At 64.9% G+C, this 111,638-nt stretch carries 105 protein-coding genes, 3 tRNA genes and 4 pseudogenes (2 of these 112 running past the window's edge); 53 read left to right on the top strand and 59 right to left on the bottom strand.

Annotated features, from left to right (window positions below):
- On the bottom strand, nt 1–576 hold the 5' portion of the coding sequence (locus tag I6F36_RS04695; RefSeq protein ID WP_225132689.1) for a glutathione binding-like protein. It extends 54 nt beyond the left edge of the window; only the first 576 of its 630 coding nucleotides appear in the window; it begins with the start codon at nt 574–576; the stop codon falls past the left edge of the window.
- Nucleotides 577–589: 13 nt separating this feature from the next.
- A complete protein-coding gene (locus tag I6F36_RS04690; RefSeq protein ID WP_225132688.1) occupies nt 590–1,183 on the bottom strand; it encodes a cysteine hydrolase family protein in 594 nt (197 codons plus the stop codon).
- A gap of 126 nt (nt 1,184–1,309) precedes the next feature.
- On the opposite strand from I6F36_RS04690, the gene I6F36_RS04685 reads away from it, so the two are divergent.
- From I6F36_RS04685 to I6F36_RS04655, 7 genes and pseudogenes are all read left to right on the top strand, one after another.
- The gene (locus I6F36_RS04685) at nt 1,310–2,149 is read left to right on the top strand and encodes a LysR family transcriptional regulator (RefSeq protein ID WP_225171057.1); all 840 of its coding nucleotides are present in this window, start codon (nt 1,310–1,312) and stop codon (nt 2,147–2,149) included.
- A gap of 140 nt (nt 2,150–2,289) precedes the next feature.
- Nucleotides 2,290–2,577 (top strand): GIY-YIG nuclease family protein, encoded by a 288-nt coding sequence (locus I6F36_RS04680; RefSeq protein WP_036012798.1) that lies wholly within the window; start codon nt 2,290–2,292, stop codon nt 2,575–2,577.
- 205 nt (nt 2,578–2,782) lie between these two features.
- Nucleotides 2,783–2,852: transfer RNA gene (locus I6F36_RS04675), tRNA-Phe, on the top strand.
- A 4-nt stretch (nt 2,853–2,856) separates the two neighbouring features.
- Nucleotides 2,857–2,922: transfer RNA gene (locus tag I6F36_RS04670), tRNA-His, on the top strand.
- Nucleotides 2,923–3,260: 338 nt separating this feature from the next.
- On the top strand, nt 3,261–4,424 hold the full coding sequence (locus I6F36_RS04665) for a slipin family protein (protein WP_225114397.1): 1,164 nt from the start codon (nt 3,261–3,263) through the stop codon (nt 4,422–4,424).
- A gap of 160 nt (nt 4,425–4,584) precedes the next feature.
- A complete protein-coding gene (lepB, locus tag I6F36_RS04660; protein ID WP_225132686.1) occupies nt 4,585–5,328 on the top strand; it encodes a signal peptidase I in 744 nt (247 codons plus the stop codon).
- Nucleotides 5,329–5,397: 69 nt separating this feature from the next.
- A pseudogene (locus I6F36_RS04655) lies at nt 5,398–5,685 on the top strand (GIY-YIG nuclease family protein).
- Between the two features lie 237 nt (nt 5,686–5,922).
- Here I6F36_RS04655 and groL read toward each other — a convergent pair.
- Together groL and I6F36_RS04645 are read right to left on the bottom strand one after the other, a co-directional pair.
- Complete coding sequence (gene groL / locus I6F36_RS04650; RefSeq protein ID WP_057029537.1) at nt 5,923–7,563, bottom strand: chaperonin GroEL; 1,641 nt, start codon at nt 7,561–7,563, stop codon at nt 5,923–5,925.
- Nucleotides 7,564–7,611: 48 nt separating this feature from the next.
- Entirely contained in the window at nt 7,612–7,926 is a 315-nt protein-coding gene (locus tag I6F36_RS04645) for a co-chaperone GroES (RefSeq protein ID WP_025037205.1), read from the bottom strand.
- A gap of 378 nt (nt 7,927–8,304) precedes the next feature.
- On the opposite strand from I6F36_RS04645, the gene I6F36_RS04640 reads away from it, so the two are divergent.
- Entirely contained in the window at nt 8,305–8,592 is a 288-nt protein-coding gene (locus I6F36_RS04640; protein ID WP_036015394.1) for an usg protein, read from the top strand.
- 134 nt (nt 8,593–8,726) lie between these two features.
- On the opposite strand, the gene I6F36_RS04635 is transcribed toward I6F36_RS04640, so the two are convergent.
- A complete protein-coding gene (locus I6F36_RS04635) occupies nt 8,727–10,856 on the bottom strand; it encodes a tetratricopeptide repeat protein (protein WP_225132685.1) in 2,130 nt (709 codons plus the stop codon).
- A gap of 291 nt (nt 10,857–11,147) precedes the next feature.
- Between I6F36_RS04635 and I6F36_RS04630 the strand changes: the two genes are divergently transcribed.
- Both I6F36_RS04630 and I6F36_RS04625 read left to right on the top strand, forming a co-directional pair.
- A complete protein-coding gene (locus I6F36_RS04630; RefSeq protein WP_036029806.1) occupies nt 11,148–11,675 on the top strand; it encodes a cupin domain-containing protein in 528 nt (175 codons plus the stop codon).
- Between the two features lie 151 nt (nt 11,676–11,826).
- Nucleotides 11,827–13,026, top strand: a complete 1,200-nt coding sequence (locus I6F36_RS04625) for a rhomboid family intramembrane serine protease (protein WP_225132684.1) — start codon at nt 11,827–11,829, stop codon at nt 13,024–13,026.
- Nucleotides 13,027–13,146: 120 nt separating this feature from the next.
- On the opposite strand, the gene I6F36_RS04620 is transcribed toward I6F36_RS04625, so the two are convergent.
- Entirely contained in the window at nt 13,147–14,397 is a 1,251-nt protein-coding gene (locus I6F36_RS04620) for a NupC/NupG family nucleoside CNT transporter (RefSeq protein ID WP_225132683.1), read from the bottom strand.
- 159 nt (nt 14,398–14,556) lie between these two features.
- Between I6F36_RS04620 and I6F36_RS04615 the strand changes: the two genes are divergently transcribed.
- Nucleotides 14,557–15,795 (top strand): MFS transporter, encoded by a 1,239-nt coding sequence (locus I6F36_RS04615; RefSeq protein WP_036029811.1) that lies wholly within the window; start codon nt 14,557–14,559, stop codon nt 15,793–15,795.
- Between the two features lie 241 nt (nt 15,796–16,036).
- Here the strand turns inward: I6F36_RS04615 and I6F36_RS04610 are convergent, their stop codons facing one another.
- The 6 genes from I6F36_RS04610 to I6F36_RS04585 all read right to left on the bottom strand — a co-directional run bounded on the left by I6F36_RS04610 (nt 16,037) and on the right by I6F36_RS04585 (nt 21,659).
- The gene (locus I6F36_RS04610) at nt 16,037–16,795 is read right to left on the bottom strand and encodes an SDR family oxidoreductase (protein ID WP_036029803.1); all 759 of its coding nucleotides are present in this window, start codon (nt 16,793–16,795) and stop codon (nt 16,037–16,039) included.
- Nucleotides 16,796–16,821: 26 nt separating this feature from the next.
- Nucleotides 16,822–17,580, bottom strand: a complete 759-nt coding sequence (locus I6F36_RS04605; protein ID WP_036046219.1) for a proteasome-type protease — start codon at nt 17,578–17,580, stop codon at nt 16,822–16,824.
- A gap of 192 nt (nt 17,581–17,772) precedes the next feature.
- Nucleotides 17,773–18,180 carry a carboxymuconolactone decarboxylase family protein gene (locus I6F36_RS04600; RefSeq protein WP_225171056.1) on the bottom strand — a complete coding sequence of 136 codons (408 nt, stop codon included), beginning with the start codon at nt 18,178–18,180 and terminating at the stop codon, nt 17,773–17,775.
- A gap of 66 nt (nt 18,181–18,246) precedes the next feature.
- Nucleotides 18,247–19,095: a transglutaminase family protein gene (locus I6F36_RS04595; RefSeq protein ID WP_036015358.1), complete on the bottom strand. Its 849-nt coding sequence runs from the start codon at nt 19,093–19,095 to the stop codon at nt 18,247–18,249.
- Between the two features lie 196 nt (nt 19,096–19,291).
- The gene (locus I6F36_RS04590; protein ID WP_036015356.1) at nt 19,292–20,236 is read right to left on the bottom strand and encodes an alpha-E domain-containing protein; all 945 of its coding nucleotides are present in this window, start codon (nt 20,234–20,236) and stop codon (nt 19,292–19,294) included.
- 4 nt (nt 20,237–20,240) lie between these two features.
- Entirely contained in the window at nt 20,241–21,659 is a 1,419-nt protein-coding gene (locus tag I6F36_RS04585) for a circularly permuted type 2 ATP-grasp protein (protein ID WP_036015353.1), read from the bottom strand.
- Nucleotides 21,660–21,937: 278 nt separating this feature from the next.
- Between I6F36_RS04585 and I6F36_RS04580 the strand changes: the two genes are divergently transcribed.
- Genes I6F36_RS04580 through I6F36_RS04570 form a run of 3 tightly spaced genes read left to right on the top strand, consistent with a single transcriptional unit; the run spans nt 21,938 to nt 23,925 of the window.
- A complete protein-coding gene (locus I6F36_RS04580) occupies nt 21,938–22,675 on the top strand; it encodes a molybdopterin-binding protein (RefSeq protein WP_036046217.1) in 738 nt (245 codons plus the stop codon).
- A gap of 36 nt (nt 22,676–22,711) precedes the next feature.
- Nucleotides 22,712–23,239, top strand: a complete 528-nt coding sequence (gene gpt / locus I6F36_RS04575; RefSeq protein ID WP_036015348.1) for a xanthine phosphoribosyltransferase — start codon at nt 22,712–22,714, stop codon at nt 23,237–23,239.
- Nucleotides 23,240–23,262: 23 nt separating this feature from the next.
- Complete coding sequence (locus I6F36_RS04570) at nt 23,263–23,925, top strand: hypothetical protein (protein WP_225132682.1); 663 nt, start codon at nt 23,263–23,265, stop codon at nt 23,923–23,925.
- A gap of 25 nt (nt 23,926–23,950) precedes the next feature.
- Here I6F36_RS04570 and I6F36_RS04565 read toward each other — a convergent pair whose 3' ends face one another.
- Nucleotides 23,951–24,973: a methionine synthase gene (locus tag I6F36_RS04565; protein WP_225132681.1), complete on the bottom strand. Its 1,023-nt coding sequence runs from the start codon at nt 24,971–24,973 to the stop codon at nt 23,951–23,953.
- Between the two features lie 118 nt (nt 24,974–25,091).
- Between I6F36_RS04565 and I6F36_RS04560 the strand changes: the two genes are divergently transcribed.
- The 3 genes from I6F36_RS04560 (at nt 25,092) to I6F36_RS04550 (ending at nt 27,512) form a co-directional block, all read left to right on the top strand.
- Nucleotides 25,092–25,793 (top strand): glutathione S-transferase N-terminal domain-containing protein, encoded by a 702-nt coding sequence (locus I6F36_RS04560; protein ID WP_225132680.1) that lies wholly within the window; start codon nt 25,092–25,094, stop codon nt 25,791–25,793.
- Between the two features lie 136 nt (nt 25,794–25,929).
- Entirely contained in the window at nt 25,930–26,538 is a 609-nt protein-coding gene (locus I6F36_RS04555; protein WP_225132679.1) for a 2-hydroxychromene-2-carboxylate isomerase, read from the top strand.
- Complete coding sequence (locus tag I6F36_RS04550) at nt 26,538–27,512, top strand: NADPH:quinone oxidoreductase family protein (protein WP_225132678.1); 975 nt, start codon at nt 26,538–26,540, stop codon at nt 27,510–27,512. The genes I6F36_RS04555 and I6F36_RS04550 overlap by 1 nt, the downstream gene beginning before the upstream one ends.
- On the opposite strand, the gene I6F36_RS04545 is transcribed toward I6F36_RS04550, so the two are convergent.
- The 9 genes from I6F36_RS04545 to I6F36_RS04505 form a co-directional block, all read right to left on the bottom strand.
- Nucleotides 27,501–27,947, bottom strand: a complete 447-nt coding sequence (locus tag I6F36_RS04545) for a hypothetical protein (RefSeq protein WP_225114408.1) — start codon at nt 27,945–27,947, stop codon at nt 27,501–27,503. The two genes, I6F36_RS04550 and I6F36_RS04545, sit on opposite strands and share 12 nt — an antisense overlap.
- Before the next feature lie 137 nt (nt 27,948–28,084).
- Nucleotides 28,085–28,975: a crotonase/enoyl-CoA hydratase family protein gene (locus I6F36_RS04540; RefSeq protein WP_225171055.1), complete on the bottom strand. Its 891-nt coding sequence runs from the start codon at nt 28,973–28,975 to the stop codon at nt 28,085–28,087.
- 161 nt (nt 28,976–29,136) lie between these two features.
- A complete protein-coding gene (locus tag I6F36_RS04535; protein WP_225171054.1) occupies nt 29,137–30,555 on the bottom strand; it encodes an amidase in 1,419 nt (472 codons plus the stop codon).
- Nucleotides 30,548–31,720 carry a M20 aminoacylase family protein gene (locus tag I6F36_RS04530; protein WP_036015333.1) on the bottom strand — a complete coding sequence of 391 codons (1,173 nt, stop codon included), beginning with the start codon at nt 31,718–31,720 and terminating at the stop codon, nt 30,548–30,550. The genes I6F36_RS04535 and I6F36_RS04530 overlap by 8 nt, the downstream gene beginning before the upstream one ends.
- 14 nt (nt 31,721–31,734) lie before the next feature.
- Entirely contained in the window at nt 31,735–33,240 is a 1,506-nt protein-coding gene (locus I6F36_RS04525; protein WP_225132676.1) for a M81 family metallopeptidase, read from the bottom strand.
- A 230-nt stretch (nt 33,241–33,470) separates the two neighbouring features.
- Nucleotides 33,471–35,120 (bottom strand): dipeptide ABC transporter ATP-binding protein, encoded by a 1,650-nt coding sequence (locus I6F36_RS04520; protein WP_225132675.1) that lies wholly within the window; start codon nt 35,118–35,120, stop codon nt 33,471–33,473.
- 129 nt (nt 35,121–35,249) lie between these two features.
- A complete protein-coding gene (locus I6F36_RS04515) occupies nt 35,250–36,137 on the bottom strand; it encodes an ABC transporter permease (RefSeq protein WP_036029754.1) in 888 nt (295 codons plus the stop codon).
- An 18-nt stretch (nt 36,138–36,155) separates the two neighbouring features.
- The gene (locus I6F36_RS04510; RefSeq protein ID WP_225114725.1) at nt 36,156–37,097 is read right to left on the bottom strand and encodes an ABC transporter permease; all 942 of its coding nucleotides are present in this window, start codon (nt 37,095–37,097) and stop codon (nt 36,156–36,158) included.
- 221 nt (nt 37,098–37,318) lie between these two features.
- Nucleotides 37,319–38,449 (bottom strand): M20/M25/M40 family metallo-hydrolase, encoded by a 1,131-nt coding sequence (locus I6F36_RS04505; protein WP_225150490.1) that lies wholly within the window; start codon nt 38,447–38,449, stop codon nt 37,319–37,321.
- A gap of 267 nt (nt 38,450–38,716) precedes the next feature.
- Here I6F36_RS04505 and I6F36_RS04500 point away from each other — a divergent pair, with 267 nt between their 5' ends.
- Complete coding sequence (locus I6F36_RS04500) at nt 38,717–40,324, top strand: ABC transporter substrate-binding protein (RefSeq protein ID WP_036015319.1); 1,608 nt, start codon at nt 38,717–38,719, stop codon at nt 40,322–40,324.
- Nucleotides 40,325–40,705: 381 nt separating this feature from the next.
- On the opposite strand, the gene I6F36_RS04495 is transcribed toward I6F36_RS04500, so the two are convergent.
- Complete coding sequence (locus I6F36_RS04495; RefSeq protein ID WP_225171053.1) at nt 40,706–41,956, bottom strand: multidrug effflux MFS transporter; 1,251 nt, start codon at nt 41,954–41,956, stop codon at nt 40,706–40,708.
- A 314-nt stretch (nt 41,957–42,270) separates the two neighbouring features.
- On the opposite strand from I6F36_RS04495, the gene I6F36_RS04490 reads away from it, so the two are divergent.
- A complete protein-coding gene (locus tag I6F36_RS04490) occupies nt 42,271–43,581 on the top strand; it encodes a hypothetical protein (RefSeq protein ID WP_225132673.1) in 1,311 nt (436 codons plus the stop codon).
- 9 nt (nt 43,582–43,590) lie between these two features.
- On the opposite strand, the gene I6F36_RS04485 is transcribed toward I6F36_RS04490, so the two are convergent.
- Nucleotides 43,591–43,679: transfer RNA gene (locus tag I6F36_RS04485), tRNA-Leu, on the bottom strand.
- 172 nt (nt 43,680–43,851) lie between these two features.
- On the opposite strand from I6F36_RS04485, the gene I6F36_RS04480 reads away from it, so the two are divergent.
- On the top strand, nt 43,852–44,274 hold the full coding sequence (locus I6F36_RS04480) for a twin-arginine translocation pathway signal (RefSeq protein WP_225132672.1): 423 nt from the start codon (nt 43,852–43,854) through the stop codon (nt 44,272–44,274).
- A gap of 25 nt (nt 44,275–44,299) precedes the next feature.
- Here I6F36_RS04480 and I6F36_RS04475 read toward each other — a convergent pair whose 3' ends face one another.
- Together I6F36_RS04475 and I6F36_RS04470 are read right to left on the bottom strand one after the other, a co-directional pair.
- Nucleotides 44,300–45,502, bottom strand: a complete 1,203-nt coding sequence (locus I6F36_RS04475) for an FAD-dependent monooxygenase (RefSeq protein ID WP_225132671.1) — start codon at nt 45,500–45,502, stop codon at nt 44,300–44,302.
- A gap of 20 nt (nt 45,503–45,522) precedes the next feature.
- Nucleotides 45,523–45,768, bottom strand: a complete 246-nt coding sequence (locus tag I6F36_RS04470; RefSeq protein ID WP_008562814.1) for a zinc-finger domain-containing protein — start codon at nt 45,766–45,768, stop codon at nt 45,523–45,525.
- Nucleotides 45,769–46,076: 308 nt separating this feature from the next.
- Here I6F36_RS04470 and I6F36_RS04465 point away from each other — a divergent pair, with 308 nt between their 5' ends.
- Complete coding sequence (locus tag I6F36_RS04465) at nt 46,077–47,213, top strand: hypothetical protein (RefSeq protein WP_036015306.1); 1,137 nt, start codon at nt 46,077–46,079, stop codon at nt 47,211–47,213.
- Between the two features lie 117 nt (nt 47,214–47,330).
- Entirely contained in the window at nt 47,331–48,086 is a 756-nt protein-coding gene (locus I6F36_RS04460; protein ID WP_036015305.1) for an alpha/beta fold hydrolase, read from the top strand.
- Between the two features lie 16 nt (nt 48,087–48,102).
- Here the strand turns inward: I6F36_RS04460 and I6F36_RS04455 are convergent, their stop codons facing one another.
- Nucleotides 48,103–48,657, bottom strand: coding sequence for a protein-tyrosine phosphatase family protein (locus tag I6F36_RS04455; protein WP_225132670.1), 555 nt, complete (start codon nt 48,655–48,657; stop codon nt 48,103–48,105).
- Nucleotides 48,658–48,724: 67 nt separating this feature from the next.
- Nucleotides 48,725–49,660, bottom strand: coding sequence for a LysR family transcriptional regulator (locus I6F36_RS04450; protein WP_109145733.1), 936 nt, complete (start codon nt 49,658–49,660; stop codon nt 48,725–48,727).
- 107 nt (nt 49,661–49,767) lie between these two features.
- Between I6F36_RS04450 and I6F36_RS04445 the strand changes: the two genes are divergently transcribed.
- A complete protein-coding gene (locus I6F36_RS04445; RefSeq protein WP_225171052.1) occupies nt 49,768–50,181 on the top strand; it encodes a hypothetical protein in 414 nt (137 codons plus the stop codon).
- An 81-nt stretch (nt 50,182–50,262) separates the two neighbouring features.
- Here I6F36_RS04445 and I6F36_RS04440 read toward each other — a convergent pair whose 3' ends face one another.
- The 3 genes from I6F36_RS04440 to I6F36_RS04430 form a co-directional block, all read right to left on the bottom strand.
- Complete coding sequence (locus I6F36_RS04440; RefSeq protein WP_225132668.1) at nt 50,263–50,610, bottom strand: hypothetical protein; 348 nt, start codon at nt 50,608–50,610, stop codon at nt 50,263–50,265.
- A 31-nt stretch (nt 50,611–50,641) separates the two neighbouring features.
- Nucleotides 50,642–51,100 carry a hypothetical protein gene (locus I6F36_RS04435; protein WP_225171051.1) on the bottom strand — a complete coding sequence of 153 codons (459 nt, stop codon included), beginning with the start codon at nt 51,098–51,100 and terminating at the stop codon, nt 50,642–50,644.
- A gap of 207 nt (nt 51,101–51,307) precedes the next feature.
- Entirely contained in the window at nt 51,308–52,666 is a 1,359-nt protein-coding gene (locus I6F36_RS04430) for a hypothetical protein (RefSeq protein WP_225132666.1), read from the bottom strand.
- Between the two features lie 274 nt (nt 52,667–52,940).
- Between I6F36_RS04430 and cysE the strand changes: the two genes are divergently transcribed.
- Together cysE and I6F36_RS04420 are read left to right on the top strand one after the other, a co-directional pair.
- Nucleotides 52,941–53,765, top strand: coding sequence for a serine O-acetyltransferase (cysE, locus tag I6F36_RS04425; protein WP_036015299.1), 825 nt, complete (start codon nt 52,941–52,943; stop codon nt 53,763–53,765).
- Nucleotides 53,766–53,896: 131 nt separating this feature from the next.
- Nucleotides 53,897–54,115 (top strand): DUF3126 family protein, encoded by a 219-nt coding sequence (locus I6F36_RS04420; protein ID WP_007602550.1) that lies wholly within the window; start codon nt 53,897–53,899, stop codon nt 54,113–54,115.
- Between the two features lie 314 nt (nt 54,116–54,429).
- Here the strand turns inward: I6F36_RS04420 and I6F36_RS04415 are convergent, their stop codons facing one another.
- Both I6F36_RS04415 and I6F36_RS04410 read right to left on the bottom strand, forming a co-directional pair.
- Entirely contained in the window at nt 54,430–56,241 is a 1,812-nt protein-coding gene (locus I6F36_RS04415) for a caspase family protein (protein ID WP_225132665.1), read from the bottom strand.
- 266 nt (nt 56,242–56,507) lie between these two features.
- Entirely contained in the window at nt 56,508–57,215 is a 708-nt protein-coding gene (locus I6F36_RS04410; RefSeq protein ID WP_225132664.1) for a hypothetical protein, read from the bottom strand.
- Between the two features lie 222 nt (nt 57,216–57,437).
- Between I6F36_RS04410 and I6F36_RS04405 the strand changes: the two genes are divergently transcribed.
- The 4 genes from I6F36_RS04405 (at nt 57,438) to I6F36_RS04390 (ending at nt 60,727) form a co-directional block, all read left to right on the top strand.
- Nucleotides 57,438–57,767: a hypothetical protein gene (locus tag I6F36_RS04405; protein ID WP_036015295.1), complete on the top strand. Its 330-nt coding sequence runs from the start codon at nt 57,438–57,440 to the stop codon at nt 57,765–57,767.
- Nucleotides 57,768–57,852: 85 nt separating this feature from the next.
- Entirely contained in the window at nt 57,853–58,383 is a 531-nt protein-coding gene (locus I6F36_RS04400; RefSeq protein ID WP_225171050.1) for a gamma carbonic anhydrase family protein, read from the top strand.
- Nucleotides 58,384–58,516: 133 nt separating this feature from the next.
- A complete protein-coding gene (locus I6F36_RS04395; protein WP_225132663.1) occupies nt 58,517–60,211 on the top strand; it encodes a PAS-domain containing protein in 1,695 nt (564 codons plus the stop codon).
- 141 nt (nt 60,212–60,352) lie between these two features.
- On the top strand, nt 60,353–60,727 hold the full coding sequence (locus I6F36_RS04390; protein WP_225132662.1) for a hypothetical protein: 375 nt from the start codon (nt 60,353–60,355) through the stop codon (nt 60,725–60,727).
- Nucleotides 60,728–60,907: 180 nt separating this feature from the next.
- Here the strand turns inward: I6F36_RS04390 and I6F36_RS04385 are convergent, their stop codons facing one another.
- The 6 genes from I6F36_RS04385 to I6F36_RS04360 form a co-directional block, all read right to left on the bottom strand.
- Nucleotides 60,908–61,399, bottom strand: a complete 492-nt coding sequence (locus I6F36_RS04385) for a hypothetical protein (protein ID WP_036015282.1) — start codon at nt 61,397–61,399, stop codon at nt 60,908–60,910.
- A 180-nt stretch (nt 61,400–61,579) separates the two neighbouring features.
- Entirely contained in the window at nt 61,580–62,311 is a 732-nt protein-coding gene (locus tag I6F36_RS04380) for an aspartate/glutamate racemase family protein (protein ID WP_225171049.1), read from the bottom strand.
- 21 nt (nt 62,312–62,332) lie between these two features.
- On the bottom strand, nt 62,333–63,211 hold the full coding sequence (locus tag I6F36_RS04375; RefSeq protein WP_025037151.1) for an ABC transporter permease: 879 nt from the start codon (nt 63,209–63,211) through the stop codon (nt 62,333–62,335).
- Nucleotides 63,212–63,214: 3 nt separating this feature from the next.
- Nucleotides 63,215–64,168, bottom strand: coding sequence for an ABC transporter permease (locus tag I6F36_RS04370; RefSeq protein ID WP_036015279.1), 954 nt, complete (start codon nt 64,166–64,168; stop codon nt 63,215–63,217).
- A 5-nt stretch (nt 64,169–64,173) separates the two neighbouring features.
- Nucleotides 64,174–65,463: a PotD/PotF family extracellular solute-binding protein gene (locus tag I6F36_RS04365; RefSeq protein ID WP_036029687.1), complete on the bottom strand. Its 1,290-nt coding sequence runs from the start codon at nt 65,461–65,463 to the stop codon at nt 64,174–64,176.
- A 42-nt stretch (nt 65,464–65,505) separates the two neighbouring features.
- The gene (locus tag I6F36_RS04360) at nt 65,506–66,492 is read right to left on the bottom strand and encodes an ABC transporter ATP-binding protein (RefSeq protein ID WP_225132660.1); all 987 of its coding nucleotides are present in this window, start codon (nt 66,490–66,492) and stop codon (nt 65,506–65,508) included.
- A gap of 258 nt (nt 66,493–66,750) precedes the next feature.
- On the opposite strand from I6F36_RS04360, the gene I6F36_RS04355 reads away from it, so the two are divergent.
- On the top strand, nt 66,751–67,458 hold the full coding sequence (locus tag I6F36_RS04355) for a GntR family transcriptional regulator (RefSeq protein WP_225132659.1): 708 nt from the start codon (nt 66,751–66,753) through the stop codon (nt 67,456–67,458).
- A 40-nt stretch (nt 67,459–67,498) separates the two neighbouring features.
- On the opposite strand, the gene I6F36_RS04350 is transcribed toward I6F36_RS04355, so the two are convergent.
- From I6F36_RS04350 to I6F36_RS04340, 3 genes are all read right to left on the bottom strand, one after another.
- Nucleotides 67,499–68,476, bottom strand: coding sequence for a tripartite tricarboxylate transporter substrate binding protein (locus I6F36_RS04350; protein ID WP_225132658.1), 978 nt, complete (start codon nt 68,474–68,476; stop codon nt 67,499–67,501).
- A 104-nt stretch (nt 68,477–68,580) separates the two neighbouring features.
- Nucleotides 68,581–69,390: a helix-turn-helix domain-containing protein gene (locus I6F36_RS04345; RefSeq protein WP_225171048.1), complete on the bottom strand. Its 810-nt coding sequence runs from the start codon at nt 69,388–69,390 to the stop codon at nt 68,581–68,583.
- A 104-nt stretch (nt 69,391–69,494) separates the two neighbouring features.
- Nucleotides 69,495–69,722, bottom strand: a complete 228-nt coding sequence (locus I6F36_RS04340) for a hypothetical protein (protein ID WP_036044010.1) — start codon at nt 69,720–69,722, stop codon at nt 69,495–69,497.
- 114 nt (nt 69,723–69,836) lie between these two features.
- Here I6F36_RS04340 and I6F36_RS04335 point away from each other — a divergent pair.
- The 3 genes and pseudogenes from I6F36_RS04335 to I6F36_RS04325 form a co-directional block, all read left to right on the top strand.
- Nucleotides 69,837–71,354: pseudogene (locus tag I6F36_RS04335) on the top strand (FAD-dependent oxidoreductase); the annotation flags it as partial.
- A pseudogene (locus tag I6F36_RS39985) lies at nt 71,290–71,463 on the top strand (hypothetical protein); the annotation flags it as partial. The pseudogenes I6F36_RS04335 and I6F36_RS39985, both read left to right, overlap by 65 nt.
- A gap of 86 nt (nt 71,464–71,549) precedes the next feature.
- Nucleotides 71,550–73,310 (top strand): CYTH and CHAD domain-containing protein, encoded by a 1,761-nt coding sequence (locus tag I6F36_RS04325; RefSeq protein ID WP_225132656.1) that lies wholly within the window; start codon nt 71,550–71,552, stop codon nt 73,308–73,310.
- 118 nt (nt 73,311–73,428) lie between these two features.
- Here I6F36_RS04325 and I6F36_RS04320 read toward each other — a convergent pair whose 3' ends face one another.
- From I6F36_RS04320 to I6F36_RS04305, 4 genes are all read right to left on the bottom strand, one after another.
- Entirely contained in the window at nt 73,429–74,055 is a 627-nt protein-coding gene (locus I6F36_RS04320) for a transglutaminase-like cysteine peptidase (RefSeq protein ID WP_225124837.1), read from the bottom strand.
- A 330-nt stretch (nt 74,056–74,385) separates the two neighbouring features.
- Nucleotides 74,386–74,997, bottom strand: coding sequence for a PilZ domain-containing protein (locus I6F36_RS04315; protein ID WP_026312634.1), 612 nt, complete (start codon nt 74,995–74,997; stop codon nt 74,386–74,388).
- A 124-nt stretch (nt 74,998–75,121) separates the two neighbouring features.
- On the bottom strand, nt 75,122–76,372 hold the full coding sequence (locus I6F36_RS04310) for an MFS transporter (protein ID WP_338129060.1): 1,251 nt from the start codon (nt 76,370–76,372) through the stop codon (nt 75,122–75,124).
- A 267-nt stretch (nt 76,373–76,639) separates the two neighbouring features.
- Entirely contained in the window at nt 76,640–77,578 is a 939-nt protein-coding gene (locus I6F36_RS04305; protein WP_225171047.1) for an acyl-CoA desaturase, read from the bottom strand.
- A gap of 196 nt (nt 77,579–77,774) precedes the next feature.
- Between I6F36_RS04305 and I6F36_RS04300 the strand changes: the two genes are divergently transcribed.
- The 3 genes from I6F36_RS04300 to I6F36_RS04290 all read left to right on the top strand — a co-directional run bounded on the left by I6F36_RS04300 (nt 77,775) and on the right by I6F36_RS04290 (nt 79,942).
- Nucleotides 77,775–78,926 carry a zinc-binding dehydrogenase gene (locus tag I6F36_RS04300; protein WP_225132653.1) on the top strand — a complete coding sequence of 384 codons (1,152 nt, stop codon included), beginning with the start codon at nt 77,775–77,777 and terminating at the stop codon, nt 78,924–78,926.
- A gap of 3 nt (nt 78,927–78,929) precedes the next feature.
- Entirely contained in the window at nt 78,930–79,412 is a 483-nt protein-coding gene (locus tag I6F36_RS04295) for a DUF5680 domain-containing protein (RefSeq protein WP_225132652.1), read from the top strand.
- Between the two features lie 107 nt (nt 79,413–79,519).
- Complete coding sequence (locus I6F36_RS04290) at nt 79,520–79,942, top strand: VOC family protein (RefSeq protein WP_225132651.1); 423 nt, start codon at nt 79,520–79,522, stop codon at nt 79,940–79,942.
- A 6-nt stretch (nt 79,943–79,948) separates the two neighbouring features.
- Here the strand turns inward: I6F36_RS04290 and I6F36_RS04285 are convergent, their stop codons facing one another.
- Nucleotides 79,949–80,689, bottom strand: a complete 741-nt coding sequence (locus I6F36_RS04285) for a metallophosphoesterase (RefSeq protein ID WP_225132650.1) — start codon at nt 80,687–80,689, stop codon at nt 79,949–79,951.
- Nucleotides 80,690–80,960: 271 nt separating this feature from the next.
- On the opposite strand from I6F36_RS04285, the gene I6F36_RS04280 reads away from it, so the two are divergent.
- The 3 genes from I6F36_RS04280 to I6F36_RS04270 all read left to right on the top strand — a co-directional run bounded on the left by I6F36_RS04280 (nt 80,961) and on the right by I6F36_RS04270 (nt 84,101).
- Nucleotides 80,961–82,886: a DEAD/DEAH box helicase gene (locus I6F36_RS04280; RefSeq protein WP_225171046.1), complete on the top strand. Its 1,926-nt coding sequence runs from the start codon at nt 80,961–80,963 to the stop codon at nt 82,884–82,886.
- Between the two features lie 386 nt (nt 82,887–83,272).
- Nucleotides 83,273–83,758, top strand: a complete 486-nt coding sequence (locus I6F36_RS04275; RefSeq protein WP_225132648.1) for a phasin — start codon at nt 83,273–83,275, stop codon at nt 83,756–83,758.
- A 115-nt stretch (nt 83,759–83,873) separates the two neighbouring features.
- Nucleotides 83,874–84,101 (top strand): hypothetical protein, encoded by a 228-nt coding sequence (locus tag I6F36_RS04270; protein WP_225115087.1) that lies wholly within the window; start codon nt 83,874–83,876, stop codon nt 84,099–84,101.
- A 45-nt stretch (nt 84,102–84,146) separates the two neighbouring features.
- On the opposite strand, the gene I6F36_RS04265 is transcribed toward I6F36_RS04270, so the two are convergent.
- From I6F36_RS04265 to I6F36_RS04255, 3 genes are all read right to left on the bottom strand, one after another.
- The gene (locus I6F36_RS04265) at nt 84,147–84,653 is read right to left on the bottom strand and encodes a GNAT family N-acetyltransferase (RefSeq protein WP_225132646.1); all 507 of its coding nucleotides are present in this window, start codon (nt 84,651–84,653) and stop codon (nt 84,147–84,149) included.
- Between the two features lie 78 nt (nt 84,654–84,731).
- The gene (locus I6F36_RS04260; RefSeq protein WP_036015286.1) at nt 84,732–85,865 is read right to left on the bottom strand and encodes a DJ-1/PfpI family protein; all 1,134 of its coding nucleotides are present in this window, start codon (nt 85,863–85,865) and stop codon (nt 84,732–84,734) included.
- Nucleotides 85,866–86,000: 135 nt separating this feature from the next.
- The gene (locus I6F36_RS04255) at nt 86,001–86,555 is read right to left on the bottom strand and encodes a PAS domain-containing protein (protein ID WP_036015243.1); all 555 of its coding nucleotides are present in this window, start codon (nt 86,553–86,555) and stop codon (nt 86,001–86,003) included.
- Nucleotides 86,556–87,005: 450 nt separating this feature from the next.
- On the opposite strand from I6F36_RS04255, the gene I6F36_RS04250 reads away from it, so the two are divergent.
- Nucleotides 87,006–87,824: a rhomboid family intramembrane serine protease gene (locus I6F36_RS04250; protein WP_225171045.1), complete on the top strand. Its 819-nt coding sequence runs from the start codon at nt 87,006–87,008 to the stop codon at nt 87,822–87,824.
- A 188-nt stretch (nt 87,825–88,012) separates the two neighbouring features.
- Nucleotides 88,013–88,441: a CBS domain-containing protein gene (locus I6F36_RS04245; protein WP_036015240.1), complete on the top strand. Its 429-nt coding sequence runs from the start codon at nt 88,013–88,015 to the stop codon at nt 88,439–88,441.
- Here I6F36_RS04245 and I6F36_RS04240 read toward each other — a convergent pair whose 3' ends face one another.
- Nucleotides 88,442–89,515, bottom strand: a complete 1,074-nt coding sequence (locus I6F36_RS04240) for a patatin-like phospholipase family protein (protein WP_036015237.1) — start codon at nt 89,513–89,515, stop codon at nt 88,442–88,444.
- Nucleotides 89,516–89,762: 247 nt separating this feature from the next.
- On the opposite strand from I6F36_RS04240, the gene I6F36_RS04235 reads away from it, so the two are divergent.
- From I6F36_RS04235 to I6F36_RS04225, 3 genes are all read left to right on the top strand, one after another.
- Nucleotides 89,763–90,836 carry a hypothetical protein gene (locus I6F36_RS04235; protein ID WP_225132645.1) on the top strand — a complete coding sequence of 358 codons (1,074 nt, stop codon included), beginning with the start codon at nt 89,763–89,765 and terminating at the stop codon, nt 90,834–90,836.
- Between the two features lie 318 nt (nt 90,837–91,154).
- Complete coding sequence (locus tag I6F36_RS04230; protein ID WP_225115011.1) at nt 91,155–91,394, top strand: hypothetical protein; 240 nt, start codon at nt 91,155–91,157, stop codon at nt 91,392–91,394.
- A gap of 981 nt (nt 91,395–92,375) precedes the next feature.
- A complete protein-coding gene (locus tag I6F36_RS04225) occupies nt 92,376–94,838 on the top strand; it encodes a bifunctional diguanylate cyclase/phosphodiesterase (protein ID WP_225171044.1) in 2,463 nt (820 codons plus the stop codon).
- On the opposite strand, the gene I6F36_RS04220 is transcribed toward I6F36_RS04225, so the two are convergent.
- From I6F36_RS04220 to thrS, 3 genes are all read right to left on the bottom strand, one after another.
- On the bottom strand, nt 94,824–96,092 hold the full coding sequence (locus I6F36_RS04220) for a serine hydrolase (RefSeq protein WP_036010489.1): 1,269 nt from the start codon (nt 96,090–96,092) through the stop codon (nt 94,824–94,826). The two genes, I6F36_RS04225 and I6F36_RS04220, sit on opposite strands and share 15 nt — an antisense overlap.
- Nucleotides 96,093–96,155: 63 nt before the next feature.
- Nucleotides 96,156–96,719 (bottom strand): nitroreductase, encoded by a 564-nt coding sequence (locus I6F36_RS04215; protein WP_225132643.1) that lies wholly within the window; start codon nt 96,717–96,719, stop codon nt 96,156–96,158.
- A gap of 93 nt (nt 96,720–96,812) precedes the next feature.
- Nucleotides 96,813–98,855, bottom strand: a complete 2,043-nt coding sequence (gene thrS, locus I6F36_RS04210) for a threonine--tRNA ligase (RefSeq protein ID WP_225132642.1) — start codon at nt 98,853–98,855, stop codon at nt 96,813–96,815.
- Between the two features lie 187 nt (nt 98,856–99,042).
- Here thrS and I6F36_RS04205 point away from each other — a divergent pair, with 187 nt between their 5' ends.
- Both I6F36_RS04205 and I6F36_RS04200 read left to right on the top strand, forming a co-directional pair.
- The gene (locus tag I6F36_RS04205; RefSeq protein WP_225132641.1) at nt 99,043–100,218 is read left to right on the top strand and encodes an MFS transporter; all 1,176 of its coding nucleotides are present in this window, start codon (nt 99,043–99,045) and stop codon (nt 100,216–100,218) included.
- 89 nt (nt 100,219–100,307) lie between these two features.
- The gene (locus I6F36_RS04200; protein ID WP_036010500.1) at nt 100,308–100,673 is read left to right on the top strand and encodes a hypothetical protein; all 366 of its coding nucleotides are present in this window, start codon (nt 100,308–100,310) and stop codon (nt 100,671–100,673) included.
- 21 nt (nt 100,674–100,694) lie between these two features.
- Here the strand turns inward: I6F36_RS04200 and I6F36_RS04195 are convergent, their stop codons facing one another.
- The gene (locus I6F36_RS04195) at nt 100,695–102,017 is read right to left on the bottom strand and encodes an alpha/beta hydrolase (RefSeq protein ID WP_225132640.1); all 1,323 of its coding nucleotides are present in this window, start codon (nt 102,015–102,017) and stop codon (nt 100,695–100,697) included.
- 360 nt (nt 102,018–102,377) lie between these two features.
- Between I6F36_RS04195 and I6F36_RS04190 the strand changes: the two are divergent.
- Both I6F36_RS04190 and I6F36_RS04185 read left to right on the top strand, forming a co-directional pair.
- Nucleotides 102,378–103,744: pseudogene (locus tag I6F36_RS04190) on the top strand (APC family permease).
- 2 nt (nt 103,745–103,746) lie between these two features.
- Nucleotides 103,747–104,961 (top strand): hypothetical protein, encoded by a 1,215-nt coding sequence (locus I6F36_RS04185; protein WP_225171043.1) that lies wholly within the window; start codon nt 103,747–103,749, stop codon nt 104,959–104,961.
- On the opposite strand, the gene I6F36_RS04180 is transcribed toward I6F36_RS04185, so the two are convergent.
- Entirely contained in the window at nt 104,962–105,168 is a 207-nt protein-coding gene (locus tag I6F36_RS04180) for a hypothetical protein (protein ID WP_036044035.1), read from the bottom strand.
- An 89-nt stretch (nt 105,169–105,257) separates the two neighbouring features.
- Nucleotides 105,258–105,596, bottom strand: a complete 339-nt coding sequence (gene yidD, locus I6F36_RS04175) for a membrane protein insertion efficiency factor YidD (protein ID WP_225132638.1) — start codon at nt 105,594–105,596, stop codon at nt 105,258–105,260.
- A 252-nt stretch (nt 105,597–105,848) separates the two neighbouring features.
- Here yidD and I6F36_RS04170 point away from each other — a divergent pair, with 252 nt between their 5' ends.
- On the top strand, nt 105,849–106,745 hold the full coding sequence (locus tag I6F36_RS04170) for a hypothetical protein (protein WP_225171042.1): 897 nt from the start codon (nt 105,849–105,851) through the stop codon (nt 106,743–106,745).
- A gap of 110 nt (nt 106,746–106,855) precedes the next feature.
- On the opposite strand, the gene I6F36_RS04165 is transcribed toward I6F36_RS04170, so the two are convergent.
- On the bottom strand, nt 106,856–107,311 hold the full coding sequence (locus I6F36_RS04165; protein ID WP_036044037.1) for an iron-sulfur cluster assembly scaffold protein: 456 nt from the start codon (nt 107,309–107,311) through the stop codon (nt 106,856–106,858).
- A 251-nt stretch (nt 107,312–107,562) separates the two neighbouring features.
- On the opposite strand from I6F36_RS04165, the gene folE reads away from it, so the two are divergent.
- The 4 genes from folE (at nt 107,563) to I6F36_RS04145 (ending at nt 111,442) form a co-directional block, all read left to right on the top strand.
- Nucleotides 107,563–108,255, top strand: a complete 693-nt coding sequence (gene folE / locus I6F36_RS04160) for a GTP cyclohydrolase I FolE (protein WP_036027718.1) — start codon at nt 107,563–107,565, stop codon at nt 108,253–108,255.
- 27 nt (nt 108,256–108,282) lie between these two features.
- Complete coding sequence (gene hisI / locus I6F36_RS04155; RefSeq protein WP_225132637.1) at nt 108,283–108,705, top strand: phosphoribosyl-AMP cyclohydrolase; 423 nt, start codon at nt 108,283–108,285, stop codon at nt 108,703–108,705.
- Nucleotides 108,706–108,919: 214 nt separating this feature from the next.
- Nucleotides 108,920–109,939, top strand: a complete 1,020-nt coding sequence (locus tag I6F36_RS04150; protein ID WP_225132636.1) for a transglycosylase SLT domain-containing protein — start codon at nt 108,920–108,922, stop codon at nt 109,937–109,939.
- A gap of 327 nt (nt 109,940–110,266) precedes the next feature.
- On the top strand, nt 110,267–111,442 hold the full coding sequence (locus I6F36_RS04145; RefSeq protein WP_225171041.1) for a DUF2336 domain-containing protein: 1,176 nt from the start codon (nt 110,267–110,269) through the stop codon (nt 111,440–111,442).
- A 140-nt stretch (nt 111,443–111,582) separates the two neighbouring features.
- Here the strand turns inward: I6F36_RS04145 and I6F36_RS04140 are convergent, their stop codons facing one another.
- Nucleotides 111,583–111,638 carry the 3' portion of an Hpt domain-containing protein gene (locus tag I6F36_RS04140; RefSeq protein ID WP_225132634.1) on the bottom strand. It continues 523 nt past the right edge of the window, so only the last 56 of its 579 coding nucleotides appear in the window; its start codon lies off the right edge, out of view; its stop codon occupies nt 111,583–111,585.

Genomic DNA, 111,638 nt, shown 5'->3' with positions numbered 1-111,638 from the left:
CGCGGGGCGGGCCTGCATGCGTTCGAGATACGCCGCGAGCGGTGGCCATTGCGCGATGTCGATCCCTGCCGGACGGAGCAGAAGCAAGGTCCAGGTGAGATGGGCATCGGCCACGGTGAAGGCGTCGCCGACGAGGAATTCGCGGCCCGCCAGATGCGCTGCCGGCACCGACAATGTCTGCATGATCCTCGCGCGCGGCTTGGCCAGCGAGCCGTCGTCCTTGTACCAGAAGGTTGGAAACAGGAACGCCTTGTGGATCTCGGCGCCGACGAAGCTCAGCCATTCCTGCAGGCGATAACGATCGATGTCGCCGGGCCGCGGCGCAAGGCGTGCCTCCGGCTTCACATCGGCGATGTATTGCAGCACCGCTGCGCTTTCCGTCAGCCGCTCGCCGTTCTCCAGCACCAGGACCGGCACCGCGCCCTTCGGTGACACGCGGAGGAAATCGCCGCCGTCGTCCACGAGCCGCTTGGTCCAGATATGGGCGAGGTGATACTGCGCCTCGATTCCGGCCTCCAGCAGCGCGATGCGGCTCGAGAGCGAGCAGGCCATCGGAAAGAAATAGAGCTGCAGCATCGGGAAGGTCTCCTCAGGTCAGCACGTCGCTCTGCGCGATGATCGCGAAGCGGTCCGACAATTCGGCCAGAGCGACCTCGTGAATCATTCTCGCCGGCAGGGCGCCGCCGCGCCCATCGGGAAGATCGCGCGTGGCGCAGGCATCCGCCGCGATCGTCGTGCGCAGGCCGAGATCGAGCGCGGCGCGCGCGGTCGAAGACACGCACATATGCGTCATGAACCCCGCGAGCACGATGTTCTTGCGTCCGGTCGCGGCCAGGCGGGCCTGCAGGTCGGTGCCGGCGAAGGCATTCGGCAGTGCCTTCTCGATCACGGGCTCGGTCGCGAGCGGCGTCAGGCGTTCGACGATCGCGCCGCGCGCCGCCTCGCGGTCGAACAGGCCGCCGGCGCGACCCTTGTGCGCGACGTGGAAGATCGCAGCTCCGCTCTCCCGTGCGCGCGCGAGCAGGCGCGCAGCCGCGGCGATCGCCGCTTGCGCATCGGGAAGGGCGAGTGGGCCGGCGCAATATTCGTTCTGGATGTCGATCAGAACGAGGCATGTCTCGTTGAGCTTGGGCGGATCGAGATCGGCGCCGGCGAGTTCGAGCAGCGTCTTTGGAGTGGTCATGCCGTCAGGCCTTCGTGAATTCGGATGCGTCGACACTAGCGCAGCAGCAGCCTGCTATTATGCAGGACTATTGCAGCTGATGGCTGCAAATTTGCAGGCAGCGGCGCCGCCTGCTAAGCTCGCCCGATGAACTGGGACGATCTGCGCATCATCGCCGCGGTCAGGGACGAGGGCACCTATGCCGGCGCCAGCGCGCGGCTGCGCATCGACGAGACCACCGTCGGCCGCAGGCTTGCGCGCATCCAGCGCGATCTCGGCGTGAAGCTGTTCGATGCGGTGGACGGCGTGCGGCGGCCGACGCGCCAGTGCGAGGCGGTGCTCGCGCATGTCGGTGCGATGGCCGCGCATGCGGCGGCGATCGACCGCATCAAGGAGGGCCAGGCCGGCCCGGTCGGGCGGCTGCGCATCGCCTCGACCAATGCGGTCGCCGAAGAGCTGCTGGCGCCGCATGCGAGCAGCTTCCTGCGCGATCATCCGGGACTGACGCTGCAATTCCTCACCGCGAGCGGCAACGTCAAGTTCTCGCGCTGGCAGGCCGATCTCGCCATCCGCCTGCGCAAGCCGGAGAAGGGCGATTTCACCATCTCCAAGCTCGGCGACGTCAGGCTGTACTTCTTCGAGCCGGCGGACCGCGGCGGCGGCGAGCCCGTTGCGTGCGTCTATCCGGACGAGCTCGACGCGATCCCGGAAGCGCAGTTCTTGCGTGCGAAGCGGCTGACGAACGTGCGCTGCGTCACCGACAATATCCGCATCATCCGCACCATGATCCAGTCGCATCAGGCCATCGGCGTGCTGCCCGAGCACAGCTGCGCACCCCTGCTCGCCGACCGCAGCCTGCGCGCCACCCTGCTGCCGAAGCGCCGCGACGTCTGGCTGCTCGTGCAGAATCACCTCAAGCGCGATCCCGCGACACGCGTGACGATCGCGTGGGTGAGGGCGTGCTTCCAGGACAGTGCGCGCGAGTGATGCTCTTCGCAGAGCAACGATCGCAATACTGCGACTACAGCTTTTGGTTGATCTGTTCTCCGCTTGATCCTAACATCCGCCCGTCATTCCGGGGCGGCGCGAAGCGCCGAGCCCGGAATCCATAGCCACAGGCCGGTGGAATGGCGTACTACGTCTACATCCTGGCGAGTAGAAAATACGGCACGCTCTACATTGGCATAACGAGCGACCTCGTTCGGCGCGTCTACGAGCACAAGATCAAAATGGTCCCGGGATTCACCAAGCGATACGGAGTCGATAAGCTGGTCCTGTTCGAAGTTTTCGATGAGCCTGCAAGCGCGATTGCTCGAGAAAAAGAACTGAAGAAATGGCGGCGCGATTGGAAGACACGATTGATCGACGAACAGAATCCAAATTGGGATGATCTCTACAACGGAATCTCCAACTAAAGCCTGTGGTTATGGATTCCGGGCTCGGCGCTCCGCGCCGCCCCGGAATGACGAACCAAAAATCTTCTCATCCCCCCTTGCAACCCGAACGTGCCTGGTCTATTAGCGCCGTCCTTCGCTAGGCCATGGGTTCGGGCTCGCTGAGATCCCGACTGGCGCGGGCCGGGTCTTGCCGGTTTCGTGTTCCGCCGAATGAAGGAGAAACGCAGGACGTAGCTCATGGAGAGCGTCGGGTTGAACACCCGAAGGCATCGGTTCGATTCCGGTCTCTTGCACAAAGGATAGCTCAGTTTGGTAGAGCCGATGATTGTGACTCATCCTGTCGCGGGTTCGAATCCCGCTCCAGCGCTCCGTTTCAGCCTGAAACGCTGATACCTCTGACGAGGACCGGACGCGCGCTTCAGTCGCGGTCCGGCCGTTTTGCCGCAAGGCTTTCCGTCCGAACCTAGACACTGTGAGACCGGCTTTGCGCCGCGGGTAGATACCGCTTGCGCTGATGCCGGGTGGCTCCGCACGGCCGCGCGACACGTCTCGCGCGATCGCGCGCGTGCGCCCGTCGTCATGCAAGCTCAAGCCCCGGCCCGCCGATTTCGCGGGAAGCGTCGTCCGCGTCCTCACGTCCTTTGCAGGTGTAACCCGCTATCCGGCCGCGCTCGGCCGGAGGCAACTGAAGGAGGCGTGCCATGACTTTGAACAAGACCTGGCATTTGCTGATGCTGAACGTGACGGTGAAGGATGGCGAGCGTGCGTTGCTGACGCGCAACGGGCAGCTCGTGCGCGTGCTCGCGCCCGGCAAGCATCGCCTGTTCGATCCCCTGCACGAGCTGAAGGCCGAGGTGCTCGACGTGGTCCGCAGCGAATTTCCTGCGGAGCGCTACGCGGTGCTGAAGGCCGCGCGGCCTGATCTTGCCGCCGAGCTGTTCGAGGCGGTCGAGACCAAGGCGGACGAGATCGCCATCGTCAGCCTCGACGGCCGGCCCGTGCATCTGATGACGCCTTGGCAGGTGCGCGTCTACTGGAAGGTCGCAACGCGCATCGATGTCGAGCGCATCGATGTGTCCAGCGACGTCAGGGTCGACGCGCGGCACCTCACCATGATCGAGCGCAGCCGCTCGACCGTCATGAGCGAGACTGTGGTCGAGAACCACGAAGCGGGCCTGCTCTATGTCGAGGGCCGGCTCGTGGAGCGGCTCGCGCCCGGCCGGCACGCCTTCTGGACCGTCGGCCGCAAGATCGAGGTGAAGCGCCTCGACCTGCGGCCCCAGGCGGTCGAGATCACCGCGCAGGAGATGCTGACCAAGGATCGCATCGCGCTGCGGGTGACGCTGACGGCGTTCCGCCGCATCGTCGATCCCGAGCGCACGGTGGCGACCGTGCCCGACGTGGATGCGTGGCTGTACCGCCTGGTGCAGTTCGCGATCCGCGAGGCGGTGGCGGGCCGGACGCTGGACGAGGTGCTGTCTGCGAAGGCGGCGCTGGATGCGGAGCTGCGCGACTATGTGCGTGCACGCGTCGCGGTATCAGGCGTGGAGGTGACCGAGCTCGGCGTCAAGGACGTGATCCTGCCCGGCGAGATCCGGGAGCTGGTGAACAAGGTGGTGGAGGCGGAGCGAGTCGCGAAGGCGAACCTGATCCGCCGGCAGGAGGAGACCGCGGCGACGCGTTCGCTCCTGAACACTGCCCGCCTGATGGAGGAGAACCCCCTGCTGCTTCGGCTCAAGGAGCTGGAGTCGCTGGAGCGGCTGGTCGAGAAGGTCGGCCGCATCGATCTCCATGCCGGTGAAGGCCAGGGCCTCGATGCCCTCCTGACCCGGCTCGTGCGTCTGAAGGCGCCCGAGAGCGCATGAACCGAAGGGCCGCCCACGGGCGGCCCTTCACATTGGCGTTGCCGCCGTCTGCGATGAACGCGATCGGCGCAAGGCGCGACCAATTTGAGCTCGTCGGGGATTGAGCGCGCTCGCAGGTTGCGTCATCTTGGGGTCGCAACGTCTTGATCAGGGAAGGCACATGACCGTTCTTCAGGAATCGATCCGCCCCGCGGCGCGATCCAGCGACTGGAAGGCGATCGTCGTCCTGATCCTCATGATCCCGGTGCTGTGGTCGCCGGTGATCCTGTTTCGCTTCGTCCTGTATCAGCCGTTCAACATTCCGTCCGGTTCGATGACACCGGCGCTGATGGTCGGCGACTACGTCTTCGCCGCGAAATACGCTTACGGGTATGGTCGCTATTCCCTCCCATTCGCGTCGTCCTGGATCTCGGGCCGCCTCCTCGCCGCCGATCCCGAATACGGGGATATCGTGGTATTCCGGACGGCGAAGGACAGTTCTGCCGACTACGTCAAGCGCGTCGTCGGCCTGCCCGGAGACCGCATCCAGATGCGGCAGGGCCGCCTCATCCTCAACGGCCGCCCGGTGACCCGCGTCGCCCTGGAGGCGACATTTGCCGGCGACGCCTGCGGTGTCGACGACCGCGCCGCCGTCAAGCGCTGGCGCGAGACGCTGCCGAGCGGCGCGTCCTATGTGACCTACGACTGCCTCGACAACGGCTATCTCGACAACACAGACGTCTTCACGGTGCCGCCGGGCCACATCTTCGTGCTCGGCGACAACCGCGACAATTCCACCGACAGCCGCATGTCGACATTCGGCTTCGTCCCGATGGACAATCTCATCGGCAAGGTGACGCGGATCTTCTGGTCGCTCGACGAAGACGGCGAGCCGCGTTTCGAGCGGCTCGGGAAGGTGGAGTAAGGCTTGCTCCGTCATTCCGGGGCGGCGCGCAGCGCCGAGCCCGGAATCCATAATCACAGGCGGACGGGAATGGCCCACTACGTTTACATCCTCGCGAGTAGGAAACACGGCACGCTTTACATCGGCGTGACCGACGACCTTGTCCGCCGCGTGTATCAGCACAGAACGAAAACCGTCCCCGGCTTCACGAGCAAGTACGGCGTCGACAAGCTCGTCCTGTTCGAAATCTATGACGATCCCGCGACGGCCATTACCCGTGAGAAGGAGCTCAAGAAATGGTGACGCGACTGGAAGACGCGTCTCATCGAGGAGCAGAACCCAAATTGGGATGATCTCTATCCGGGGCTGACCAAATAAGGTTCATCCTGCACTCCTTGTCATTCCGGGGCGCGCCCCCTTGGGCGCGAGCCCGGAATCCATAATCACAGCCAGATGGAGTGGGCCCGCTATGCCCGTCGCCCGTGAGTTTCGTGGTTATGGATTCCGGGCTCGCGCCCAAGAGGGGCGCGCCCCGGAATGACGTGCTCCCCAAAACAAAAACCCCGGCATCGCTGCCGGGGGTTCGCATTTCGTCGTTTGCCTGAGATGGCTGGATCAGAAGTCCATGCCGCCCATGCCGCCGCCCGGAGGCATCGCCGGGCCGGCGCCGCCCTTCTTGGGCAGCTCGGCGACCATGGCTTCCGTGGTGATCAGGAGCGCGGCCACCGAGGCTGCGTTCTGGATCGCGGTACGGACCACCTTGGTCGGGTCGATGATGCCCTTCTTGACGAGGTCGGCATATTCGCCGGTCTGGGAGTCGAAGCCGTAATTGTAGGCCTTGTTCTCCAGGATCTTGCCGACGATTACCGAGCCGTCTTCACCGGCGTTGATCGCGATCTGGCGAGCGGGGGCCGACAGCGCCTTGCGCACGATCTCGACGCCGGTCTTCTGGTCGTCGTTCTTGGTGCGCAGACCCTTGAGCTGCTCGGAGGCACGGAGCAGGGCGACGCCGCCGCCCGGAACGATGCCTTCTTCCACGGCCGCGCGGGTCGCATGCATCGCGTCATCAACGCGATCCTTGCGCTCCTTGACCTCGACCTCGGTCGCGCCGCCGACGCGGATCACCGCGACGCCGCCCGCGAGCTTGGCAAGACGCTCCTGGAGCTTCTCACGGTCGTAGTCCGAGGTGGTCTCCTCGATCTGCGCCTTGATCTGGGCCACGCGCGCCTCGATGTCGGCCTTCTTGCCGGCGCCGTTGACGATCGTGGTGTTCTCCTTGTCGATCATCACCTTCTTGGCGCGACCGAGCATGTTGAGCGTGACGTTCTCGAGCTTGATGCCGAGGTCTTCCGAGATCGCCTGGCCGCCGGTCAGGATCGCGATGTCCTGCAGCATGGCCTTGCGGCGATCGCCGAAGCCCGGAGCCTTGACGGCCGCGACCTTGAGGCCGCCGCGCAGGCGGTTCACGACGAGGGTCGCAAGCGCTTCGCCTTCGACGTCCTCGGCGACGATGACCAGCGGCTTGCCGGTCTGCACCACGGCCTCGAGCAGCGGCAGCAGCTCGTTCAGCGAGGAGAGCTTCTTCTCGTTGATGAGGATGTAGGCATCGTCCATCTCAACGCGCATCTTGTCGGCGTTGGTGACGAAGTAGGGCGAGATGTAGCCGCGGTCGAACTGCATGCCCTCGACCACGTCGAGCTCGGTCTCGAGCGACTTGGCTTCCTCGACGGTGATGACGCCCTCGTTGCCGACCTTCTTCATGGCGTCGGCGAGGAACTTGCCGATTTCGGCATCGCCGTTGGCCGAGATGGTGCCGACCTGGGCGATCTCGTCGTTCGAGGTGACCTTCTTCGAGTTCTTCTCGAGGTCGGCCACGACGGCTTCGACCGCGAGGTCGATGCCGCGCTTGAGGTCCATCGGGTTCATGCCGGCGGCGACCGACTTGGCGCCTTCCTTCACGATCGCCTGGGCGAGCACGGTGGCGGTGGTGGTGCCGTCGCCGGCCGCGTCAGCGGACTTGGAGGCGACTTCGCGCACCATCTGCGCGCCCATGTTCTCGAACTTGTCGTCGAGCTCGATCTCCTTGGCGACGGTGACGCCGTCCTTGGTGATGCGGGGAGCGCCGAACGACTTGTCGAGCACAACGTTGCGGCCCTTCGGACCGAGCGTGACCTTCACCGCATTGGCGAGAACGTCGACGCCGCGCAGCATCTTGTCGCGCGCTTCAACCGAGAATTTGACTTCTTTGGCTGCCATCTGGAGTTTTCCTTAGGTGAGTTTGACTGGAGGGGAGGAGAGGGGCTCTTAAGCCGCCTTCTTCTTGGACTCGCTGACTTCGAGAACGCCCATCACGTCGCTCTCCTTCATGATCAGCAGGTCCTGGCCGTCGATCTTGACCTCGGTGCCGGACCACTTGCCGAAAAGCACGCGGTCGCCGACCTTCAGGTCGATCGGGATCAGCTTGCCAGCTTCGTCGCGGCCACCGGGGCCAACGGCGACGACTTCGCCCTGGGAGGGCTTTTCCTTGGCAGTGTCGGGAATGATGATGCCGCCAGCGGTCTTCTCTTCGGCGTCGATGCGCTTGACCACGACGCGGTCGTGAAGCGGACGGAATTTCATGCAGTCCTCCTAAGCAATTGCTCGGGTTGAGGTTTTGAGATTGTTAGCAATCGTTGCCCGTGAGTGCTAGCACGAGCGAGCCTGAAATAGGACAGGAATTTTGCGGGAGCAAGGGTTTGTAGCAGAAAAAATAGCAGCCGAAAGCGCGGACTGCCAGAAACTCCTCGCCATCGTTAACCCGGCAGCCGTGACCGTATTAGCACGGAGTCGTCTCTGCTGCTAAAGCATTGAATTTCAACAGCTTGTTAAACTTTTGGGCTTGAGATGAGTTGTCAGTTTGCGTCACATTTCTCTCATGTGAGCGCATCGTTTCCGGGTGGCTCCCCGGGGCACGGACCAAGCCACTCGCCGAATGCGCTCCTGCAAAGGAGGTTTGGCATGGGACTGCGCGTTGGGGGCGTTTCCGAGGAATTCCGGAAACAGATGCTGGGCTACGGGCTGACGACGGCACAAATTCTCTATCGAATGCCGGATCATCCCTCGCTGCTCCAGACCTATGTCTGGCAGAACTACGACATGTTTCCGAAATTCCCCGCGCTCACCGATTTCCTGGCGTTCTGGCAGGAGAAGCTCGACGGTCCCCTCCATTCGGTGACGGTGGCCCATTCCAAGCTGATCAAGCCGGCCGAGCTCCGCGCCGTTGACGGCGTGTTCCGCCTGCATTGAGGCCGCGTAGGGTGGATTAGCCTGCGGCGGCGCGACGCGCTGCCGCTGGCGTAATCCACCTCGTTTCTCTCCGCGTGCCGAAACAGAAACGGTGGATTACGCCTTCGGCTAATCCACCCTACGAGATCACGCAATCAGACGCCGCCGCTGCAATAACGCGTCCACATCGCGCGATAGGCCGCGTCCACCGCTCGTGCATATGAGATGGGGTTGCCCGCGGCCGCAGCGTTGATCGTTGCGGGCAGTTCGCGGCGCAATTTGTCGAGCTCGCCGGTCTCGGCCGCGCGGCTGGCCGCGATCTCGACATAGGCCCCCTCGCTATCGGCGACCCAGTCCGGCAGGCCAAGTGCGGTGAGGATGGCGCCGGCAGCGCGGCCGGGCAGGCTGTTGCCGAGCTTCGCCACCACGGGCACGCCCATCTGCAGGGCTTCCCATGTGCTGACGCCGCCGTTCTGCGGGAACGGATCGAGAGCAATATCGATGCGATTGAACGATGCCAGATGCTCGTCCCGCAACGTGGCCCCGAGCAGATCGACGCGTTCGGCCGGCAATCGGCAAGCCGCAAATCGCGCCAGCAGCTTGTCGCGGACGAGTTGATCGTCGAGCGCAACATCCTTGATCAGGAGGCGCGAGCCCGGCACCCGCTCGAGGATCCTGGACCAGACTGCCGCCGCCTCGTCCGAGATCTTGCTGATGCGGTTGAAGACACCGAAGGTGACGAAGCCGTTCGAGAGCGCCGGCGTTCCGGCCCGCGTAATCCCGGCCGGCAGCGGCGCCAGCGTCACGAAGCACGGCAGGTCGACCACCGTCTCTGCAAACAGATGCCGAACCTCGTGCGGAATCCCGACCGGATCCGAGAACAGATAGTCGATCGTCGGCAACCCGGTGCCGGTGCCATGGCCCCAGCCGTGCGCCTGGATCGGTGCCGGCTTGCGCGAAAATATGCCGAGGCGGTTTCCTTTTGTATGGCCGGACAGATCGATCAGGATATCGATGCGATCGTCGCGAATCTGGGCGGCGAGGCGATCGTCGCTCCATTGCGAGGCGTCGCGCCAGCGATCGGCGATGCCTTGAAATTCGCGTGTCGTCGCATCGACTTTCGCCGAGCACGAATAGCAAACGATTTCGAACCGGGCGCGGTCGTGGTGTTGCAGGACAGGCTTGAAGATGAGCGCAGCCGAATGCGCGTTGAAGTCCGACGAGACGTAGCCGAGCACCAGGCGACGATCCGGATCGCGGCTGTTGTCATGGGGGGCGGCCGCTTCTGAAGCGATTTTCGCGCCGATCCGCTCCCACCATACGCGTCGCGCCTGCTGATGCTGCTCGACGCTGGCGTCCGGCACGAAATCGAGCGCGAAGATCTTGCTGGAGATCGCGCTCTCGAGATCGGGCCGGATGTCGAGGGCTCTGTCGAAACTGGCGAGGGCTTCGTCGACCCGGCCGAGTGCGGCAAGACAAAGGCCCAGCACCAGGTGAGCCTGATCGGAATCGGGCGCGATCGCGAGCGCCTTTTCGCAATCGGATAGTGCCTCGGCCATCTGCCGGGTCTGGAGCAAGACATTGGCGCGCCAAAGCCATCCGTTCACGTCGTCAGGGGCGAGGGCGATTGCCCGGTTGCAATCCGCCATGGCCTCGTCGAATCGCTGCAGCTCCCGGAGTGCCACGGCGCGGTTCGCCAGCGCCGCCGCATAGTCGGGCTTGATCGCGAGCGCGCGGTTCAGGCTTGCAAGAGCCTTGTCGTAGTTGCGCAGACGGCAGAGCGTGGAGCCGCGGCCGTTGTGGGCTTCGGCGAGGTTTGCGTCGACGGCGAGCGCCCGATCGTAGCTGTCGAGCGCTTCCTGGTAGCGATCCAGGGCCGCGCTCGCGTTCCCGAGATTGGAGAGAGCGAGGGCGTAGTTGGGCCGCAAGGCGAGCGCCTTGCGATAGCTCTCGCGGGCATCATTGTGACGTTTCAGCCCGTTCAGCGCGACGCCCAGGCTCATATGGGCTTCGGCCGATCGCGGATCGACGACAACCGCCCGGCTCAGCAGGCTCTCGGCCTGCTGATAATTCCCAGCATCGGACTCCAACGCGCCGAGCATATGCAGCGCGATGAATTGATTGGGCGCGATCTGCAGGAGCTGGCGATAGGCAGCCTTGGCCCCGGGCAAGCGTCCCTTCTTGTGCAACTCGAGCGCTTGCCCGAGCAAGGGCAGCACGTCGACCTTTTGCCGCTTCTGAAGCCGGGCATTTTGAAATGCACGCTGACCGACATTGCTGCCCATGAATCAATTCCCCCGGATGTCCCGGGCGAGACTAGTTCAGCGCGAGAACGAAGACGAGACGCCCCCAGCCCGACGCGCCAGCTTGGGGCAAGCTACGATCCGATACGGTGATCGCGTGATTGGCCTCAGCCTCTTACCCTCCAGGGGAGGGTCCTGGAGGGGGAGGGTGACAGCGCGGATGCGGCACTACTCAACACGACCAGCTCTGCGATTGCTGCCTCGCCCACGACTGGATAAGCTGACCTTCAAGCCATACCGCGCGACGGCGGCTCAGAAACAGGGAGGCAGACAATGGCCAAGCAAAAGGCATCGAGGCCCGCATTGAAGACCGCGGTGAAGAAGCGGAGTGGCGCCAAGGCGGCGGCGCGATCCTCGGCACGCAAGGCCGTGAAGGCGAAGGCGCGCACTGCCGCTGCGAAAAAGCCCGCACGTCCGAAGCAGCGCATCGCCGTCAGCCATCACCGCGAGGAAGACTTCAAGGCCGACGGCCTGCGCGCCTACGCGAAGTATCGCGATCTCGGCATCGGCGAGGCGACCCATGGCCTCGCGCAGGCGCATGTGATCCGCCTGCAAGGTCCCTGCAACCCGGCCGAGGTGTCCAAGCTCCACTATCACGACGTCGAATTCCAGATGGTCTACGTGCTCAAGGGCTGGGTGAAGACCTATATGGACGGGCAGGGCGAGACCTTGATGCAGCAAGGCAGCGCCTGGACCCAGCCGCCGAAGATCAGGCACATGATCCTGGACTATTCGGACGACGTGGAGCTGCTGGAGGTGATCCTCCCCGCTGAGTTCAAGACGGTGGAGCTGAAGGCGTAAGCGCAACTCTCGATCGCTAAAATGCGGTCGATCCGAGAAACCGGGCGGTCAGCAATCGGGATGATTTCGGCCGCCCCGCAAGCCTGGTGCTAACCAGTCGAAAATACCTCTCGCGTCAGCTCAAGGCTGTGTCAACGCGGGAAATGCTTTCATGGCGACCAACACTTTTGGCCGACGCGGCACCGTAGCGCCAGCTCCAAGAGCATCGTTTCAAGCCGCCGCCGCGCCGATCGCCATAGAGAAGCCCTCTTCCAGCGAGGAGACGCTTTTTGCCGACAACAAGCTTCTGGCCGACATCCCCTTCCTCACCATAGGCCTGATCTTCGGTCTGGTCCTGATCTTCGTTCTGCAGCGTAGTCTCGCCATCGACATCGCGCGGGACGGCGACATTGATGTGCGCTCGCTGATCGCTCAGGGCGCGTCCGGCTACGATCTCGTCGTCGGACGGGGGGAGTGGTGGCGAATCGGCCTTGCGCCGCTTCTGCATGGCAGCGGGTGGCACCTCGTGAGCAATTGCGTTGCGCTGTTCATCGTCGGCGTCAGGCTGGAGTCGCTGATCGGCCGCGGCTGGTTTGCGCTGATCTTCGTTGCCAGTGCACTGGCCGGAGAGGCCGGCTCGCTGCTGGGCAACGGCCCCGGCACGGTCGGCGTCGGTGCGTCCGGCGCCGTCACCGGGCTGATCGCCGCGCTGTTCGTGGCGAGCTTCGATCCCGAAGCGGACGCCGATCAGACCATATCGAGGCTGAAGACGTCGCTGTTCTTCGGTGTTCCCGCACTGCTGCCAATGGCCTTTGGCGCTTCCGGCAACGTCAACTATTACGCCCACGCAGGCGGTGCGGTGGCCGGCGCCGCGCTCGCCGTCACGCCGTGGCTCGCCTTCTGGTCCTATGACAGCCTGCCGCGGAGCGCGAGCATGACCTTGCTGGCAGGATCCATCGGATCTCTCATCTGCGCCGGCTTCGCCGCCGCGCATTATTCGGCCTACATGGCCGATGCCGCGCACTATATCCGCGCCTCGGAAGTGCCGATGAAGGGCGACGAGATGGCCAGCCGGTCGCTCGATCTCGTTAGCCGCTACCCGAAAGACGCGCGGGCTCACGTCTACCGTGCTGTCTTCTTCCTGGAACAAGCGGATATCAATGCCGCCGAGAGGGAAGCGCAAACCGCCATGTCGCTCGCAGCTTCGGACGTGGCGGGTGGGCCGGTGCGCTCCGGGGCGCAGGGCTTGATGGCGGTGTTGCTGTGGGTGCAGGGCCGAACCAGCGAGGCGAAGGCCATGGCGGCCGAGCCATGCCGTGCCAAGATGCCCGAGGTGCGTCGCATCCTGCAGAAGTCGAAATTGTGCGGTTGATGCAAAGATTCTCGCCGCCGTCATTGCGAGGAGCTCTTGCGACGAAGCAATCCAGACTGTCTCCGCGGACGCATGTCTGGATTGCTTCGCTTCGCTCGCAATGACGCGTGGAAAGAGAGCCTACGCCAGCACCCCCACCACCGCTCCCATCAGACACGTCGTCAGCGTCCCCGACACGATCGACTTCAGACCCAGCGCGTTGATCTCCTCGCGCCGCTCCGGTGCCATCACCCCTAAGCCGCCGATCATGATGCCGAGGCTGGCGAAATTGGCGAAGCCGCACATCGCATAGAGCATGATCAGGCGCGAGCGCGGATCGAGCGTATCGGGCGGCAGCTTCGAGAAGTCGACATAGGCGATCAATTCGTTCAGCACGGTCTTGGTGCCCATCAGGCTGCCGGCGGTGATCGCCTGATCCCACGGCAACCCCATCAGCCAGCACACCGGCGCCATGACGAGGCCGAGCAGCCGCTGCAGCGAGATCGCGGCGCCGCCGACGTGCGGGAGCAGGCCGAGGATTGCGTTGACGAGATAGACCAGCGCCACCAGCACCAGCAGCATCGCGACGATGTTGATCAGCAGCTCGATGCCCGCGCTGGTGCCTTTCACGATCGCGTCCATCGTGCTGGCGACCTCCATCTGCGGATCCTCCAGCGCGCCGCCGGTGCGCTTGTCGGAGGTTTCAGGGACCATGATCAGGCTGACCAGGATCGCCGCCGGCGCGCCGAGCACGGAGGCGATGACGAAATGCGCGGCGGCGTCGGGAATGAGCGGCGCCAGCAGCGTCGCATATAGGACCAGCACGGTGCCGGCGATGCCGGCCATGCCGCCGGTCATGACCAGGAACAATTCGCTGCGCGTCATCTGTGCCAGATACGGCCGCACGAACAGCGGCGCCTCGACCATGCCGAGGAAGATGTTGGCAGCGGTCGAGAGCCCGACGGCGCCACCGACGCCGAGCGTGCGCTCCAAGAGCCAGGCCATGCCGCGGACGATCGGCGGCAGCACGCGCCAATAGAACAGCAGCGTCGTGAGCACGCTCATGACCAGCACGATCGGCAGTGCCTGGAACGCCAGGATGAAGTCCGCGCCTGGCGCCTTCAGGTCGAAGGGCAGGGGTCCGCCGCCGATATAGCCGAACACGAAGGCGGAGCCGGCCCGCGAGGCCGCCGAGATCGCGCCGACCGCCTCGTTGATGGCGCCGAAGGCATGGGCGACGACCGGCAGCTTCAGCAGCACGAGGGCGGTGACGAAGGTCGCGGCAAGGCCGATCGCCGCCTGGCGCAGCGACACCGCGCGACGATTTTCCGCCAGCGCGAAGGCGATCAGCAGCAATGCGAAAATGCCGAGTGCAGATTGCAGGCGCAGCATGATGTCCCAAACCCTCGATGATTATGGCCGTGCCTGCGCTGCAAAGGCAATGCCGGGAGCAGCCGGGAACGACCAGTGTTGACAAGCGGGGCCACCTCGGCCACGCGGGAGGCCTTCGATATCGAGGGAAAGAGCGGTCCGAGCGTGACCGAAGAGGCGATGCCAGAGCAGCCAATATCCGGACATCGACCGGTCACCGCCGGTGAGCTCCTCCGCCATCCCGCTTTCCTGTTCTTCCTGCTCTCGCGCAGCCTGTCGCGCTTCTCCAGCCAGATCGCGGCCGTCGCGATCGGCTGGCAGATCTACGATCTCACCGGCTCGGCGTTCGACCTCGGGATGGTTGGTCTCGTCCAGTTCCTGCCCACCGCTCTTCTGGTGTTCGTCGCCGGCCACGCCGCCGATCGCTACGAGCGCAAGCGCGTCGTCCAGCTCTGCCAGCTGGTGGAGGCCGCGACCGCGCTCTATCTCGGGGCCATCACCTATCTCGGCGCGGTCAGCGAAGTGCAGATCTTCATCGCGACTTTCCTGCTCGGAATCGCCGGCGCGTTCGAGAGCCCGACCACGGCGGCGCTGCTGCCGCTGATCGCGCCGCAGGGCTCGCTCCAGCGCGCCACTGCCGTCTCCAGTGGGGCGGCGCAGGTCGCGACCATCACGGGACCTGCGCTCGGCGGCATCGCCTATGCGGTCGCCCCGCACCTTGCCTATGCCGTGATGGTCCTGTTCTGGGTCTTGGGGATGATCTTGACCGGCTTCATCCGGCCGCGCCCGCAGGCGATCGCGAGGGAGGGGATGGACTCGGACAACATCTTCGCCGGCGTCCGCTTCATTCGCAGCAACCCGGCGATCCTCGGGACCATCTCGCTCGATTTGTTCGCCGTGCTGTTCGGCGGCGTCACGGCGCTGCTGCCGATCTATGCCCGCGACATCCTCCAGACCGGCCCGGTCGGGTTAGGCGTGCTGCGCGCCGCGCCTGCGGTCGGTGCCTTGCTGATGACCATGGTGCTGGCGCGCCACGCGATCTCCCGGCATGTGGGCCTTCGCATGTTCCAGGCCGTGATCGTGTTCGGCCTCGCCACCATCGTGTTCGCGCTGTCGTCCTGGATGTGGCTGTCGGTGCTGTCGCTTGCAATCCTCGGTGCGGCCGACACGATCAGCGTCGTGATCCGCTTCTCGCTGGTGCAGCTGTCGACACCCGACGAGATGCGCGGCCGCGTCGGCGCGGTGAACTTCCTGTTCATCAACGCCTCGAACCAGCTCGGCCAGTTCGAGAGCGGAGTGGCAGCCGCGCTGCTCGGCGCCATGCCTGCCGCCGTGCTCGGCGGCGTCGCCACCGTCGCAGTGGCGCTGCTCTGGATGAAGCTGTTTCCAGCCCTGCGCAAGGTGGAGAGCCTGGAGTAGGTCCTCCGCTCTCTCAACGTCATTGCGAGGAGCTCGCGACAAAATTGCGTAGCAATTTTGCGCTGGTGCGACGAAGCAATCCAGAATCTCACCGCGGCGGCAGCCTGGATTGCTTCGCTGCGCTCGCAATGACGATTGTTGAGATGGCGTGGGGACTTAACTCGCGTCACGCCCGCAGCCCGGCAGCAGCAGGCGCCTCTTGACGCCTACTGTGCATGGGGTTGTTTTCGCGCTTTTTTGTTCAGCCCCGCCCGACGAACGGCATCTTGGTCGCCATCACCGTCATGGTCAGCACGTTGGCATCGAGCGGCAGGCTGGCCATGTAGGCCACGGCATCGCCGACTGCTTTCGCGTCCATGCGTGGCTCGTGCTTGGTGGTGCCGTCGGGCTGCAGCACGCCGGGGCCGTTGACCATGCGGTCGGTCATCGGGGTTGCGGCATTGCCGATGTCGACCTGGCCGACGGCGATGTCGTACATGCGGCCGTCGAGATTGCTGGCCTTGGTGAGGCCGGTGATGGCGTGCTTGGTCGAGGTGTAGGCCGCCGAGAATGGCCGCGGCGCGTGCGCCGAGATCGAGCCGTTGTTGATGATGCGGCCGCCGCGCGGGGTCTGATCCTTCATGATGCGGAAGGCGTGCTGGGTGCACAGGAACGGGCCGGTGAGGTTGGTGTTCACCACGGCCTGCCATTGCTCGAGGCTGAGATCCTCGAAGTTGACGGCCGGCGCGCCCATGCCGGCATTGTTGAAGAGCACGTCGAGCCGGCCGTAGGTCGCCTTCACCTTGTCGAACAGCGCGGCGATGGAGTCCGGCTTGGTCATGTCGGCGGTGACGCAGAGGCTTTTTCCCGCGGGACCGAGCTTTGCCGTCTCCTCGAGCATGTCGAGCCGGCGGCCTGTGAGCACCACGGTGAAGCCGGTGTTCATCAGCGCCAGCGACGCCGCGCGCCCGACGCCGGTGCCGGCGCCCGTCACCAATGCGATTTTTTTCGCTTCACTCATCGTTTCCTGCCTTTTCTCTTCTGCTGTCAGGTTTTGGGTTCTTTGTCGTTCTTGTAGGGCGGGCGCGGAATGTTCTGATGCGCCGCGCGCAAGGCCGCCGACCAGCGCGAGCGCAGGTCGTGGAAATAGGGCTCGCCTGCCTCGATGCGATGGTTGAGATCGGCCTCGCAGGCTTCGTTGCGCACCACCAGCACGTCGATCGGCAGGCCGACGCCGAGATTCGAGCGCATCGTCGAGTCCATCGAGATCAGGCCGGTCTTCAGCGCCTCATAGAGCTCGACGTCGTAATGCATGGCGCGGTCGAGCACCGGCTTGCCGTATTTGTGCTCGCCGATCTGCAGGTAGGGCGTGTCGGTGGTGCACTCGATGAAATTGCCGGCGGTGTAGACCATGAACAGGCGCATCCGCGCGCCCTTGATCTGGCCGCCGAACAGGAAGGAGACGTCGAAGGACACGTCCTCGGATTTCAGCGCCGGCCCTTCGGTGGCATGCACCGCCCGGATCGCCCGGCCGATGCGCTGGGCGGCCTGGAACATGGTCGGTGCGTTCATCAGCGTCTCGATCTCGCCCGTATTGGGATCTTCGAGGCCCTCGGTCAGCGTCGACAGCACCGACTGGCTGATGGCGAGGTTGCCGGCACTGGCGATCGCCATGATGCGCTCGCCGGGCTTGGAGAAGATGTGCAGCTTGCGGAAGGTTGAGACATTGTCGAGGCCGGCATTGGTGCGGGTATCGGCGATCATCACCAGACCGTCCCGAACCAGGATTCCGCAGCAATAGGTCATTTCCAGTCCCCGAACGCGTTTGCGCGGAATTACTAGCCAATTTCAAGGGCCACTCCAACCCCCGATTGGGTCCGTCATTCCGGGGCGCGACGAAGTCGCGAGCCCGGAATCCATTCCTCCACCAACTCTGCGGCCAGATGGATTCCGGGTTCGCGCGACGCGCGCCCCGGAATGACGGTGCGAGACGGCAATTTAGTCCGCGGCATTCACCAGAAACGCCTCATCAACCGGCACGCCGAGCGCCGTCACCAGCCGGTTGGTCTCCGCGGCCATGCCGACGATGGCGAGCAGCTCCCCATATTCGGCCTCGCTCATGCCCTTGGCCCGTGCCGCGGCCGTGTGCGAGTGGATGCAGTAGCTGCAGCCATGCGCGATCGAGACGGCGACGTAGAGCATTTCCTTGACCTTGGGATCGAGCGCGCCGGGAGCCATCACCTCCTTGATGCTCTCCCAGGTCCGCCGCAGCGTCTTCGGATCATGGGCCAGCGCGCGCCAGAAATTGTTGACGAAGTCCGATTTCCGCACCCTGCGGATGTCGTCGAAAACGGCGCGCGCTTGAGTCGAGAGTTCATCATCCGAAAGCAGTTTCACTGTCGCCATGGCTACCTCGCGGGTCTGATTTGACGCCGCAAATGTAGCACGCCGAATGTGTTCGGCTGGCGACTCCTAGCTCTGCCGCTGGGACTGCGATTGCGACTGCCCGCCGCGGCCGGCCTGTTCGACCTTCACCGCCACCGTCAGCGTTTCCGTGCCGCCGCCGTAGCGCGTGCCGCGCACCGGGGCCGCGCCGAGATAGTCGAGCCCGATCGCGAGGCGGACATGCGCGTCGGTGGCGCAGATGCTGTTGGCGGGATCGAAGCCGACCCAGCCGAGATCGGGCACGTAAGCCTCTGCCCAGGCATGGCCGGCGTCCTGGTGCACCGTGTCGTCCGCACGCAGGAAATGCCCGGAGACGAAGCGCGCCGGCACGCCGCCGGCGCGGGCGCAGGCGATGAAGATGTGCGCGTAATCCTGGCAGACCCCGCGCTTGAGCGTGAACGCCTCCGCTGCGGACGTGCCGCTGTTGGTCGGGTCCTCGTCGAACGTCATGTGATCGGTCACCTGCGTCATCAGCGTGTGCAGGAAGCCCAGCGTGTCGCTCTCGGCCTCGCTGCGCAACTGGCGCGCGACCGCCGTCATCGCCGGATTGACCGAGGTGAGGTCGGTGACGCGCAGGAACATGCCGGGGGGAAAACGCTCGTCGCTGCCGCGCAGCACGCCGCCGGTGTCGTGAGTCTCGATCAGCCCTTCGGCAATGATCTGGATGTCGCCGACCGGCCCGCAGGACAGCACGTGGGTGACGTTGCCGAACGCGTCCTCATGCATGTCGAGCTTGGTGTCGGTGGAGACGTCGATCTGCCATTCCGCGACGTATTGCCCGTCATGGCTGCCCGGCGTCATGCGCAGGATCTGGATCACGCTGGTGGCCGGCGGCTCGTAGCGATAGGTCGTGGTGTGCTGGATTCGCAGGCGCATGGTGGACCGTGTCGTTTGTTGTAAGGCGTGACTGCCGTCGCAAAGAAGCTCGTCATGCCCGGGCTTGTCCCGGGCATCCACGTTCTTCCTCGTCGCGCAAAAGCAAGAACGTGGATGGCCGGGACATCTAGCGCGAAGACGCGCTTCGCGCTTTTGCCCGGCCATGACAATATCCCCTGTCGTCAGTCGAGCGACATTAGATCAAATACTGCTTCGTGATGATTTCGCCCAGCCTGGAATTGTCCGCGATGAATTCCTGAATGAATTCATGCACGCCATGCTGGAAAATGTCGTTCATGTTGCTGTGTTCCAGCCGGTTGCGGATGCCGCGGGCGTGGCGCTGGGCCGGGCCCTGGCGGCCATAGGCGACGCCGATCTGGTCGAGGTTGCGCACGAGGTTGCCGTAGCAGCTGGCGAGCGAGCGCGGCAGCGTGTCGTTGAGGATCAGGAGGTCCGCGATCAGCCAGGGCTTCAGCGTCTCGCGATAGACCCAGTGATAGGCCGTCAGCGCCGAGACCGAGCGCAGGATCGAGCTCCACTGGTAGAAGTCGAGAGGCCCGCCGACATGCTCCTCCTCGGGCAGCAGCACGTGATACTTCACGTCGAGGATGCGCGCGGTGTTGTCGGCGCGCTCCAGGTGCACGCCCATGCGCGAGAACCAATAGGCGTCGTTGCGCAGCATGGTCCGATAGGCCGAGCCGTCGAAGCGCAGCGAGGTCTCCTGCACGAAGCGCAGGAATTTTGCGAGGTCCTCGCGCGTCGAGGTGCCCTTGCTCCACACCGCCTGAAGCTCGATCCAGGCCGAGTTGATGGTGTCCCACATCTCGCTGGTGAGGGCCGTGCGCACCGAGCGCGAGTTCAGCCGCGCCGCTTCGATACAGTTTCGGATCGAGGACGGGTTGTTCTGGGAGAACGAGAGATACTCGACGACGTTGTGCTCGTTGGCTTCCTCATAGGCCTGATAGAAGCTCGCGGCGACCCCGGCGGTGAGCAGCGCCGAATCCCATTCATTGGTCTTGCCGATATAGGCGGCGGGAAGCGCGGTGACGCGCAGCGTCGCATCGATGGTGCGCGCGAGATATTCGGCCCGTTCGACGTAGCGGGCGAGCCAGTAGAGGTTTTCGGCGGTACGCGACAGCATCTCTCTACTCGTCCAGAATCCAGGTGTCCTTGGTGCCGCCGCCCTGGCTCGAGTTCACCACCAGGGAGCCTTCCTTGAGCGCGACGCGGGTGAGCCCGCCCGGCACGATGGTCGTGCTCTTGCTGCCCGTGAGCACGAAGGGGCGAAGATCGACGTGACGTGGAGCGAGGCCGGACGCCGTGCAGGTCGGGCAGGTCGAAAGCGCCAGCGTCGGCTGGGCGATGAAACCTTCCGGCTCGCGCTTGAGCTTGTCGCGGAACGCTTCGATCGTCGCTTTGGTCGCGGCGGGGCCGATCAGCATGCCGTAGCCGCCGGAGCCGTGCACTTCCTTGACGACGAGCTCACTTAGATTGTCCAGCACATAAGCGAGGTCCTTCGGCTCGCGGCAGCGCCAGGTCGGCACGTTCTTCAGGATCGGCTCCTCGCCGAGATAGAATTTCACGATGTCGGGCATGTAGGAGTAGATCGCCTTGTCGTCGGCGATGCCGGTGCCGACGGCGTTGGCGAGCGTGATGTTACCGGCCGCGTAGGCCGACATCAGTCCGGGCACGCCGAGCACCGAATCGGGACGGAAGGTGAGGGGATCGAGGAAGTCGTCGTCGACGCGCCGATAGATCACGTCGACCCGCTTCAGCCCTTCCGTCGTCCGCATGAACACTTCGTTGTTCTTGACGACGAGGTCGCGGCCTTCGACCAGCTCGATGCCGAGCTTGTCAGCGAGGAAGGAGTGCTCGTAATAGGCCGAATTGTAGACGCCCGGGGTGAGCAGGGCGACCGTCGGCTCGCCGGAGGCGCTTTGCGGCGCGACCGAGCGGAGCGCTGCGAGCAGCTCGTCCGGATAGCGCTCGACCGGCGCCACCCGGTGGCGGGCGAACAGATCCGGAAACAGCCGCATCATGATCTCGCGGTTTTCCAGCATGTAGGACACGCCCGACGGCGTGCGGGCGTTGTCCTCCAGCACGATGAAGTCCTCGGCGTCGACCCGGACGATGTCGATGCCGGCGATGTGCACGTAGACGTCGTGCGGCACCTGCTGGCCGTTCATCTCGGGCCGGAACACCGGGTTTTGGAAGATCAGATCGTCGGGCACGATGTCGGCGCGGAGGATGTCGCGGCCGTGATAGATGTCGCGCAGGAACATGTTGAGCGCGCGCACGCGTTGCTTCAGGCCCTTCTCCAGCCGCGCCCATTCCTTGCCGGACATGATCCGCGGAATCACATCGAAGGGGATCAGGCGCTCGGTGGACTCGGAATCGCCGTAGACCGCGAAGGTGATGCCGATCCGGCGAAACAGCAGCTCAGCTTCCTGGCGACGATATTCGAGCGCCTCGGGAGGCGTCTCCTTGAGCCAGCGCGCCAGCTCCTGATAGGCGGGGCGGAGGTCCCCGCCGGGAATGTTCATTTCGTCAAACGCGACTGCCATAGATCCCGACTTGTCTCCCCAGGCGTTGCGCCATGCGCCAGTTCGCGTCGGCCTTGATGAGACCGCAACGTCCTGTGGCCATGCGTCAACAGTGCATGACTTTCATGTGGTAGCAAGGGCCGGGCCAGCGCGATAAGCATGGAGAGGGGGCATTTGCCGGCGACGGCCGGCGGCGTGCCTGAAAAAATGGCTGAAGACTGCTTATTTCAGAAGCAAAACCGCGTGACTTCAACGCGTTACCTCGGCAAAGTCGGCGTCACAGGTGAGGGACTTAAGGCATGAGCGAGATCGTCACGGCGGGCATTCTGGTCATCGGAGACGAAATCCTGTCCGGCCGGACCAAGGACAAGAATATCGGCTTCATCGCCGAATACCTGACCAATATCGGCATCGACCTGAAGGAGGTCCGCATCGTCTCCGACGACGAGCCGGATATCATCGCTGCACTGGATGCATTGCGGCATCGCTACACCTACGTCTTCACCACGGGCGGCATCGGGCCGACTCATGACGACATCACCGCTGATGCCGTGGCCAAGGCGTTCGGCGTCGGTATCGACCATCACCCGGAGGTCGTCGCCCGCTTCCGCGAGCGCTGGAGCGAGCAGGACCTCAACGAGGCCCGGCTGCGCATGGCCCGCATCCCCGACGGCGCCGAGCTGATCCAGAGCGCGACCATCCTCGCCCCCGGCTTCAAGATCGGCAACGTCATCGTCATGGCCGGCGTGCCCTCGATCATGCAGGCGATGATGGACATCGTCTCGCCCAAACTGAAGTCGGGCGTGCGCATGCTGTCGGACTCGGTCCGGGCCAATGCGCGCGAGGGCGATATCGGCGGACCGCTGCGGGCGATCGCTGCCGCCCATCCCGACACCATCATCGGCAGCTATCCCTTCATGGACGAGGAGCAGAAGCCCAACACCAATCTGGTGGTGCGCTCGCGCGATCCCGAGAAGCTCGCGGCGGCAATGGCCGCGGTGAAGGAAATGCTGGCGGGATTGAACGTCAACCGCTAGCAGAGAATTGCCGGACGAGATTGCAGGAGACAGGCGATGGCTGGTGAAGCACCGGAACTGAGTGCGCAGGAGCGGGCAGGCAAGGCCTTCCCCGTCTCGTGGGACCAGTTCCACCGGGATTGCCGGGCGCTGACCTGGCGGCTTAACGAGGTCGGTCCGTTCCATGCGGTGATTGCGATCACCCGCGGCGGCCTGGTGCCCGCCGCGATCGTGGCGCGCGAGTTAGGGGTGCGCGTCATCGATACGGTCTGCGTCGCCAGCTACGACCACAACAAGCAGGGCGAGCTCCAGGTGCTCAAGGGCATTTCCGAGGCGACAATGACGCTCGGCGGCGGCACCGGCAAGGGCCTGTTGATCGTCGATGACCTCGTCGATACCGGCAAGACCGGCAGGATGGTGCGCGAGATGCTGCCCGATGCGCATTTCGCCACCGTCTACGCCAAGCCGATGGGACGCCCGCTGGTCGACACTTTCATCACCGAAGTCTCGCAGGACACCTGGATCTTCTTCCCCTGGGACACAGCACTGTCCTACCACCCGCCGCTGCGCGACGGCGCGGCGTGACCAGAGCGAATGGCGAGTAGCGAATGGCGAGTAACACCGACCCCATTCGCCATTCGCCATTCGCCACTCGCCCCCTCCAGAACCGAGTCACGCCCACCGGCGACATCATCGCCACCCCACACCGCGGCCTGTTCACCGGCAATCGCGGCATCATCCACGATCCCGCGACGAAGACGCTGCTGAAGAAGCGCTGGTCGACGCCGGCCTGGATCACATGCCTGTGCGAATTCCGCGGCTGGCGGCGGCCGGTGATGGCGCGGCGGAGCTGGACCGAGCTGTTCTTTCTCGACGAAGCCACCGCCTTTGCTGCCGGACATCGCCCATGCTTCTTCTGCCGGCGTGACGATGCCAACCGGTTTCGCGCGGCATGGGAGAGGGGAAACGGCGCAAGCAAGGTGAGCGCAAAGTCGATGGACGCAAAGCTGCACCTGGAGCGTCTGGATCACGGCCGTAAGCGCCTGCACCCACTGCGAGGGCCGCTCGCAGACTTACCCGATGGCGTGATGGTGCAGCAGGGCGAGCAGAGCTATCTTGTGACGAAAGGCCGGCCGCTGCTTTGGTCGCCAGCCGGCTATGCCCGTACCGAGCACGAACTATCGAGTGCGATGCTGCTGACGCCTCCATCCACATTACGGGCGTTCAGCGCCGGATATCGACCGGCGTTGCATCCGACCGCTCCGGACTAGCCGAGCGACCTGCGGATCACCGCCATCATCCCAGCCTCTCGCGCGCCAGCGCCGCGCCGGCGCCGAGCGCCATCAGCTTGGCTTCGGCGATCTCGCGCCGCATCGGCGCCATGCCGCAATTGGTGGTGGCGATGATGTTGCTCTTCGGCACGAATTGCGACACCGCCTCGATCACCTTCACGACGTCCTCGGCCGTCTCCACCGTATCGCTGGCGACGTCGATGACACCGGCCTGCACAATCTTGTTCTTGAGCAGCGCGAGCAGGTCGAGCGGCACCTTGGAATTGCGGCACTCGATTGCGACCTGCTGGATCGGGCTTGCGTCGATGGCCGGAAAGATCTGCTCGTATTGCCGCCATTGGCTGCCGAGCGTCTCCTTCCAGTCCGTATTGGCCTTGATGCCGTAGCCGTAGCAGATGTGCACGGCGGTGGCGCAGGCGAGGCCCTGTGCGGCGCGCTCCAGCGCCTTGATGCCCCAATCGTTGACCTCGTCCATGTAGACGTTGAAGGCGGGCTCGTCGAATTGCACGAGATCGACGCCGTCGGCCTGCAAGGCCCTGGCTTCCTCGTTCAAGAGCTCGGCGAAGGCAAAGGCCATCTTGACCCGGTCGCCATAGTAGCGGTCGGCAATGGTGTCGATGATGGTCATCGGGCCGGGCAGGGTGAATTTCAGCTGCTTCCTGGTGTGCGTGCGCGCGACGCGCGCCTCGAAGGCATGGACGCGGTCCTTCAGCCGCAGCGGCGCGACCACCTGCGGCACCATCGCCTTGTAGCGGTCTTTCCGGATGCCCATCTCGACCTTGTGGGCGAAATCGATGCCCTCGATCTTCTCCAGAAAGCCGTGCACGAAGTGCTGCCGGGCCTGCTCGCCTTCGGTGACGATGTCGATGCCGGCGTCCTCCTGGATCTTCAGCCAGATCAGCGTCGCATCGCGCTTGGCGCGGGCGAGCTCGTCGCCTTCGGACTTCCAGGGCGCCCAGAGCATGTTCGGCTCGGCGAGCCATTCCGGCTTCGGCAAGGAGCCGGCGATCGTGGTTGGAAACAGCATGGCGGCCCTCCCGGCGGGTTGTTGCGCCCCTTCCTGCCATGTCCTAACGTCGAGGTACAGAACAACAAAAGTCGTCATTGGCTGGCGGCAGCGCTAGGGACGGCGCAAGGGAAGGCCCATGATCGACCTCTATTACGCGCCGACGCCGAACGGCTGGAAAATCTCGATCATGCTGGAGGAGCTCGGGCTTCCCTATCGGGTGATCCCCGTGAATATCCGCGCCGGCGAGCAGTTCAATCCTGAGTTCCTGGCGATCTCTCCGAACAACCGCATTCCCGCGATCGTCGACCACGAGCCCGCTGATGGCGGCGCGCCGTTCTCGGCGTTCGAGACCGGCGCGATCCTGATCTATCTCGCGGAGAAGACCGGCCGCTTCCTGCCCGCCGATTGGCGCGGCCGCTCCAGCACGATCCAATGGGTGATGTGGCAGATGGCGGGCCTCGGGCCGATGCTCGGTCAGCACGGCCATTTCGCGCTCTATGCGGCCGAGAAGATCCCTTACGCAATCGAGCGCTATCGCGACGAGGCGGCGCGGCTCTACGGCGTGCTCGATCGCCAATTGGCCAGGACCGGCGCCTATGTCGCCGGCGACTATTCCATCGCCGACATCGCCTGCTTCCCCTGGACCATGACCCACAAGGCGCAGGGTTTTACGCTCGACGACTATCCCAATGTGAAACGCTGGTATGCCGAGGTCCGGGCAAGGCCGCAGGTGCAGGCGGGGCTTGCGATCGGAAAATTCGTGAAAGAGCCGTTCGACGAGGAATCACGCAAGATCATGTTCGGACAGCGTGCGAAGGAAGTGTTGGGAAAGAGGTAGTGCCACATCCGTCATTCCGGGGCGCGACGAAGTCGCGAGCCCGGAATCCATCAGGCTGCGTAACGAGAGGCGAAATGGATTCCGGGCTCGCGCCCAAAGGCGGCGCGCCCCGGAATGACAGCAAAAAGGAACCCCCATGATCGAATTCTTCTTCGACTGCTCCAGCCCCTGGACCTATCTAGCCTTCCACAACATCCAACCGCTCGCCAAGAAGTTCGGGGCCGACATCACCTGGCGTCCGATCCTGGTCGGCGGCATCTTCAACACCGTCAATCCGAGCGTCTACGCGCAGCGCGAGAAGCCGGTGCCGCTGAAGGCGCGCTACATGAAGAAGGACCTCGCCGACTGGGCACGTTCGGCGGGTCTTGCCATCAAGATGCCACCGACGGTGTTCCCGGTGAACAGCGTCAAGGTGATGCGCGGCTGCCTCTGGCTCGGTCAGGACATGGTGCCGTTCGCGACATCAGTGTTCGAGGCCTATTGGGGCGAGGACAAGGACATCTCGCAGGACGCGGTGCTCGCGGAGATCTGCAGGAAGGTCGACATCGACGAGCAGAAGTTCTTCGCCGGTATTGCCGAGCAGGGCATCAAGGACCAGCTCAAGGCCAATACCGAGGAGGTCATCGCGCGCGGCGGCTTCGGCTCGCCGACGATCTTCGTGAACAAGACCGACATGTATTTCGGCAATGACCGCCTGCCGCTGATCCGCGAAGCGCTTCAGCGCAGCAAGGCGAGCGCGGCCTGATGGTGCGCGCCGTCGTCTGCCGCGAGCTCGGCGCGCCCGAGCGTTTGCTGCTGGAGGAGTTTCCGCCCCGCGCGCTGAGGCCGGGCGAGGTGCGCGTCGCCATCCGCGCCGCCGGGCTGAACTTCCCCGACGTGCTGATGGCCGCCGGCGAATACCAGCTCAAGCCGGAGCTGCCGTTCACGCCGGGCATGGAAGCGGCCGGCGACGTCATCGAGGTGGCATCGGAGGCAAGCGGCGTTGCCGTCGGCGACAAGGTCATTGTGAAGATGCGCTTTGGTGCCTTCACGGATGAAGCGGTGGTGATGCCGTCGCAACTCACCCCCATGCCGTCCACCTTCGACTATGCGGAGGCTGCGACCTATCTCGCCGGCCACGGCACGGCCTATCACGCGTTGATCGATCGCGGCCGGGTGGCACCCGGCGAGGTGCTGCTGGTCCACGGTGCCGGCGGCGGCGTCGGCCTTGCCGCCGTCGAGATCGGCAAGATGCTGGGTGCGACCGTGATCGCGACCGCCTCCAGCGACGAGAAGCTCAGAATCGCGAAATCGCGCGGCGCCGATCATCTCGTCCGCTACGACCGCGAGCCGTTCCGCGATGCCGTCAAGCGCATCACCGACGGCCGCGGCGCCGACGTCGTGTTCGACCCCGTCGGTGGCCGGGTCTTCGAAGATTCGATGCGCTGCATCGCCTGGGGCGCGCGGCTCTTGGTGATCGGCTTCACCGGCGGCATCGGCTCGGCCAAGACCAATCTCCTGCTGATCAAGGGCGCCAGCGTGCTCGGCGTACGCGCCGGCGAAGCGGTGCGGAAGAATCCTGCGCTCGGCGAGGTCCGCCTGAAGGCGCTTTTGCAATGGGCGGAGGAGGGCAAGCTGCGCCCCAACGTCTCGCACCGCCTGCCGCTTAAGGACTATGCGAAGGCGATGCGGTTGTTGCTCGACCGCAAGGCGATCGGACGCGTCGCGCTACTGATGTGACGTCCGCGCGACGGTGTCGCGGCCGCCCGGCGCATAGCCGAGGCAGGTCCGCACGATCTGGCCGCAGACGGCGTCACGCGCATTTCCGATGTCGGTATTCCCGGCATATTGCACCTCGGTGACCTTGCCGCGAGCAAAGCGCAACTGCACGCGACAATAGCCCGAAGGCGCCTGGCCTCCGATATTCAGGCCGGGCGGAAGCGTGAGCGTGGGCGGCGCGATGCCGCCGGGAGGGCTCGCCGCGTGCTCGTACATCCAGATCTCGCCCGAACCGTCCTTGGCGGTTCCGGCCGGCAGGCCGGCGCACATGCGGATCGCCGACTGGTCGAGACCGATCAAGCTGGCTCGTCCGCGCTGCGCCCACTCGGCGTCCTGCTCGGCACAGCCGGCAAGGACGAGTGGCGCGAGAGCCGCCATTCGCAGGCAAAGTTGCATCGGCATCGCTTCCCTGTGCGATGCGAACGATACAGCAAGGTGGTTTTGCGATGCAGCAGGCCTGTCGACCGACTGTCCATGCGCACTTGGCATGGATCAAACAGCCGAGTTGCGCGTTATGGCGCGCTACGCGCTCGTCACTTGTACTCGCGCTCCGTCCACCACGGGAAGTAATCCGGCATGTCGGTCGACACCTTGTTCTTGAACTGCGCCGGCCGCTTCTCCAGGAACGACACCACGCCTTCCTTCACGTCGTCCGAGCGGCCGCGGGCGTAGATGCCGCGGCTGTCGACCTTGTGGGCTTCCATGGGATCGTCGGCGCCCATCATGCGCCACATCATCTGGCGGATCAGCGCGACCGACACCGGCGCGGTCTTTGCCGCAAACTCCTTGGCGAGCGCTCGGGCGGTCGGCAGCAGATCATCGGGGGCCACGACCTTGCTGACGAGGCGGCCCGCAAGCGCTTCCTGCGCCGGGAAGACACGGCCCGAATAGCACCATTCCAGCGCCTGCGAGATGCCGACGATGCGCGGCAGGAACCAGCTCGAGGCCGCCTCGGGCACGATGCCGCGCTGGGAGAACACGAAGCCGAACCGCGCAGCCTCCGAGGCGATGCGGATATCCATTGCAAGCTGCATGGTGACGCCGATGCCGACGGCCGGGCCGTTCACCGCCGCGATCACGGGCTTGAGGCATTTGAAGATGCGCAACGTCACTTGGCCGCCGCCGTCACGCACCTGCGGGTCGCTATAGTCGACCTTGCCGTCGGCAAAACGCTTGACCGGCCCGCGCCGCGCGTCGCGATCGAACGTGTCGGCACCGGAGGAGAGATCGGCGCCCGCGCAAAAGCCGCGGCCGGCGCCGGTGACGATGATGGCGCGGACGTTATCATCCTTGTCGGCGGCGTCGAACGCGTCGATCAGTTCGGCTTGCATCTGCGCGTTGAAGGCGTTGAGCTTCTCGGGCCGGTTCAGCGTGATGGTGAGGATCTGATCGGCGACCTCGTACTTGATCGTCTCATACGCCATGGTGGTTTCCTTCCCTGTTTCTTTGTCGCTCTCTCTAGCACGTCATTCCGGGGCGCGCGAAGCGCGGGCCCGGAATCCATTTGTCCACATCAGTAATGCGGATGAGTGGATTCCGGGCTTGCGCCAAGAGGGCGCAACCCGGAATGACGAGCGAGCGTTTGTTACGCCGGCGGCTTCGGCCAGGGCCGCTGCGGGCCGCGCAGGCCTTCAAACGCCTTGGCCATGCCGAGCACGCCGATGTCGTCGAAGCGGCGGCCGACGATCTGCACGCCGATGGGAAAACCCTTGGCGTCGAAGCCGCCGTTGAGGGAGATCGCCGGGTTCTCCGACATATTCCACGGCACGGTATAGGCGATGTGCTCGAACGGCTTCATGGGATCGTTGGTCGGCGAGGCCCATTCCGCCGGATAGTTCACGTTCGGCGCGGTCGGCGAGATCACATAGTCCAGCTCGCAAAAGAGCTTCGCCGCAGCCGCGCGGATCGCCATGGTCTGGTTGAAGCCGCGGATGACGTCGACGCCCGAGAGCTTGGCCCCGGACTCGCCCCACTTGAAGATATAGGGCAGCACCTTGGCCTGCTCGGCCGGCGTCAGCTTGGACAGATCGTCCCACATCCGCGCGCGCCAGAAATTGTCGAGACCGTCGAGCATCTCGCGCGTGAGGATGCCGTCGACCTCGGTGACGACGCTGCCTGCGGACTCGAATGCCTTCGCGGCCTTCACTGCGACCTCGCGCACCGGCTTCTCCAGCGCCAGGCCGCAGCCGGGATCGAGCATCAACCCGATGCGTAGTTTTCGCGGAGATTTCTCCAGCCCCTTCCAGTTCAGCAGCTCGGCCGGCAGGCTCATGCCGTCGCGGCGGTCGGGCTTTGCGATCGCGCTCATCATCAGCGCGCAATCGTCGACCGTGCGGGTCATCGGGCCTGCGACACGGCCGACATAGGTGGGGTCGATCGGCACTCGGCCAAAACTCGGCTTCAGGCCGACGAGGCCGCACCAGCCGGCGGGCAGGCGAACCGAGCCGCCGATATCGGTGCCGAGATGCAAGGGCCCGTAGCCGGCCGCGGCGGCGGCGCCTGCGCCGGCGCTGGAGCCGCCCGGGTTCTTGCTGAGATCCCACGGGTTGCGCGCGAGCGCATGGAACGAGGACAGCCCGGAGGACAGCATGCCGTAATCGGGCATGGTGGTCTTGGCGAAGATGATGCTGCCGGCCTCACGCAGCCGCGCAGCGGGCGGCGCGTCCTTCTCGGCCGGCACGAGCTTGACGCTGGCTGCCCCCAGCGGCACCGGCACGCCCTTGGTCGCGATGTTGTCCTTCACCGTCACGGGCACGCCGTCGAGCGGCCCGGAGGGCTCGCCGCCGGTCCAGCGCGCGGTCGAGGCCTTTGCGGCCTCGCGCGCGCCATCGGGGTCGAACGCATAGAGCGCCTTCAGATGCGGTTCCCACGCCGCGACATGCGCGAGCACGTCCTCCAGCACCTCGCTCGGCGAGAACTGCTTGGCACGATAACCCGCGATCAGGTCGACCGCGGACAGATCGTGCAGCGAGGTGACCGCTTCCTCGACGCTCTTTTTATGCATTGCCACCCACCGGCATGCGCGTCTCGACGATGCGGGCGAACATGCTGGCACCGATCGGCAGGATCTTGTCGTCGAGCACGAAGCCGGGATTGTGCACGGGCACCGAGCCGTCATGGCCGACCCAGAAGTAAGCGCCGGGAATCGTCTCCAGCATGTCGGCGAAATCCTCGCTGCCCATCTTCGGCTGGATGCGGGTGATCACGTTGGCGGGATCGACGATGGTGCGCGCGACCTCCTCGACCACCTTGGACTGCTCGACCTGGTTGACCAGAACGCCGAACGTGTCGCGGATGTCGGCTTCGATCGTGCACTGATAGGCGGCGGCGATGCCGGCGCAGATGGTGCGGATGCGCTCGGCGATCAGGGCGCGGACTTCGTTCGAGAAGGTGCGGATGGTGCCGCACAGATGCGCATCGCCCGGAATGACGTTGTAAGCCGAGCCGGCATGGATCTGGGTGATCGAGATCACCGCGGCTTGCAGCGGGTCGACGTTGCGGCTGACGATGGTCTGGATCGCCTGCGCCAGTGTGGTCGCAATGACAACCGCGTCCTTGGAGCGCTCGGGCATCGCGCCATGCGCGCCGTAGCCGGTGATGCGCAGGTCGAAGAAGTCGGCACTGGCCATGGCCGGGCCCGGCAGGATCGCGATCTCGCCGTGGTTGAGGTCGGGCGCGTTGTGCAGGCCGTAGAGCTCGTCGCAGGGAAATTTCTCGAACAGCCCGTCCTTGATCATGGCGCGGGCGCCGCCGAGGCCTTCCTCGGCCGGCTGGAAGATCAGATGCACGGTGCCGTCGAAATTCCGGGTCTCGGCGAGATAGCGCGCGGTGCCGAGCAGCATGGTGGTGTGGCCGTCATGGCCGCAGCCGTGGAAGCGGCCGGGGATCTTCGAGCTCCACTTCAGATTGGTGTTCTCTTCCATCGGCAGCGCGTCCATGTCGGCGCGCAGCCCGATGCGCTTGCTGCCGGTGCCCTTGCCCTTGATGACGCCGATCACGCCGGTGCCGCCGAGGCCGCGATGCACTTCGATGCCCCAGCTCTTCAGCTTGTCGGCGACGATGCCGGAGGTGCGCACTTCCTCGAAGCCGATCTCGGGATGGGCGTGGAGGTCGCGCCTGATTGCGGTGAGCTCGTCGGCGTAGCCGTCGATGCGATCGATCGTGGGCATGTGGTCCTGTCCGGTTAGCGTGAGGGAGGCGTGAATACGGGGCCGTTCGGCTTGATGCGGATGCCCGGGCGCAGGCGCGTCCAGGGTAGCGAAGCGGTGTCGGCCGGCATCGCACCGGGCGCGGCACAGATCATCAGCTTCTCGGCGATCGGCTCGAAATCGGCGCGGAAATGCACCGAGCTCTTGTTGACCAGGATTTTCTGTTCGGTCGGCTCGATGCCGACATAGCGGTACATCGCCTGGTCGGCGAGCTGGGCCTTGTGCGAAGAGACGACGATGCGGACATCGCCGATGCGCAAGGCTGCGGACGGGCCCATCTCCATCTCGCGGCCGCCGTAATAGGGACCGGGCGCGATGAAGCGGCCGTCCGAGAGCTGCTCGACCACGAAGGTCTCGCGATAGGGCTCGTCGCCGGGGATGCCGGACTTGCCGCCGAGCGACAGCGTCACGGTGGCGCCGACGCCGGCTGCGTGCGCGGCCTTGGCCGATTCCGGATCGTAGATCGCGCCGGTTGCGGCACTCGCCTTGTTGCGCACCAGCGCGCGCAGCATGCCCGTGGTGTCGGAATCGCCGCCGGCGCCCGGATTGTCCTGGGTGTCGGCGATGATGATCGGCTTGCGCGCGCTCTTGGCAAGTTCCATGGCGTGGCGCACGCCGTCGTCGGGCGTCCAGATCTTGCCGTCGAAATCGTTCTCGTGGCTTTCGATCAGCTTCAGAAGCGCGTCGGCCGCACGATCTGCGTCGTCTTGCCTCCTGCCATAGGCGAACACGCTGGGGCCGCAGTCGCGGAAATCGGCGGCGGGAAAGCCGGGCGCGAAAGAGAGGGTGGGGACGGCATCGCTCTCCAGCGCGGCGAGTCTTTCGTAGATGCCTTTGGTGGGCTGGTCGTTGGTGCATTGCCAGCTGATCGGGATCAGGAACGGCAATTGCCGGAAGGCCTTTGCGAAGCGCTGCTTCGTCTGCAGCAGCAGCGCGAGATGGCGCGCGCAGGCGCGGCCGGTCTCGGCCATGTCGACATGCGGATAGGTGCGGTAGGCGATCAGCGCGTCGGCATGCTCCATCATCTCGGGCGTGACGTTGGCGTGGAGATCGAGGCTGGTGACCAGCGGAACATCCTTACCGATGACGCGGCGCACGCGCGCCAAGATCTCGCCTTCGCCGTCGTCGAGATGCTCGGTCACCATCGCGCCGTGCAGGTCGAGATAGACGGCGTCGATCGGGCCGGCGGCGGCGATGCCGTCGACCATGACCTTCACGATGCGCTCGAATGCGTCTTCGGTGACATGCGCCGACGGGCTCGCCCCGCAGGCGATGGTCGGAACGAGTTCCCAGCCGTTCGCCTCGGCGCTGTCGACGAAACCGGCGAGCCCGACATTGATGCGGCGCATCACCTTCAACACGTCGGCACCTTCAGTCATCGCCGGCCAGCCGCCGCCATGCTGGAAGTCGGCGAATGTCGCCTTGGTCGGAGCGAAGGTGTTGGTCTCGTGCAGGAAGCCGCCGACGGCGATGCGTGTCATTCAGTTCAGTCCCGATTGAAAGTGCGCGACGTTAGCCTTGGCTCTGAGGAGAGGGCAAGGTGAGAGGCCATCGTGCCACGCATAGGGTCAGATCGATTTGGGAATGCTGCTCCGCCGTCATTCCGGGTCGCGCGTAGCGCGAGCCCGGAATCCATCGTGCGACAGAGTTCGCAGCCTGATGGATTCCGGGCTCATCGCTTCGCGATGCCCCGGAATGACGGCGGAGAGAGTTAAGCCGTGGCCCCCACGCCTTCCGCCACCGGCCTGAAGTTCGCAAAATCCCAACCCCGCCCGGGCGCCGCATCCAGCAGCGCCTTGGTGTAGGCCTCCTTAGGATGCGTCAGCACTTCGGCGGCCGGTCCCTGTTCGACGACGCGGCCGTGCTGCATCACCACGACCTCGTCGCAGATCTGGGCTGCGACGCGGAGGTCGTGGGTGATGAACAGGATGGCGATGCCGAGCCGCTTCTGGATCTCGTCGAGCAGCTCCAGCACCTGCGCCTGCACCGAGACGTCGAGCGCGGAGACCGCTTCATCCGCGACCAGCACGTCCGGATCGAGCGCGAGTGCCCGGGCGATCGCGATGCGCTGGCGCTGGCCGCCGGAGAATTGGTGCGGATAGCGCGACACCGCATCCGGCGGCAGGCCGACCAGCTCGAGCAACTCGCGCGCCCGCTTCATCGCGTCGGCGTGCGCCACGCCGTAATTGACCGGGCCTTCGGCGATGCTCTCGCCGACGGTGACGCGCGGATTGAGCGAACGATAGGGATCCTGGAATACGATCTGGATCTTCTGCCGATGCGGCTGCAACAGGCGGCGCGAGATGTCGGCGATCTCGCGGCCGGCGAGGCGCACGCCGCCGGAGGTCGGATCGATCAGGCGCACGATGCAGCGCGCAACCGTCGACTTGCCCGAGCCGCTTTCGCCGACGATGCCGAGCGTGCGGCCCTTGCGCAGGGTCAAGGTGACCTTGTCGGCAGCGACGACCTCGCGGCCTTTGCCGAAAAAGGCGCGCTCCTTGTAGACCTTGCTGAGCTCGTTGGCCTCCAGCACCACGGGCTCGCGGGTTTCCTCGCGCGGCGGGCGCGGCACCAGGCTCGGCACCGAGGAGAGCAGGTTGCGGGTGTATTCCATGGTCGGATTGCGCAGCACGGTCTCGAGCGGACCGGTCTCGACCAGCCGGCCCTGCCGCATCACCGCGACGCGGTCGGCGATCTCGGCGACCACGCCCATGTCGTGCGTGATGAACAGCACGGCGGTGCCGTGATCGCGCTGGAGCTCGCGGATCAGCGACAGGATCTGCTTCTGCGTGGTGACGTCGAGCGCGGTGGTCGGCTCGTCGGCAATGAGCAGCTTCGGCTCCAGCACCAGCGCCATCGCGATCATGATGCGCTGGCGCTGGCCGCCGGAGAGACGGTGCGGGTAGGAGGCGAAGATGCGCTCGACCTGGGGCAGGTGGACCTGCTCCATCATGTCGAGAATGCGCTTCCTGCGCGCTTTGGCATCGAGTTTGGTGTGGGCGCGGAGCACCTCGTCGATCTGGCGGCCGACCGGCACCACCGGATTGAGCGCGGTCATCGGCTCCTGGAAGATCATCGCCATCTTGGTCGCGCGCAGCTGGCGCAGGCGGCGGTCGGTGGCGGTGAGCAGCTCCTCGCCGACCAGCTTCACGCTGCCGCCGGTTGGCACCAGCGTGCCCTTCGGCAACAGGCCCATGGTGGTGAGCGAGGTCACCGACTTGCCCGAGCCGCTCTCGCCGACGAGGCACAGCGTCTCGCGCTCGCGCACCTGGATCGAGATGCCGTCGATGATGTTGGCGCCTTTCGGCTGCTTGCCGATGGAGACGACGAGGTTGTTGATGTCGAGGATGGTGTCGGTCACGTCAATTCTCTCCGTCATTCCGGGGCGCGACAAAGTCGCGAGCCCGGAATCCATCGGGCCGCAGCACGCGTGGTGAAATGGATTCCGGGCTCGCGCTACGCGCGCCCCGGAATGACAACGCTACTTGTTTCACTTCCCCTCCCGCTGCTTCATGCGCGGATCGAGGGCGTCGCGGGCGGCGTCGCCGATCAGGTTGATGCTGAGGATGGCGATGGAGAGCAGCAGGCCCGGCCAGAAGATCAGCGACGGCTTGATCTGGAAGTACTGGCGGCCCTCGGCCATGATGTTGCCCCAGGTCGGCGTCTCCGGCGAGATGCCGGCGCCGAGGAAGGAGAGGATCGCCTCGGTCAGGATGGCGCTGGCGCAGATATAGGTGCCCTGGACGATCAGCGGCGCGATCGTGTTCGGCATCAGGTGGCGCCACATGATCTTCGGCAGGCTCGAGCCGACCGAGATCGCGGCCTCGACGTAAGGCTCCTCGCGCGCCGACAGCACGACCGAGCGGACCAGGCGTGCAACGCGCGGAATCTCGGGGATCGTGATCGCGATCAGCACGGTCCAGAGGCTGGCGCCGGACAGCGACACCACGGCGATCGCGAGCAGGATGCTCGGCATTGCCATCAGGCCGTCCATGACGCGCATCATCACGGAATCGACCAGCTTGAAGAAGCCGGAGACGAGGCCGATCGCCAGCCCGATGGCGATCGACAGGATCGCCGCACCGATGCCGATCAGAAGCGAGATGCGGCCGCCATAGATCACGCGCGACAACACGTCGCGGCCGTAGGCGTCGGTGCCGAGCAGGAACTGTGCGGAAGATGGCTTGAGCCGCTGCGACGGGGCGAGCTGGATCGGATCATGCGGCGCGATCAGCGGCGCGAGGATCGAGACCACCACGATCAAGGCGAGCAGGCACGTCGCGGTGGCGATGATCGGGGTCGAGGTGAGGAATCCGAATCGCGGCCGCAGCGGCGACGTGATCGGAATGGAGGACTGGGGAAGGGTATCGACCGACATTTTGTTCTTGTCCTTGCCTCAGTACCGGATCCGGGGATCGAGCAGGGTGTAGGCGACGTCGATGAGAAGATTGACGACGACGTAGATCAGCGAGGTCAGCAGGATCATCGCCTGGATCACCGGATAGTCGCGCGCCAGCACCGCGTCGACGGTGAGACGCCCGATGCCGGGGATGTTGAACACGCTCTCGGTGACGACGACGCCGGAGATCAAGAGCGCAAAGCCGGTGCCGATCACGGTGATCACGGGCACGGCGGCGTTGCGCAGAGCATGGCGCATCATCACCGCAACCTCGTTGATGCCCTTCGCGCGCGCCGTTCGCACGTAGTCTTCGCCGAGCACGTCGAGCATCGCCGCACGCGTCATGCGCGCGATCAGTGCGACGTAGATGAAGGACAGCGCGCAGGTCGGCAGGATCATGCGCTCGAAGAACGGACCGAAGCCGTTGAAGATGCTACGGAAGCCCTGCACCGGCACCCAGCGCAGCTCGATCGCGAAGACCTGGATGAGGACATAGCCGACCACGAACACCGGCACCGAGAAGCCGAGCACGGACAGACCCATCACGAAACGGTCGATCCAGGTGCCGTGCTTCCACGCCGCGATCACCCCCAAGGGAACTGCGACGACGACGGCGAGGATGATGGTGCACAACGCGATCGAGATCGAGGGCTCGACGCGCTGGCCGATCATCTTCATCACCGGCAAATTGGAGATCAGCGACGTCCCGAGGTCGCCGTGCAGCAGCTTGTTCACCCAGGTGACGAACTGCACGATCAGCGGCTCGTTGAGGCCGAGCGATTCGCGGATGCGCTCCAGCCGTTCCGGGGTCGCGTTGTCGCCGGCGAGGATCGCGGCGGGATCGCCGGGGGTGAGGCGGAGCAGGAGGAAAACGAACAGCGCGACCACGCCCATCACGGGCACGGCGGCGAGAATTCGGCGAAGGAGATATCCGAGCAAGTTGGATCCGTCAGTTTAGAGTCAAATTGGGCAGGGCTCTTCGGCCAGCCTGCCATCAGCCTAACATTTCAGCAATTCCCGTGCCACGAGGGCCACAGTTTTTGCGGTGCAGCCAATCTTCGTAGGGTGGGCAAAGCGGAGCGTGCCCACCTGCTTTCGGTCGGGAAAACGGTGGGCACGGCGCTTTGCGCCTTTTGCCCACCTACGGGATCGCTTCGCGATCACTCCAGCGTCGCCAGCAGCCCCGCCATCAGCCGTCCTCGCTCAGCGAGACTCTCGACTTCGATATACTCTTCGAGCGTGTGGACATTGCCGCCGCGCACACCGAGGCCGTCGAGCGTGGGGATTCCCATCGCGCCGGTGAAGTTGCCGTCCGAGCCGCCGCCGGAGCTTGCATGCGGTAATTCCATGCCGAGAGATTTGGCAATGCCGCGGGCCTTCTCGTACAGCGCCATGGTGCCGGCATTGGGCTCCCAGACCGGCCGCGTCACGCCGCGCGTGACCTTGAAGCTGACGTCGTTGCTGGTGCCGGACAACGCCAGCATCCGCTCGACGCCGCGGTCGAGATCGGCCTGGCGCTTGGCCATGGAGAGCGCCTCGCCCGTCGCCGTGGTAGCAACGCAATTGACCCATTGGCCGCCATGCACGACGCCGACCGAGAAGGTGCAGTCCTCCGTCGTCATGGCGTCGATCGCGAGGATCTGTCGCGCCATCTCGCGGATCGCCGAGCGTCCCGAGGACAGCGTCGCGCCGGCGTGGCTCGGCCGGCCCGTCGCTTCGAGGTTGAAGCGTGCGATGGCGTAACGTCCGGTGGTGACGCCGTTGTCGGCGCGGCCGGGCTCCGGCACCAGCACGTATTTGTTGCGCGCGGCTTCCGCCTCGATGATGTCGCGCGTGGAGGGCGTGCCGACTTCCTCATCCGGCGTGAACAGCACGGTGATCGGCAATGGGGTCGTGAACGAGGCGCGTGCCAGCTGGCGGATGGCTTCCAGCGAGAGGTAGTTGCCGCCCTTCATGTCGTAGATGCCGGGGCCATAGCACTTGTTGCCCTCGCGCCGCCATTTCAGCTTCGCGATGGTGCCGACCGGGTGGACGGTATCCATGTGCCCGGCGATCAGGATGCCGGGCTCGCCCTGCTTCGGATGGGGGAAACGCGCGCGGATGACCCCGCCGAAGCCCTGGCGGCCGGCGATGCGCTCGATCGTCGCACCCATGATCGCCATATCTCGCGCTGCGATATCGAGCATGCGGTCCACGGCACCGGCATCCCAGGTGGGGCTTTCGCATTCGATCCAGCCGCGCAGGCCTTCGAGCATGGCCTCGGAATCAAAGGGAAGATTGGCAGGATTCATCTCAATGTCTCTCAAGCTTGGAAAGATGGAACGCGCATTGCATTGGCGCGGACGGGACAAGCGGAGGGTGTTGTAGAGCCAAACCGATCTTTGTGGAGCCCGTGCGCGCGCCGCAAGGGCTTGCACCGAAACCGGATTGACGCGCTTCACCCTGTCTGCAAGTCTCGAAAGACGAAGGCATTGCATGAGGTTAGTTCGCCCAACGAACGAACCTCATGCTCAACCAATAACCTGCCTTTGAACAGTTTCACGTCAGGAGAACTTTCTATGTTCCACTTCATGCGCCGGGGGCCTCGCGCGTTCGCCTCCACACTTGCGCTGTCGGTCGTCGCGCTTTCGACTGCGCTGGCCTCGCCGGTGCTCGCGGCCGGCAAGACTCTCACGGCGGTGCTGCATTCGGATTTGCGCATCATCGATCCGATCTTCACCACGGCCTACATCACGCGTGACCACGGCTACATGGTTTACGACACGCTGGTGGCCACCGACTCGAATTTCAAGGTCCAGCCGCAGATGGCGGACTGGAAGGTCTCCGACGACAAGCTCACCTACACGTTCACGCTGCGCGACGGCCTGAAGTGGCATGACGGTGCGCCGGTGACGGCGGAGGACTGCGTCGCTTCGCTGAAGCGCTGGGCTGCGGTCGACGGCATGGGACAGAAGCTCATGGACTTCACCGCCAGCATCGAGGCGACCGACCCCAAGACCATCACGCTGAAGCTGAAGGAGCCCTACGGCCTGGTGCTCGACTCCATCGGCAAGCCGTCCTCGCGCGTCGCCTTCATGATGCCGAAGCGCCTTGCGGAGACGCCGCCGGACAAGCAGATCCCCGAGCAGATCGGCTCTGGTCCGTTCAAGTTCGTGCAGGGCGAATTCCAGCCCGGCGTGAAGGCGGTCTACGTCAAGAACACTGACTACGTGCCGCGCAAGGAGCCGGCGAGCTGGACCTCCGGCGGCAAGGTGGTGAAGGTGGACCGCGTCGAGTGGATCACCATGCCGGACTCGCAGACCGCGGTGAACGCGCTGCAGTCGGGCGACATCGATTTCATGGAGAACCTGCCGTTCGACATGCTGCCGGTGCTGGAAGGCAACAAGGAGCTCACCATCGAGGTCCTGAACAAGTTCGGCTTCCAGACGCTCGGCCGGATGAACTTCCTGCATCCGCCGTTCGACAACGTGAAGGTGCGGCGTGCTGCCTTGCTGGCCCTGAACCAGAAGGACGTGCTCGACGCGCTGGTCGGCAACGCCAAATATCAGAAGATCTGCGGCGCGTTCTTCATTTGCGACACGCCGCTCGCAACCGATGCGGGCTCCGAGACCCTGGTCAAGGGGAACGGCATGGCGCAAGCCAAGAAGGCGCTCGCCGAGTCCGGCTATGACGGCACGCCGATCGTGATCATGGCCCCTGGCGACGTCACGACGCTGAAGGCGCAGCCGATCGTTTCGGCCCAGCTGCTGCGCGAGGCCGGCTTCAAGGTCGATCTTCAGGCGACCGACTGGCAGACGGTGGTGAGCCGCCGCGCCAGCCAGAAGCCGCCGAAGGAAGGTGGCTGGAACATGTTCTTCACCAACTGGGTCGCGGCCGACGTGTCCAACCCGATCGCCAATCTCTCGATCGGCGGCCAGGGCAAGAAGGGCTGGTTCGGCTGGGCGGAAGACGCCAAGATCGAGCAGCTCAAGGACGCTTTCGTCCGCGCGGCCTCGGTCGACGATCAGAAGAAGATCGCCGCCGACATCCAGAAGCAGGCCTATGAGCAGGTGATCTACATTCCGCTGGGGCAGTATCTCATCCCGAGCGGCTGGCGCAAATCGCTGACGGGCGTGCTCGACGGCCCCGCGACGCCGGTGTTCTGGAACATCGACAAGAAGGAATAAAGCATGATCCGGAAAAGTGCGAAGCGGTTTTCCGGAAAGATCATGCGCAAACAACAACCTAAAGCGCGATGACGATCATCCGAATCTCATCGCGCTTTACGCGCCGCGCGCCTTGCATGTGAATACGAACGGCGCCGCAGTTTCCTGCGGCGCCGTTTTCTATGAGGCGGTCTGTGATCGCGCTCGTCTAGCAGTGGCTGTCGCGCAGCTGCTCGAGCCCTTCACTCACGAATGCCAAGCTCGAGTCCATTCGTTCATCGGAACGAGGCTGCGAAATCGGCTGTTCGATCTCGGACGCGGGCTGATCCGATCTGTTCTCTTGTTCCATCTCGCCAATCCTCTGAATTGCTGCAGTACAACATCGCGAGGGGCGGGAAGTTCCTAGCTGATCGGGCGATGATGCGGCCTGAACAGCCGCCCTTTCTCCACCACCAGCACGATCGCGAGCGCGGCGAGGGTGGATAGGAAAAAGCCGATCGAGAACGGCAGCAGCGTGCCGTCGAAGCTCTGCCCGATTGCCATGCCGACCACGATCCCGATCAGCGTGGTGATCGAGCCGTACAGCGAGGAGGCGGTGCCGGCGATGTGGCCCTGCGGTTCCATCGCCAGCGCGGTGAAGTTGGCGACCATCATGCCGAACGAGAACATCATCAGGGCCGAGAGCACCATGAACAAGGCGAGCGGCAGCACGCCGAGGCTTTCCGTCAGCAGCATCACGCCGGCCACGGCCGTGTAGAGCGTCAGCGCGCCGTGCGAGATCACGCGCATGCCGAGCCGGCCGACCAGCCTCGCATTGAGGAAGCCGGCGATGGCTGTGCCGGCGGCAATCGCGGCGAAAGCCAGCGGGAAATATTGGCCGAGATGATAGATGCCGGTGAAGACCTGCTGGGCGCAGAAGACATAGGCGAACAGCGCGCCGATGACGCTGCCGGCGGCGGTGGCATAGCCGACGGTCTGGCGATGGGTCAGGGTCTGCCGGAATGCCGAGAGCACGTCGGAGGGCGCCAGCGACCTGCGCTTCGACTCGGGAAGCGTCTCGGGCAGCCGCAGCACGCACCATGCGAGCGCGAGCAGGCCGTAGAGCATCAGCACGACGAAGATGCCGCGCCACGCCGTCACCAGCAGCACCGCCTGTCCGAACGAGGGCGCGACCACGGGCACCGCGATGAAGATCATCATGGCGAGCGACATCACGCTCGCCATGCGGCGGCCGACATAGCAGTCGCGCACGATCGAGGTCGCGATCACGCGCGTCGCCGCGGTGCCGAGCCCCTGGAGCGCACGCGCCAGCAGCAGCGTCTCGAACGAGGGGGCAATGACCGCCAGCACGCTCGCCACCGCATAGACCGCCATGCCGCCGAGCAGCACCGGTCGGCGCCCGAAGCGGTCCGACAGCGGACCCATGACGAACTGACCGGCGCCGAAGCCGATCAGGAAGGTCGACAGCACCAGTTGCAGATGGTTCTCGATGGGAATCTTGAAGGCGGCGCCGATATTGGGCAGCGCCGGCAGCATCATGTCCATCGCGAGCGGGTTCAGCGCCATGATGGACGCGATCACGATGACGAATTCCGGAAAACCCATTGGGCGGTGTCCCGAGGACACCCAACCGTCGGCATTGACGTCGGACAAGAAGCTTACCCCTGCAATCAAGCGAGTTATCTAGCCCCGATGCTGCGTTGCACAACCCATGTTTCGGGATGGCTGGCAGGCGGAGCAGGAGCGGTCAAAAACGGGTGAGGGCCCGCGATGGCCATCCGCCGCGTCGCCGCGCACATCGAAGCGTTTTCCGAAGCCGCGTCGCCGGAGGGCTGGGCCTGCAACCAGGGATTCACCATAAGATCGGGCGCGGCACGCCGGGGAGATGAATCGGCAACCCGTCCTGTCCATTGTGGCTGGACCGGCTGCCGCAACGGCGCCGCGAGAAGCCAAACAGGGTATCGCCCGTGTCCGACATATCAGGTGCAGCACGATGGTTGGCGCCTGCGGCCAAGGCTGCCAGGCGCAACGTCTGGCTTGCCGGCGTGGTCACGCTGACCGCGCTGCTGGTGCTCGGTAATCTCGCCAACGATGCCTCGCTCGACCTGCCGTATGGCTGGGACGTCCGGGTCAATTGCGCGGCGGTCGATGCGCATGCCGACGGGCTCGATCCCTACTTCGTCAAGAACCTGAAGGGCACCACCTATTCTTATCCCTATCTGCCGGTGACGCTGGACGTCTTCCGTCCCCTCTGCGCGGGCGGCGTTCTGCTCGATCATTACCGAAGCATCTTTCTCGTCCTCGCCGTGCTCTGCGCGCTGCTTCTGCCCGGCCTTGGCCGGACGCGTGCCAGCGCGCGCGATGCTGGCTTGAAGGTGCTCTGCGCGCTCGGCGCGTTCGTCGGTTTCGAATTCGTGGTGGCGTCGGGGAATTTTGCGCTGCTGAGCGGAGTGCTGACCGCGATCGCGCTGAAGCTCCTGCTACGCCCGCTCGCATCCGAACAGAATTCGAACTTTTCCTGGCGCATCGCCGGCGCTGCGCTGCTCGGCCTCGTGACCTCGTTCAAGCTGGTGTTCGTCCCGGTGCTGGCGGCGCTCTATTTCCTGCCGCTGCCGCGTGGCCGCAAGCTGGCCTTGATCGCGGTGGCCGCGTTCGCCTTCGCGTTGCCGCTCGCGCTGTCGCGGTTACTCTATCCAGATCTGTTCGCGAGCTGGCTGCTCGCGATCGCAGGACAAATTCCCGGCCAGCATGCCGTCGGTCTCGTGGAGACCAATCCGTCGCTGTTGCTGCTGGCGCGCGACCTCATGGCCCAGGCCGGCTTCGGTGACGGCAAGCCGGCGATGTTGGCGGCCTACGCGTTCGCGGCACTCGCGCTCGTGCTCGTGCCGTTCGCGCTGTCCGTCCTGCGCGCGGCCGCGAGCGGACCGGTGCGCGAAGGGGCATCGCTCCTGACGCAGCTCGATCGCTGGCTGATGGATCACCCGCGCACGGGCATGCGCATCACGGTGCTTGCCATGTTCGCGCTCTATCTCAGCTCGCCGCGTCTGAAGGAATATGCCTTCTTCGAGCTCGCGCTTCTTGCCGCGATCCTCATCGTCGATCTTCCGTCCCTGGCGCTCGCCGCCATCCTCGGCATCGGCCTCGCCTTTCCGGCACTGGTCTCGCTTCTGGGCGCGCCGATCGAGGGCACCTTCATCCTCCTCGTCATCGCGCTGATCTGCTTCTGGATCGTGCTGCTCGATTTCCGCGCAGAGCCCGAGCGCCTCGAGCAGGGGTGATACAACTAGTGGTGCGGGCAGCCGGGGTCGAACCGGCACAGCGCTTGCGCACCGAGGGATTTTAAGTCCCTTGCGTCTACCAATTCCGCCATGCCCGCTTGATCCAACGAGATCAAACACTTAAGTCCGTTCCGGCGGTCTGGAATTGGCGCGTTCGCCGCCGGAGGGACGGTTCTTCCTTATGCGAGCCGGGGGCGCAAGGCAAAGCCTCAATCCGGACATCTGTTGCTGCTTTAGGCATTCTCAATCCACGGGGGCTATTCATCCGGCATGGCTGCTTCGTTTTCCTTTTCGCTGCGCGGCTTTGGCGCGCTGTTCGCGCTGCTTGCGGCTGGCCTCGCGCTGTCCGGCTGCGCCGGCGTGAGCGAGACGATCGCACCGGCCTTTGCCGATCCCGCCAAATACGAATTGTACGATTGCAAGCAGCTCGAGACCGAGCGCAAGGACCTCGCCAAGCGCACCGCCGATCTGCAGAGGCTGATGGAGAAGGCCGAGACCGGGGCCGGCGGCGCCGTCGTGTCCGAGCTCGCTTATCGCAACGATTATGTCGCCGTGCGCGGGCAGGTCCAATTGGCCGAGGATGCCTGGCGCCGCAACAGATGCCGGGAGACGCCGCCCGAGGCGCCGCCGCCTCCGGCATCGCACGCGGCCAGCGCCAAATCCGCGTCGAAATCCGGCAAAGCGGCCCGCTGAGGCATGCTGCCGGCGGCGCGCCGCATCAAGGCCGCCAGCCGTAGATCCAGTCCTGTCGCGCCAGCATGCGCTGCGGGCCGAGCGCGCGGATCGCAAGATCGCGTGCGAGCGCGAGCGGCCCATTGAGATGATAGATGCGGCCCTGCTGCCGCGCGGTCCGCTGCACCCGCCGCACCCGCGCCTGGCGGGCACGGCCGTATTGCGTCAGCGCGGCGGCAACCGCTTTGCTGCTCTCGGCGGCCTCCAGGCTCAAATGCCGGGCGAGCACGGCGGCATCCTCGATCGCCATGCCGGCCCCTTGGGCTGCGAACGGCAGCATCGCGTGCACGGCATCGCCGAGCAGCGCCACCGAACCCTTGCTCCAGGGGCAGCCGTCCGGCACGCCGAACAGCGCCCATTTGCGCCAGCTGTCGACCGCGGCGAGCAGCATCCGCGCCGCCGGCGGCCAGCGCGGGCCGGCAAAGGCGTCCATCACCTCGCTGATATCGCCGGGCGTGCTCCAGCCCGGCCGGTTCCAGGTGCCGGGCAGCACCGCGACCACATTGATCTGGCGTCCGCCCGCAATGGGATAGGCGACCAGATGGGCGTTCGGTCCCATCCAGAGCTGCACCCGGCGCGCGGTATAGTCCTTCGGCAATTGCGTGGCATCGAGCGTGCCGCGCCAGGCGATCAGGCCGGAAAAGCGTGGCTGCACCTCGGGAAACAGATGCTGGCGCACCGTCGACCAGATGCCGTCGGCGCCGATCAGCGCGCTGGCGAGATCGCTGCGGCGGATCGTGCCGCTGCGATGGACCACGGTCAGGCCCTTGGCGTGAGGCGCGACGTCCTCGAAGGTCGCGCCCAGCTTCAGGTCGATGTCGGGATGGTCGGCGACGGCGCCGGCGAGGGCCGCTTGCAGGTCGGCACGGTGCACCACCCAATAGGGCGCTCCGGCGCGCAGCGAGGCGGCTTCGCCGAGCGGCATGCGCAGCAGCTCGCCGCCGACGCGCGCGCTCATGATCGAGAGCGCTTCCGGGGTGACGGCGCGCAGCTTGAGGCGTTCGGTGAGGCCGAGCTCGACCAGCACGCGACTGGCATTGGGCGAGAGCTGCAGGCCGGCGCCGACCTCCTCGAGGCGTTCGGCCTTCTCCAGCACGACGATGCGGAAGCCGCGGGCGGCGAGCGCGAGCGCGGCCGTCAGGCCACCGATGCCGGCACCGGCGACGACGATCGTTCGGGAGAGCGCCACCCCTTAACCGATGGACGCGGTCAGGCCACCTTGTCCTTCAGCACACATTCCGGCGGGCGGGCTTCGCCGGGCTTCAGGTCGGCCGCGAAGCGGTACAGCGTCGAGCAATAGGGGCAGATGATCTCGTTGTCGTTGCCGAGGTCGAGGAAGACGTGCGGATGGTCGAACGGAGGATTGGCGCCCACGCACATGAACTCTTGCGAGCCGATCTCGATGACGGGGACACCGGCATCGTTATGGAAGTGCGGGACGACATGGTCGGACATCGAAGTTCATCCTGGAGTGGCAATGGCGGCAGATACAATCACGAACTTACGCGGCATCTTTGAGGCGCTGCGGACCATACTGGCGGGTACAGGTGATTGCTAGTCCAGCGGAACCGAAAAGCTTCGCAAGCGCCCCATGCTCATTTGCTCATGCAAATTCGACACAATCTTGCGCCCCTAGAGAAGCCCTTCTTTCGTCGGGGACGTTGTGTCGCAATTTTGGCATACTATCTCTGTGGTTGCGTGAGACCGGGACGAAAGACGTAGTGTTCCGCGCGAGCGATCTCAGGGCATCCGGGCTTTTCCACATGAAGTGGCTGCGAATCAGTACGGCGTTGGCGGGAATGGCCGTGTGCGGCTTCGTGCTCGCGCAGGTGGCGCCGCATGCCCGCGAGGCCGGCGCGATCCTGGCTGCCCAGGACGATCCGGTCGCGCTCTCCGAGCTGAAGCTCGATGCGCTGCTCCGGCACAACGACCGCCTGGTTCAGGACAATATCGAGGCCGCGCTCGCCGCCGGCGATGCCGATCTCGCCGACAGTTTCGTCACGCTGGCGCGCGAGCGCAACATCGCGCTTCCCGACGACCTCTTGAGCCGCGTCACCGACGCCGTGAAAGCGGAGAATTCCACCGCGCATTTCGCCAAGCGCTTCGCCACCGGTCTCGTCACCGGCAACGCGGACGACGTCGCCAGCCTGTCCGGGACCGTGGCCGGCGATCTCTTCGTGTTCGGCGACATCAGGGACGTGGTGCGCGAAGGCAAGCACCTCGCCATGGGCGAGGACACCGACCGCCTCGTGCTCTCCCTTGCGGCGGCCGGCCTTGCGGTGACGGCGGCAACCTACATCTCCGTCGGCGGTGCCGCGCCGGTGCGCGCAGGACTGACGCTGGTGAAGGATGCGCGCAAGCTCGGACGGCTCGGCGAGGGGCTCGCCGCATGGGCCGGCCGGTCCGCGCGCGAGGTCGTCGATGCGCCGATGCTGCGGAACGCGGTGGCATCGGGCTCGGTGCTGCGCCCTGGCCAGACCGTGAGCGCGATCAAGGCCGCGTTCCGGGCCGAGAAGGCCGGTGCGCTGGTCCGGCTCGGCAAGGACGTCACGCGCGTCGCCGGAAAGACCGGCACGCGCGGGGCCATGGATACGCTCCGCATCGCCGAGGGCCCCAAGGACGTCGCGCGCGCCGTGCGGCTTGCGGAAGCGCAAGGCGGCAAGACGCGCGCGATCATCAAGCTGCTCGGCCGCGGCGCGCTGCTGCTCGTCGGCGGCGCGTTCGATCTGGCGATGTGGCTGTTTGGCGCGGTCGTGACGCTGTTCGGCCTGCTCTCCTCCATCAAGGCGACGACCGAGCGCCTGACCCAGGCCTGGTGCGATCGCAGGCGGGCGCGGCGGCTGCGCCGCGCGCAGATGGCGGCCGACGCTGCTTTGGCTAACGCGGCCGCGACGGCCTGAGGCGCGATCCGCTTCGGGCTATTGTTTGAGCATGATGTTGCCGGAAAACCGCTGCACACTTTGCCGGATCGTGCTCTAAGATCGAGCTGTCCCCCACAAGATCCCACGGAACTGCTGATGCCGAGCTTTCACAACGGCGCCGTTGAAATTGCCTATCTCGACGAAGGCGAGGGCGATCCGATCATCCTGGTGCACGGCTTTGCCTCCAGCAAGAACGTGAACTGGGTCTATCCGACCTGGGTGTCGGAGCTGCGCAAGAACGGACGCCGCGTCATCGCGCTCGACAACCGCGGCCATGGCGAGAGCGCAAAGCTCTACGAACCCGCGCAATATTCTATACCCGTAATGGCCGGCGACGTGCTCGCACTGATGGATCACCTCGCCATCCCGCAGGCCGACATCATGGGCTATTCGATGGGCGGGCGGATGACGGCCTGGCTCTCCCTCAACGAGCCGCAGCGCCTGCGCTCGGCGATCCTCGGCGGCATCGGCATCGGCGGCCTGATCGAGGGCAGCGGTCCCGGCGAGAACGTCGCCAAGGCGCTGGAGGCGCCCGCGCTGGACGACGTCACCGATCCCGTCGGCCGCACGTTTCGCGCGTTCGCCGACCAGACCCGCTCCGACCGCCGTGCACTCGCCGCGTGCCTGCGCGGCACGCGCGATCTCATGACGAGGCAAGAGGCCGCGCGCATCGAGGTGCCGGTGCTGATCGCGGTCGGCAGCGCCGACGATGTCGCAGGAAGCGCCAGCGCGCTCGGCGCGATCATACCGGGTTCCGAAGTGCTCGATATTCCCAATCGCGACCACATGCGTGCAGTCGGCGACAAGGTTTACAAGACCGGCGTGCTCGACTTCCTGTCACGCCGCGGCTGAGGCGACATTGCATGGCCTATCGGGTACGTGGCGCATCGCCGCGCTCCGCCTGGCCAAAGGTCATCACCCAATCGCGCTGCTCATCCGTGTCCGGCACGATCAAGCCCCGCGAAGCTCCAATCAGCTCAAGAGCTTCCTTCGCTTGGATTCCGGAACAGATCAGTGCGCAAGCTGCAATTACCGAAGATCGGCCGATCCCCGCGCGACAATGGATCGCCATAGAACGACCATCTCGCAAGCCGCTGGCTAATAAGCGAGCGATCTGCGATGCCTCCGGTCGCGATTCTGGCAATCCCCGATCCGGAATCGGAAAAGAGATGAAGTCGATTCCGTTAGAACGACAAACCTCGTCTTCACGCTGTAACCCAAGCTCTGAAACCTCCTCGCGCTCGAGAAGGCTCACTACCAGACCGACTCGGGCGTCCTTCCACTCAATGACTTCCATCTCCAACCACTCGTCGGCGCGAGGACGCGCCATAATCGCTATTCGTCCAGCCGCTTGAATCTCGATCCAATGTAATCGGGACATCTCAAACCCTTGGTTGATGCAAGACGGGATCGCATAATCCACACCTCACCGGCAGCCGCCGCCTGGAGCTCATTTTCCTGGCGACCGAATGTCGGTGACGCCCGCTGCTTCACACCGCCTTGTCGCTGAACGCGGCGGGAAGCGTGTTGAGGAACGATATGACGCGCTGTGTGCGAAGGGGCGGGCGGCGGCCGGAGGTGCGGAGCATCCATAGGGGTTCCCCAGGCGCGCGCCAGGGCGCAAGCACCTCGACCAGCCGGCCGGCGCGAAGGTCTTCGCCAACGAGCCACGCTGGCCCCCAGCCGATCCCAAACCCATTCGCGATCAGAGCCAGCGAAGCGTGCGCGTCGTCGCAAATGTGCTTGGGTTTGGGCGTGACGCGAATGGGTCCTTTGCCGCGCGGGTCGGCGAAGCGCCAGGTCAGGATCTGACCGCTCGCGGGATTGCGGAAGCCGACGTGCTCGTGCGCGGAAAGCTCGAAGGGAGTGGCCGGCGCGCCGCGCGCTTTCAGATAGGCAGGCGAGGCGCAAGCGATCCAGGAGAAGGTGCAAAGCCGCCGCGCCTGATGACCGGGCGCGCGATCGAGCGGCCCTGTGCGGATCGCGATGTCGACGCCTTCCGCCGCGAGATCGAGAATCTCGTTGCGGAATTTGACCTCGATCTCGATTTCCGGCCGTTCCCGCAGGAACGCGGGCAGCCGTGGCAGGATGCAGGCGCGCGCGAACGAGGCGGGGGCAGTCACGCGCACCCGTCCGCCATCGTCGCGCGCGACTTCGCCGAGCGCGGATTGGACACGGGCGAGGCTTTCGGCCAACGCGCGTCCCGCCGACATCAGCCGGTCGCCCTCTTCGGTCAGCGCCAACGAATGGGTGGAGCGATGCAAAAGCCGCAATCCGTGAGCCTGTTCGAAGCGGGCGACCGCCTTGGACATCGCCGATGTAGTCGTCCCCGCCCGCCGCGCGGCTTCGGCGAAGGAGCCTGCCTCGACGACGCGGACGAAGGCGAGGAGGCGCGAAAGGTCGGGAGGCAAAGTCGTTGTGGACATGAAGTCCACATAATCATGGCTGTGCAGTCACTACAAGCGCCGGCCTCGAACGGCTAAGCAGGGAGCGTCAGCACGCATTCTGCGGCGCTGGAAACGCGGGACGTCCGATGAACTCTATCGAAATCACGCTGCAAGCCCTCGACGCCGCCGAGCGCGCGATTCCGTCCGGCCAGCCGGTCTATATGCTCAATCTGCTGCGCTACCGCGCGCAGGCGCGCTACGAGGACGGATTCGACGCCGCACCCTGCTCGGGCCGCGAAGCCTTTCATGAACGCTACAGGCCGGCATTCCGGCGCCTTGCGGCCGGCAAGCCGATCGCGCCGACGTTTTCCGGGCCGATCCTCGCGAGCCTCGTCGGCTCGCCGGACGAACGCTGGGACGAAGCTGCCATCAATGAATACGGCGATTTCGCCACCTTCCGCTCGATCGTCGACACCGAGACCTACCGGCGCGAAGTCGCCCCGCATCGGCACGCGGCGCTCGAGGATTTCCGGCTGTTCGCGCTGGCCAAGGCGATGTGAAATATTCCGACTAGGAAATTGAGGTGACGGTGCACAGAGCTGCAGATATGCGGAGATTGGCGCAATGTCACCGTAGAACTCTCATTTCGCGTTCAGCAGATCGTGTAGACCAATGGCTTGCCGATCGTTGAGCACGACCCTCGTCGAACCAACATAACTCAGCTCGAACCGCCCGCCTTCGTCATCGATGATTCGTGCGCCATCGAGCACCGCAAGAAGCCCGAACAGCGATTGATGGACTGCTGCCGCAATGACGCGATTGACGTTATCGGCCTCTTCCGCTCTCAAGCCATTATACCAGTCGGAGCGCGCGCGCTCCTGGAGCGGCACGCTCCTACCGGGAGGGCTCCTCAGATTGGCTATAGTATCTTCGATTGCGGCGTCCACCACGCAGCGCTTGATGGCCTCAACGAATGTTTCCCTATTCATAGTCGCCTCTCACCTGACTGGCCGCCTTACTTCATTTCCGCCTTGGAAGATTTCGCGCATCTTCCGCTGTCTCTTTGAATAGTACAGGCAGGTCGTGGCCAGAACGGCTGACAGAGCGACCATCATCGTGTAAGCCCTCAGCTCGATAAGCACCAGAAGATGTCTCTGTAAGGGTGAAGTGCCACCCCGGCAGCTCTGGTAACGTCGGCTCGCGATCGTCGTTCCACTTCACCGGGCCCCACGGCTGCGCGTCCGCCCAAGCCTTTGCCTCGTCGAGAGAGAGGTGTTCGCCCGAATTTGTGAGCAGGCAATAGTAGAGGAACCCGTCCTTCGTTTCGGGTATCGGTCGGCTCTCATCTATCGAAGGCTCTTCCTGGGTATCGCGTTTAAATCTGGACGAGGAGAGACGTGCTTCCTTCCTGTAAACGGCGATACGTTTCGGAATATCACCGTCGTAGTGCCAAGTACCTTCTGCAACCTTTTCGTTCATAGCGGCAGTCACACAAGCTAAAGCCACGAAGCACTTGTAACCGGCGATACTGGACGCCTGCAATGGTCACAAGCCGACAGCCGCTGGAGTCCGCCAAGGGCTGTTGTCGGGCTCTTGTTCTTTGCCGACGCGAAGTTCTGACTGTCCTTTCCGGTGGATGCGCTCGCTGCTCGTACGAAACTGAGCGCGATGCCCCTTTACCCGATCTCACCCCGCCTTGCCATCCTCCCCAAACCGCCGCCCCACGGCCATCAGCACCACGAACGTCGCGACCCACACCATGCGCGCGCCGTAGCGGTCGTGGGGCCCTGAGATCACGCCGCAGATGAAGGCGTTGCCGAGCAGCGCCAGCGTCACCGTCCCAGCCAGCAGCGTCAGATCGTCCAGCCGGCGCCTTGCCAGCGCATGGCCGAGCAGCGCGAGCAGCGCCAGCATCGAGGCCAGCGCGACGGGGACATGCAGCCAGTTCACGTAATCGAAATTGACGCCCCAGTTCTGCTGCCGCGCCGCGCGCATGGCTGCGGCCTGCGCGGGGATGTAGCGGTCGATGATGCCGCGGGTGTGCGGGATCCAGCCGTTGGTGCCTTCGCCGGTCGCCACGTGCAGCAATTGCTGTCCCATCGCGCGGAGCGCCGCGCCTGCCTGCCAGGCCGGATAATCCTTCAGTGACTGCACGACGATGGTGCCCATCTCCTCATTCATGCCTGCGAAACGGCCGAGCGTGTTGAACACGCTCTTGCCCCACAGGAATTCGTCGGCGCTCGCCGGCAGCTCGTTGCGGTAGGGGCAGAGCTTGTAATGTTCGCGTGGGCAACGGTCATTGAGATATTGCGCAACGATGCCGTCCTGCATCATGCGGCCGAAGGCGACGCCGTAGCCGCCGGGCGTCCAGGCCAGCTTGCCGGACAGCGCATAATTCGCCGACACCAGCATCAAGCCGCCCGCGACGATGGTGAGGCTCGCCTGCAGTAGTCCGGCCAGCGGCAGGCGCGCGCCCAAAAACGGCCGCGCCATCCAGCCCGCGGCGCACAGTCCGAGCAGCACGCCGAGCGTGGCGCTGTGGGTCGCTGCGGCAAAGGCGGTGAAGACAAACAGCGAGATCTTCTCGATCGCCGAGGTGCGGTTTGCGCCGACCACCAGGAGGAACAGCGACAGCACCGCGAGCCCGGCAAAGATGTCGGTGAGCAGCATGCTCGCAAGCCAGGGCAGCGCGGTCGACAGCATCAGGGAGAGGCTGATCGCGACGAAGCGGAAGGTCTGCATCAAACCCAACACGCGAAGGGTGAGCTGCAGCAGCCATAGCGTCGCCAGCGACTGGATCGCGAGATTGATCCAGAAGCCAAAACCCTCGCCATAGTGCAAATAGAGGCCGAACACCGTGGAGCGGCTGGGGACGAGATAGCCCTCGTACCAGCGCGCGAGATAGCCGCCGGTATCCCATTGCAACAGCGGATACCCGTTCCAGACCGCCGGCGCGATCATCAGGAGGGGCAGGGCCATTGCGGCCAGCCGCAGCCAAAAAGAGCCCGCGGCGCGCGCGCGCAGTTGATCGGTGGTGATGGTCAAATCGGCTCTGCCCCCGCTCGGATCATGCCCGCAATAACGGTTGGAGGCGAATTCACCAATAGTTTGACGCCGCCCGGCTTGAATTTGGCGAAACTCTGACCACCTTGAGCCGACCTTGCCGCTCGGGGCGTCAGAAGAAAGTATTGTTTATCAATGGTTTGGCTTGATCTCCGAGGCAGGGCACTGTTCACTCTCAGGCAAGCCCGTCAGGACTTTGTCGCCTAGACTGTGCTATAGAGCCAACAAAATCAGCCAATTCGAAAGAGCAGATCCCATGGCAGTGCATCAGGTCAATCCGGGAGGAAAGCTCGCATCGCTCGATCCGATCTGGGACCGGATCCGCAGCGAAGCGGAGGACATCGTCCGCCGCGAGCCGGAGCTTGCGACCTTCATCTATTCGGCGGTGCTGCATCACGGCCGGCTGGAGGATTCGGTGGTCCACCGCGTCGCCGACCGGCTCGATCATTCCGCGCTGTCGGGCGACCTCGTGCGCCAGGCCTATATCGAGGCGCTGCGCGACGACCCCGATCTCGGCAACGCCTTCCGCGCCGACCTCGTCGCCGTTTACGACCGCGATCCCGCGACCTCGCGCTTCATCGATCCCTTGCTCTACTTCAAGGGCTTTCATGCCATCCAGACCCATCGCCTCGCGCACTGGCTCTATCTGAGGGGCCGCAAGGATTTCGCCTATTACCTTCAGAGCCGATCCTCGGCGGTGTTCCAGACCGACATCAATCCCGCCGCGCGCATCGGCCGCGGCATCTTCCTCGACCACGCCACCGGCTTCGTCTGCGGCGAGACGGCTGTGATCGAGGACGACGTCTCGATCCTGCACGGCGTCACGCTCGGCGGTACCGGCAAGGAGAACGAGGATCGTCACCCCAAGATCCGCCACGGTGTGCTGATCGGTGCCGGCGCAAAAATTCTCGGCAATATCGAGATCGGCCATTGCGCGCGCATCGCCGCCGGCTCAGTCGTGGTCAAGCCCGTGCCGCACAACGTCACGGTTGCGGGCGTTCCGGCCAAGATCGTCGGCGAGGCCGGCTGCGCCGAGCCGTCGCGCACCATGGATCAGATGATCAACGCGATGGGGCTCTGAGCGGGCCCTTGATGCTGCGAAGGGCCGGATTTTCCGGCCCTTTTCTTCGCCAAATTCTTTGACAATTCTTGCTGGCGGTTCGCCGCATCTCGTCCTAAAACCCGCCGACCATTTTCGATCGGAGACTTGCCGTGGACGTCAAAGAAGTCAGAAAGTTAGATGCGTATCTGAAGCGCGTATTCGGCAATCCCAAGATCCGCGTCGTGCCGCGGCCGAAGAAGGACGATTCCGCCGAGGTCTATATCGGCGAGGAATTCATCGGCGTGCTCTTCGTCGACGACGAGGACGACGATCGCTCGTTCCAGTTCCAGATGGCGATCCTCGAGGACGACCTGGTCGATCAGGAGTAGTTGGTCGCGAGCGAAGCGGAGTCTTCGCTCGCGCGCGGCGTTCTCCGTGTCCCGGACGCACTGCAACGCTCCATAAGCGCGTTCACGCGCGTCTTCGACACGCTGTGGCGTTGCAGTGTGGAGCCGGGACCCAGATAGCCACGCAGCGCATCTCGGACATGGGCCCTGGCTCAACAGCGCACCGTCGAAGAGACGCTGCGCTGCGTCCCGGGCACGCAGCGAAGATCGCGGTGCAATTTCTCCACGCCGTCATTTCGAGCCCAGCACAGCGGCGCCAGCATTGCTTGGGCAACACCCTGACGGCCTTTACGTGCTCAATTGCAGACCTCGACGTTGCTTGAATTCTTTTGTTCAAGCCGACAGCCGGGGCGAACAGGGCGGCAACCACCAATTCCCACGCCGCAAACTATCTGCCCACTTGTCTGAGGCTTCGCAGGCCTGGATTCAACTTGCTTCCGTTCGGCGTCTCGGTTCGTGGCATCCTCGCGGGTCGCGACCGGCTTCTTGTCCTGCACCTTCTCGCACTCATTGTCGTCGTTGACGCGATAGCCGGCGCGGCAGGTGATCTTGACGCAAGTATCGCCGTCCGCCTTGAAGCCGCGATTGCAGACCAGCGGGCAGACGCGCCCCGGCTTGGCCTTGACGGCATCGAGCGCTTCGAAGCTCGCGAATTTGGCGTCGAACTTCGTGCCGGCATATTTGTTGAAGAGGCTGAGCGAACGCTGCGAGGTCGCATTCCAGTCGCCATCCGCATTGCTCGCGAGACAGCCGACGCGGCGGAGTTCTGACTGCACCAGCTTGGCTGTCTCCTGCGGCGACAGACTCGGCGGCGATTGGGTGGGGGCCACGGCCGCGACCTTCTGCTCAGCGTCACGCTGAGCCTTCTCTTTGGCGGCTAGCTCAGCCGCTGCTTTTTCGCTGGCGATCCTCTCGGCCAGCGCCTTCTCGGCAGCCTGCTTGTCGGCCAGTGCCTTGGCAGCTGCTTCTGCATCTTTCCTGCGCTGCTCGGCGGCCGCCGCCTTGGCCTCTTCGATCCGTTTGGCCTTCTCCGCGGCGATCCGAGCATCTTCGGCAGCCTTGGCCGCTGCTGCGGCTTTCTCCTGCTCGGCCTTCTTGGCCCGTTCGGCGGCAAGCTTTGCCTTCTCCTCCTCGGCCGCCCGCGCCTTCTCGGCTGCTGCAGCGCGGGCGTCTTCGGCAGAAATCCGGTTGAGTTGAGCCTTGGCGAGATCGGTATAGAAGCCGCTGGGATAACGATTGAGGAATGCGGTCCAAACGTCGCGCGTGCCGAGCTGGAGCGCCAGTTCGTAGTCGCGCCGGATTTCGCTGTCCGGGTTCGCCTGCGGTCCGGTCGCGACCGGCTTGGCCGGAACCAGGGCCACGTCGTCGCCGCCGAGCGAGCCGTACACAAACGGCTCCTGCTTGTAGCCGGTATTCTTGAGCACGTCGTCGCGCACGAAGCCGAACGCCTTGCGCAGATCGAGCCCGGGCGTCGGCAGACGTTCGACGAGAGCCGCCGCGAACGGGCTGTTCTTGGAGTCGCCGTCGGACGCCGTCGAGCCCGCTTTCGCCGCGAACGCGATCATCGTATTCGGGCTGGTTGGCTCCACCTTGGCGAGGCCGCGGCCGATGGCACGCGAGGCGATGGTACGCTTCATCGTCTTGGCAAACGGGTTGTCGCGACATGCATCGAGGATGATCAGGCGCAGCTGCTTTGCAGGTTCGACCGCGAACAGCGCGCGGTCCAGCGCGATCGTTTCGTCCAGCACGTCGCTGTCGGTCTCCAGCGTCGCGTCTGTCGGGATCAGATAGTTGACGCCGTCCAGTTCAATGCCATGACCGGCGTAATAAACCACCGCGACCCCAGCATCCCGCGCCTTGCCGCCGAAGTCACGCAGCGCCCGGCGCATCTCCGAACCGTTGAGGTCGAGCTTGATGTCGACGGTATCGAACCCGGCCTTCCTGAACATGCCGCCGACCAGGGTGGCATCGTTCGCGGGGTTCGCCAGCCGCGCCACGTTCTTGTAGGCCGAGTTGCCCATCACCAGCGCGACGCGCTTCTCGGCCAGCGCCGGTCCGGCTCCCACGCAGATCGCAAATATCAACAAAACAAACAGCCGAAGCCGCATTCCAGCCCCCGAATGCAATAGCGTCAGATTATTCGCCGCATGGCCAATCGCAATCTGTGCTCAGTGATATCAGTCACACATCCATGCGCCATCCGGGCAACCCCGTGCCGCGCATCACGGCCATCATGCCCTGTTTTGGCCCGATGGGTCAATCATTATTCGAAAAAAGCGAAAAGACTCGATGCTGCCAACGCTTGGCTACTGTGCATGGGGTTGTTTTCGATTTTTTGGTTTGGAGGCTCCAGCCGACAGTAAGCCGACCGCCCTTAGCCCCGCGGCCCGCGCAGCTGCGCGGTCAGCCTCTCCATCGCCTCCGCCACTTCGCGCCACTGCGACAGCCAGCTGCGTGGAAAGCGGAAGGTGAGGTCGGCGCCGCCGACGCGGCGCTCGGAGAGGCACATGCCGGGGGTGGCGGCATCGCGCGTGCAGCGCGCGGTGAGCGCGGGGCTCGCAGCCGAATAGAGGTCCTCGCTGCCGTAGGGCGTGTCGGTGCGGAACATGCGCATCGTCAGGCCGTCCGCCGGGCTTGCCGCGGCCTGGTCGAGATAGCGCGGATAGATCGTGGCCGTTCGCTGCTCGGGCGAGAGCGCATCGTGATGGGCCGCGATCGACAGGAAGATGCGGTCGATCGACTGCAGCGCCGCTTCCGCCGTGTCGGAGGTGACGTGCTTGGGCGCGCCGGGCGGCTCCAGCGAGGGATAGAGGAAGTCGAGATCGATGCGCTCCTGCGGCCCCGAGTGCCGCTGGATCTTCATCCGGATCGCAGTCACCGGCAGGTTGAACAACGTGCCGCCGACGCTCACCGGCAGCTTGTCCGGCGAGTTCGCGCCCCGGCTGCCCCAGGTCGGCCACAGCAGGTAGGCGACGAGCGCGACAGCTGCGACCGCCGCCGCGCCGCCGAGCACGATCGGCACGACATGCGCCCGGGTGCGCGTGCGGGGGGACCTGAGGGGAGCTGCCGAGAACAATGCCATGAATTGTGCGAGGTCGACCGGAGGTCGGCCGATGGCCGACGAATCAGCGCGAATATGCCATGCGACGGCGCTTTCGCGCAGCGTTCCCGGCCGCTTGGATCGGGGACGGCCCCTGCACGGGACGGCCGGCCGCGTTAACCTTTCCTTAAGGATAATGTAGCGTTAACGGGCTCTGTTTGTCACAGGAAGGCACGCGCGTTGTGTAAGGGCGGAGCACTTCCGATGACACCTGAAGCTCTCAACACCTTCTTCTCGATCGGCATCGGTTTCGCGCTCGCGGGCGCGCTCGTGAACGGATACCAGGCGCTGGCGCAGCGGCCCGCCGGCTTCGGCCTGCTGCAGGACGGCGTGGCCCCGAAAACCTTCGCGGCAGTTCCCTTCCTGGTGTTCGCCGCGCCCTTCATCATCATGCGCAACACGCTGCGCGGCGTGCGGGTGGAAAGCCGCCGCATGGAATTCGTGATGATGGCGACCGTCATCGCCGCCTTTTGGAGCATGATGAGCGGCACCTTCTTCCTGATGACGCTGCGCGCTGCCGGCCTTCTGGTCTGATCCGAAGTGCCTCGAGCGCGGCCGGCCCTTTGCGTCGCGGCTGCCGTTTGGCTATGCCAATCGTCAACGCGACAGGAGACAGCCAATGGCCATCTACGAGCTCGACGGGCAGGCGCCCGACCTTCCCGCCGACGGCAATTATTTCATCGCCGAGACCGCGACCGTGATCGGCCGGGTGCGCTTGAAGCCGGCCGCGAGCGTCTGGTTCGGCGCGGTGCTGCGCGGCGACAATGAGTGGATCGAGGTCGGCGAGGGCGCCAATGTGCAGGACGGCTCGACCTGCCACACCGATCTCGGCTTTCCGCTTGTCATCGGCAGGAACTGCACGGTCGGCCACAACGTCATCCTGCACGGCTGCACCATCGAGGAGGGCGCGCTGATCGGCATGGGCTCGATCGTGATGAACGGGGCAAAGATCGGCCGCAACAGCATCGTCGGCGCGGGCTCCGTCATCACCGAGGGCAAGGAGTTCCCCGAGCGCTCGCTGATCATCGGCTCGCCCGCGCGCGTGATCCGCACCCTCGACGACGCCCAGGTGCAGAAGATGGGGAGCGCGGCCCGGTTCTACGTGGCCAACGGTCCGCGCTTCAAGCAGGGCTTGAAGCGGATCGGCTGACCGGCCCGCCCGGCCGCGCTTCGCCTCAGCCGTGCCACGGCTCCATACCGTGAAAATACAGCCTGACGCCTTAATCCTCTGCTAGCGCGATCACGCTTATCATCCAGCGTTTTCAACCAGGAGGAGCGGCGCCATGGGAGCTGCGGCGCTGGAATCCGGCTTCAGTGCCGGAACCAAATTCTTGAAGAAATTGGTCCGTTTCGTGCGCGGCGCCGACACGCTGACGGTCGCGGAGAAGGTCTACAGCATCGCCGCCTTCCTGGCGATCGTCACCACTTTCCTGCTGGTGATGTCGGTCCAGTCAGTGCGCCTGCAGACGACGTATCGCCACCTGCATGCCACCTCCGCCGACGCGGCGGTCGGCGTCGGGCGCATCAACGCCCTGATCTACGCCGTCGTGATGGAATCGCGCGGCATCTACATGTCCGCCGATCGTGCCGCGATGAAGCAGTTCGCGGACGGGCTGGTGCGGCGCAACCGCGAGCTCGCCGAGGCCGTGAAGAGCATGGAGCGCACGGTGGGCGACGACGACGCCGAGCTGTTCTCTTCCTTCCGCCAGCGCATCCAGCAATTCATCGACTTCCGCAAGGAGCTGGTGCGGCGCGGTGTCGAGATCAGCCCCGCCGCGGCCCGCGAGTGGGGCGACAACGACGCCAATCGCACCCTGCGCAGCAAGCTCAACAGCGATCTCGAAGCGCTCGAGCGCATCTACGAACAGCGCGCACGCGAGGCGGACGAACTCGCCGACAGCCACCGCTACGCAGCCGCCTATCTGTTCGCGCTGGGGCTCGTGGCGCTGATGCTCGCGGCGTTGAACGTCGTCGTCATGCGGAACTCGGTGATAGGCGCGCTCGCCGATATCACGCAGGCGACCGACCGGATCGCGCAGGGCGACGTCAAGAGCGAGGTGCCGCATCTGCGCCGTCACGACGAGATCGGGCGCCTTGCGCGCGCGGTGCAGAATTTCCGTGACGCGGTGGCGCGCATCTTCGAGCTCGAGGAGCTCGAGCTCGGCACTGCGCAGGCGCGCGACGCGGCGATGACCGAGCGCGACAAGTTCAACGACAAGTACCAGGCCAAGAAGTGGCAGCTTTCGGCAGCGATCAACAACATGCCGCAGGGGCTGATCATGCTCGACGGCAAGGCCAATGTGGTCGCGATGAACGCCAATTACCGCAGGATCTACAATCTGCCTGAGACGATCCAGACCGGGTCGAGTCTCGAGGAGATCCTCCAGCACAGGGTCGAGAGCGGATTGTTCAGCGGCGACGTCACGAAATACGTCGCGGCGGTGCTCGACCGCATCGCCAAACGCCAGCCGACGTCGTACGAGATCGCGCTGAACGACGGCCGCATCATCAAGATCTACGAGCGCCCGATGGACGGCGGCGGCTGGGTGTCGGTGCAGGAGGACGTCACGGAACAGCGCCACCGCGAACGCATTCTCGAACGGATGGAGCGCTTTCTCGCCACTATCATCGAGAACGTGGCCGAGGGCATCATCGCCAAGGACGCGCGCAATCTGCGCTACGTCTTCGTCAACAAGGCCGCCGAGAAGATGATCGGCATGTCGCGCGGCGAGATCATCGGCAAGACGGCGCGGGAATTGTTCTCCGTGGAGGCTGCCGAATTGATCGAGCGGCGCGACCAGCAGTTGCTCGCACAGCGGCAGCAGCTCGAGCCGATCATCGATACCATCGATAATCCCGTCCGCGGGCGCCGCGTCATCTGCGCCCGCCGCATCCAGGTGGGGGGCGCCGGTGAGGAGTCCCACATGTTCGTGACCATGGTCGAGGATCGGACCGAACGGCCGGCAGCGGCGGCATAGCGGCCGGCGGCAGCTCGCATCTGCCGCGGGCTGCCGATGCTCGCGCGGAAGTGAGACAGTGTGGCTGTCACGAATGACCGACTGACGGTAGCTTGGTCCTGCTTTGAAGCGTGGAGCAACCTCCACGCGGAGGATCGAGTGATGTTACGCAGGATGATGATGACGGCGCTGGCCGTGGCGGCGGTCGGGCTGTCGGCGCCACAAAAGGCCGAGGCGGGCGGCGGTTTCGGACGTGGCGGAGGCTTTCACGGCGGTGGCTTCCATGGTGGCGGCTTCCATGGCTGGGGGCACCGTCATTGGCATGGCGGCGGCTTCTGGCCAGGGATCGGGATCGGGGTGGGTCTCGCCGGCGCCGGCTACTACGGCGGTTATTACGGCTACGGCTACCCCTATTACGGCGGCTCCACCTATTATGGCGTCGGCTACAACGACGGTTATGGCGGCTGCTACGTCGTGCGCAAGCGCGTCATGACCCCGTCGGGATGGCGCTACCGCCAAGTCGACGTCTGCGAGTGAGGCGAAATAGCTGTTAAAAAACAAGGTCGTTGACGCAGTATACCGTCAACGACCTTGCCAGCCCCGGATATTGAAATCGGCTCACGCCATCCGGTAACGGCGAGCATCGCGCGGAATCATACCGGCGAATGTGATCCAGTTCACAAGTGGCGAAAATAAAGTTCCCGCACCGTGCCCGGCTCAGCCGCCCGAGCGCTTGCGTGCGCTGGCGTGGCGGTGCCGCGCCGGTTTCCTGCGGGTAACCGATGGAGTCTCGACCTCAGTCGCCCGTGCGCTGGCAAAGGACTGCCGCAAGCCGTCGATGGATTCGTTCAAGGCCGTAACCTGCTCCGACAGGCGCTTGGTGTCGGCCTGTTGCGCCGCCAGCAGCCGCTTCATCGTCTGAAGCTGGTCCTGCACCACCTGGAGCTGGTCGATCGATTCCTGCTGGGTCGCCTCCAGCCCCTTGGTCTTCTCGACCAGCTGCTCGGAGGCCTGGGCGGTGCGGGCCTGAAGCTGCCGCGAGGCCACCACCCGGTCGCTCTCGGGGGCGGCACCGGTATAGGCCCGCCAGATTGCGATCGACGTCACGCCCGCGATCAGCAGCAGGAGGGCTGCAGCAGTCAGCGCGATCGGCTGGGCGCCAAGGCGAAGGAGGGTGTTGGACGGCCTGTCCTGGGCGAGATCGATCATCGCTGACAAAACCCAAATTGAAACTTGGTGAGTGGCGAAGACCGGCAACCCAGAGGGGTCACCGGGGCGTCCCGAAAGCCTTACGTTTCGGCAAGGAATGGGACCAAAAAGAGGCTGAGCGGCAAAAAACCAGTGATCAGCGGCTCTTGCAGCCCGGGAGCGCCGCGCAGGGGGCAGGGATCAAGGCTGAAATTGCGAGAACGGCCCGGAATAGCTCTTTGCGCGCGGTGCCGCATAGGGCCCGAGCCGGGAGGTCTTCAGTCCAAGTCGCACCAGTGATTCCGCCAGCGTCACCGCGGCCGCGACGCCGTCGATCACGGGAAGGCCGTGCGTGGCGGCGAGCTCGCCTGCGAGATCGGCCATGCCGGCGCAGCCGAGCACGATCGCTTCTGCCCGGTCGTCACAGATGGTGGCGGTGATCTCCGCCGAGATCTTGCCGAGCGCATCAATGTTGCGCTCTTCCAGCGCCAGCACCGGGACCTCGGCGGCACGGACGCGGGCGCAGCGTTCGGCCAGGCCGTACTTGCGCAGATTGTGCTCGAGCGGCACGATGGAGACGCCGAGCGTGGTCACCACGGCAAAGCGCGCCGCGATCAGGCTCGCGAGGTGGAAGCCGGCCTCGCCGATGCCGATCACCGGCGCCTTGGCGGCGGCACGCGCGGCATCCAGGCCGGTGTCGTCGAAGCAGGCGATGATGTGTGCGTCCGCGCCGTCGCGATCGGCCTCGCGGATGCAGCCGAGCATGCCGGGCACCGCGAAAGCTTCGTCGTAAAACCCCTCGATCGAGACCGGGCCCATCGCCGGCTGACGCGCATCGATCACGGTGCCCGCGAGGGCAACGCTGCGCGCGGCAGCGGCGATCTTCGCCGTCATCGACGCGGTTGTGTTGGGATTGACGACGTGAAGCCGCATCAGAACAGACGAGTCCTTATCTCAGACGAGTCCCTTGCCGGCGTCCGAGCCCTTGGCCGCCTGCCGCTTGTTGAGCACGTGAATGGTGCCGAGCGCAAGCGTGATGACCGTGAACGAGACCGCCGAGATCACGGTGCCGAGCGCGTAGATGTCGGGGTTGGTCACGGTGGTGGTGAGGCCTTGAAGATCCAGCGGCAACGTGTTCACGGCGCCGATCGCCTGGCTCGAGCGTGCGAGCTCGTCCCAGGACAGCGTGAAGCCGAACAGGCCGATGCCGATCACCGAGGGCAGGATGATCGGCAGCACGACATGGCGGAACGTCTGCCACGGTGTCGCGCCGAGATCGCGCGCGGCTTCTTCCAGCCGCGGGTCGAAGCGGTTGAAGATCGCGAACATGATGAGCAGCCCGAATGGCAGTGTCCAGGTCAGGTGCGCGCCCAGCCCGGACGTGAGCAGGCCCATCGAGGTCTCGAAATTCTCGTTCCAATGCGCCTTGATCAGGTCGTCGATGATGCGGAACTCGAGCGAGATGCCGAGCGAGGTGATGATCGAGGGCACGATGAGGCTGGCGATCGCCGAGTAGAACAGGATGCTCTGCGCCTTGAACTTGCGCCGGAACGCCATGCCGGCGGCGACCGACAGCACGACGGTGACGATCATCACGACGATGCCGAGCAGCAGCGAGCGGCGGAAGGCGGCACCGAGATCGACGATGCCGGTGCCCTGGAACAATTTTGCGATCCAGAAGGTCGATACGCCGTTCATCGGGAAGGTGAGGCCGCCCTGCGGCCCCTGGAACGACAGCACGTAGATCGCGATCATCGGCCCATAGAGAAACAGCACATAGGCCGCGAAGAAGATCGCGAGCACGTAGAACGAGCGCGGGCGTCCTTCCTTCATGCTCTAGAGCTCCTTCTTGATGTCGACGATGCGCGACATCATGGTGATGATCAGGAAGGTGATTGCGAGGAGGATCACGGCATTGGCCGCGGCGGCGGGGAATTGCAGCGCGTTGACCCGCGTCTCGATGATCTTGCCGGCGGCGGCGATCTGCTGGCCGCCCATCACGCCGATGGTGATGAAGTCGCCCATCACGATGGTGATGACGAAGATCGAGCCGATCACGATGCCGGGCTTGGCCAGCGGAATGATGACGTTGACGAGGGTCTGGAAACCGCTGGCGCCGGCATCATAGGCGGCCTCGATCAGCGACTTGTCGATGCGCACCATCGAGTTGAAGATCGGCACCACCATGAAGAAGGTGAAGAGGTGCACCAGTGCCAGCACCACGGAGAATTCGGAGAACAGCAGCCATTCCACGGGATGGTTGATCAGGCCCGTCTTCATCAGGCCGGTGTTCACGAGGCCGTTGCGGCCGAGCAGCGGGATCCAGGCGATCATGCGGATCACGTTGGAAGTCCAGAACGGGATCGTGCAGAGCAGCGACAAGCCCATCTGCCAGGTCTTGGACTTGACGTGGAAGGCGAGGAAGTAGGCGACCCAGAAGCCGACGAAGAGGGTGATGGCCCAGACCAGGAAGCAGAGCTTCAGCGTCTTCAGATAGGTCTTGGCGATGGTGCAGAGCTCAGGGAGCTGCGCGATGCAGCCTTCGAACGTGTCGGTGTAGCCGCGGCCGGAGAAAGCCGGCAGCAGCTGGTATTCGTTGTAGTCCCAGAACGAGACGATGACGACGAAGACGAGCGGAATGAGGAAGAACGCGAGAAACACCAGCATCATCGGCCCGGCCTGGAGCCAGGAGATGAAGGACGGCGACAGGCGCGTCGGCTTTGCGGCGCGCGCTGTGCCCGACCCCGGGATCAAGCCCGGGGCTGCCTGTTGCAGGACCTCTTCCGACATGTCCGTTACGCCGCGATGAACTCGTTCCACTTGCGGACCATGTAGTCGTTCTCGTCCATCACGGCGTTCCAGCACGCGACCCCGCCCATGCGATCCTCGTAGGAGCCGCCGTCACGCACCGCGCCGGCCTTTTCAAGCAGCGAGCCGTCGGGCGCCTTGATGTCCTTCTCGGCCGGTTTGCCTTCCATCCAGTAGGCCCATTCGTAGGGCTCCATGTGCGCCTTCGCAGTGGAGAGCACGGCGGAGTAATAGCCCTGGCGGTTGAGATAGGCGCCGGCAAAGCCCGACAGGAACCAGTTCACGAATTCATAGGCCCATTCGAGCTTGGCACCCGAGACGCCCTTCGACACGCAGAAGCCGGAAGCCCAGGACCGGTAGCCTTCCTTCAGCGGCTGGAAGGTGCAGGGGATGCCCATCGAGCGTACCTTGGTGACCGCCGGCGACCACATCGACTGAATCACGGTCTCGCCCGAGGCCATCAGGTTGACGCTCTCGTTGAAGTCCTTCCAGAAGGCGCGGAACTGGCCGGCCTTCTTGGCCTCGGTCATCACCTTCATGGTGAGATCGATCTCTTCCTTCGTCATGTTGCCCTTGTCGGCATATTTGTACTTGCCGGAGGCTTCCACGACCATCGCGGCATCCATGATGCCGATCGAGGGAATGTTGAGGATCGAGGCCTTGCCCTTGAACTCGGGGTTGAGCAGCTCGGCCCAGGTGGTGATCGGACGCTTGATCAGGTCGGGGCGGATGCCGAGCGTGTCGGCGTTGTAGACGGTCGGGATCAGCGTGACGAATTCGGTCGCCGACGTCGCGAACTTCTTGGAGTCCTTGCCTTCGAGATAGAGCACCTTCCAGGGCGCGGTGCCCTGGCCGCCGATCTTCTTGCCGCCGGGCGTCTCGCCCTTGGTGAAGACGGGCGTGATGTTGCCGAACTCCTTGATCTTCTTGGCGTCGAGCGCAAGGATGTTGCCCGACGGCACCAGCTTCTTCAGCGAGAAATATTCGGTATCCAGCACGTCGAAGGAATTCGGCTGGGTCATCACGCGCTTGGTGACGTCGTCCGTCGTCGCGGTGATGTATTCGATCTTGATGCCGGTGTCCTTCAGACATTGCTTGGCGATGTCGTCGCCCTCGTTCACGGCCGTGCCGAGATAGCGCAGTACCTTCGCATCGGCCGACTTCACGTAAGGAAAGCCGGTGATCGCGCCGGAGCCGGCGGCGAGGCCGGCGAGACCCGCGGTGCCCTTCAATAGCGTGCGGCGGCTGACGCCGGTCTTCCTGGTCGTCTCGGTCATTTCGCTCACTCCTCTGTGTTGCGCATTCCGTGGTGAAGGGTGCTATTGCAGGCGTTGCGCCTTGGCGGGATCCCAGGTCGCCAGCACGCGATCGCCCGGACGGAACGGATGCACGTCGAAGGTGGACTCGGGAACGTGGGAGAACAGGGCGGTGCCGTCGTCGAGCGTGAGCGAGACGGCGATGTAGGAGCCCTGGTACTCGGTCTGGGTCAGCAGCGCCGGCGCGCCGAAGGCGCCGTCGGCGAACGGCACGATGCCGAGCTGATCGGCGCGAACGGCGATGAGATTGCCGGCGTCGCTGAGCACGTTATGGCCGCCGATGAATCGGGCCACGAATTCGGTGCGGGGACGGTGGAAGATATCGCGCGCCGTGCCCTGCTGCTCGATCCTGCCGTGGTTCATCACCACGATGTGGTCGGCGAGGGCCATCGCCTCTTCCTGGCCGTGGGTGACCTGGATGAAGCTGATGCCGAGCTCGCGCTGCAGCCGCTTCAGCTCGCCGCGCATCTTGACGCGCAGGAACGGATCGAGCGCCGAGAGCGGCTCGTCGAGCAGGAGGATCTGCGGCTCGGTGATCAGCGCGCGCGCGAGCGCCACGCGCTGCTGCTGGCCGCCGGAGAGCTGCGCGGGAAGACGGCCTGCATATTGGCTCATCGCCACCAGCTCGAGCAATTCGCCGGCGCGCTTGTGCCGCGTCGCCTTGTCGATGCCGCGCATCTTCAGGGCGAAGGCGACGTTGTCGAGCACGGAGAGGTGCGGAAACAGCGCGTAGGACTGGAACATCATCGCGGTGCCGCGCTTGGCGGGCTCGAGGTCGGTGACGTTCTGCGCGCCGAGGATGATGTCGCCTTCGCTGACCGCCTCGTGACCTGCGATCATGCGCAGCGTCGAGGTCTTGCCGCAGCCGGAGGGGCCGAGCAGGCAGCAATAGGTGCCAGCCGGGATCTTCAGGTTGACGTTGTCGACGGCCAGCGTGGCGTCGTAGCGCTTGGTGACGGCGACCAGTTCGAGAGCGGCGGGAATGGCCATGGCGTGTCCGAGGAGGGGCGTTGCGTCGCGCCTCTCTCCGCAAGGTCCGTGCCAACAGCCCGCGACGATGCGAATTTCAGAAACTGTGCAGCGGAGTCAGATCGTTAGATCGATTCCGGCCCAATTTGTCGGGCCGTCACCCGTGCATCCAGCTGCACACAAAACGGGCGAAGATTGTATAAAGTTTCGCCTGTGATTGGATACAGCTCGTCGACTAACATTGCAGGCCGAACGTTCGTCGATCGAGCCCTCACAATCATGGCCGCCAAGACCCGCCAGAAATCCGATGCGCCAGATGCGAGCGATCGCGTCAGCCGTATCCGGGAGGGGGTGACCGCCGCGATCCTCGAGCATCGCCTGCTGCCCGGCACCAAGCTCGGGGAGGACGAGATCGGCGACATCTACGGCGCGAGCCGGACGCTGGTGCGCTCAGCGCTGCAGCAGCTTGCGCATGAGGGCATCGTCAACATCGAGAAGAATCGCGGCGCCTTCGTCGCGCGCCCGACGCCGGCCGATGCCCGCGAGGTGTTCGAGGCGCGGCGCCTGATCGAGCCCAGCATCGTGGACCGCGCCATCGACGCGGTCTCGCCGGCCTGGCTCGATCGCCTGCAGCACCATCTCACGGAAGAACGCGAGGCCGAGCTGCGCGGCGATGCCCGCGCCTCCGTCCGTCTCTCGGGCGAGTTTCATCGTCTCGTCGCCGAGATGAGCGGCCACAGCATCTATGTCGGCTTCCTGAAGGAGCTGATCGCGCGCTCCTCGCTCATCATCCTGCTCTACCGCCGCCACGACACGCCGGCGTGCGGCACCGAGCATCACGCCGGGATCGCCGCCGCGATCCGCAAGCGCGACAAGGCGCTCGCCGGCGCCTTGATGCTGTCGCACCTGAACGAGATCGAGGCGGAGCTGTTCCTGAAGGATCCCGCCGCCGACGAACTGCGGCTGGCGGACGTGCTGGGGGCGTGAGAAGCGCGTCGCCAGCGCACGGGATCGGCGGGTCCGGACGCTATTGTGGCTCCAATCCGAGATTCTTGATCGACTCCAGCCAGACCGGCCCTTCTTTTTCGTAGAGGGCGGCCGAGGATGCGCGATCCATTGCCGGCGAGTCGACGCCGAAGGCCTCGAGCAGCTTCTGGACACGCTCGGTCTTGCCGCCCTCGACCATGAGCTTGGCGAGCAGTTCGATCCGGTCGGGCGGCGTCGCAGCCGGCGCCACCAGGGCCGTGAAGCTCGTCAGCTGGAAGACCTTGCCGGTGACACCCTGCTCGGTGAACGTCTTGGTGTCCGGCAGTTTCTTCATGCGAACCAGTGACGGCACGGCGATGGCGCGGCCGACGCCGGTATCGAGCACTGGAAGCGCGGCCTGATAGCTGCCGGTCGCGGCCTGGATGACGCCGGCTGCCAGGTCCTGCCACATCGGCGCTTCGCCGCGGTAGTGCACGATGGAGATGTCGAGGCCATATTGGCGGTTGAGCTCGGCGATCGCGATGTGCGCGAACGAACCGATCCCATACGAGCCTGCCGTGACCTTGTTGCGGCGCGCATAGGCGACGAAATCTTCGATGGACTTAGCACCCGTGGCAGACTGGACGACCAGCGGCAGATGGCCCGATGGCGTCATCGCGACGATCGTGAAATCCTTGTCCGGATCGTAGGCGAGCGACTTCAGCAGCAGCCGGTTTCCGAGCAGTGTGGACGAGATCGTGTACATTAGCGTGTAACCGTCCGCCGGCGATTCCTTGACCGATTGCGCTGCTAGCGCACCGCTCGCTCCCGTCTTGTTTTCGACGACGACCGGCTGTCCGAGCTTCTGAGAGATGTAATCGCCATAGGCGCGGGCGAACGCATCGGTGATGCCGCCGGCGGGCGTCGACACGACGATCTTGATGGCTTTGGTCGGCCAGGCTTCGGCCGCAGCCCCGTCAGCCGTGGCCAGCACCAGGCCTGCAATTGCAGCGCCCAGCATTGCGACGAATGTCCTCACTTGCCCCTCCGGTTTTGTTGCGTCTTTGGGCGCCCTTTGGCCGCCGGGCAGAGATGTCACACGAGCAGAGTCAAATAGAAACAACATTTCATTGTGTGAAATGGCTAGCTCTTGGCGGTCGCGGACGGGCCTGCCGCAGCAAGCCTGGCGCTGAGCGTCTCGGCCAGTGCGGAGGCGACTTTCTTCATCTGAGGCACGAAGCGCCTGAGACCTTCCTCGGTGCTGACGGCCTCGCGCAGCATCATCACGTTCATGCTTGCGAACAGGCGGTTCGGAACAGCGACGGGAACGCCGATCGCCCAGACGGCGCCGCCGAAGATGCGGCGGCTGTAGCTCTCGTCCATCAATCCGGCTTTCCGGATCGCGCGCAGCACCTTGGTGAGTTTGGCGGGATTGCGGGCGAGGTCGTTCCAGGGCTCCGGGCTGAGGGCAAGGCGCGCCGCGATGCGCTCCTGCTCGGCCGGTTCGCAAAACGCCAAATAGGCGCGCCCCATCGAGGTGCCCAGCACGGGAAAGCGAAAACCCGGCGGACGGTAGAAGAGCAGCGAACCGCCGATCCGGGTCGTATGCGCGATCACCATGGATTCCTCGTCGAGCACGGCCACGTCCGAGGGCCACTGAATCTGTTGGCGAAACTTGTTGAGCATCGGTTCGGCGATACCGCCGATCCAATTGGGTTCGTCGTAGCCGGCGCTGAGCAGGAGCGCCCGCCCGGTCGGGGCATAGCTGGGCGGCTCGGCGCGCCGCACCACATATCCTTCATGCTCCAGCGTTTCGAGCATGCGGACGATTGTAGCCTTGTTGAGGCCCGTCGCCTTATGCAGCGAGCCTACGGTCGATTGCCGTTCCTGGTTGATGACGCGCAGGACCTCGAGGCCTCTCGACAACGCGATAACGGGACGGAACGAGGGCATGGCAGCTCTTTGTGAGGACCGTGCCGCTAGTCAATGATGTAATCGCCGGATCAGTCAACAGGCCCGACTCCCGGCCGGGAATTGGACGGTGCCGCATCGGCTCCTCAGCGACCGAGTTCGCTTTCGGCGGCAAGCTGCCCCTCTGCCGTGATCTCGTATTCGCCGTCGTGCTTGGTCATCCATCCTGACCTGACCATCTCTCGTGCAAGCTGTATCGAGCAGATCGGATGATTGCCGCCCGGGTGATACAGCCTGTCGTTGCGGACGAGCAGGTGCCCGTACAATCGCGCCTGGCGCAGCGCCCTGCGCATCCCCGGTGATGGACTTTTCATGCCGGTTCAAGCGCGAGCACGATGAAGGTTCCTAATGAATGCGGCCATCTCATCGATAGCGCACATAGGAACCGTCATTCTGCTGCATCGTTTGCTCTTCCGAGGAGTAGCGCCATGAATGTACGGGATGAGCACACGTGGTCCCTCTGGATGGACGTATCTGTCGCCGAAGCTCCGGTGCTGTCGCGTACGGTCGGCGTGGACGTTGCCGTGGTCGGCTCCGGAATAGCCGGGCTTTCGGTCGCATATGAACTTGCTTGCCATGGACGTTCGGTCGCAGTGATCGATCGCGGCCGCATCGGCAGCGGGATGACGGCGCGCACGACGGCGCATCTGGCGACCGCGCTTGATGATGGTTATGATGCGTTTGTGGGAGTCCGCGGCCCTGACTGTGCGCGGCGTTACTATCATAGCGTCGCTGCCGCGATCGATCGCGTCGAGGCCATCCAAGGCGCCGAGCACATCGATTGCGGTTTTAAGCGCGTCGATGGCTATTGGGTACTGGCATCCGAAACGTCCGCATCCGAGCTGGATAGTGAATTGGACTGCTGTCGCAAGCTGCAGATTCCGGTCGAAAATTGCGTCGAGCGGACACCATTCCATGACAGGGATCAGACGCGTTCGCTGCGCTTTCCGCGCCAGGCGCGCCTGCATCCGACTAAATATCTCGCCGGTCTGGCGAGCGCACTGCAGCGCCGGGGCGCCCAGCTCTATGCTGACACCTGCGTCGAGAGCATCCAGCAACGCCAGGGTAGCATGGTCGTCACCACCGCCTCAGGCTACGAGGTTCACGCCGCCGACGTGGTGGTTGCGACCAACTCGCCCGTCAATGTTCAGGTGGCGATCCACACCAAGCAGGCGCCTTACCGCACTTATGCACTCGCCGCGAAGATTGCGGCCGGCGCCGTGGAGGATGCGCTCTATTGGGACACGCTCGATCCTTATCATTATGTCCGCCTCCACCCGTTATCTGCCGACGAGGACATCGTGATCATCGGCGGCGAAGATCACAAGTCGGGTGAGGCGAATGATGGCGCACAGCGCCTTGACGCGCTTGAGCGCTGGGCGCGCGAGCGATTGCCGGATTTGCGCGAGGTCACCCATCGGTGGTCGGGTCAGGTGCTGGAGCCGGTCGATTTCGCCGGCTTCATCGGCCGCAGCCCCGGCGAGGAGCATGTATTCGTTGTCAGCGGCGACTCCGGGCAGGGGATCACCAACGGGCTCGTGGCCGGCATGCTGATCGCGGATCTCATCACCAGCGGCGCAAGTGCCTGGGAGGACGTCTACGCTCCGTCGCGGAAGATTCAGAGGAACATCGGCGAGTTCATCAGTGAGAACATCACCCCTATCAAGAACTTCGCGGAGTATCTCACCGCAAGTGAAATCGCGAGCGCTGAACAACTGCGGCCCGGCGAGGGGCGCCTCTTCCGAAGCGGCCTGAAGAAGATCGCGGCGTGCCGGGACCGAAGCGGACATTTGCATTTGCATTCGGCGAGCTGCACCCATTTGGGCTGCGTCGTGCACTGGAACTCACTCGAACAGTGCTGGGACTGCCCATGTCACGGATCGCAGTTTGCACCCGATGGCACCGCGCTCAACGGCCCGGCGGTTTCGCCGCTCGGCGAGGCTGAAAAGCCGGCCAATCTTGAAGCGGCAGAATGAGCGGCATCTCTCGGCGTGTCGTAGGGGGCTTGGGCCGGCGGCTGCAGCTTTTACCTGGCGAGCTACATGTGAATCATGATGCGCGCCGATCTGATGTGACTATTCCTCGCAGGCTGTACAGGCTATATCCCTGTCGCCTGTCATTGAACTGTCATGTTACCGCAAATGCTAAAGTCAGATGCTGCGCCGGCTCGCAAGACTCCGGGCGCACCGGAAGCCAATCCTGCTGTTGGGAACACCAAGAGAACGCAGCTCCTCACCGGCTTCACGGGGCAACGCGAGGACGTCAGCGTGGAACCCGCGACGGTCGAGGAGCGCGCTGCCATTGAGCAGACGCCATCGCAGGACGTGACGCCCGCGCCGAGCCCGACCCAGCCCGCATCTCCCGCCGCCGAAATCGAGCTCAAGCTGCTCGTTGGTGCCGATCGCATGGCGCATTTCGGCGCAGCGCCCGTCATCGCGGCGAACGCACGCAACAAGGGCACGCGCAAACGTCTCAAGTCCGTCTACTACGACACGCCCGAGCGGGCGCTTCGTCGTGCCGGCCTGAGCTTGCGCGTCCGCCAGAGCGGCACGCGTTTCGTGCAGACCGTGAAGACCGAGGTTGCGGACGATCCGTTGCGTCGCGGCGAATGGGAAGCAAGCGTGCCTTCGCTTGCGCCCGATCTCGCTTTGGCGATGCCGTTCATTCCGGAGAAGCTTCGCGAGCGACTCAAAGCGCAGCCGCTCGAAGCGGTGTTCACGGCCGATGTGCATCGTCACACGCGCATCATCGACCTGCCATCCGGCACGGTCGAGGTCGCCTGCGACCAGGGCGAGCTGACGGCCGGCGACCGGTCGGTTCCTGTCAGCGAGATCGAGCTGGAGCTGAAGAGCGGCAGCACGAGCGTGATCTACGAGATCGCCCTGCGCCTTGCGGAGCACGGAACGGTGAAGCCGTCCATCCGCAGCAAGTCGGCGCGCGGCTTCGATCTTGCCGCGGACCTGCCGCCGTCGGCTCGCCGGCCGCGCAAGCTTCGTCTCGATCCCTCCGTGACGCTCGACGAAGCCTTCGCGACCATCCTGCGCGCCTGCTTCCTTCACCTGCTGCAATCGCTGCCGGCGGCCGAGGACGGCCGCAATCCGGAAGGCGTGCATCAGCTGCGCGTCTCGCTGCGCCGGCTGCGATCCGCGCTCGACCTGATGCGATCGGTCGGCGCGCTCAGCAACCTCGAGGCGCTGCGCTCGGAGGCCAAATGGCTGGCCCAAGGCCTGTCTGCCGCGCGCGACTGGGACGTGTTCCAGCTCGCCACCTTGCCGGCGATCGCAAAAGCCTGTCCGTCGGTCGCGGGTTTCGATGCGCTTGGGCGGGCCGCGGCTCAGCGTCAGGCGGAAGCCTATCGCAGCGCCCGCCACGCGCTCGATGATCGCCGTTGCGCGCTCTTCCTGATCGGTCTTGGCGGTTGGATCGAGACGCGCGGCTGGCGCAACGGCGTCGCGCCCGAAGATCTCGGCCGGCTCGCCGAGCCCGCCCTCAATTTCGCGCAGCGCGTCCTGTCGGAACAGCACGCGAAGGTGCTCAAGCGCGGCCGCCGCTTCAAATCGCTGACGGTCGACGAACTGCACCGCGTGCGGCTCGCCACCAAGCGGCTGCGTTATCTCAGCGAGTTCCTGCTGCCGCTCTACGAGGATCGCAAGTCCGCACGAAAATTCGCACGCCGGCTCGCCGGCTTGCAGGAGGAGCTCGGCGTCTTCAATGACATGGCGGTGACGGCCTCGTTGCTCGATCGGCTCGGCGCTGACGATCGCGACAGCGCCATTGCGGCGGCCGCGATCGCCGGCTGGCAGGCGCGGGCATCGATCGGCGTGCAGCAGGGCTTGCAGGATAGCTGGCGGGATTTTGCCGCCGCACGCGTGCCCTGGTCGCGCCAGGGCCAGCAGAGCTGATCGCGCTTTCCCAAAAAAGTTGCGGCCAGCCATTGGGGGATGGCTGGCCGCGCGCGAACCGGTCTGGGACGGGGAGGGGTGGGGATGTGACCGGGTCGCGTAACCTGTTGTCTCGTTCCTACTGATCTTTCGCGCTGGCGGTGGAGACCGCCGGCTTGGTATCGCCCAGCGAGACCCAGACGTTGGGATCGCTCTGCGACTGGCGCTTGACGAAGCGGTAGCCGGTCTCCGTCCAGGCGAGGACGTTCTCGTTCTGATTGTCGAGAATGAACTCGCCCTTGTCGGTCTTCACCGTCAGCACCGCGTGGCCTTCGCCTTTCTTGTCGCGCACCACGGTGATGAGCAGGGCCTGGCGCGGCCAGCCGGCATCCATCAGCATCTTGCGCTTCAACAGCACGTAGTCTTCACAGTCGCCGTAACCGTCTGACGGCAGCGACCACTTCTCGATCACGCCCCAGTGCTCCTGGTCGGTCAGAGGCTTGACGGTCTCGTTGACCCAGCGATTGACCTTGACGAGGTCGCGCCATGCGGCCTGCGACATCACGATGTCGCGCGGCTGCAGCGGTGCGCCCTGGCACTGGGCAGCATTGTCCGCGCAGAACTCGACCCAGCCGATCGGCGCACGCGTGGTGTCGCCGAGGCTCGCGTAGAGCAGGCGGCCTTCGCCGGCCTGCGCTGCCGCGCTGATCCCGAAGAGCATGGCGGCCAGCGCCAGTCCCTTCCCCCGTCCCCTGAAGTCAAACATTGCGGCCCCCGTTTCTTGTTGGGACCACATTTCGCACGGAGCTTTTGAGTTGCCGCTAAGTCGACCAAGTCAAGTCGAGACGAATGCAAGTAAAAGGCGCGGCGAATTCGATCTATACTTGAATAGAATTCGCGTAAAATTCGATATGACTGCAATTGGTTCAAATTTTATCTATTAACACGGAAATGCTGGGAGGAGCGTTGTTTGCGCTCATCTCCAGCTCCTCCGTTAACCGCTGGCCATTCGCCGCGGGACATGAAAAAGGCGGCGTCCGCATCGCGGAAGCCGCCTTCGAGCCTGGAAATATGGAGGTTTTCGCGTCCTTGCGCTTTACCGCGCGGTAACGCTCTCTTCGAGTGTCTCCGCCGGCTGCTCGTGCATGAACTCGAGCGCGAAGCCGTCCTCGAGGTTTCGGACCACGCGGCCTTGGACCCGGCCGAGCAGAACCGTCGATTTCAGCGGCGGCCGGTTCTCGGCAGCGATGGCCGCGCCCGACAGCGAGAGGTCGATGATGCGGCAGGTCATCTTGGTGCCGTCTTCGAGCGTCAGCACCGCGATCGGGTTGCGCGGCACGATGCGGTCGTGGCGGCGGTCCTCCGGCAGATTGAGGATGTCGCGGTTGGCGAGCCAGGTCAGCTGCGCGGCGAGCTTGTCGCGCTTGCGCGGCGTCGCACCGATGGTCATGGCGAAGCCGTTGTCGATGATCCGGGTGATCTTGCCCTCGACGCGGCCGATATGGTCGAGATAGGCGACCACGCGGTCGCCGACATTGCCGATGCCGGGGGCGAGCAAAGCGAGGCCGCCCGGCGACATGTTGATCACCTGGCAGGGGAATTCCCGGCGGTCCGGCAGCATGTAGCGGCCGAGCAGGTGCACCTTCACCCGCTGGAAGCGCCTGCGCTCCTCGGCGGCCGGAAGAAATTTTTTGTTCGCCAACGCCATTTCCAACACCCGACCCCCCGCCCGGGCGGAGTCCTTGCGACCCTAAGGTGCACAGGGTTAATGCCGCGTTAGGATCGGGCGCGCTGGACACGGACAGACACGATGCGCTCGAAAAGCCACACCTTCAGGTGGGGCTCGGCTTCCTCGCGGCGCGCCCATAAAGCAGGCACAGCAGCGCCAGCAGCACGGCGGCCGACAAGCCGAGCGACCAGTGGATGCCGATCGCCGCGCCTGATACCCCGATCGTGATGCCGCTGAAGGCCCGCATCCCGAGCCCGGCCATGTTGTAGAGGCCGACGACGCGGCCGCGGACGTCGTGCGGCGCGTTGAGCTGCACCAGCGCCTGCGCCATGGTGTTGAAGGAGAGCTCGAAGAAGCCCGCGAAGAACAATAGCGCGATCGCGACCGGATAGACCGGCACGAGCGCAAAGCCGAGCAGCGCCACGCTCCACAGCATCGCCAACGCGATCGCGGTGCGCGGGGTGCCCTTCAGCCGCCCCCAGGATTCCAGCGCGATTGCGGCAAGCACTGCGCCGGCTGCGTCCGCGGCGAGCAGCACGCTGTAGGAGACGCCGGGATCACCATGGCCGAGATCGCCGGCATAGCCCGGCATCTGGGCGTGATAGGCGTTGCCGATCATGAAGGAGGTGAGGCCGGCGAGCCACGTCATCGCCGACAACACGGGCTGGGTGCCGATCGCGCGGATGGTGAGCACGATGTCGGCAAGGCCGCGCACGGCAAAACGCCTTGCCGCCACGCTCTTGTCCCTGATCGGGGCCCAGAACAGCCAGAGCAGCATCGGCAGATAGAACAGCGTGTTGAAGATGATGCCGTGCGAGGGACCGAGCGTCAGCATGATGAGCCCGCCCACCGCAGGTCCGACCAGGATGCCGAGATAGCGCGCCATCGCGTTCAGCCGCACCGCGCTCGGCAGGTCGGCCGGGCCGACCAGGTCGTAGAGCAAGAGCTGGTTCGGCGTCTGCCAGAGCACGCCGGCGCAGCCATGGATCACCAGAAGCAGCATCGCGTGCCACATCTGGATCGTATCGGTCAGGAAGAAGAAGCCCCAACCGGCGGAGGCGACGATGAACAGCAGCATGCCGCACTGGATGATGCGGCGCGGATCAAACCGGTCGGCGAGGCCGCCGACCGCGACGGAGAACAGCAGGAACGGCAGCCAGTGCGACAGCACGGCAAACCCGCCCAGCGTCGGCGAATGGAATTTCTGGAACACCACCCAATAGCTGATCACATGCTCGATATTGTCGGCCATCATCGCCAGCACGTAAGAGGCGAACTGGAGACGGTAGGGCACGGACCTCATCGCCGCGAACGATCCGGACGCGGCCACGGGATTTTGGGGAAGGGGATTCACGGGATGACCTGAGGTGAGACTCGTGGCGAGTTACACGCTCGCCGGCCGGCGCTCAAGACAATTGGGCGTGCTGGAACAGCAGCCATGCATGCTTGCCACGAGGCCCGTGATCTCAGATGCAAGCCTTGTGAGCTCCGGCTCGCTCTCGTCGAGCCGGGGCAGCGACGCAATCCAGACTGCCCCTGTTGAGGGATTCTGGATTGCTTCGTCGCAACAGCTCCTCGCAATGACGGCGCCTGTAGTGCATCGACGTCACCATCGCGATCATCACGCAGCATCGGCGACCCCATCGTCCCGTTTCGCCTCGGTCAATCGCCGCAAGCCGGGCCGCTCCGGCAGGTTGTGCGGCGTCCTGACATTCCAGACCAACCCGATCGCTTCGAGTGATCGGATCAGCCACCAGCCGGGATCGACCTGTCCCGGCAAAAGTCCGAGCTTCGCCGAGCCCGGATAGGCGTGATGGTTGTTGTGCCAGTTCTCGCCCATGCTGATCAGCGCGGCGAGGCGGACATTGTAGCCTTGGGCCGCGACGCCATCGACGCTCCAGATCTGATCGCCGCTTGTGTGGGAGAAGTGGCCGACCAGCCAGTGGCCGGTGACGCAGACGCTGACGCGCACGCAAATGCCCCAGACCAGCCAGTCCAGCCCGCCGATTGCAAAGAAGAGGAGGGCCCAGGGCAATTGCTGCAACATCCATGTGCGTTCGATGAACGCATAGAACCGGTCACTGGCAAGCGGCGGCTCGAGCCGGAATCTTGGCGGATGGCGCAGCACCAGCCGGCAATGCAATTGCCACCAGGCATCGCGCCAGAAGCCGGCGCCGTGGCGGGAATATTCATGGCACGCGGGCTGGCGCTGCGCCCAGTCGCGGAAATCGTGCAGGCGGATCATGCCGAACGGCCCGGCCATGCCGACGAGCGTGCCGAGATAGACGAAGAGATGTTCCAGCCAGAGTGGGCAGTCGTAGCTCGCATGGATCAGCTTGCGGTGCATGCCGACGGAGTGCCCTGCGCAGAGCGTGACGGCGCTCGCTGCGAGGAAGAGTGCGAATGCCGACCAGGAGAAGCAGAGCGGCGCAAGCGCGATGGCGGCCGTCGTCATGCCCGCGAGCCACAGCGACTTCTGCGGCGCCCATTGCACATATCCGTCTACCGGATCGGTGTCAGAGGCGACAAAAATTCGTTCCGAACCCCGTCGCAAATCCATCTGATGATCCCGGCTGACCGCGGCGCGAGGAGCCGCGCAGGTCCGAAGCAGGCATCGCTCCGGCACACGCAGCCTGCTCACACAACTGCGGCGTGTCAACGCGCCGCGTTGGTATTTCCAATGTCGCAGGGCTGTCATAGGTTGATCGCAGGCCCGCACGATCAAAACACAACAAGCGGGCAGCGAGGAAACAGCCATGCAACAAATCCGCGTCTGCACCCACGCAGGTCCCGGCTCGGAGCCCGTGATCCGCACCGTGCCGTGGCCGAAGGTCGGCCGCAAGGCTGCGCTGATCAAGGTCGGCGCCTGCGGGGTTTGCGGCACCGATCTCCATATCCTCAAGGGGCACTGGCCGAAGCCGCTGCCCTGGCCGTTCACGCTGGGACACGAGCTCGGCGGCGTCATCGTCGAATGCGGCGACGAGTTCACCGAAGATTTCATGAGCAAGCCGCTCAAAGTTGGATCGAAAGTGATGATCCCGCCCTTGATGCCGTGCGGCCGCTGCTACTATTGCATCCACTATCCGCAAACCGCGAACAAATGCCTGACGCCGGTCTATTACGGCCGCTATCTCGGCTTCGACAAGGCGCCGCATTTGTGGGGCGGCTGGGCCGAATATGTCTATGTCGATCTCGACATGCTGCCGGGCACCAAGATCTACAAGCTGCCGGACGACATGTCGTTGCGCCTGGGTGCGCTGTCGGAGCCGCTGACCTCCTGCATTCGGGCCTTCAATCGTGCGACCCGCGCCGGCGGATTCAGCTGGGGCGACACCGTGGTGATCCAGGGCTCCGGCCCGATCGGCATTCTGGCGGTCGCGGCCGCCAGGGAGATGGGGGCGGGGCGCATCATCTGCGTCGGCGCGCCGGAGGAGCCGCGGCTCAAGCTGGCGCGTGAGTTCGGCGCCGAGGCGACCGTGAACATCGAGGAGCTGAAATCACCGCAGGATCGCATTGCGCGCGTCCGCGAGATCGTCGGCGGCTTCGGCGCCGATCTCGTGATGGACTGCTCGGGCCACCCCTCAGCCGGCCCCGAAGGCATCGAGATGCTGCGCGACGGCGGCACCTATGTCGAGATGGGCCAGTTCACCGACGCCGGCTCGATCGACACCTCCTGGCACCGCATCTGCACCAAGGATCTCAACGTGCTGGGATCCTGGGGCTTCACCGGCAACGACCTCCCGCTCGGCGTCGACATGCTCTACCGCACGCGCGACAAATATCCTTGGGCGAAGATGCAGACGATTTACCCGTTCACGGAAGCAGGCGTCGCGCAGGCGGTGAAGGACGCGATGGCGATGAAGACGGTGAAGTCGACCATCGTGCCGTGGCCGGAGCTGGTGGAGTAGACGATGCCGTCCGCGCCTCACGATCTCGCGGCGTTCCTGGTCGAAGCCAAACGCCGCACCTATGCGGGTCTCGATGACGATGCGACCGTTGCTGCGCCGCTGCTTACCGGCTCCAAGCAGCTCGAGCATCACGCGCCGCCTTATGCCTATCGCGATATCTATTTCGGGATGGGCTTCTTCGTCGGGCAGGAGACCGTGTCGCGGGATGAACGCGTCATCTGGTCGATGAGCTACAGCGGCGGCGTTCGTGCGGAGATCACGGAGCGGGAGATCTTCCTCGCCATCTACAAATTCCTGCGCCAGGCGTTGCTGCGCGTCGGCGTCGAAGAGCCTTACCGGGGACCTCGCCTGTTCGAGCAGGACGGCATGGCGTACCGCAACGAGATCGAAGGCGGTACCGATCGCTTCCACGGTGTGGAGACGATTGCCCGGCAGGATGGTACACCGCTTTATGAGCTGCGCTATGGTGGCGGCCTGCTGCGATAGACAAAATCCGTAGCCCGGGTGGAGCCGAGCGTAATCCGGGGACGTCCGTCCCGCATTCCGCTTTGCTCCATGCGGGCCAAAAGTCGGAGCCTGGAACGAGCGACGAAATGACCGACGAAAAGACACCCGAACCAGCCCGACAATCCCCCTTCAACGCCATCCGCGCGATCGACTACACCGTCGTCTTCGTGCGCGACATGGCGGCGATGCGGCGCTTCTACGAGGACGTCCTCGCCTTTCCACTCTCGCGCGAGCTGTCGCCGAACTGGATCGAGTACAGCATCGGCAGCAACACGCTGGCGCTGGCAAGGCCGAGCCGCACCGCCAGCGATGCACCGACGCCAACGGGCAGCGCCTCGCTGCAGCTGGCCTTCAAGGTCTCTGCGGCCGAGGTCGACGCGTGCGCCGATGAACTCGTGCGGCAAGGCGTGGCGCTGCTGTCGCCGCCGACGAACCAGCCCTTCGGCCATCGCACGCTGTTCTTCCGCGATCCCGACGGCAATCTGCTGGAGATCTACGCGGAGATCTGAGAAATTCTATTTGACATATCCCGACAACATGGCGTGCGCCCAGTCCGGGCGGTTGTTGGCGAGCGCGCGCACTGATGCGGCCTCCCAATCATATTCGAGCGCCAGGAGCTCCACCTGCCAGCCCCTTTTGCCCTTGGTGAGGATCGCGTAGCGGGCGTGAGGCGAGCGGTGTTCCAGTTTCGCTGCAAAGGGAATGTCGGCGAAGACCGGGCATCCGACGCTGCCGGGATTGAGCACCAGACATTCGCGCGGCCCGTGAACGACGGCCGGGCGGTGGCTATGGCCACACAGCACCACGCGTGCCGCCGGCTCGCTCGCAAGGCGTGCCTCCAGCACGTCGCGGCGTGCCGGCACGAAGCGGCCGTCGTCGAGCGCGTCCTCCAGCAGGCACGCCGTATCGCTCTCGGGCGTGCCATGGCAGGCCAGGATGCCGTCGTCCAGCCGCAGCTGGGAGGGCAGGTTGTGAAGCGCGCGGCGCTGCTCCGCAGTCAATGCGTTGCGCGCAAACAGACCTGCCGGCGAGAGCTTGTCGTCCGGAAACTCCTCGATCCAGCGATCATGATTTCCACGAACCGTCGGCAACGCCAGCGATTGGAGGAATTCGAACGTTTCCCTCGGCCACAACGGGCTGGTGACGCAGTCGCCGAGGTTGACTATCCGATCGACGCCCCGCGTCTTGATATCCGCCAGCACCGCCTCCAGCGCGGCGAGATTGCCGTGGATGTCGGAAATGACCGCCAATCGCATCTTTATTCCCCATATCGCCAGACGTGAGCGTGGCTCGGCTATAGGCCGATCCCGCCGCGCCAAGGTTAATCGAGCTGGCCGCAAAAATCCGCTGCAAGCTTCAGGCGCGGCTCGCCGTCAAGCCATGCATCACGGCTATGGTGATTTCCGGGCGCTTGGCGTAAAGAGCGCCCAGATCAAATCAGCGTGCGGTCGGGCCGTTTGCCGCGCACGCAGCTCGGGGCGCCGGTTCACCGTTTGCGCGCCTGAATCAAACAAGGTTTCCCATCTCGTGTCTCTTCCGGCCCTGACCCCGCCGCTCGCCCGCGCTTTGGCCGAGCGGAACTATGATTCACTGACGCCCGTCCAGCTCGCGGTGCTCGCCCATGAAGCCACCAGCCGCGACCTCCTGGTCTCGGCCCAGACCGGTTCCGGCAAGACCGTCGCTTACGGCTTGGCCATCGCAAAGAACATCCTCGATGACGCCGAGCAGTTCGCACCGGCGGCCGCGCCGCTGGCTTTGATCGTGGCGCCGACCCGCGAGCTCGCGCTCCAGGTTCAGCGCGAACTGGCCTGGCTCTATGGGCATGCCGGCGGGCGTGTCGTCTCTTGCGTTGGCGGCATGGATCCGCGGCGCGAGCAGCGCGAGCTCGCCGCCGGCGCGCATATCGTCGTCGGCACCCCCGGGCGTCTGTGCGATCATCTGCGGCGCGGCCGTCTCGACATTTCCGAGCTCGCCGCGGTTGTGCTCGACGAAGCCGACGAGATGCTCAATCTCGGCTTTCGCGAGGACATGGAATTCATCCTCGAGACCACGCCGCAGACGCGCCGCACCCTGTTGTTCTCGGCGACGTTTCCCCGCGGCATCGTCGCGCTGGCGCGGCAATATCAGCGCGACGCCTTCCGGATCGAGGTCGCCGGCGACGAGGGCGGCCACGCCGATATCGAATACCGCGCGATCCGCATCGCGCCCGCCGACGTCGAGCATGCCGTCGTCAACGTGCTGCGCTTCTACGAGGCGCCGAGCGCGCTGGTGTTCTGCAGCACGCGCGATGCCGTCAGGCATTTGCAAGCCGCGCTCCTGGAGCGCGGCTTCTCTGTGGTCGCGCTGTCGGGTGAATTGACGCAGAACGAACGCACCCTGGCGCTGCAGTCGCTACGCGACGGCCGCGCCCGCGTCTGCGTCGCGACCGACGTTGCCGCCCGCGGCATCGACCTGCCGAGCCTCGACCTCGTCATTCATGCCGATTTGCCCAACGACGCCGAGGTCCTGCAGCATCGCTCGGGCCGCACCGGGCGCGCGGGCCGGAAGGGGACGAGCGTCCTGCTGGTGCCGCCCGCGCGGCGGCGGCGCGCCGAGCTGCTGCTCGATCTCGCAGGGGTCGACGCGGTCTGGGGCACGGCGCCGCAGGCGGAAGACATCCGCAAGCTCGATCACGCACGCATGAAGGACGTGCTGTTCACGGAGGAGACCACTCCCGACGATCTGGCCCTGGCGCAGGCGCTCTTGGCAGAGCGCTCGGCGGAGGACATCGCCGCCGCGCTGGCGCGGCTTTATCGCGCGCGGCTGCCGTCGCCAGAGGACATCATCGACCCCGGCGAGCGAAGCGGCAAGCCGGAGCGCGGGCGTGATAGATCCGGAGAGGGCGATGACCGCGCCAAGCCGCGATCGAAGGCTGGGAAATCCTCGAAGCACGCCATGGCGGAGGGCAGCGTCTGGTTCCGCGCCGCCATCGGGCGCCGCAAGAACGCGGAAGCGCGCTGGCTGCTGCCGATGATCTGTCGCCGCGGCGGCATCGACAAGCGCGACATCGGTGCCATCAGGATCATGGACACCACCACCGAGTTCGAGATCTCTCAGCGGGTCGCCGAATCCTTTGCGGCAAAGATCAAGCGTCCCGACAAGGAAGACAGCATCCGGATCGAGCCGATGACGGATGCGCCGGACCGGCAAGACGCTCCTCAGGAGCGCCCCCGCGCGCCGCAGCGCGAGGCCGGCGCTCATCATGAACGGCGCGAGGATCGCCCGCGCGAGGCGAGTGGATTCAAGTCGCGCAGCAAGCCTCAGGGCGAGCGCGCGTCGAAATTCGGTGATGCGCGTTCTTTCGCAAAGAAAAAGAAGCACAAGAACAAGCCCGGCCATGCAGAGCCTTCGGTCACGCCGTGGCCTGCGAAGGGCGCGCCCGAGAAAAATGCGAAGAAGAAGCGTCGGGGCTGATCTGCCGCTTTCCGGCCCCGGCCAGACTAACGCCGCCGAAGGCTCGCGCGGTGCGCTATGGCGCAATCAATCAGTAACATGGTGCCATCCGGACGCGCCTGCGAGCCCGCGCCTTCTCGAGTTGGCAGAATCCTTTTCGGCAAACTCAAAGCGGCAAGAGCGGCGCCTGCGGCGAGGCGTCGCTTGAATCGAATTTAATCAAGTCGAGAGTCTGAAAGCGAACTGAAGGTCCGATCCTGGTTGGTCATAGTTGGCATCGGCAGGGGGCGAGAGCAGCTCATCAGCAGCATCCCTCCATTTAGGGGCACTGGTTTCCCGGTGCGGCCCGCACCCGGGAGCTTCTGAGAGTCTTCAATCCAACATCTGGTTTCGCGTGAAAGGATGGAATGACGATGCATGATGCCAATGTGAAAGCCGAGACGAATGCCACTCCCGCGGGTGGGAATGGTGGTGCAAGGCTCAAGTTCGACGTGCCGTTTTTCAATATCCAGGAGATCTTCGGTGATCTTGCCGAGCAGGGCGCCGCGCGGGCCAAGGCAAATCTCGAGCAGATGAAGGCGGCTTCCGAGGAGATCACCGACGCTTTCCGCGAAGCCTGTGCGACCAATGCCACGCGTGCCGCCGACTACGGCACCAAGGTCATCGAAATATCGAAAATCAATACCAGCTCCACCCTGGAATTCCTGTCCCAACTGGCCGATGCGAGGTCGTTTGCGGATGTCGTGAACCTCTCCACCACCCACACCCGCAGGACCTTTGAAATGGCTTCCGGGCATAACCGGGAGCTTTGGGACCTTGCTCAGAAGGTTGCGACCGAGACGGCCGAGCCGATCAAGAAGAGCTTCAACCGGGTTCTGCACAGGGCAGCTTGAATCGAGGCTATCGGCCGCGTGAATCGGCGGACGAGCGTCTTCGCCAGAAGAGACGCCGTCCGGCTGATGGCGGCGACGCCCTTCCGTGAAGGGATGCCGAGCTGGAGGAAATCAGATGGGTATGGTGATGATCAAGTGCCCGGAAACGGGCCGAGCCATTTCGACCGGCATCGAGATGGACCGCGAACGATTTCGGTGCAGTGCAGTGTTCTTCTCTCGCACCTATTGCGAGATGTGTGCGGCAACGCACGAGTGGTTTGCCAAGGAGGCCTGGGTCTACGAAACGGGAAGTCCGGGGGTAGGCAGTCGTTCCGCGCGGGGGCGGCGTGAAGAAGCAGCCTGACGGCGTCCTGCGAAGCAATCCGATCAATTTGCCCGGGGACGGGCATTACGTCGCGGCGAGGTCGCGCAGCATGTAGGTCGCGCCGTCGCCGTAGGATGCGAGCTTTGCGTGCAACTCGGCGTCCGCCGTCACGGTCCGAAAGCCGATGCGTTCCCATAGCGGCCGCGTGCCGTAGACCGAGACCAGCGCGAGTGTTCTGATGCGTGATGCACGCGCCAGCTTCTCGATATCACCGACATAAGCGCGCACGACGCCGCCGCGGAACTCCGGCAATACGGCGACGTCGTGGATGTAGAGACAGTCGGCGCTATCATGCAATTCCTGCAGAAAGCCGTCGAGCGGCGGAATCCGGTACCGCATCCAGGGATGCGCCAGCCCGTAGCCGGCGATGCCCCGGTCCGTATCGAGTACGCTGCAGCCGTCCGGGCAAAGCCTGATCTTCTCCGCCAGCACCTCTTCGCGTTCGGGCAACGCCGGATGGATGCGTGCCGCAATCGCGCTGATCGCAGGAAGGTCGGAGGCGCGCGCGGGACGCCAATGCGGCTTGCTCATGTCGATCCGTCGTTCGTGGTGTCCTTCCAATCTATTCCGCCGCGGCGATGCGCGCAGCGGGAAAGATCCTGGCGGCCGTTATCGCGGATATTCCAGCTGCATCGCCACGAAGTCGGCCGTGCGTGCTCCGTAGCGCGTCTCGATCGCGCGCAGCGTTTCGTCCAGCGCCCGCGCCGGCGGCGAGGCGCCGGAATCCGGCACGGCCTGCTCCGCCGGCCAGCTCCCGGCAATGCGGTCCGGCAGGATGCGAAGACCGCTGCGGCTGGTCCGCGCCTCTGCCGTGGCGGCGAAGGTGAGGGCGCGCGAGCGGTAGGTGCGCGACCACGCATCGGCGATCAGGGCGAGCGAGACCTCGTCGACATCAGGCGTCAACGCGATGCCGAGTTGCTCGCGCTTCCAGAATGCGAGCGTGTTTGCGATCGCCGTCAGCGCGAAGGGGCGTGTGAAGCTGAACGCGTCGCTGCGGTGGCGCGCGTCCCATCGCGCAAGGCCGATGTCGCCGGCGACCGCCTCGGCCTTGGCACGGCCGGCGATCGCCTCGATCAAGGTGAGGGCCATCGGCATGGATGCGGTGATGCCAGTGGTCGTCGCGACGCCCTGGTCGACGACCAGCCTGCGGTCCGCCGCGTAGCGGATCGTCGAATGCTTCTTCAGATCGCCCACGGAATACCAATGCGTCGTGGCCCGCTTGCCGTCGAGCAGCCCGGTGTTGGCAACAACCGTGGCACCGACGCACACGCCGATCACAATCGCGCCCTTGCCGGCTTGGCTCCTGATCCAGTGCAAGACCGTTGCGTCGTCGTCGCGGCTCATCGCCGGCACGATGACGTAGTCGGCGCCATCGGGGTGCGCGGCATCGAACTCGGCGATGGTCGCATGCGGCTGCACCTTGAGGGCGGGATAGAGCGTGACGGGCCCTGGCTGCGTCGACAAGGTGAGGACGTCGGCGATGTCGGCGCGGGCGAGAATGCCGTAGGGCATCAGGTAATCGGTGGTCTCGCTCATGTCGTTGATGCCGACGATGGCGATCAAGGGGCGCTTGCGTTTCGGCGGTTTCAGCGCCGCGAGGGTCGACTCGGTTTCGTCTCTGGAAATCGCAGGCGCGGTTCCCGAGGCTGGCGCGGCTGGCAGCAGGAGCAGCCAGGTCGCGCCGATCCCTGCCAGCAATGTCATGCCGCCGAGGGCAGTCCACGCCAGATTGCGCCAGCTCATCATGATGTCACCCGCTCGTCTCACGCGGCGCGGAAGCTATCCGGTCGCATCGACGTCAGGAATGACGCAAATCCGGCAAAAACGGTCACGCTGCGCGAAGATCCATCGCAGGATCGCCGCACGTCTGCAGGGGCTCTATCGCAGCCCCTCATACACCATCAGCCCGCGCGCGATCTGCAATTTGCGGATGGCGCGCGGCAGGAGTTTCTCCGGCTGGTGCAGGTAGCGCCAGGAAGTGAGGGTGAAGGCGGACAACGTGCCGCATTCGTCGTCGAACGGCGCGAGCACGCCGGTGACGCTGACCGGCGTATGCGGGCGGGCGTTGAAGGGCAGCAGCAGGAGCTCGAGATGCGCCTTGCTGCCGTCCTCCCGCGCGGCGGTGACGCCGGCGATCGCGCCCAGTGCCTCGTCGGCGACGATCGTCGTGATCTCCTCGATCTCGCTGCGGCTGGCTTCTGTGAACAGCGCCGCAAAGCTGCGGTCCTTGAGGTCGGTTCCCGCGAGCGCGCAGACGCGCGTGCCGGCGACGCGGAACGGGAAGCCGAGGTTCGGCTCGCAGGACAACACGAAGATGTCGCCGAGCAGGCCGCGGACCGCGGCCGGGTCGATGTCGGCCCGGTCAGGAGCCCGTGCAGTGCCGCGCTTCTTGTCCCAATACGCGAAGAACGCGCGGCTCGACGGATGTTTCATGACTGAACGCTCGCCCCGGGGGTGCAACCTCGAAGGGACAGACTTGTCCCGCTTCAGTGCACCCGCGATCCCTTCTGTTGTTGTGCAGGAGGGGATTTGCAGCGTCCATGCCGCCGGCGCGTTTTCAGGCTTCTTGGTCCGGCCTTTGCGTCGTTAACGTTAAATTAACTATGCGCTTCGTGCCGGCCGCGCGCCTGCTATGGTGACCGCGGTCGCAAGCCTCGCCGCTTTTCTCCAGGTTCTCGGCGGGGCCTGTACAGGGCGTCAAACAGTTTGGTCACGGGCCGCGGGGAGGGGTGGGGATACGCCTTGTCTCTCCGGCCACCGGAAGACCGACACGGACAGGCAGGGCTTCGGCCCTGCCTTTTCCTTTTGTGCACTTGCGCAGGGACGGCAAAGGCGCCTATCTCCAAGTCTGTCGCCCCGATGTCGCCCGAAAGCGAAGCTGCCTTGGATTTCCCGCAAGATTCGTCGCCGCAAGGTCCTGAGCCGGGCCGGCCGGCCGTCGTGGAGGCTCCGCGCGAGCCGATCCTGACGCTGCCTCCGGCGCTGACCGCCTATATCCTGCTGCTGGCGGTGATCCATCTGCACGTGCTGCTACCGCCCGAGCTCGAGAACTGGACCATCGACGTCTTCGGCTTCATCCCGAAGCGCTACGATTCCTCGCTGCTCAATCTGCAGATCCCGGGCGGGGCGGGGGCGAAGGTCTGGACCTTCGTCACCTATTCGCTGCTGCACGCCAATCTCACCCATCTCGGCTTCAACGTGCTGTGGCTCTTGCCGTTCGGCAGCGCGTTGGCGCGGCGTTTCGGCACCGTCAGGTTCTTCGTCTTCCTGGCCGTGACGGCGGCGGCCGGCGCGCTCGCCCATCTCATCACCCATGAGCATGCGGTGGCGCCGATGATCGGCGCCTCGGCCTCGGTGTCGGGCGCGATGGCGGCCGCAATCCGCTTTGCCTTCGTCCGCGGCAGCTTCCTGTCGTTCAGCCGATCGGATGCCGATACCGCCGCGAAAGTTCCGGCGCTGCCGCTGTCCCGCGCGCTCCGCGACGGGCGGGTGGTCGGCTTCCTCGCCGTCTGGTTCGGCATCAACATCATATTCGGCGTGGGCGCGATCGGGGTCGATGCGGAAACCACGAGCGTGGCCTGGCAGGCGCATATCGGCGGCTTCTTCGCCGGCCTGTTGTTGTTCGCGCTGTTCGATCCCGTGCCGCGCGTGCGAAGCGATGCTGCGGATGCGTCATCACGGGACGTTTCAGACCGTATCTGAAGCGGCGCTTGCGACGCGGCCCGAATTCATCCATCATTCCCGCGAAGAATGTTCCGAAGCGACACGTCCTTAGCGACGATGCTTCGCAAAGCGCACGAGCGTGAAACCGGCGCTGTAACTGTTAGTTGAAGACTCGCGAACAAGTCCGAACCGCCAAAGGCGGACGGCTCGGATTCAGGGAGGCGACGATGACGGTACGTTCCATTCTGAACACCAAGGGCCACCAGATCATGAGCGTCGAGCCCGACGCCAAGCTGGCGGACGCGATCAAGCTGCTCGGCGAGAAGAAGATCGGCGCGGTGCTGGTGATGAGCCAGAGCCGGCTCGAGGGCATCCTGTCGGAGCGCGACATTGTGCGCGTGCTCGGCGAGCGCGGCGCCGGCGTGCTGGAGGCGCCGGTCTCGGAGGTGATGACCCGCAAGGTCGTGACCTGCAAGGAGACCGACACCGTCGCCGAGCTCATGGAGATGATGACGACCGGCAAGTTCCGTCATCTGCCCGTGATCGACAACGGCAAGGTGGTCGGCCTGATCTCGATCGGCGACATCGTCAAGCGCCGCGTCCAGGAATACGAGAGCGAGCAGGAAGCCCTGCGCGACTACATCAAAACCGCCTGATCAGGCCAAGTCTCCCGCTTTCGGCTCGTCCGCTTTCGGCGCGATGCCCGCGGGCGCCGGCGCCAGCACGTGGATCGCCTCCTGGATGGACTCCAGTGCACGCTCCGCAGCGCGCGTGCCATGTGCGATCAGGTCTTCGGAGCGGTGGAAGTCGAACCAGCCGAACTGACCGACCCGCGGCGTGATCAGCATGTCGGGCGGATCGCCGGCGAGACGGGCGCGGGTGATGCGGTCCTGCATGATGTTGAAGGCGTCCACCATCACCGAGGAGATGCCGGGCCGGCCGTTACCGCCGAAGAACTCGCGCTTCATCGTCTTCTCGGGCGAGAACAGGCGCGGGAAGCGCCGCTTCGCCGTCGGCTCCTCGGCCACCGGTACGACCGGGGCGGGCACTGCGCCGTGCGAATAGATCGTGGTGGAATGGGTGAAGATGTCGCTGGAAAGATTTGCGGCGATGACGATTTCGGCGCCGAGCGCGCGGGCGGCCGAGACCGGCACCGGGTTCACCAGCGCGCCGTCGACCAGCCAGCGGTCGCCGATCAGCACGGGCGCGAAGATGCCGGGCAGGGCGTATGAGGCGCGCATGGCATCGACCACGCGGCCGCGCGTCAGCCAGATCTCGTGGCCGGTGCGAACCTCGGTCGCGACGCTCGCGAACTTGATGGGCAGGTCCTCGATCAGGATCTGCCCGATCGCCTCCTCGAGCCGGGTCGCGAGCTTCTCGCCACCGAGCAGGCCGGAGCCGTTGAGACGGATATCGAGATAGCCGAGAATGTTGCGCATCCCTTGCAGGCTGCGCCCCCATTCCTCGAACGTATCGAGCCGGCCGGCCGCGTGGAGGCCGCCGACCACGGCGCCGATGGACGTGCCGACCACGACATCGGGCACGATTCCATTGGCAATCAGGGTCCTCAGGATTCCGATATGGGCAAAGCCGCGCGCCGCGCCGCCGCCGAGGGCAAGGCCGATCACCGGCCGGCGGATGCTGCCCAGGCCAACTTTTTCGCCGACTTTTTCGCCCACCTTCTCGCCGTTCGAGCCGTTCGCGCCCCGGCCTTTCAATCTGTCCAGCACCGAAACTCTCCTACGCCGGGCCAGCCCGCATCGTCAGACTAGGCATCGCACTTGCGCTTCGCCATATCAGGCGCGAAGCATGGTTTATGCCGCTTTGGAAAGGGCACGGGGCAGGAATATGGCGAGGGCCGGTTGCCACGGGACTAATCACGCAGCCGTCAAGCCGGTTCCACCGAAGGTCCAAGGCCGTATTTCCTGGGGTTTCAGAGGCTTGAATTTGCCGCGTTTTCGGTGAAAAGCAGGAAGCATGACACGCGGGGGTGACGGCATCGGCGGATGGCGGCGCAGCGGCAGGCTGCTGCCGGGGCTGATCCTTGCCGTATGCCTCTTGACTTCCGGCCGAAATGCCGCCCAGGCGCAGCTTTTCTCGGATCGTCCGCCGCCGGTACCGCCGGCCTCGGTGCCCGACCCAGGCAACGCTGTCAGCCTGGCGCCGCCCTCCGGGCTGGGCGCGGGACCGTCAAGCCTGCCGCCGACCCTGATGCAGCCGGCGACCCCGAGCATGCCACCGCCCGCGGTCTCGACCGTGCCGCCCGCCGCCCCGCTGAATGCGGCCGTGCCCGGACAGGGCGTGCTGTCGTTGACGGCGAAATACGGCAAGGACTCGGCGCCGATCACCAGCGGCCTGGTCTGGCGCGTGTTTGCCGACCGGCCTGACGAGAACGGCACCTTCAAGCTGATCCGCGAGGACCGCAGCGGGACGCCGAACATCGTGCTGCCGCCCGGCAATTATGTCGTCCACGTCGCCTTCGGCCTCGTCAGCGCGGTGCGCACCGTCAGCCTGAAGTCCGAGACCAATCGCGAATCGTTCGTGCTGCCGGCCGGCGGCCTGCGCATCGAGGGCCGCGTCGGCACCAGCCGCATTCCGCAGAACCAGATCTCATTCGCGATCTACAAGGGCAGCCAGTTCGAATCCGGCGAGCGCGCTTCCCTGGTGCCGAACGTCGCCGCCGGCGACGTCGTGCTGATCCCGGAGGGCACCTATTACATCGTCTCCAACTACGGCGATGCCAATTCGGTGGTGCGCTCGGACATCCGCGTCCAGGCCGGCAAGCTCACCGACGTCACCATCACCCACCGCGCCGCCGTCATCACGCTCAAGCTGGTCAGCGACAGGGGCGGCGAGGCGCTCGCCAACACCGCCTGGTCGGTGCTGACCCCCGGCGGCGACGTCATCAAGGAATCGATCGGCGCGTTCCCGCGCGTCGTGCTGTCCGAAGGCGAGTACCGCGCCATCGCCAAGAACGAGGGCAAGGTCTACGAGCGCGGATTCAACGTCGTCAACGGCGTCGACGGCGAAGTCGAGGTCATCGCGCGCTAAGGGCAGCCGGCGGCGAGAGGCTCCGGCACGACGATTCTCATCGCGCGCACGGATGTGCATCATCTGTTACCGTCACCGTCAGTGGGTTTCTGCCAGGTAACCTCGGACCCCTCTCTGTGTTCTGTTGTGAACACTGGTAGCGTCATCATTACGTGCAGGGGCCAGCAAACACCGGCGGCATCGGCTTATTCCAGCAGCAGCGCGTCTTGCTTACGATCGTGGACGGTACGTATTTCCGATAATCAATTTTATTCTCTTTCCATCCTGCTGCGCTATATGTCTGGCGTCCGTCCAACGGGGGGAAGCCGGAGCAGGCTCATGCCTTGCAGGACCGGCATGGAGCAGGGGACCAGGCTTGTCGACATGTTCGAAGTGATCCTCACCAGGCGCAAGCGGTTCGGCTGGCGGTGGCAGGTGTGCGACCAGTCCGGCAAGATATTTGCCGACGGCTTCGAGCGCACGCGCCCGTCCGCCAAATATCAGGGCGAACGCGCGTTGTTCTTCCTGCTGTCCCAGGCCTATTTGCGCAACCGCTCGGCGGCCTCCAGCGAGGATTAGCGGGGTAGGCCACCATCCCTTGCGTTGCCCGACGGGCAAAACATCCAATCTATGGGTCAACGCACGCGGCCCAAAATATTCCGCTTTACCGAAATTCGGAAATCGCGTATGTGTCGCGCAACCCGGCCCAAGGAAGAGGGGCGTATCGCGATCGTCACGAACGCGGGACGGGGGGCGGTGGACGCTGATGGCGTTGGCGCGAAAGGGTTTGCAGGGCGGAGAGCCGTGAGCAAAGACCTCGCGCATACGACCGGTGTCATCGGCGTACGGCAAAATCGTGTGGTCCTGGCGCCCGGGGTCTGTGCGCCAAGTCTTGCGGTGATGTGGTTGCCCGACCGGGCGATGCGCATCAGCCATCCGCAAGGCGACGGGGGCAATAGTGCATCGCCTCCCGGGGAGAGCACGACATAAGCCGTAAAGCCACTGCGCAGGGAAGGCCGGATGCTTGGCTTCACCTGTATGCCGCTGTGCAAATTCTTCGTTGCCACCTTTCGCACAGTGGACCGTGGGTGCCCGGCCGGCACCCGGTCTTCCCTGCGCCCTCTTTCACTTGAGGGTGGGACGACAAGGCAAAGCTCGGGCGAAATGCGCCGCGAGGATGCGGCAGCGTGCCTGCGAGTCACGCGAATTGGAGAGACGCGGTGTCGCAACTTGCTCCGTCATTGCGAGCGAAGCGAAGCAATCCAGGAATGCATCCGCGGAAGATTCTGGATTGCTTCGCTGCGCTCACGGTGTTGAGGCAGGTGCGCGCCAAAGCTCCGCTCTCGGGCCCGGCTCTGCGCCGCATCGCTTGCGCGCCGCGCTGTGTCCGGGACACGAGAGCATCGCCTTCGCGCAACCGTCACAGTCTCTAACGCCCACTAACCAACACCTGACTTAAAACTGTCATAATCACCGAATGGAACCCGCGCCTGTGCGCTTTTTACACGTCGTTAAGCGCGCCTGCATTGGATGCGGCGGGAAAGTGCGTTGGGGACTGCAATGACTGCCGCGAAGAAGATGCCGGGAAAACCGGCCGCCGAAATGTTCGACGACATCCCGGTGCTTCAGCGCAAATGGCGTGCGGCGTTGAAGCCGGGCGAGCGGTTGCCGCGTTACGAGGACGTCATGCTCGGCAGTCTCGGACGGCTCGCCGACCACATCGCGCTCTTGAAGAACGATGGCGTGCTCGAACTGTCGCGCAGCGGACGCTACGTGCAGAAATGGCTCGGCGAGGAGCGCTGGGACATTCCCCTAGCCGAGCTGTCGCCCGATTGCGCCACGGCGCTGTCGGAAGCGGCGGCGAGCGCGCTGGCGGCCGGACGGCCGCACCGGGCGAGCGCGCATTGCGTGCGCGACGGCATGGTCAGGACCTACGACGTGCTGGCGCTGCCGACGTCCTCGCGCTGGGGCGCGACGCTGATCGGCGCCTATGTCAACGAGCGCGGCGCGCAATACAATCTCCTCGACGCCATCTTTTCCGCGACCGACGACGCCGTGGTCTCCCTGGCGACGCTGCGCGATGCCGCCGGCAAGCCGTTCGACCTTCAGGTCGTGCACCACAACAAGAGCGCGGGTGAGCTGCTGAAGGTTGCAGGCGCAAGCCTGTTGTGGCGGCGGATCGGTGAGGGCGGCACGCTGCTGGCTTTGCCCGAGGTGATGGAATTCCTGCTCAAGGCCGTTGCGGGCAGCCGCTGCGAGCAGCTCGAGCTGGAGAGCGAGGGGCGCTACCTCAGGCTCAGCGCCACGGCCTTTGCCGACGTGGTCTCGCTGACCATCTCCGATGTCACTGTCCTGAAGCGGCGCGATGCTTCGTTCCGCCTCCTGTTCGACAACAATCCAATGCCGATGTGGGTGTTCGACGCAGAGACCAAGGAGTTCCTCAGCGTCAACGACGCCGCGGTCCAGCACTACGGCTACAGCCGCGCGACCTTCCTGCGCATGAAGCTGCACGAGATATGGCCGGAGGACGAGTGGGACAGCCACGCCGCGGCGCTGGAGCGCCTCGGCGACGCCTACCACTCCTCGCGCAATTGGCGACACTTGCGCGCCGACGGCAGCGAGATCGAGGTGCTCACCTTCGGCCGTCGCGTCGCCTTCGACGAGCGCGACGGCTATCTGGTGGCGGTGGTCGACATCACCGAACGACGCAAGGCCGAAGCGCGCATCGCCTATATGGCGCATCATGACGGGCTCACCGACCTGCCGAACCGCGAGCACTTCCAGGAGCGCCTGAAACAGGCGCTGGACCAGGCCGCGGGAAAACGGGTCGGCGTGCTCTACATCGACCTCGACCTGTTCAAGAACATCAACGATTCTTTCGGTCATCCGGTGGGCGATCGCCTGTTGAAGCAGGTCGCCGAGCGCCTGACCATAGCGGTCCGCGGCACCAATCTCGCCGCGCGGCTCGGCGGCGATGAGTTCGCCGTCATCTTGGCTGCCGACGTCTCGCCGAACGAGGCCAGCGCCTGTGCCTCCCTGCTGATCGACATGCTCAAGGCACCTTACGACGTCGACGGACAGGAGATGGTGATCGGCGCCAGCGTCGGCATCGCGCTGTCCCCGGGCGATGGCACCACGCCGGAAGAGTTGATGCGCAATGCCGACATGGCGCTGTACCGGGCCAAGGCCGACGGCGGCGGCGTGCACCACTTCTTCGAGCGTGAGATGGACCTCCAGGCGCAGAGGCGCCGCGACATGGAGCTGGATCTGCGCCGGGCATTCGCCAACGGCGAGTTCGAGCTGCACTATCAACCGCTGGTGTCGATCGCCTCCGACCGCATCTCCGGCTTCGAGTCGCTGCTGCGCTGGCGTCATCCGGACAAGGGCATGATCTCGGCCGCGGAGTTCATACCCGTCGCCGAAGACATCGGCCTGATCACCCAGCTCGGCGAATGGGTGCTGCGCGAAGCCTGCACCGAGGCGGTGAAATGGCCCGTCGACGTCAAGGTCGCCGTCAACCTGTCGCCGGCACAATTCCGCAGCCGCAACCTGGTCCAGGTCGTGATCTCGGCCCTGGCGCAGTCCGGCCTGTCGCCGAAGCGGCTCGAGCTCGAGATCACCGAGTCGATTTTCCTGGCCGAGACCGACGCCAATGTCGCCACCTTGCACCAGTTGCGCGAGCTCGGCGTCGGCATTTCCATGGACGATTTCGGCACCGGCTATTCCAGCCTGAGCTATCTCCGCAGCTTTCCGTTCGACAAGATCAAGATCGACCGCTCCTTCGTCAAGGATCTGGCTGAGCGGCCCGACTGCGGTGCGATCGTGCGCGCGATCTCGGGTTTGGGGCGCAGCCTCAACATCACCACGACCGCGGAGGGCGTGGAGACCGAGGATCAGCTCGACTGGTTGCGCGCCGAAGGCTGCAACGAGGTGCAGGGATTTCTGTTCAGCGCCGCGCGGCCGGCGGCCGAGCTCGGAAAGCTCCTCGCCGATTTCGGCCAGCGCACCTCACGGGCGGCGTAATGCGGGCGGATAGCAATCGTAGACCAGCGCCTTGAACGCGGGGGTGATGCGGCCGCGCTCGTTCTGGGTCTGCTGCATCATGACGTAGACCATGTCGAGCTTGGGATCGACGCCGAAATAGGTGCCGCTCCCCGAGTCCCATTTCAATTCGCCGAGCGAGCCCGGCGGCGGCGGTTTTGCATTGCCGGGATCGGTGCGCACCGCAAGGCCGTAGCCATAGCCGAAGCCGTCGCCTGGAAAATAGAAATAGTCGCGTCCGACGCCGGAGCCCGGCCCGATCTGATCGGTCGTCATGGCCTTGAACGCCGCGGGGCTGAGATAGCGCCTGCCCTCGAGCTCGCCGCCGTTGAGCAGCATCTGCGAGAAGCGCTGATAGTCGGTGATGGTCGAGAGCAGGCCGCCGCCGCCCGACTGCCATTCTGGATGGTCCAGGCGGTCGCGCTCGCCGGCGAGCAGGATTGAGTCGCTCGGCAGCGGCCGCGCCATCCGCGCCAGCTCGTCCTCGGTCGCGAGCGTAAATTTGGTGCTGTTCATGCCGAGTGGATCGAAGATGCGGGCCTTCAGGAAGTCGTACAGCGTCTGGCCCGAGATGATCTCGATGACGCTGCCGAGGACGTCGGTGGAATGGCCGTAGCGCCACAGCGTTCCGGGCTGCCGCGCCAGCGGCAGCTTGGCGATGCGATCGGCGAATTCCCTGTTGTCGAAATGGCCCGCGAAGATGTTGGCCATCTTGTAGGCGTGCTCGACCCATTCGCTGCCGATGTAATCGTAGCTGATGCCCGAAGTATGCCGCAGCAGATCCTCGATGTTGACGGGGCGGTCCGGTGGGTCGAGGTCCAGCTCGACCGTGCCGCCTGGTAGGGTCACCTCGCGGCCCACCTTGGTCTCGGCGAACAGCGGGACGTATTTCGACACGGGGTCGGTCAGCGCGAGCTTGCCCTCGTCGATCAGCATCATCGCGGCGAGGCACGTGATCGGCTTGGTCATGGAGTGGATGGCAAAGATCGTGTCCGGCGTCATCGCGACGCCGCTCCTGGTGTCGCGCACGCCGAAGCACTTCAGATAGACCGGCTTGCCGTGTTGCTGAACGAGGATCACCGCGCCCGGCAGGCGGCCGCTTGCCACCTCGTTGTCGAAGAACGCCGTGATGCGGTCGAGCCCGTCGGGCGAGGGGGCGGGGATGTCCGCGGCCCGGCTTCGCGCCATCGTGCCGGCGAGCATCGCGGCCCCGACCAGAAATTCACGGCGTCTCATCCGGAGCTTCCTCCCCGGCGGGATCAAAGCCGCAAGAGGCTCGATGCGTCAACACAACATCGATTAAAATCGCGTCACGATGTCCGAAAGTGACGGGCGCGGACGGTCCTCGTTCGGCTTGGTCGGCGTGCCGATATGAATGAAGCCGGCGAGCTTCTCATCCGGCTTGAGGCCGAGGCCGTCGAGCACGTCGCGGTCGAAAGAGAACCAGCCGGTCAGCCAGCAGGCGCCGTAGCCGAGTGCGGTGGCGGCGGTGACGATGTTCATGGCGCTGGCGCCCGCCGACAATTCCTGCTCGAACGCCGGCACCTTCGGATGCGGCCTGGTGAAGCTGACGATGCCGATCACCAGCGGTGCGTCCATTAGGCGCTTGCGCTCGGTCTCGACGTCGGCCGCCGGCGCCCCCGGATTCTTCCTGGCGAAGACCCGCGCGATCACCTCGCCGGCACGTAGCCGGGCCTCGCCCTCGAAGATGATGAAGCGCCAGGGCGCGAGCTTGCCGTGATCCGGCACGCGCGCCCCGATGGTGAGGATGGTCTCGAGCTCGGCCGCCGACGGGCCGGGCCCCGTCATCTCGCGCGGCTTGACCGAGCGGCGGGTCTTCAGGAGTTCGATGGCATCGGGCACTGCGATATCCTCTTCGAATGGTCGGCGGGCGTGCCATGCCGAGATAAGCATGCACGCCCGCAACCGGAAGCGAATTTAGATCGATTTCAGGGCTCAGACGGCGCCGCGCGCCCGCTTCACGTCCGGCGGCGTCGCCTCGTCGACCAGGGCGGCGATCGCCTCGGCCGTGGTCATCACCTTCTGGCCGTCGCTGCCGAGCCGGCGGACCGAGACGGAGTGCGTCTCGGCCTCTTTCTTGCCGACCACGAGCAGGGCCGGGATCTTGGCCAGCGAGTGCTCACGGACCTTGTAGTTGATCTTTTCGTTGCGCAGGTCGATCTCGACCCGAAGCCCGGCGCGCCGCGCCTGCTCCAGCACCACCTTGGCGTATTCGTCGCCTTCCGAGGTGATGGTGGTGACAACCGCCTGCACCGGCGAGAGCCAGAGCGGGAAGTTGCCGGCATAGTGCTCGATCAGGATGCCGATATAGCGCTCCATCGAGCCGCAGATCGCGCGGTGCACCATCACCGGCGGTTTCTTGCCGCCGTCATGGTCGATGTAGAAGGCGCCGAACCGCTCCGGCAGGTTGAAGTCGACCTGCGTGGTGCCGCACTGCCAGTCGCGACCGATGGCATCGCGCAGAACGTATTCGAACTTCGGCCCATAGAACGCGCCTTCGCCCGGATTGATCTCGGTCTTGATGTGATTGTTCTGCGACTGGATCTCGCGCAGCACCGTCGCCATCACGCGCTCGGCGTGATCCCACATCGCATCGGTGCCGACGCGTTTCTCCGGCCGGGTCGAGAGCTTCACCGTGAGGTCGCCGGTGAAGCCGAAATCGGCATAGGTCGACAGGATCAGATCGTTGATCTTCAGGCACTCCTCGGCGAGTTGATCCTCGGTGCAGAAGATGTGCGCGTCGTCCTGGGTGAAGCCGCGCACGCGCATCAAGCCGTGCATGGCGCCGGAGGGCTCGTAGCGGTGCACCACGCCGAACTCGGCGAGGCGCAAGGGCAGGTCGCGGTAGCTCTTCAGGCCGTGCTTGAAGATCTGGACGTGACCGGGGCAGTTCATCGGCTTGAGCGCAAACCAGCGCTTGTCCTCGGCCTCGTCGCCGGCCGATTGCGCCGCGAACATGTTCTCGCGATACCAGCCCCAATGGCCCGAGGTCTCCCACAGCACCTTGTCGAGGATCTGCGGCGCGTTGACCTCGTTGTAGTCGCCGGAGAGGCGCCGGCGCATATAGGCGATCAGCTGCTGGAAGATGGTCCAGCCCTTCGGATGCCAGAACACGACGCCCGGACCTTCCTCCTGGAAGTGGAAGAGGTCGAGCTCGCGCCCGAGCTTGCGATGGTCGCGCTTCTCGGCTTCCTCGATCTGCTTCAGGTAAGCGTCGAGGTCCTCCTGCTTGGCGAAGGCTGTGCCGTAAATGCGCGTCAGCATCGGGTTGTTGGAATCGCCGCGCCAATAAGCGCCGGCCACCTTCATCAGCTTGAAGGCGCCTCCGACCTTGCCGGTCGAGGTCATGTGCGGACCGCGGCACAGGTCGAACCAGTCGCCCTGGTAGTAGATCTTGATCGGCTCGGTGCCGGGAATGGCGTCGACCAGCTCGACCTTGAAGGCCTCGCCCTTGTCGCGGAACACCTGCTTGGTCTTTTCGCGGTCCCAGACTTCCTTGGTGAAAGGCTTGTCGCGCGCGATGATCTCGCGCATCTTCTTCTCGATCGCGGCAAAGTCTTCCGGCGTGAACGGCTCGTTGCGGAAGAAGTCGTAATAGAAGCCGTTCTCGATCACGGGGCCGATCGTGACCTGGGTCCCCGGCCACAGCGTCTGCACCGCTTCCGCCAGCACGTGTGCGCAGTCGTGCCGGATCAATTCGAGCGCGCGCGGATCGTCGCGATTGACGAGCTCGATTCCAGCGTCGGCCTCGATCGGATCGTTGAGATCGGCAAGCGCGCCGTCGAGCGCCATGGCGACCGTGCGCTTGGCCAGCGACGGCGAGATGCCCTTGGCGATATCGAGGCCGGTGATGCCCTTGTCGAACTGGCGCTTGGCGCCGTCGGGGAAGGTGAGGGTGACTTTGGCGGCGGGGGTCACGGGCTTCAAATTGGAGAGGCTGTACTGGAAGCCGGACTCGGATTTGGGCTGGTCGGACATTGCTTTTCTCCTGGGGCTCACTCCTGCGAACGAGCGCAGGTAAGCGGGAACGAGCGATATATCAGGCGATTCGGCCTGCGCAATCCGGCATTTCCAAGAAAGTGGCGCGCAAAACCGGGGGCGGAGCCCGCAACTATTTGACGTTGTACCCTTTAACCGGTCGCGGGCCGCCGCTACATGCGGTTGCATGAAAAGCGCCCCAGCCGCCGGCCGTTTCGCGCCAACCGCCCTGATGCTCGGCAATCTCGTGACCGGCTGCTCGGTGTTGGCACCGGCGGGCATGCTGCCGGAATTGTCGGCGGGGCTCGGGATCAGCATCCACGCGGCCGGGCTCCTGATCACCTTCGGCGCGGTGACGCTGTGCGTCGGCTCGCCGCTGACGGCGTGGCTGACCAGCCGCATCGAACGGCGGATCCTGCTCGCCACGACGCTGGCGGTGCTCGCACTCGGCAATCTCGCCTCCGCGTTTGCGCCCGATTACACCAGCCTGCTGATCATTCGGCTCGCGATGCTCGCAGTCGGCTCGCTCTATACGCCGCAGGCGGCCGGCACGGCTGCGCTGATCGTGCCGGCGGAACGGCGCGGCAGCACCATTGCGTACCTCTTCCTCGGCTGGTCGCTCGCAGCCGCCGTCGGCCTGCCGCTCATCACCTTTATCGCCAGCCGCTACGGCTGGCGCGCGGCCTATGGCGGGGTCGGCGCGCTCGGCTGCGTCAGCTTGCTGCTGTTGCTGCTGCGTCTGCCGGCGGGCCTGCAGGGCGCACCGGTCGATCTGAAGACATGGGCCGCCGTCGGCCGAAGCAGGACGATCCTGCTGCTGCTCGCGATCACGATGCTGCAAATGTCGGGGCAGTTCGTCGTGTTCACCTATATGGGCCCGCTGCTCAACAAGCTCACTGGCGCCGGCCCCGATGCGATCGGCTTGGTCTTCGCGCTGTACGGGATCTGCGGCTTCCTCGGCGTCGTCGTCGCCACCCGCATCGTCGACACTGCGGGGCCCTATCGCACCTCGTTGCTGTTCACCTGCCTGCTGCTTGCCGGGATGAGCGGGTGGGCCCTCGGCGCCGGCTCGCTCGTCATGATGGCGGGCGCGGTGACGATCTGGGGCCTTGGCTTCGCCTCGACCAATTCGATGCAACAGGTGCGGCTGGTCGCGGCTGCGCCGCCGCTGGCGTCGGCCACCGTCGCCCTCAACACATCCGTCCTCTATATCGGCCAGGCGGTCGGCTCCGCGGTCGGCGGCTTGCTGTTCGCCCGCGAGCTCCTGCACACGCTCGGCTTCGTCGCGGTCGGTTTCGTCGTGCTGGCACTGATCCTGGTGGTCGTGACCCGGCCCAGGCGGGCGGCTGCCGCCACCGCCTGAACGCAGCAGGTCGTGCGCGCAAGGCGCTTGGCAAACCTCGCGCGGGAGCGGTAGAAGGCCGGCGTGGGGATCAAAGAGAGTTGACTGAGATGAGGATGATTCTGGCGGTTGCCGCGGTGCTCTATTCAGCCTCCGCATTTGCGCAGACCGAGAAGCCACCCATGGTGGGGGACAAGCCGCTGGTGCAGGTCAAGCCGAAAGGCGCCAAGGAGGCTGTCGCCGCTCCAAAGGGCAAGCCGCAATCGATCGCGGTCCGCCTCCAGACCTGCCTCGAAATCGACGACGGCACCAAGGATCGCCTCAACTGCTACGACGCGGTGATCCCGCCGGCGCCGAAGCCGAAGCCGGCCAAGGCCAAGGGCTATGCCGACTGCCGCTTCTTCAAGGAAGAGGACGAGCGGCTGGCCTGCTTCAACGGCTTTGCCGAGAGCATTCCGAAGCTGCCCAGGAACTGATATTGGGAACTGATATCCCGGCTAGGGATTTGTGGAGGCGACGCGCGTCAGCGCGAGCGACGGCGTCGCCGCCATCTTCACCAGCACGTCCTTGAGCGGATCGCGCGTCCAAGCGCGGGTGACATAGTCGCGATGGGTGATGCCCTCGCCGGTCTCCACGAACACCACACTGCCGGGTCGTAGCGGCCCGTCCATGTCCTCGGCGACGCTGATGCCCTTCTGGCGGAGCATGCTCATCAGCTCCCGGTCCCGCCGCGCGGTGTGGCGGGTGTAGGCGCTGACGAAGAAGCCGGAACGGTGGCTCTCGATCCAGGACGCGAATTTGTCCATCTCGCCATAGACGGCATCGAGCAGCACCACGCCGCGCACGCGGTCGCTGATGCCACCGACCTCGAGGCTCCACGCCGTCGGCAGGAAGCCGCCGCTATAGCCGACGATCACGATCGGCATGTTGGCGAAGGCGCGCGCGCTGTTGGGATCGCCGGTGAGGCGCGCAAGATGGTCGGCCGATTCCGCCATGAAGCGCTTGAAGCCGCCCGGCTGCCAGAATTTTCCGGCGCTAGAATCGGCGGCGTCGACCGCCATCTGCGGCGCAAGCAGGATCGCATTGGCGCCGGAATCGGTGACCTGTTTCGGCACCATCTGCCGGTCGCGGACGTCGCGCTCGAGCGTTGCGCCATTGCCGTGGAAGAACACCACGATCACGCCCGGCTTGCGCAGGTCGAAATGCTCGGGCACGTGCACCAGCACGCGGCTGTCGCTGTAGGTCTCGTCCTGCCAGTAGACGCGGCCGGAATAGCTGCGGTGGCCGCGGCGGTCGCCCTTGGAGATGTTGAGGAAGGGCGCGTCGGAGGCGGGGTTGTTGCCGAAATAGGGAAAGGCCGACGACTTCATGCTGACGAGTGTCGTCAGATCCTCGCGGGCGGGGCGCTTGTACGGCACTTGCGGCTCGAGCGAGGCCACCTTGTAGGACGCCTGGTCCGGTATCTGTCGCTGGACTGCGCTCTTGGGTGAGAAGTCCGACATCTGCCGATGCAGGAAGCTTTCACTCGCCGAGGGAAAGCGCTCCCTAAACTGCGGGGCAGGGAAGCGATCCTCGAACGTGTCGCCGCTTGCCACGCGCGCGTTCGAGCTCTGCGAATTGGTCTTGGCGACCACCTGGACATTCGCCTGGGAGTTCGCCGCCAGCGCCGCCGGATCCGGCGCCTTGCCGCATTGAACCAGCGTCAGCGACAACGGCACCATGACTGAGATTAGACCGGCCCGGAGCGCACGATCATGCCGACCGGACATTGTCCGATCGGCACGATCATCAGCTCTCAGTTTAGGAGCGGCCCCGGCCATCCACCCATGACCCCAAAGTCACGACCCAAGTCTTACGTCCCAGGTCATACGTCCAAGTCACACGTCCATCGGCAAACTTGAAACAATTGAGCCGACTGGCGTTTAGGCGACGTTAAGCGTCCGGAGAAACTTCCCCACATCCGGAACGCTCGAAAGGACCATGCAATCGTGTCCTGATTGTGGGGGAGCGGAACGGACAATCCCGGCTGCATCCAGAGACATCGTCCAAAGAAGCGCCTAGGCGGTGGTCAGGTACCTACCTCCGTTGCCTCATTTAACCCTTGTTAACCCTGCTTGAATTGACTGGGCCAAAGTGCACGATCGGCCCATTAGGCGAAGCGCCTGAGGTTAAGGACCCCGATGACGGCATCAGATGCGGGTACCCCGCCCTGGACGGACCGGCTGACCGGGAGGGGGCCGGGGTCTCCGTTCCGGTCGCCACCGCCATCGTCGTGGCCGACATGATCGGGGTCGGCGTCTTCACCAGCCTCGGCTTCCAGGTCAAGGACATCCCGTCCGGCTTCTCGATCCTGCTGCTCTGGACGGTCGGCGGCGTCGTCGCGCTGTGCGGTGTGTTCGCGTACAGCGAGTTGGGCGCGATGTTTCCGCGCTCGAGCGGCGAGTACAATTTCCTCGGCCGCGCCTATCACCCGGCCTTCGGCTTCCTCGCCGGCTGGGTGTCGGCCACGGTCGGCTTCGCGGCGCCGGTCGCGCTCGCCGCGATGGCGTTCGGGGAATATGCCAAGTCGGTCGTACCCGATCTGCCGGCGATTCCGCTCGCCATCGGCGTGGTGTGGCTGGTTTCCCTGGTGCAACTGACCGGCGTCAGGCACTCATCTACGTTCCAGTTGATCTCGACCGTCCTCAAGGTCGTGCTGATCGTCGGCTTCCTGGTCGCCGGCTTCGTCATCGCCGTGCCGCAGCCGATCAGCTTCACGCCGCAGCCCGGCGATATCGCTCACATCGTCAGCGCGCCGTTCGCCATCGGGCTCGTCTTCGTGATGTATTCGTTCTCGGGCTGGAATGCCGCCACCTACATCATCGGCGAGATGAAGACGCCGCAACGGAACCTGCCGCGCGCGCTGCTCGCGGGCACGCTGATCGTGCTCGTGCTGTATGTCGCGCTGAACGCGGTATTTCTCCATTCGGCGCCGGTCAGCGCGCTCGCCGGCCAGCTCGACGTCGCCAGTGTCGCCGGCACGGCGATCTTCGGCACCCTCGGCGGTCGGATCGTCGGCGCCATGATTTGCTTCGGTCTGATCTCTTCGATCAGCGCGATGATGTGGATCGGCCCGCGCGTGATGATGACGATGGGGGAGGACATTCCCGCCTTGCGCGTTTTCTCCAAGCGGTCCGTGAGCGGCGCGCCGGCCTATGCCATCCTGTTCCAACTGGCCATCGCCAATCTTCTGTTGTTCACGCGCAGCTTCGAGGCGGTGCTCGATTTCATCCAGTTCGCGCTGTTGTTCTGCTCGTTCTTCACGGTCGCAGGCGTCATCAAGCTGCGTATCACCGATCCCGATCTGCCGCGGCCCTATCGCGCCTGGGGATACCCGTTCACGCCGCTCGTGTTTCTGCTCGTGACCGCGTTCATGATGTACTACCTTCTGACGGAGCGGCCGCTTCAGTCGCTGTCGGGAATGCTCGTCATGCTCTCCGGCCTTTTGATTTACGCTGTTTTCCGCAGGCGGCCCGTCGTCGCTGCCGCATCACCGCATCGCGAATAGACATGCTCCGCCCCCTGAGAATTGCGGCCGTTGCTTTCGTCCTCCTGGCTGCGGCCGTCTCGTCCGCGCGTGCCGCAGACGTCACCTTCGATGACACGGCGCGCTTCCTTGCGGGCATGCAGCCTTCGGCGGACTCGCCGCTGGTGCCGCTCACCAGGGACCCGGCCTGGCAGCGTCACGCCAAATTCTTCGACGGCGCCTTCGCTCAGCTCGAGCAGCGTCAGCTCTCGAAGGTCCGCAGCTGGGCCGACCTCAATCTGGCCGCGCCCCGACCGACCATGTTCTATTTGTTCAGCGGCCCCGATTTCCTCTACGCCAACACCTTCTATCCCAAAGCCAGCACCTACGTGCTCGGCGCGCTGGAGCCGGTCGGCGCGGTCCCCGATTTGACGCGGCTGCCGCGCGGTTCGGTCGGCGCTGCGCTCTATAACGTCGAACGCTCGCTTGGCTCGATCCTGAGCTTCTCGTTCTTCATCACCAAGCAGATGAAGGTCGACCTGAGCGCCAACCAGGTCAACGGCACCCTGCCGATCCTCTATGTCTTCCTCGCCCGCTCCGGCAAGACCATCCGCAACGTCGAGATGGTCGCGCTCGACGACAAGGGCGGGCTACATGTCGGCGGCGACAATCCCGGACGGAACGTGACGCGCGGCGTCCGCATCAGCTTTGCCGGCAGCGACGGGGAAGCGCGTACGCTGTATTATTTCGCAACCGACCTCTCAAATTCCGGCGCACGTGCCACGGGCTTCCTGAAATTCTGCGAGACGCTCGGGCCCGGCAACAGCCTGCTTAAGAGTGCGTCCTACTTGTTGCACTCCGGCAATTTTACCGTCGCACGCGACTGGTTGCTCGCCAACAGCGCCACCATCATCCAGGACGATTCCGGCATTCCGCTTGCGAACTACAATGCGCGGCAATGGCGGTTCTTCCCGTTCGGCCGCTATCTCGGCCCCATCGACGAATTCCCCGGCCGCTACCAGGAGCGCTACGCCGAGCTGTTCACGCGCGCCCAGCCGATCGATTTCGGCGTCGGCTATCGCTGGCGCATGCGTGAATCGAATTTGCTGCTGGCGGTGAAGGTGCCGGGCAGCGAGACCGCACCGGCTGCAGAGACCACTTCGGCCGCCGAGCCGGCGCCAAAGGCGCCGCGCCCGAAGCGGCTACGACCGCCGGAGTCGATCCCTCCGTCACAGGGACGGTTCTACTGGTTCCGGTGACTACCAATGCACGCTCTGGCTCGGCACGATGAACGTCGTCGTGCTCGGCTGTGTTGCAAGGCTCCTCTCAAGATACCAGCCTGAGCCGAGGACGAGCGCAAGCAAAGCGATGATGGCGAGCAGGTCGATGGTTCTTGGATCGTGTGCCCTGTGATCGAGATTCGGACCGGGCTTGACGTGAAAATGCGGGCTGATTTTCCAGCGCATTGTTGTTTCCTCCCGTGGGGAGCATCAAGACAACGCGGGCGGAAAGTCTAAGGTTCCGGTCAGGGCGGCGCTGTTCAGAGCACCGCAGGTCAGTACGCGTTAACTCCGCGCCAGCGGCCATAGCGCCAGGGCAGATACCAGCGTGCGCCTTTGGGCGCCGTGAGAGGCACGTTGTCGATGCCGGACGTGCCGAAGGGATGGCAACGGAGCAGGCGCGCGAGCGTCATCCAGCCGCCGGCCCACAGCCCGAACCGTTCGATTGCCTCATCGCCATAGACGGAGCAGGTCGGCAGGTGCCGGCAATTGTAACCGACCAGAGGTGACAGCGTGTGGCGATACAGCCAGATCAGTGCACGGCCGAATCTGCGCGGCAGCCGGAGCACACCATCGACGGAACTGGAACAGCGCTGGCAGGCTGAATGCTTCATGTGCGTTGTGCTGCGATGTTGAGCGAAGCTTTGCCCGGTTCCGGTGCAGGGAACCATAAGCTGTTTCCACGCCATATTTTGCGTGTTTTTTGGGAGCAGTGCAGCAAGTATCTGTGGACGATCTGTATTCGCCCGGATACCATTTTTATGACGGTCGTGTGTAGAAACATACGCCTGTATGATGGACTCAGGTAGCGCCACCGGGGATTGTTTGGGGACCTTGGGGCTTTGGGGCTTGGGGAAGGAACCAGATTGAGACTTCTGAACTCCCTTAAACTTCGCGGCTGGTTGCTGGTGGGAACCGCCGTCTGCGGAGTCGCGCTGGCTGGCGCTGTCTCAACATTCGGATCGTCGGCCCGCGCCGGCGCTGCCCTCGAAGAGCGCAAGCTGCCGATGAAGTTCAGCTGGGTCGCCTGCGAGCCGAACTGCCGCGGCTGGATCAGCGCGGTCGGCATCATCACCGCCGATACGCCCAAAGAATTCGAAGAGTTTTCGCGCGGCCGCCAGCTCGGCGGCGCCACCGTAGTGCTCGATTCCAGCGGCGGCTCCGTCAATGACGCGATCACGCTCGGCCGGCGCTTCCGCAATCTCGGGCTTTTGACCACGGTCGGCGTGAGCCTCCGCGGCGGGCCGTCGACACGGCCGGCCGTCGCGCCGGAAGCGTATTGCGAATCCATGTGCGCCTTCCTGCTGCTGGCCGGCAAGAAGCGTTACGTGCCGGAAGCCGCTCATGTCCGGGTTCACCAGATCTGGATGGGCGACCGCGCCGATGATGCCAAGGCGGCGAGCTATAGCGCGCAGGACCTGATGATCGTGGAGCGCGACATCGGCCGCCTCGCCAAATACACCTTCGATATGGGTGGCGCCGGGGATCTGTTGTCGCTTGCGCTCAGCGTCCCGCCTTGGGAGGACCTGCACGAGCTCGATGCCGGCGAGCTCAAGCTCACCAATCTGGTTACGACCGATCTCGTGGCTGACGTGCTCCCGCACGTGGATATCTCGGCGCCGGCAATGGCGGAGCTTGCACCGAAGACGCAGGCGAGGTTCGGCGCGGAACCGGAGCAGGCTTCCAAGTCGACCAAGACGGCGGAAGCCCTGGTGCCGACCGGTAGTGTTGCCACGCCGGCTGCTGCGGCGGCGCCGAAGTAAGCTCTTAAATCTCGGTAGTCATCCCGGGGCGCGCGTCAGCGCGAACCTTGGTGAGCAAGTGCGTACCTGGGGTGCGCAAGTTCGCCCGGAATACGGAGGGGGGGGGGGGGTCAGCCTTGCGCTGCGGCCGGCTGCTTGGTTCTGGCCTCGATCTGGCCGATGGCATCAACCACGGCATCGAAGGTGAGAAGCGTCGAGGCATGGCGCGCCTTGTAGTCGCGGACCGGCTCGAGGAACTTGATCTCCTCCCATTTTCCTTGAGGAGGCGCACCATTCTCCTTCAGCATCTTGCGAACGGTTTCGCGTAACTCACGGAGTTCGCTCGCAGTCGAGCCGACCACGTGACTTGCCATGATGGATGAAGAGGCCTGGCCCAAGGCGCAGGCCTTCACGTCATGGGCGAAGTCGGTGACGGTATCCCCGTTCATCTTGAGATCGACCTTCACGGTCGAGCCGCACAGCTTGGAATGGGCGGTGGCGGAGGCATCGGGGTCCGCCAACCGTCCGAGCCGCGGAATATTCCCGGCCAGCTCGATGATCCGTTTGTTGTAAATGTCGTTCAGCATGTGATGGAGTCCAACGCGTCACACCCGCTTCCAAGCCGGATCGGCCTTGGCGGGCGCCGCCCACGGTCCTATATAGGGGCGGAACTGGTGGAAAAACAGTCCAGCGGAGCGGTGGCGGTGATCCAGATCTGCGCTGCCGGCTTGTGACCTTGGGACTTTTGCACCGAAACTGTTCTGTTCAGGCGTCCGGCGGCTTGGCCGACCCGTCTGCCGGTGACACTCCGGCCGTTAGGCCGTCGAACGGAGAAGATATGGACGCTGCAATCAAATCCATCCGCCCGGGCAAGCCCTCCGACCGGCAGCCCGAAAACCGCCCGGCCGAGCTTGATCCTGCCGAATTCCTCGCGGCCGCCGTCCGCGCCGACCAGCCGCGTCCCGCGCGCGCCGAGGCGGAAGCGGCGGTGAAGACGCTGCTCGCCTATATCGGCGAGAACACCGAGCGCGAGGGCCTGCTCGACACGCCGCGCCGCGTCGTCGAGGCTTTCGACGAGCTCTATCAGGGCTACCACCAGTGCCCGGCCGAGGTGCTCGACCGCACCTTCGGCGAGACGGCGGGCTATGACGATTTCGTCCTGGTGCGCGACATCGAGTTCACCTCGCAATGCGAGCACCACATGATGCCGTTCTACGGCAAGGCGCACATCGCCTATACGCCGGTGGAGCGCGTCGTCGGCCTGTCCAAGCTGGCCCGCCTGACCGACATTTTCGCCCGCCGGCTCCAGACCCAGGAGCACCTGACCGCGCAGATCGCCGCCGCGATCGACGAGGTCCTCAAGCCTCGCGGCGTTGCCGTGCTGATCGAGGCCGAGCATACCTGCATGTCGGTGCGCGGCGTCGCCAAGCATGGCGCCTCTACTTTCACCAGCCGCTTCACCGGCATGTTCCGCGACAATCCGGCGGAGCAGGCCCGTTTCCTGTCCTTGGTGCGAGGCACGACGCGCTGACCTCGCGACAAACCGGCGAGAGTTGCTGTGTCCGCTCATTCCCATGAGATCGAGGAGGGCCTCGCCTTCCTGCCCAGATTTGATGCCGCTGGCCTCGTGACGGTCGTCGCCACCGACGTCGCCACCGGCGACGTGCTGATGGTCGCGCACATGAACGAGGAGGCGCTGCGCAAGACCATTGCGACCGGCGAAGCCTGGTATTTCAGCCGCTCGCGCAATGCGTTGTGGCGAAAAGGTGAGACGTCGGGTCAGACCCAGCGCGTGGTCGAGATGCGCACCGATTGCGATCAGGATGCGGTCTGGATCCGCATCGAGCAGATCGGCGCGGCCTGCCATACCGGCCGGCGGTCGTGCTTCTACCGCAAGGTCGAGGCCGAGGGCGAGGGAGCGAGATTGGTCTTCACTGAGGCGGACCGGCTGTTCGATCCAGACGCGGTCTACAAGAAATAGCTCGCTGTCATTCCGGGGCGCGCGCAGCGCGAACCCGGAATCCATCGCAAGGCGTCACGCCCAGCTCAATGGATTCCGGGCTCATCGCTTCGCGATGCCCCGGAATGACGCGTAGCATCAATTAACCCCGCATTAACCATAGCTGTCCCACGGTGAGACGACGGGCGCCGAATTGCCGGCGTCGCTCAGCGCCGCGCGGGGCGGGCCCTCCATTATGTCGATCGACAGTTTCAGTGCCACGCAGACGGCCGGCCTTGATCCGTCGCGGGCGCGTGTCGCCGGTGCGATCAAGCAGGCCTCGAACGTCTCCGGCATCAGCTTCCAGTACATGCTGACCACGGCCAAGATGGAATCGGACTTCAATCCGACGGCCACCGCCACCACCTCATCCGCGCAGGGACTCTACCAGTTCATCGACCAGACCTGGCTCGGCACGGTGAAGGAAGCGGGTGCCCAGCTCGGCTATGGCAGCTACGCCGACGCCATCACCAGGACGTCATCGGGGACCTACACCGTCGACGATCCCGTCAAGAAGCGGTCGATCATGAAGCTGCGCGACGATCCCGAAGCCGCTTCCGCCATGGCCGCGGCGCTGACGCAGTCGAACAGCTTCAAGCTCACCGGCCTGCTCGGGCGCAGGCCGAGCGACAGCGAACTCTACATGGCCCATTTCATGGGCGTCCGCGGCGCGGCGAAATTGATCGCCAATGCCGAGGACAATCCGCAAGCCGTCGGCGCGCGGCTGTTTCCCAACGCGGCGGCCGCCAACCGCCCGATCTTCTACGCCAAGGACGGCCGCGCCCGCAGCGTCTCCGAGGTCTATTCGGTCCTGGACAGCCGCTATGCCAGCGCGGCCAATTCAAAGGTAACCCGCAGCGCGATGGCGATGTATGGCGCCACGCCTTCGACCACGCAGGTCGCGAGTGCCAATGCAGTGGTGCCCACTGCGCCTGTCGCGGACAACGCCGCCTATCTCCAGACCTTCCCGAATGCCCGCACAGTGACGCCCGTCAGCGCGACGTCGTCGACACATGTCGCGGACAATGCGACGGGCACGCCGGTGTTTCGTTCGATCTATCAACCCGGCGATGCCACGCAGCCGGTCTCGACCACGGTGCAGAAACTATGGGGCAACAATGCCTCGCTCACCTCGGTCGCCTCAGTGACGCCGGACGTGCGGCCGCCGCAACCGCTCGATCTCTTCAGCGATCGCAGCGGCACGTTCTCGAGCTAGCTTCGCTCTTGCTCCGGACGCCGCGTTACGTCCGTGCACAAGATCGAGACTGTGTGCGCAGCTGCGTCAACACCGTCATTGCGAGCGCAGCGAAGCAATCCAGAATCTCTCCGCGGATACAGTCCTGGATTGCTTCGCTGCGCTCGCAATGACGGAGGATCAGCGAGAGCTCGTCGCGTGTGCCGCGCGTGGCGGCTTTGTTCCCTTAACAAATCATCAACAAAACCAGCCAGTTATGGTGAACGCTTTGTTAAGCGTCGTGGTTTATTTTGTGTTGCAGGTGACGAGCGTCATCGTTTTTCGTTTGTTGTGTAAGCCGGAAGCAGCATGATTGTTCGGCAGTTCATTCATTGGATCAGGACGGCGCCCGCAGGCGAGCGGGCCGAGGCAACACGGGCGCTTGCCCGGGCCTGGCTGATCTCGGACCTTTCTGCAGACGATCGCATCGCCGCCGAAGGCGCGCTTCTGATGCTGCTCGATGATGCCTCGCCGCTGGTCCGGCAGGCGATGGCCGAAGCCTTTGCCCGCAGCCTCGATGCGCCGGCCGCAATCGTGCGGGCGCTGTCGGCCGATCAGCCGACGGTCGCGCTGCCGGTGCTCGAACATTCCCCGCTCTTGATCGACGCCGATCTCGTCGACATCGTCGCGACCGGCGGCGAGGAGGTGCAATGCGCAGTCGCCCGCCGCATCGCATTGCCGGTGTCGGTGTGCGCCGCGATCGCCGAAGTCGGCTGCGCCGCTGCCGCGCTGGAGCTGATCGAGAATCCCCATGCCGAGCTCGCCCCGTTCTCCTGGGACCGGATCGTCGAGCGTCATGGTCATCTAGCCGCGATCCGCGAGGCGATGCTGGTGCTGGAGGATCTGCCGGCCGCAACGCGTGCTGCGCTGGTGGCAAAGCTCTCCGAGACGCTGGCGCAATTCGTCGTGGCGCGGAACTGGCTGAGCGCCGAGCGCGCGGACCGCATCACCATCGAGGCGCGCGATCGCTCCACCATGAACATCGCGGCGCGCTCGCGCGGCGATGACATGCAGGGCCTGGTCCGGCATTTGCGGATCACCGGCCAGCTGACCGTGGGCCTGATCCTGCGCGCATTACTGTCGGGCAATCTGGACTTGTTCGACGCGGCACTCGCCGAACTCGCCGATCTGCCGCTGGCGCGCGTCTCGGCGCTGCTGCACGAGCGCGGCGGCAACAGCGTGCACGCGCTGCTCCGTCGCGCCGGGCTTCCGGAGGCGACGTTTGCGGCGTTCCAGGTCGCGCTCGATGCCTGCCACGAGCAGGGCTTCGTCGACAGCGACGACGGCGCGGCGCGGCTGCGCCGGCGCATGGTCGAGCGCGTGCTCACCCATTGCGAGTCCGATCGCGGCGCCACCGAGCCGCTGATGGTCCTGCTGCGCCGCTTCGCCACTGAATCCGCGCGCGAAGAGGCACGGCTGTTCTGCGACGAGATTGTCGCCGATGATGTGGTCGATCCGCTCTATGACGATCTGATTGCGGCGTAGTTCGAAGCTCGCGACAAGGCGGGCCGGAAGAGAGACAGGCTCCGTCATTGCGAGCGCAGCGAAGCAATCCAGAATCCCTCCGCGGCGACAGTCTGGATTGCTTCGCTGCGCTCGCAATGACGAGAGGAGAGAGTGAAGCCTTATTCCCCCGGCGCGATGCTCGGCGCCAGGATCACCTCGAGATGCTCGGGGCGGT

This window comes from Bradyrhizobium sp. BRP19 (assembly GCF_020194195.1).
GTDB lineage: Bacteria > Pseudomonadota > Alphaproteobacteria > Rhizobiales > Xanthobacteraceae > Bradyrhizobium > Bradyrhizobium yuanmingense.
Note: the sequence above shows the minus strand (reverse complement) of the source record. Positions and strands in the feature narration are given on the sequence as shown.

Bases quoted from the DNA above. Each gene is read 5' to 3' on its own strand.
- I6F36_RS04690 (WP_225132688.1), bottom strand. From the start codon at position 1,183: ATGACCACTCCAAAGACGCTGCTCGAACTCGCCGGCGCCGATCTCGAT.
- I6F36_RS04685 (WP_225171057.1), top strand. From the start codon at position 1,310: ATGAACTGGGACGATCTGCGCATCATCGCCGCGGTCAGGGACGAGGGC.
- I6F36_RS04680 (WP_036012798.1), top strand. From the start codon at position 2,290: ATGGCGTACTACGTCTACATCCTGGCGAGTAGAAAATACGGCACGCTC.
- I6F36_RS04665 (WP_225114397.1), top strand. From the start codon at position 3,261: ATGACTTTGAACAAGACCTGGCATTTGCTGATGCTGAACGTGACGGTG.
- lepB (WP_225132686.1), top strand. From the start codon at position 4,585: ATGACCGTTCTTCAGGAATCGATCCGCCCCGCGGCGCGATCCAGCGAC.
- groL (WP_057029537.1), bottom strand. From the start codon at position 7,563: ATGGCAGCCAAAGAAGTCAAATTCTCGGTTGAAGCGCGCGACAAGATG.
- I6F36_RS04645 (WP_025037205.1), bottom strand. From the start codon at position 7,926: ATGAAATTCCGTCCGCTTCACGACCGCGTCGTGGTCAAGCGCATCGAC.
- I6F36_RS04640 (WP_036015394.1), top strand. From the start codon at position 8,305: ATGGGACTGCGCGTTGGGGGCGTTTCCGAGGAATTCCGGAAACAGATG.
- I6F36_RS04635 (WP_225132685.1), bottom strand. From the start codon at position 10,856: ATGGGCAGCAATGTCGGTCAGCGTGCATTTCAAAATGCCCGGCTTCAG.
- I6F36_RS04630 (WP_036029806.1), top strand. From the start codon at position 11,148: ATGGCCAAGCAAAAGGCATCGAGGCCCGCATTGAAGACCGCGGTGAAG.
- I6F36_RS04625 (WP_225132684.1), top strand. From the start codon at position 11,827: ATGGCGACCAACACTTTTGGCCGACGCGGCACCGTAGCGCCAGCTCCA.
- I6F36_RS04620 (WP_225132683.1), bottom strand. From the start codon at position 14,397: ATGCTGCGCCTGCAATCTGCACTCGGCATTTTCGCATTGCTGCTGATC.
- I6F36_RS04615 (WP_036029811.1), top strand. From the start codon at position 14,557: ATGCCAGAGCAGCCAATATCCGGACATCGACCGGTCACCGCCGGTGAG.
- I6F36_RS04610 (WP_036029803.1), bottom strand. From the start codon at position 16,795: ATGAGTGAAGCGAAAAAAATCGCATTGGTGACGGGCGCCGGCACCGGC.
- I6F36_RS04605 (WP_036046219.1), bottom strand. From the start codon at position 17,580: ATGACCTATTGCTGCGGAATCCTGGTTCGGGACGGTCTGGTGATGATC.
- I6F36_RS04600 (WP_225171056.1), bottom strand. From the start codon at position 18,180: ATGGCGACAGTGAAACTGCTTTCGGATGATGAACTCTCGACTCAAGCG.
- I6F36_RS04595 (WP_036015358.1), bottom strand. From the start codon at position 19,095: ATGCGCCTGCGAATCCAGCACACCACGACCTATCGCTACGAGCCGCCG.
- I6F36_RS04590 (WP_036015356.1), bottom strand. From the start codon at position 20,236: ATGCTGTCGCGTACCGCCGAAAACCTCTACTGGCTCGCCCGCTACGTC.
- I6F36_RS04585 (WP_036015353.1), bottom strand. From the start codon at position 21,659: ATGGCAGTCGCGTTTGACGAAATGAACATTCCCGGCGGGGACCTCCGC.
- I6F36_RS04580 (WP_036046217.1), top strand. From the start codon at position 21,938: ATGAGCGAGATCGTCACGGCGGGCATTCTGGTCATCGGAGACGAAATC.
- gpt (WP_036015348.1), top strand. From the start codon at position 22,712: ATGGCTGGTGAAGCACCGGAACTGAGTGCGCAGGAGCGGGCAGGCAAG.
- I6F36_RS04570 (WP_225132682.1), top strand. From the start codon at position 23,263: ATGGCGAGTAACACCGACCCCATTCGCCATTCGCCATTCGCCACTCGC.
- I6F36_RS04565 (WP_225132681.1), bottom strand. From the start codon at position 24,973: ATGCTGTTTCCAACCACGATCGCCGGCTCCTTGCCGAAGCCGGAATGG.
- I6F36_RS04560 (WP_225132680.1), top strand. From the start codon at position 25,092: ATGATCGACCTCTATTACGCGCCGACGCCGAACGGCTGGAAAATCTCG.
- I6F36_RS04555 (WP_225132679.1), top strand. From the start codon at position 25,930: ATGATCGAATTCTTCTTCGACTGCTCCAGCCCCTGGACCTATCTAGCC.
- I6F36_RS04550 (WP_225132678.1), top strand. From the start codon at position 26,538: ATGGTGCGCGCCGTCGTCTGCCGCGAGCTCGGCGCGCCCGAGCGTTTG.
- I6F36_RS04545 (WP_225114408.1), bottom strand. From the start codon at position 27,947: ATGCAACTTTGCCTGCGAATGGCGGCTCTCGCGCCACTCGTCCTTGCC.
- I6F36_RS04540 (WP_225171055.1), bottom strand. From the start codon at position 28,975: ATGGCGTATGAGACGATCAAGTACGAGGTCGCCGATCAGATCCTCACC.
- I6F36_RS04535 (WP_225171054.1), bottom strand. From the start codon at position 30,555: ATGCATAAAAAGAGCGTCGAGGAAGCGGTCACCTCGCTGCACGATCTG.
- I6F36_RS04530 (WP_036015333.1), bottom strand. From the start codon at position 31,720: ATGCCCACGATCGATCGCATCGACGGCTACGCCGACGAGCTCACCGCA.
- I6F36_RS04525 (WP_225132676.1), bottom strand. From the start codon at position 33,240: ATGACACGCATCGCCGTCGGCGGCTTCCTGCACGAGACCAACACCTTC.
- I6F36_RS04515 (WP_036029754.1), bottom strand. From the start codon at position 36,137: ATGTCGGTCGATACCCTTCCCCAGTCCTCCATTCCGATCACGTCGCCG.
- I6F36_RS04505 (WP_225150490.1), bottom strand. From the start codon at position 38,449: ATGAATCCTGCCAATCTTCCCTTTGATTCCGAGGCCATGCTCGAAGGC.
- I6F36_RS04500 (WP_036015319.1), top strand. From the start codon at position 38,717: ATGTTCCACTTCATGCGCCGGGGGCCTCGCGCGTTCGCCTCCACACTT.
- I6F36_RS04480 (WP_225132672.1), top strand. From the start codon at position 43,852: ATGGCTGCTTCGTTTTCCTTTTCGCTGCGCGGCTTTGGCGCGCTGTTC.
- I6F36_RS04470 (WP_008562814.1), bottom strand. From the start codon at position 45,768: ATGTCCGACCATGTCGTCCCGCACTTCCATAACGATGCCGGTGTCCCC.
- I6F36_RS04465 (WP_036015306.1), top strand. From the start codon at position 46,077: ATGAAGTGGCTGCGAATCAGTACGGCGTTGGCGGGAATGGCCGTGTGC.
- I6F36_RS04460 (WP_036015305.1), top strand. From the start codon at position 47,331: ATGCCGAGCTTTCACAACGGCGCCGTTGAAATTGCCTATCTCGACGAA.
- I6F36_RS04450 (WP_109145733.1), bottom strand. From the start codon at position 49,660: ATGTCCACAACGACTTTGCCTCCCGACCTTTCGCGCCTCCTCGCCTTC.
- I6F36_RS04445 (WP_225171052.1), top strand. From the start codon at position 49,768: ATGAACTCTATCGAAATCACGCTGCAAGCCCTCGACGCCGCCGAGCGC.
- I6F36_RS04440 (WP_225132668.1), bottom strand. From the start codon at position 50,610: ATGAATAGGGAAACATTCGTTGAGGCCATCAAGCGCTGCGTGGTGGAC.
- I6F36_RS04435 (WP_225171051.1), bottom strand. From the start codon at position 51,100: ATGAACGAAAAGGTTGCAGAAGGTACTTGGCACTACGACGGTGATATT.
- cysE (WP_036015299.1), top strand. From the start codon at position 52,941: ATGGCAGTGCATCAGGTCAATCCGGGAGGAAAGCTCGCATCGCTCGAT.
- I6F36_RS04415 (WP_225132665.1), bottom strand. From the start codon at position 56,241: ATGCGGCTTCGGCTGTTTGTTTTGTTGATATTTGCGATCTGCGTGGGA.
- I6F36_RS04410 (WP_225132664.1), bottom strand. From the start codon at position 57,215: ATGGCATTGTTCTCGGCAGCTCCCCTCAGGTCCCCCCGCACGCGCACC.
- I6F36_RS04405 (WP_036015295.1), top strand. From the start codon at position 57,438: ATGACACCTGAAGCTCTCAACACCTTCTTCTCGATCGGCATCGGTTTC.
- I6F36_RS04400 (WP_225171050.1), top strand. From the start codon at position 57,853: ATGGCCATCTACGAGCTCGACGGGCAGGCGCCCGACCTTCCCGCCGAC.
- I6F36_RS04395 (WP_225132663.1), top strand. From the start codon at position 58,517: ATGGGAGCTGCGGCGCTGGAATCCGGCTTCAGTGCCGGAACCAAATTC.
- I6F36_RS04390 (WP_225132662.1), top strand. From the start codon at position 60,353: ATGTTACGCAGGATGATGATGACGGCGCTGGCCGTGGCGGCGGTCGGG.
- I6F36_RS04385 (WP_036015282.1), bottom strand. From the start codon at position 61,399: ATGATCGATCTCGCCCAGGACAGGCCGTCCAACACCCTCCTTCGCCTT.
- I6F36_RS04380 (WP_225171049.1), bottom strand. From the start codon at position 62,311: ATGCGGCTTCACGTCGTCAATCCCAACACAACCGCGTCGATGACGGCG.
- I6F36_RS04375 (WP_025037151.1), bottom strand. From the start codon at position 63,211: ATGAAGGAAGGACGCCCGCGCTCGTTCTACGTGCTCGCGATCTTCTTC.
- I6F36_RS04370 (WP_036015279.1), bottom strand. From the start codon at position 64,168: ATGTCGGAAGAGGTCCTGCAACAGGCAGCCCCGGGCTTGATCCCGGGG.
- I6F36_RS04365 (WP_036029687.1), bottom strand. From the start codon at position 65,463: ATGACCGAGACGACCAGGAAGACCGGCGTCAGCCGCCGCACGCTATTG.
- I6F36_RS04360 (WP_225132660.1), bottom strand. From the start codon at position 66,492: ATGGCCATTCCCGCCGCTCTCGAACTGGTCGCCGTCACCAAGCGCTAC.
- I6F36_RS04355 (WP_225132659.1), top strand. From the start codon at position 66,751: ATGGCCGCCAAGACCCGCCAGAAATCCGATGCGCCAGATGCGAGCGAT.
- I6F36_RS04345 (WP_225171048.1), bottom strand. From the start codon at position 69,390: ATGCCCTCGTTCCGTCCCGTTATCGCGTTGTCGAGAGGCCTCGAGGTC.
- I6F36_RS04340 (WP_036044010.1), bottom strand. From the start codon at position 69,722: ATGAAAAGTCCATCACCGGGGATGCGCAGGGCGCTGCGCCAGGCGCGA.
- I6F36_RS04325 (WP_225132656.1), top strand. From the start codon at position 71,550: ATGCTAAAGTCAGATGCTGCGCCGGCTCGCAAGACTCCGGGCGCACCG.
- I6F36_RS04320 (WP_225124837.1), bottom strand. From the start codon at position 74,055: ATGTTTGACTTCAGGGGACGGGGGAAGGGACTGGCGCTGGCCGCCATG.
- I6F36_RS04315 (WP_026312634.1), bottom strand. From the start codon at position 74,997: ATGGCGTTGGCGAACAAAAAATTTCTTCCGGCCGCCGAGGAGCGCAGG.
- I6F36_RS04305 (WP_225171047.1), bottom strand. From the start codon at position 77,578: ATGGATTTGCGACGGGGTTCGGAACGAATTTTTGTCGCCTCTGACACC.
- I6F36_RS04300 (WP_225132653.1), top strand. From the start codon at position 77,775: ATGCAACAAATCCGCGTCTGCACCCACGCAGGTCCCGGCTCGGAGCCC.
- I6F36_RS04295 (WP_225132652.1), top strand. From the start codon at position 78,930: ATGCCGTCCGCGCCTCACGATCTCGCGGCGTTCCTGGTCGAAGCCAAA.
- I6F36_RS04290 (WP_225132651.1), top strand. From the start codon at position 79,520: ATGACCGACGAAAAGACACCCGAACCAGCCCGACAATCCCCCTTCAAC.
- I6F36_RS04285 (WP_225132650.1), bottom strand. From the start codon at position 80,689: ATGCGATTGGCGGTCATTTCCGACATCCACGGCAATCTCGCCGCGCTG.
- I6F36_RS04275 (WP_225132648.1), top strand. From the start codon at position 83,273: ATGACGATGCATGATGCCAATGTGAAAGCCGAGACGAATGCCACTCCC.
- I6F36_RS04270 (WP_225115087.1), top strand. From the start codon at position 83,874: ATGGGTATGGTGATGATCAAGTGCCCGGAAACGGGCCGAGCCATTTCG.
- I6F36_RS04265 (WP_225132646.1), bottom strand. From the start codon at position 84,653: ATGAGCAAGCCGCATTGGCGTCCCGCGCGCGCCTCCGACCTTCCTGCG.
- I6F36_RS04260 (WP_036015286.1), bottom strand. From the start codon at position 85,865: ATGAGCTGGCGCAATCTGGCGTGGACTGCCCTCGGCGGCATGACATTG.
- I6F36_RS04255 (WP_036015243.1), bottom strand. From the start codon at position 86,555: ATGAAACATCCGTCGAGCCGCGCGTTCTTCGCGTATTGGGACAAGAAG.
- I6F36_RS04245 (WP_036015240.1), top strand. From the start codon at position 88,013: ATGACGGTACGTTCCATTCTGAACACCAAGGGCCACCAGATCATGAGC.
- I6F36_RS04235 (WP_225132645.1), top strand. From the start codon at position 89,763: ATGACACGCGGGGGTGACGGCATCGGCGGATGGCGGCGCAGCGGCAGG.
- I6F36_RS04230 (WP_225115011.1), top strand. From the start codon at position 91,155: ATGCCTTGCAGGACCGGCATGGAGCAGGGGACCAGGCTTGTCGACATG.
- I6F36_RS04225 (WP_225171044.1), top strand. From the start codon at position 92,376: ATGACTGCCGCGAAGAAGATGCCGGGAAAACCGGCCGCCGAAATGTTC.
- I6F36_RS04220 (WP_036010489.1), bottom strand. From the start codon at position 96,092: ATGAGACGCCGTGAATTTCTGGTCGGGGCCGCGATGCTCGCCGGCACG.
- thrS (WP_225132642.1), bottom strand. From the start codon at position 98,855: ATGTCCGACCAGCCCAAATCCGAGTCCGGCTTCCAGTACAGCCTCTCC.
- I6F36_RS04205 (WP_225132641.1), top strand. From the start codon at position 99,043: ATGAAAAGCGCCCCAGCCGCCGGCCGTTTCGCGCCAACCGCCCTGATG.
- I6F36_RS04200 (WP_036010500.1), top strand. From the start codon at position 100,308: ATGAGGATGATTCTGGCGGTTGCCGCGGTGCTCTATTCAGCCTCCGCA.
- I6F36_RS04195 (WP_225132640.1), bottom strand. From the start codon at position 102,017: ATGGCCGGGGCCGCTCCTAAACTGAGAGCTGATGATCGTGCCGATCGG.
- I6F36_RS04185 (WP_225171043.1), top strand. From the start codon at position 103,747: ATGCTCCGCCCCCTGAGAATTGCGGCCGTTGCTTTCGTCCTCCTGGCT.
- I6F36_RS04180 (WP_036044035.1), bottom strand. From the start codon at position 105,168: ATGCGCTGGAAAATCAGCCCGCATTTTCACGTCAAGCCCGGTCCGAAT.
- yidD (WP_225132638.1), bottom strand. From the start codon at position 105,596: ATGAAGCATTCAGCCTGCCAGCGCTGTTCCAGTTCCGTCGATGGTGTG.
- I6F36_RS04165 (WP_036044037.1), bottom strand. From the start codon at position 107,311: ATGCTGAACGACATTTACAACAAACGGATCATCGAGCTGGCCGGGAAT.
- folE (WP_036027718.1), top strand. From the start codon at position 107,563: ATGGACGCTGCAATCAAATCCATCCGCCCGGGCAAGCCCTCCGACCGG.
- I6F36_RS04150 (WP_225132636.1), top strand. From the start codon at position 108,920: ATGTCGATCGACAGTTTCAGTGCCACGCAGACGGCCGGCCTTGATCCG.
- I6F36_RS04145 (WP_225171041.1), top strand. From the start codon at position 110,267: ATGATTGTTCGGCAGTTCATTCATTGGATCAGGACGGCGCCCGCAGGC.